This window comes from Erwinia sp. S38 (assembly GCF_016624545.1).
Lineage (GTDB): Bacteria > Pseudomonadota > Gammaproteobacteria > Enterobacterales > Enterobacteriaceae > Erwinia > Erwinia coffeiphila.
In genome coordinates, this window is sequence record NZ_JACVTS010000014.1 from 57,672 (window position 1) to 146,656 (window position 88,985).

Here is an 88,985-nt window from a genome sequence, read left to right on the forward strand (position 1 = left end):
TCCGTACCACTTTCGTTTCTCAGCAGCACTTCAGCGTCAAAGCTCTGCACCAGTTCAAAAAGCTTCATTGCCGGACGAGCGTGCATGCCCAGCTTATTCCTGATTTCCACGGTTTGTTTAACGGTCATGATTTACGTTTTTCCAGCGTACGGTGACGGGACTGCACGTTTTTACCACGCGAACGGAAGTAGTCAGCTAATTGCTCAGCGATATATACCGAACGGTGTTTACCGCCGGTACAGCCAATCGCCACGGTCAGGTAGCTGCGATTGTTGGTTTCCAGCATCGGCAGCCACAGTTCCAGATAGCTGCGCGTCTGATAGATAAAATTATGCACCTCGGTATGGCGGTCGAGGAAGGCCGCTACCGGGCGATCGAGACCGGTCATCGGACGCAGTTTGGGGTCCCAGTGCGGGTTTGGCAGAAAGCGGACATCGAAGACATAATCGGCATCAATTGGGATTCCGTGCTTAAAGCCGAACGACTCAAATACCATTGTCAGCTCGCGCTCGCGCTTGCCTAACAGCCGGGTCCTCAACATCTCGGCCAGCTCATGAACTGACATTTCCGAAGTGTCGATAATCAAATCAGCACGGGAACGCAGCGGCTCCAGCAGATCGCTTTCTTCATCAATAGCGCTCTCCAGCGACAGGTTTTTGCTGGAGAGGGGGTGCAGGCGACGAGTGTCACTGTAGCGACGGATTAACGTGTTGCGATCGGCATCCAGGAACAAAAGCTGCGGCGAAAAGCAGTCGGGCAGATTGTTGAGTGCGGTTTCGAAAACTTCGGGGGATTCCGGCATATTACGAACGTCAATACTGACCGCCGCAGACATATTGCGTTCAGAGAGCGAATTAGCAAGATCGGGAAGCAGCACCACGGGGAGGTTGTCCACGCAGTAGAATCCCATATCCTCCAGCGCACGTAACGCCACGGATTTACCTGAACCGGAACGACCGCTGACGATCATCAGCACCATTAACTCTTCCCCCAATTTAACCTGTTACCACGGATGTCGTGGTGAATATACAACGGCTGGCTTAATCGTGATCTTCCGTGATGATCTCGTACAGCTCTTCATCGCTCTGGGCCGCGCGCAGACGTCGGCAAACGGTTTTATCTGCCAGACGTTTGGCTACCAGTGAAAGCGTATGCAGGTGAGTTTTACATTGGTCTGCCGGGACCAACAGGGCGAACAACAGATCCACTGGCTGATTATCAATGGCGTCAAAGGCAATCGGCTGATCCAGGTGGATAAATACACCAACCGCCCGCAGCGTATCTTCGAGTAATTTACCGTGCGGGATGGCGATCCCGTTACCGATACCCGTACTGCCCATTCTTTCGCGCGTCAGAATTGCTTCGAAAATAGTCTGATGCGGAAGGTTTAGCTGTTTGGCCGCCAGTTCGCTGATAATTTCCAGCGCCCGTTTTTTACTCTGGCAATGTACACCATTACGGGTGCAGGACAGGTTCAGGACCGAGCCCAGTTCCAGTTTTAGATCGTTGTTCATCATAGTTTCACTTACGTGTTCACATCCGCATGGCGATTAACTCAGGCCGTTTTAATGGCCGTCGTTGACCCCCTGATTGATTAGCGGCTCGTACCCTTATAAAGATACGAGCCGCCGCTGACTTTAGCTTAACCCGATGTGGGATGCTGCAGAGACAATCAGCGCATGGTGAAATTTAGTGTTGTTTAAGCTTATCTTTGTGTTTATTTAACTGGCGAGCCAGCTTATCTACCAGGCCGTCAATCGCCGCGTACATATCTTTTTCTTCTGCGGTTGCATGCAACTCCCCGCCGTTCACATGCAGCGTCGCATCTGCAATTTGAGTCACTTTTTCCACCTTCAAAACAATATAGACCTGATTAATCCGGTCAAAATATTGTTCAAGTTTACCGAATTTCGCTGTCACAAATTCGCGCAGGGATTCGGTAATTTCAACGTTTAGTCCAGTGATATTGAGTTGCATGATGTCTTCCTTCTCAGTTCTTTCAGACCAGCTGTTTGCGCTGGTTTGATGGCGGGATGGATAAAGACTCTCGATATTTTGCCACAGTACGGCGCGCGACCATAATCCCCTGCTCAGAAAGCAGAGAGGTCAGCTTGCTATCGCTCAGCGGCTTGGCGGGATTTTCCGCCGAAATTAATTTCTTAACCAATGCACGAATAGCAGTAGAAGAGGCTTCACCCCCGCCTTCAGTGCTCACGTGGCTGGAGAAAAAGTACTTCAGTTCAAATATACCGCGTGGACTGTGCAGATACTTCTGCGTTGTTACGCGCGATATAGTTGATTCATGCATATCGACTGCGCTGGCTATGTCTGCCAGTACCATCGGCCGCATATATTCCTCGCCCTGTTCAAAAAATGCCTGCTGTTGATCGACAATACAGCGGGTCACTTTTAGCAGCGTGTCGTTGCGGCTCTCAAGGCTTTTAATCAGCCATTTTGCTTCCTGCAAATTACTACGGATAAATTGTGAATCACTGTCGTTACGGGTTGAACCGCCCAGTGCAGCATAGTGCTGATTGATCTTTAAACGCGGAACGCTGTCGGCGTTAAGTTCAACCGTCCAGCGCGCACCGACTTTGCGTACCAGTACGTCAGGAATAACATATTCAGGTTCCTGCGTATTGATCGACTGTCCGGGACGTGGATCGAGGGACTGGATCAGCTGTACTGCACCCTTGAGAACGTCTTCTTTTAACTTTGTCAGACGCATCAGGCTGCGGAAGTCATGATTTGCTAACAGATCGAGGTGATCGCTGACGATCAGCCGCGCTTCTTTCAACAGAGGAAGATCGTCAGGGAACTGAGAAAGCTGGACCAGCAGGCAGTCGCGCAGATCGCGGGCACATACACCCACCGGATCGAATCGCTGTACGCGCTTCAGCACCGCTTCAACTTCATCCAGGCTGAGATCTTCATTCCCCATACTCTCGAGGATATCGTCCAGCGAGATGGTCAGATAGCCGGTTTCATCCACGGCATCAACGATTGAAGTCGCGATCGCCCGATCGGTGTCGGTAAAAGGCGTTAACTCCACCTGCCACATCAGATAATCCTGCAGTGACTGGGTGGTTTCCCCCTGATAAACCGGCAGTTCGTCGTCATGGTAGTCAGTACCGGTGCCGGAAGGTGTACCTGCGGTGTAAATCTCATCCCATGTGGCATCCAGCGGCAGCTCTTCAGGCATGTCCTTTTGTTCAAGCGCTTCCCGGGTATCCAGCGCTTCGGTTTCCTGATATTCACGAGAGTCGATTTCCTCGTGAACATCGCTCTGCTCGAGCAACGGGTTGCTTTCCAGCGCCAGCTGAATTTCCTGCTGTAGTTCAAGCGTAGAGAGTTGCAGCAGTCGAATGGCCTGCTGTAACTGTGGCGTCATGGCAAGCTGTTGGCTCAGCCTGAGTTGTAAACCTTGCTTCATATTCAGGATAATAATTCCCTAAAAAACAAACCTTATGGCCACCTTATCAGAGTCTGAACTCTTCGCCCAGGTAGACGCGTTTCACCTGCTCGTCGGCAAGGATTTCTTCAGGCGTACCGTGTGCGATAAGGTGCCCCTGGCTGACGATATAAGCGCGTTCGCAGACCGCCAGCGTTTCACGAACGTTGTGGTCGGTAATCAGCACGCCAAGTCCGCTATCACGAAGATGCTCGATAATCTTTTTAATATCAATAACGGAAATAGGGTCAACACCGGCAAAAGGTTCATCCAGCAGGATAAATTTGGGATTTGCTGCCAGCGCGCGGGCAATTTCAACCCTGCGACGCTCACCGCCGGAAAGCGCCTGACCGAGGCTGTCGCGCAGATGTTCGATGTGGAACTCGGCCATCAGCTCATTGGCACGATCTTCGCGCTGTTCGCTGGTCAGATCTTCACGAATTTGCAGGACCGCCATCAAATTATCGTAAACGCTCAGACGGCGGAAAATGGAGGCTTCCTGAGGGAGATAACCAATCCCCCGGCGCGCGCGCGCGTGCAGGGGCAGGATACTGATATCTTCATCATCAATCACGATACGGCCTGCATCGCGCGGAACGATACCCACTACCATATAAAAGGTGGTGGTTTTGCCGGCCCCGTTTGGTCCCAGTAGTCCGACAATCTCACCGGATTTCACTTCCAGACTGACGTCTTCAACCACGCGGCGGCCTTTGTAGGCCTTCGCCAGGTTTTCCGCAATTAACGTTGCCATGTTAGTTAGTTACTCTTCTTCTGACCGTTAGACGGTGTGCTTTTATCCTGCAGCTGTGACGGTACAAGTACGGTCGTCACGCGTTTGCCGGTGCTGCCGTAAGCCTGCATTTTCTGCTCTTTGACCAGATAGGTAATGCGATCGCCTTTGACATTGCTGTCCAGCTGCTCCAGATAGGCATTACCCGTCAACTCAACAAAATCTTTGGCCAGTTCATAGTGCATTTTCTGCGCGTGTCCCTGAACCGGTTTACCGTTGTCCTGCATCTGATAGAAGGTTGCGGGATTGCCATAGGCATCCACGATGGTTTTATTGCTGTCGCCACCGGGACGAGTCACCACCACTTTATCGGCGGTGATCTTGATCGAGCCCTGGGTAACGATCACTTTACCGGTAAACGTGGCCACGTTCCCCTGCATATCCAGTGCCTGATTCTCCGAGTCGACATTGACCGGTTTGTCGGAATCCCCGGTCAAGGCCAAAGCCGGAACGCTGGCAGCGAGGAGCAGAGATGCCGTCAGGAACTTAAGGCTGTTTTTCATTTTGAATTTCATAAGATGTTTTGACCTTTTCAATCAACTCGGCAGTTTTCTTCCGTAAATTTCCGCGCATCTTCATTCCCGTGGAGTTAAAGCTGCGGCCATAAAGCGTAACTTGATCGTTAGAGGTGACATCCTGAGTTGTCAGGTTCACCAGCGCATTGTCGGTTGTAATTTTCTCCAACTGCGCATCTTTCGTCAGGCTTTTTACGACTACATTGCCGTACAGAAACAGCATACGATCGTTAGTCAGTTTGGCTTTATCGGCGCTTACTGACCAGGTAGCCACTTTATTTTCATCGTAAGTCGTCATCTTCGGGTTGTCGAACCAGCTAACGGCGTCTGTTGAAAAGTAAGTCACCTTGTCTGAAATCAGTCTGTAGCTCAGCCCACCCTCGGGGTTGTAAACGACGGTATGTGAATTATCACTCAGATAGGTGGGTTCGCTATCGTTGTTGCTGACTGCACCGTCACCATTATCAGAATCCGCAAGATTCCAGCCTATCAATATGATGGTAATCAGCGTCAGTAAAAGTGTAATCCAGCGTCTTGTTTTACTCATACAGACTGCCCTATGGCCTTATCAAACGTACCCTGAGAAATTAAGATCAGGTCACAAAGTTCCCGAACGGCTCCGCGTCCCCCGGCAATTCGGGTCACGTAGTCAGCTTTAGGCAGCAGTACCGGATGCGCATCGGCGACGGCCACGCTCAGGCCAACCTGGGCCATAACCGGCCAGTCAATCAGGTCATCACCAATGTAGGCAACCTGGCTGGCATTCAGCGCTAGTTTATCCAGAAGTTCGCGGAAGGCCAAAGTCTTATCAGACTGCCCCTGGTAAAGATGGGTAATACCCAGCGTGGTACAGCGATCTTCCAGCAGTTTTGCTTTGCGACCGGTAATAATCGCGACCTCCACATCCGAGGTCAGCAGGCAACGGATGCCGTAGCCGTCTCGAACATTAAATGCTTTCAGCTCTTCACCGTTGTTACCCTGATAGATCACGCCATCAGACATCACCCCATCCACATCACAGATCAGCAATTTTATTTGCTGTGCCTGCGCCATGACCTGCTGACTTACCGGGCCATAACAGGTGTCAACGGTGGCTGCTGGATTACTCATTCTCGTTTTATTCCTTATCAAACAACGCCGGCACGCAGCATATCGTGCATATGTACCACGCCCAACAGATGGTCGCCGTCGGCCACCATCACGGAAGTAATGTTCTTGTTCTGCATCAGATTCAACGCATCTACCGCCAGCGTATTGGGCCGGACGCGAATGCCACCAGGGGTCATCACGCTGGCAATGCTGGCGTGCTGTATATCGATGCCCATATCAAACACGCGACGCAAGTCACCATCGGTAAAGATACCTTCGATTTTCATCAGATCGTTACAAATGACCGTCATACCCATATTTTTGCGGGTAATTTCCAACAGCGCATCGCGCAGTGATGCATCGCTACTGATATGCGGCATTTCGTCACCAGAATGCATAATATCATCAACCCGCAGCAGCAACTTACGCCCCAACGCTCCACCAGGATGCGACAGCGCGAAGTCTTCTGCGGTAAAGCCGCGAGCTTTAAGCAAAGCAACCGCTAAGGCGTCACCCATTACCAGTGTAGCCGTCGTGCTGGTTGTTGGTGCAAGGCCCAGCGGACAGGCTTCCTGCGGCACTTTAACACACAGATGAATATCGGCAGCACGCCCCATTGCGCTATCGGGGCGGCTGGTCATGCAAATCAGGGAAACATGCAGGCGTTTCAGCACCGGTATCAGGGCCAAAATTTCGGAGGATTCTCCAGAATTAGAGATGGCGATAACCACATCATTGGGACTGACCATCCCCAGATCGCCATGGCTGGCTTCACCCGGGTGGACAAAAAAAGCGGGTGTTCCGGTGCTGGCAAAGGTGGCGGCGATTTTTTTGCCGATGTGCCCGGATTTGCCCATCCCCATGACTACCACTTTGCCACGGCAGCGTGAAATCAGCGCACAGGCCTGGTTAAAATCACCGTTAATGTACTGATCGAGCTGTTCCAGTCCCTCTCGCTCGATCTGTAAAACCTCTTTTCCGGCCGTTATAAAGTCAAAATCAGAATCGGTAATGATATGCGCCATAACTCTTCAGTCCTTTTACCAGAAAGTCACTGAGGGGAAACCGTACAGCATGACCACCCAGAGGATAAATCCGCACAGCAGCAACGCACCGGCTATCCGGCCAATCCGGCGGTTGCGTTGCAAACAGATCAGCGTAAACAGGGCGCTGACGCCCAACATGACCCAGTAATCTCGGGCAAATGCGCTGGCATCGAAGCTACCGGGATGAATCAGTGCCGGGATGCCCAGGACAATCACCATATTATAAATGTTAGACCCAATCAGGTTGCCGATGGCGATATCATCTTCGCCTTTCAACGCGCCGGCGATCACCGTGGCCAGCTCCGGCAGGCTGGTGCCAACTGAAATAATCGTCAGTGCAATAACCAGCTCGCTGATGCCGAAGTAGTCGGCAATCACCGTGGCGTTATCAATCACCATACGGGTTGAAACCGGCAGTAATATCAGCGCTACGGCCAGCCACAGGAAAGCTACCGTGTTGCCGACATCATCACGCGGTAGCTCGGCCAGCTGCTCACGGGTCAGGGTGTCATTATTCTCACGCTCTGCCCGGCGGGCGATTTTTATGGTGCACAGCAGCCAGCAGGCGGCGATGGCAATCAGCCCCAGCCCGTCATTCCGGCTAAGGTGATTATCAAAGAGTATGATGCCGCACAGCAGAGTCACCAGCAGCATCAGTGGCAGCTCGCGGCGTATCAGGTTGGAATGTACGGTGAGTGGATGCAGCAGTGCTGCACCGCCGAGAATGAGCAGAATATTGGTAATATTGGAACCGATTGCTGTCCCAACGGCGATATCCATTTGTCCGTGCGTTGCCGCTGAAAACGAAACAATCAGTTCCGGGAGGGAGGTGCCAATGCCTACCACGGTCATCCCGATGATCAGCGGCGGGATACCCAGCGATCGGCATAAAATAGCGGCGCTAAACACCAGACGATCGGCCCCATAAACCAGTAAGGCTAAACCGATAATCAATAGTGCTATAGCTACGAGCATGAAATGTCCTTTTATCGGATATAATCGTTGGTTGCTGCATGTGACGAAGCGTTTCTGGTTACGTTTTTTTAATGCCCGTGATTTTGACGGTCTAAAGCTAAAAAGTAAAACTTATGCCAGCTTTCGCGAAGTGATTGCAGTAAGTTTCTGTAAAAGTGTCCAGTCCGGCGGTTAATGCGTTACCATCGGAAGTATATTTAACGCCTGAATTGAGGATCGAGGTAACTATGGGCCAGACGGAAACGAATTTAGTAGATGTCCGGGATGTCTGTTTCTCCCGAGGCAACAGGTCTATTTTCGATAACATCTCGCTTACGGTGCCCAAAGGGAAAATTACCGCCATTATGGGACCCTCTGGCATTGGTAAAACAACGCTACTGCGTTTGATCGGCGGACAGATACCACCCGACAGTGGTGAAATCTGGTTCAACGGTGAAAATATCCCTACGCTTTCGCGTTCCCGTCTTTATGCCGCCCGCAAAAAAATGAGCATGCTGTTCCAGTCCGGCGCATTGTTTACCGACCTGAGCGTTTTCGATAACGTTGCCTGGCCGCTGCGCGAGCACACTCAGCTGCCTGCGGCGTTGCTGCACAGCACGGTGATGATGAAGCTGGAAGCGGTGGGGCTGCGGGGTGCGGCGAATCTTAAACCTTCCGAGCTGTCCGGTGGTATGGCGCGACGTGCTGCGCTGGCGCGAGCCATTGCGCTTGAACCCGACCTGATTATGTTCGATGAACCTTTTGTTGGTCAGGACCCCATCACGATGGGTGTACTGGTCAAGCTTATCGACGAACTAAATCATTCGCTGGGTGTCACTTGCATTGTGGTTTCCCACGATGTGCCTGAAGTACTAAGTATTGCTGATTACGCGTATATCATTGCCGACCAGAAAGTTATCGCCCAGGGTACGGCACCTCAACTGAGAGAGAATAATGATGCTCGCGTGCGTCAGTTTATTGATGGTATTGCTGATGGGCCGGTGCCGTTTCGTTTCCCGGCGGGAGATTATCTTCACGATTTAGTCGGCTCAGGGAGTTAACATACTGATGTTTTTACGAGCGCTGGCGTCACTAGGACGTCAGGGAATTAATACCTGTGCCGCCTTTGGCCGTGCCGGATTGATGCTTTTCCATGCACTTATCGGCGTTCCCAGTTTTCGCAAACATGCGCCGCTGTTGGTAAAGCAGCTTTATAGCGTTGGCGTATTATCGCTACTGATTATCGTGGTTTCCGGATTGTTCATTGGTATGGTATTGGGCCTGCAGGGCTATCTGGTGCTGAATACCTATGGTGCTGAAACCAGTCTCGGGATGCTGGTGGCACTGTCTCTGCTGCGCGAGCTGGGGCCGGTGGTCACCGCGTTACTGTTTGCCGGACGAGCCGGTTCGGCGCTGACCGCTGAGATCGGTCTGATGAAAGCCACGGAACAGCTCTCCAGCATGGAAATGATGGCGGTTGACCCGCTGCGGCGTATTGTCTCACCGCGTTTTTGGGCTGGGGCGATCAGCATGCCTCTGCTGACGCTGATTTTTGTCGCCGTGGGGATACTCGGCGGTGCGATGGTTGGCGTGAGCTGGAAAGGGATCGACAGTGGCTTCTTCTGGTCAGCGATGCAGAATGCGGTCGATGTGCGTACTGATATTATCAACTGCGTGATTAAGAGCCTCGTGTTTGCCATTACCGTGACCTGGATTGCGCTGTTTAACGGCTACGACGCCATTCCGACGTCTGAAGGGATTAGTCGGGCAACAACGCGTACTGTGGTACATGCCTCTCTGGCTGTACTCGGTCTGGATTTTGTGCTTACGGCACTGATGTTTGGGAATTGATTCGATGCAAACGAAAAAAAGCGAAATTTGGGTAGGTGCCTTCTTATTGTTAGCGCTTTGCGCGATCGTTTTTCTGTGTCTGCGCGTTGCCGATCTGAAGTCTCTCGGCAATGAACCGACCTGGAAACTCTATGCTACCTTTGACAATATCGGCGGCTTAAAATCAGGATCGCCGGTAAAAGTGGGTGGCGTTGTGATTGGCCGCGTAACGGATATCACGCTTGACCCGAAAAATTACTCACCGCGGGTCACTATGGATATTGATGAAAAGTATAACAATATCCCGGATACCAGCTCACTGGCGGTACGTACATCAGGCCTGTTGGGCGAACAGTTTCTGGCGATGAATATCGGTTTCGATGACCCGGAAATGGGTACCGCGACGCTGAAAGATGGCAGCACGCTGCAGGACACCAAGTCGGCAATGGTGCTGGAAGATCTGATCGGCCAGTTCCTCTACAAAAGCGGAAATGGCAACGATAAGAGCGCAGACAAAGCAGATGATAACGGTGCTTCAGAGCAACCGGCTGTGGCTAACACTCCAGGAGAGGATAAGTAATGTTTAAACGTTTACTGATGGTGGCAATGCTGATCGTTGCCCCGATTGCGGCTAACGCGGCGGCTGATAAAACTAACCCTTATTCGATGATGAATGAAGCGGCAGCAAAAACCTTCGATCGTTTGAAGAATGAGCAACCTAAGATCAAGCAGGACCCAAACTATCTGCGTCAGGTTGTTAAAGAAGAACTGCTGCCGTACGTGCAGATAAAATATGCCGGTGCGTTGGTGCTGGGCCGCTATTACAAAGAGGCCACTCCGGCACAGCGAGAAGCCTATTTTAGCGCTTTTGGTGACTATCTGGCACAGGCCTACGGTCAGGCTCTGGCGCTTTACAACGGTCAGACATACCAGATAGCTCCCGAGCAGCCGCTGGGGAATGCCGATATCATTGCTATCCGCGTTACCATCATTGATAAAAATGGCCGCCCTCCGGTACGTCTGGATTTCCAGTGGCGTAAAAACAGTCGTACGGGAGAATGGCAGGCGTATGACATGATTGCCGAGGGGGTCAGTATGATCACTACCAAACAAAACGAATGGAGTGACATCCTGCGACAGAAAGGCATTGATGGTTTGACCGAGCGGCTGAAATCCTATGCGCAACAGCCAATCACGCTGGACAAACAGCAGTGAGCAACATGACGGCAGATTTGCTTAGCTGGACAGTCGACTCCGGCCTGCTCCGTCTTAGCGGTGAACTGGAGCGCGAAACCCTGCTGCCGCTATGGCAGCAGCGGGATCAATTAATGCAGCAGGCTGAGGTTATTGATGTATCCAGCCTGGATCGCGTTGATTCTGCGGGGCTGGCATTACTGGTGCATCTGCGGCAAATCGCGTTACAAAAGGGCAAAACACCTCATTTCACCGGTATCCCCGATAAGCTCCGTTCTCTGATTACCCTGTATAATCTTCAGGAAATTATTGCCGATAATCGTTGATCCAGGGCACGGCGGCTCAGGCCGCCGTACTCCTGCGGAACATATTGAGTTCGTTGATCTTTGCTTCCCTTTTCGTTCCCCCCGATCCTCCAGGCCTGAGCGACGTATAGCGTTCTTCATTCTCATTTAGCCTTTTTCTGACGATCCTGGCATTTATTGCTTGTTTAAGAGTAAGGCAGATTCCACTAATATGTGTGCCTGTTTATTATCAGGTGAATTTGAAAGCATCATGGAAAATAGTGAAATTCAGTCCGTGCTTATGAGCGCGTTACCGCTGCAGGAAGTCCACGTCACTGGCGATGGCAGCCATTTTCAGGTGATTGCCGTGGGTGAGTTATTCGGTGAACTGAGCCGCGTGAAGAAGCAGCAGACGGTCTATGCACCCCTGATGGCCTACATTGCGGACAACCGTATTCACGCCGTTTCAATCAAGACTTACACTCCTGAAGAGTGGGCGCGTGACCGTAAGTTAAACGGTTTCTAAGCGGCAGCTGTCCACCACGCAATAATATGCGGGCGGGCTGAGCCGCAGATTTTTAGTCTGACAACAGAGAGCAGTTGCAATGGATAAATTTCGTGTGCAGGGTCCAACCCGGCTGAGTGGTGAAGTCACAATTTCCGGGGCTAAAAATGCTGCCCTGCCGATCCTGTTCGCTGCTTTGCTGGCTGAAGAACCGGTAGAGATTCAGAATGTCCCGAAACTGAAGGACATTGATACCACCATGAAGCTGCTGGGCCAACTGGGTGTAAAGGCCGAGCGTAACGGCTCGGTGCATATGGATGCCAGTAAGGTTGATGTTTACTGTGCCCCATACGATCTGGTGAAGACCATGCGAGCCTCTATCTGGGCGCTTGGCCCGCTGGTGGCGCGTTTTGGCCAGGGTCAGGTATCGCTTCCCGGCGGCTGCGCTATTGGCGCGCGTCCGGTCGATCTGCATATTACCGGCCTGGAACAGCTGGGTGCTGAGATCAAGCTGGAAGAGGGCTACGTTAAGGCCTCGGTGGATGGCCGCCTGAAGGGCGCGCATATCGTCATGGATAAGGTCAGCGTGGGTGCCACGGTAACCATCATGAGTGCCGCTACGCTGGCAACCGGTACAACGATTATCGAAAACGCTGCGCGCGAGCCGGAAATCGTTGATACCGCCAACTTCCTGAATACGCTGGGTGCAAAAATTACCGGCGCGGGCAGCGATCGCATTACCATCGAGGGCGTTGAGCGCCTGGGCGGCGGCGTATACCGCGTGCTTCCCGATCGTATCGAAACCGGTACGTTCCTCGTGGCGGCTGCGATTTCCGGTGGTGCAGTGGTCTGCCGTGCGGCTCAGCCCGACACGCTGGATGCTGTGCTGGCCAAACTGCGTGAGGCGGGTGCCGACATTGAAGTGGGCGAGGACTGGATAAGCCTTGATATGCACGGCAAGCGCCCGAAAGCCGTGAACGTGCGCACCGCGCCGCATCCAGGATTCCCGACGGATATGCAGGCACAGTTCAGCCTGCTGAATCTGGTAGCAGAAGGAACTGGGGTGATCACTGAGACCATTTTCGAAAACCGCTTTATGCACGTACCGGAGCTGGTACGTATGGGAGCGCACGGTGAAATTGAAAGCAACACGCTGATTTGCCACGGTGTAGAAAAGCTATCGGGTGCTCAGGTAATGGCGACCGATCTTCGCGCATCAGCCAGCCTGGTTCTGGCTGGCTGTATTGCGGAAGGTACAACGATCGTCGATCGTATTTATCATATCGATCGTGGCTATGAGCATATCGAAGACAAACTGATGGCTCTGGGTGCCAATATCCAGCGGGTCAGCGGTGACGAATAAACGTTGCCTGTAGTCTTTTAGCAGGGGCCGGTCTTCAATACCGGCCCTTTTTATTTTCTGATCAGTTTTTTACGATCGATCAACTGCTTTGTCTTAGGATCGTAATAGCGGCTGGGCCAGATCTCTGCCGGATGTATCTCCAGAGCGTCAGCAATCAGCCATTCCCCCTTCGGCCACGGCCGGCATAGCGTATTAGCCAGCGTTGATGAGCTTAAGCCTGCGCGGCGCGACTGTTCGGCGAGAGTAGTGCCTCTTTTACGCAGGGCGGCAATGATATCGGCAGGATGCCAGTCTTGAGAATTATAGGCCACGTGCTCTTTCTCCTTGTGCACTTGTGGAAACAACAGGAAATAATCTGCACAGGGAAAGTCTTTTCCTGCGCATCCGTATTTACCGTATTAACCCTGACGATAGTAACGGAATTTATAAGAGCTTTATATCAACTTGTTTCCTTTAATTTCCAGTAATATTTATGCCAAGAGCCAGTTTTGCGTAGCTCTACGCAAAAGTGGATACAAATGATGTAACGTTACATTGTGCAGTAATATCAGGACTGGCGGTGGGGGAATGGCTAAGATGAATCATGAAAAGCGCGGATTTCCGCGCATTTTCAATCAGAATTCGCGTTGTACAGACATATGAGCAAGTGCCTCAAGTGCGCTGCGCCATGGAGATTCAGGTAGTACCTGCAGGGCAGTAATGGCTTTGTCCGCTTCCTGCTCGGCAGCACGGCGCGTCCATTCCAGCGAGCCGCACTGGTTCATGGTTTCCAAAACTGGTTCCAGTAAATGGCGGCCATTACCTTCCTCAATAGCTTTACGGATCATGCTGGTCTGCTCGGGAGTACCGTTACGCATGGCGTGCAGCAACGGCAGCGTCGGTTTACCTTCGCTGAGATCGTCACCCACATTTTTACCAAGCGTTGCACCATCAGCGCTGTAATCCAGCAGATCGTCAATCAGCTGGAAAGCGGTGCCAATGTAGCGTCCGTAATCCTGCAGAGCCTGTTCCTGCTCTGCGGTGGCACCTGCCAGTATCCCGGAAGACTGCGCGGCGGCTTCAAACAAGCGAGCCGTTTTGCTGTAAATCACCCGCATATAGCTTTCTTCAGTGATGTCCGGATCGTTACAGTTCATCAACTGTAACACTTCACCTTCGGCAATTACGTTAACCGCTTCAGACATCAGCGCCAGCACCCGCAGCGAGCCGAGGCTGGTCATCATCTGGAATGCGCGGGTATAAATAAAATCACCAACCAGTACGCTGGCCGCGTTGCCAAATGCCGCATTGGCCGTTGCTTTACCACGGCGCATATCCGATTCGTCGACCACATCGTCGTGCAGCAGCGTTGCGGTGTGGATAAATTCGATCAGTGCCGCCACGGCGATGTGCTGCTTGCCGTCGTAATTGTTGATAGCGCGTGCAGCAAGAACGGCGATCATCGGTCGGATACGTTTCCCACCGCCGCTAATAATGTAATGGCCCAGCTGATTGATAAGGGATACGTCCGAGTTCAGCTGGTCGAGTATTGTCGCGTTGACATCCGCCATATCCTGCGCGGTAAGTTCATTTATCTGTTCTAAGTTCATCAGTCTGTTCAGCTATCGCTCGCTCAGTTTGCTGGTATGATAAGCGCCTTTACGCGTGCCTGTGGCATGAAATGTATGACAGATTGTACTTGAAAAACACAACGGTGAAAGCGTCCCATGCACGTTGCGTTTTTTTTCTGCAATACAGCGTAACTGGCACTTGTCATTGGCAGCGAAGTTGCGTAGAATTCGCGCCCTATTGTGAATATTTATAGCGCAGCCTGATAATCAAAAAAAGGCAAGCGCGAGAGCGGAGTTTTATATGTACGCGGTTTTCCAAAGTGGTGGTAAACAACACCGAGTAAGCGAAGGTCAGACCGTTCGCCTGGAAAAGCTGGACATCGCAACCGGCGAAACTATTGAGTTCGACCAGGTTCTGATGATTGCCAACGGCGAAGACGTTAAAATCGGCGCGCCTTTAGTTTCAGGTGGCGTGATCAAAGCGGAAATCGTTGCTCATGGTCGTGGCGACAAGATCAAGATTGTTAAGTTCCGTCGTCGTAAGCATTACCGTAAGCAGCAGGGTCACCGTCAGTGGTTCACTGATGTGAAGATCACTGGCATCAGCGCCTAAGAGGAGATCTGACAAATGGCACATAAAAAGGCTGGTGGCTCGACTCGTAACGGTCGTGACTCCAATGCAAAACGTCTGGGCGTAAAACGTTTCGGCGGCGAATCAGTTCTGGCAGGTAGCATCATCGTTCGTCAGCGTGGTACTAAATTCCACGCCGGCACCAACGTTGGCTGCGGTCGTGACCACACCCTGTTTGCAACTGCAGACGGCAAGGTCAAATTCGAAGTTAAAGGCCCGAACAACCGTAAATACATCAGCATCGTTGCTGAGTAAGGTTTTCGAGCCGCAGAGTGATTTTTAAGTCACTTCTTGCTGCGAAATTAAAAGCCCCGCATCTCAGTGCGGGGCTTTTTACATTCTGCCCGTTAGGAATGCTACTGCGTCGACTGGCCTCGCAACAGATCCTGTTTTTGCTGTACACTTTATGTTCAGTGGTGCTGCTGGTGAGGGGTATTCCTTTCATCGAACGGGTGGCACTGGTCGGCGAAAAAGAGACGCTGACGCCTTTACGCTGAAGTTTTCAGAATTATTATCGCCTGGCTGGTTCGAACGCTTTCCATTCCGCCTCTGAAGTTTCAGGGGTCAATCGGAGTGACTGGCGCCCGGCCAGGTGCCATATTTTCCGCAATGGGTCATCGCTTATGGCCACGGCGGAGCAATCCCGTTCCGGTGCAAAGACACTGGGCCACGGGCGAATGAGTGACGGAGAAGTAAAATGAAGTTTGTTGATGAAGCGACGATCCTGGCTGTAGCAGGTGACGGCGGCAATGGTTGCGTCAGTTTCCGTCGTGAGAAGTATATTCCTCGTGGTGGACCGGACGGCGGCGACGGCGGTGACGGCGGCGATGTTTACATGCAGGCCGACGAAAACCTGAATACCCTGATTGACTATCGTTTCGAAAAATCCTTCCGCGCGGAACGGGGTCAAAACGGCCAGAGCCGTGACTGCACCGGTAAACGTGGTAAAGATATCATTATCAAAGTTCCTGTCGGTACGCGCGTTATCGATCAGGGAACGGGTGAAACGCTGGGCGATATGACCCACCATCAGCAGCTGCTGATGGTCGCGAAGGGCGGTTGGCACGGGCTGGGTAACACCCGCTTTAAGTCATCCGTTAACCGTACTCCACGCCAGAAAACAATGGGTACGCCGGGTGAGAAACGTGATCTGCAGCTGGAACTGATGCTGCTGGCTGACGTGGGTATGCTGGGCCTGCCTAACGCGGGTAAATCGACCTTCATCCGCGCCGTATCTGCTGCAAAACCAAAAGTTGCCGATTATCCCTTCACTACCCTGGTACCAAGCCTGGGCGTAGTGCGTATGGATAACGAGCAGAGCTTTGTGGTTGCCGATATTCCGGGCCTGATTGAGGGTGCTTCAGATGGTGCCGGTCTGGGAATTCGCTTCCTGAAGCATCTTGAGCGCTGTCGCGTTCTGCTGCATACCATCGATCTGGCACCGATCGATGAAAGTGACCCGGTGGAAAATGCCCGTGTTATTCTGGGTGAGTTGGAAAAGTACAGCGAGAAACTTTTCCAGAAACCGCGCTGGCTGGTGTTCAATAAGGTGGACCTGCTGGACAGCGAAGAAGCCGAAGCACGTGCTAAGGCGATTGCCGATGCGCTGGGCTGGACCGACAAGTACTACCTGATTTCTGCCGCGAATCGTGTAGGCGTTAATGCATTATGCTGGGACATTATGTCCTTCATGAATGCCAACCCGAAACAAGCTGAACTGGAAGCGAAGCAGCCAGAGAAAGTGGAGTTTATGTGGGACGACTACCATCGTCAGCAGCTGGAAGAAGCACAGCCTGCCGTCGAAGAAGATGATGATTGGGATGATGACTGGGATGATGAAGACGACGAAGGCGTTGAAATTATCTATCAGCGCTAATCTGCGATGAAAACAGGGACGCCATGGCGTCCCTGTTTATTTTCATTAGCCGATAATGGCAGTGGTCAGGCGCGAAATGCAGCATAACCGATCGCGATCGTCAAAGATCTCAATCTGCCATACCTGACTGGTCGTCCCGGCGTGTAAAGCACGACAGACGCCGCGTACCGTACCGCTGAATACGCCCCGCAGATGGCTGGCGCTGATTTCTGTACCTACCACGTTCTGCCCATGCTGCGAACATAGCCAGCCCGCCATCGATCCCAGTGACTCCGCTAAAGCCACCGAAGCACCGCCGTGCAGCAGGCCAAACGGTTGATGGGTACGTGAATCAACCGGCATGGTTGCTTCCAGATGGTCATCGGCCAGTCGAGTGAAGCAGATCCCAAGCCCGGCAATCATATTACCCTGGGCCATTTGGTTCAGCGCCTCAGTATGACTTTGGCGCTTCCACAATGATTTCGGCTTATGCACCGAGCGTAGCCCCACCGTCAACCACAATATCCTGCATGATAATATGGCTGGCGCTCTCGGAAGCCAGGAACATCACCGCACTGGCGATGTCATCAGGGCGGGCAATTTTACCCAGCGGGATGCCCAGTTTGTACTGCTCCGGATAACCCGCAATCATCTGCTGTTCATCTGCCGGGGTTTGCCACAGGCTGCGCTGCATCGCGGTATCCGTTGAACCCGGCGAAACAATATTACAGCGCACGCCATAAGGTGCCATTTCGAGAGCGACGGTCATGCACAGGCTGCGCAGCGCGGCTTTTGAGGCACCGTAAGCCGACATGCCGATACGCGGCGCATGAGCTGCGTTAGAAGCCACCGTGACAATCGCACCGGCACGCTGCTGACGAAATACCGGCAGAGTCTGCTGGAACAGGTTGAAAGCGCCTCCGGCATTAACCGCCAGGCAGGCCTGCCAGTCTGTAAATGCCAGTTCCTCGGTGGAGCCGGTACGTAAAATACCGGCAGCATTGACCAGCACGTCAAGATGTTGGGTATCGGAAAGCACTTTTTCGCAGACGCGCTTCACCTGCCACGGATCGGCGATATCGACGATCTCCCGCTGGAACGGATAATCGCTCTGCGAGAACTGTTTATCAAAGCCGACAACGGAAGCGCCAGCGGCAACAAAAGCCAGCGCGGTGTGGTAGCCGATGCCCTGGCCCGCGCCGGTAACCCAAACCTGCTTACCGGTAAAATCGAAACTGGCGGACATTATGCTGGCTCCCGTGACAGTAACTTCCACCAGCCATCGATACTCGGATCTTTGGCCAGAGAAATAAAATCGATATCGCTATGGATCTGGCGCCAGCGGGCGGCGAGCTCCATCATCCGCACGGAATCAAGACCGTAGTCCACCAGATTATCCGCATCATCCAGATCCTCTGCATCGTCATCCAGCAGCGGCAGCACCAGCGCGCGCAGTTGGGCTTTACTGGCTGGTGTTGTTGCCGGCAGCAGTTCTGAGGTCATCACCACCTTTCCGCTGCGCCCGGCGGTATAGTTCAGCGCCATCATGTGTTCCTCGCGGCTGAAATCTGCCAGCGCGTCGGCAACCATAAACGGTTTAATGTCGCGCATAAATGCATCGGTCGCGGTGGTCAGGCAGCCAATGTGGGCGTAAACGCCGCAAATAATCAGCTGATCCCGCCCGGTTTCTTTAAGGATCGGCTCAAGCGGGGAGCGATGAAAAGCGCTGTAGCGCCATTTCACCAGTACCTGATCCTGTTCATCGGGTGCCAGCGCGCTGACCACTCGCTGCTGATCGGGATGCTTGTTGAGACCGGGGCCCCACATATCATTCAGCAGCGCGCGATCCTGGTCACTCTGCTGGTTGGGTTGGGCGGTGTAAAACACCGGGATGCCCTGAGATTTACAGAACTGACGCAGGCGAGCAACGTTCTCCACTACCTGATCGATCAACGGACTGTTTTCTCCCCAAAAGTTGAGGAAATATTCCTGCATATCATGAATTAACAGCGCCGCACGTGCGGGGTTAAAATCCCACTTCACTTTGTTTACCGGCAGCTCTGCCTGCGTAGGTAGCAGATAGGACTGGAGTTTAGGGATAGCCATGGTCTCTCCTGAAAATTAGAGGCTCTGAGTATGGGCAAGCTGCTGGCGCAGGCGTTTTTTATCTACTTTGCCGACCGGTGTGAGGGGCAGGGAATCAACACATTCGATGCGATCCGGCAGTTTGAACTCCGCCACGCCCAGCTCACGTAGATGGCGGCGAAGCGCCACCGGCTTCAGCACCCCCTGTGCCACAATAAAGGCACAGCTTTTCTCGCCCATCAGACTGTCTTCCATCGAAACCAGCGCGGCGTGGATCACCTGAGCGTGGCGGAGCAGCAGATTTTCGATCTCCTCTGCTGCGATCTTTTCACCACCGCGGTTGATCTGATCCTTTTCACGCCCCTGCACGGTGATATAACCATCGGGAGCGATGGAGATCAGATCGCCAGAGCAGTAAAACCCCTGACGATCGAAGCTGGCGGCATTATGTTCAGGGCTGTTGTAGTAGCCGCGAAACGTGTAGGGGCCACGGGTCATCAGACGTCCGGTTGTTCCGGCTGGGAGCGGATTACCGAACTCATCGGCTACCCAGACCTCGTCATCTTCAGAGATTGGCCTCCCCTGGGTGGTCAGAATATGCTGGCTGTCGTCATCCAGACGGGTGTAATTAACCAGTCCTTCGGCCATACCGAACACCTGTTGCAGCTGGCAGCCGATTTCCGTGGGAATACGAGCAGCAAGTGACTCACTCAGCCTGGCCCCGCCAACCTGCAGCAGAGTCAGCGAAGCCAGGGCGCGATTGCTTCCCCACTCCTGGATAGCCTGTAGCCACAGGCTGACGGCAGGCGGAACCAGTGCGGCGACGTTGACCTGATGTTTTTCGATAAGAGGGAAACAGAGGTTAGCGCTGGGATCATGTGCCAGCACTACACAGCCACCGGCGTAAAAGACACCCAGCGCGCCCGGGGAGCTCATCGCATAGTTATGCGCAGCGGGCAGGGCGCAGAGATAGCGGGTGCTGCGGCTGAACTGACAAATATCAACGCTGCCACGAATGCTGTAGTAGTAATCATTGTGAGTTCGCGGGATGAGTTTCGGCGTACCCGTGCTGCCGCCGGAAAGCTGGAAGAAAGCCACCTCATCTGCCGCAGAAGGTGTTTCTGAGAAGCTTCCGGCTGCCTCATCGGCCATCCCCGCCAGTGACATCGCCACGCCGTGTTCATTGCGTAAGGCGATCACGCTGAGTGCCGGAATAGCCTGTTTGAGCTGCTGCAGATAATCATCATTGCTGAAAAGCGGATGCTGTCGATCGGCAATGAGCAATGAAGGCTGCAGCTGTGACGCGTAGGCGTCCAGCTCGTTACGCTGGTGACTGAACAGCGCATTAACCGGTGCCACACCTATTTTAAGCAGGGCGAAAAACACCATGTAAAAATCCGCGACGTTACCGAGCTGAACCAGGGCGGTATCACCGCTTTTCAGTCCGCGTCGCTGAAGTGCCGCCGCCAGCCGATCGGAAAGTTGTGCCAGCTGCTGATAGCTGTAATGCCGATCGCCTTCGATGACTGCGACAGAAGTATTTTGAGCCTGGCTGTGCAGAATATCCGTCATCGGCCGATCGAGCCAGTAACCCTTCGCGCGATAGCGTGCGGCCAGCTCATCAGGCCAGTGAGTGTAGGGAATAGTCATGATTTACCTTTAATTGAGGCCAAATGCACGCAGCATGGTATTCAGTTTGACGCCGGTCTCACGCCATTCGGATTCAGGCGTTGAGTCGGGAACAATTCCCGCCCCGGCAAACAGACGAACCCGGTTTCCGGCAACTTTCCCGCAGCGGATAGTGACCACCCACTCGCCGTTGCCATGTTCATCGCACCAGCCGACAATGCCGCCGAACAAATCACGCTCGAAGGGTTCAAGTTTGGCGATCATCTGCATCGCGCTGGCATGAGGATATCCGCTCAGCGCCGGAGTTGGATGCAGCAGGCAGGCCAGCGAAAGCGCGTTTTCCGCCGCATGATTGACTTCACCCTCTATCGGGGTACCGAGATGCCAAAGCGTGCCGGTGGTCAGCAGCTCCGGTTCCGCAGGGATGGCGAGGCGCTTGCTGCGCGATTGCAGCACATGACGCAGAGCATCGATCACCAGCTGATGTTCATAGCGGTCTTTTTGCGACTTCATCAGTTGCTGACCGGCCGCGCGATCCCGTTCGCAGTCGCTGTCCCGCTTTGCCGAGCCCGCCAGCGGGTGGGTGTAGTAGCGGCGATCGTGCATGCGCAGCAGCAGTTCCGGGCTGGCTCCCAGCAGCGACCCACCTTGCGCAAGCGGTACGTGAAAATTGTAGCTAGTGGGGTTTTGCGCGATGAGCTGTTGCATCAGGCCAGTCATGTCGACCGGTTTTTCCGTGACGATGTCCATCAGGCGCGAGAGCACGACCTTATCCAGCTGCGAGGAAGCCGTGGCCGTAATAGCTTCGCTGACCATTCGCATAAATTCAGGCTGCTCAGGTAGTGCAGTACGCCGCAGAATGTCGTTATGTGATGAGCCGTGAGTCTGTACCTGCCGCTGAAAGCTGCTGCGGTCAAAAAAGTGGCTGGTTTCAGGGATAAACAGAGCTGAAGGCTGGCGGACATCAAAAGGGATTGCCCCCACAACGACCGGATGACGTATTCCCTGACGTTTTGCTTCTGACAGATGATGCCGGATATCGTGTTGAAAACGACCCGCCAGCATCTCACCTTCATATGCCGGCGTATTGATAGTGGTAAAGCAACCTTTCGCTGCGAGACTGCGCCAGGGAGACATAAAGAAAAAGCCACTGGCGGCAGCATCTGCGGCAAATTGCAGCGTGCTTTCTGAGGTTAACAATTCCATTCTACGTCCTTATTTAAAGGATAAACTAAGTAAGAATTATTATCATTTGCTTTCAGGGCCAGTAAGCTACGTTGAATGCTTCTAAGTGTCAATAAAGGTAAATTGATTTATTAGGCTCGTACTCGTGAGGGAATAGTCGCTTTTTACACTATTTTCAGCGGTTTTTCGTTGATCTGACAGGGTAATTACAGGTGATCGACTTTTAACGGGTTAGCGTTGCTAATTGAAATTCCAGAATGTTCTGTAAGAATTGCTGGCTCAGTTGAGCTGCTGCGGGAACCTGCATTGGGCATCAAGCCCGCTACGATCGGTGCGATTAGTCAGGCTTAGCTGGCCGTGGTGGAGTTGTACTATGCGCTGAACGATATTCAGACCCAGGCCGCTGCCGCCAAACCGCTGATCCATTCGGCGGAACGCTTTCACCACTTCCTGAACCTCGCTGGCATCAATGCCAGGGCCTTCATCACGCACGGTCACTATGCTACCGCTTTCGCTGGATGTGACTATCAACATGATAATGCTGCCCTGTGGGCTGTAGCGCGAAGCGTTCTCCAACAGATTACGTAGCATCAGGCGCAGCAGTACGGCATCACCCTGCACGCGGCTGCCGTCGCTGGTATCGTCAACAACAAGTCGTTGCTGGTTAAGCGCCAGCATCTCTTCCATCTCCTGACGCAGTGGCTGAATCACTTCTTGCCAGCTTAGAGTCTGGTAGTGACCACTTACCATCATTTGTCCGGCTCGCGACAGCATCAGCAGCTGCTCGATAACATGCATCAGCTGATCGACCCGTGCGACCAGCATCGTACCCAACGGGTTGCCGTCCTGCTCCAACAGCTCCAGGTGCAGCCGCAAGCCAGCCAGCGGGGTACGTAATTCATGAGCCGCATCTGCCGTAAACAGCCGCTCCTGCTGCAGTGTATGGTCCAGGCGCGCCAATAGCTGATTCAGTGCGCCGGTAACCGCCACAATTTCATCCATATCCGAATGCAGCGGCAAGGGGGTCAGGTTGTCCGCAGAGCGTGAGGCCAGGCTGCTTTGCAGCGAGCGCAGAGGTCGAATTATCCAGCTGATTGCCCAGAAGGAGAGCAGAAGGGTAAAGCACACCATCACCAGGGACGGCAGCAGCAGCGAGGCAATGGCTTCGCGGATCTCATTTTCGACATGCTCATTGCGAGCATGATTAGTTAGCGTTTCATTTACCAGAAAACTGATTTGCTCCCGGCTTTCATGCCACAGCCAAAATGCACTCATCAGCTGACAGCTCAGCAGAATTAGCGCCAGCATAATCAATAAACGCCGACGCATGCTGTTCATTCGCGCTCTTCCAAACGATAACCGACGCCGCGAACGGTTTTGATGCGATCTTTGCCAAGTTTGCGTCGAAGATTATGGATATGTACTTCAAGTGTGTTCGAACTGGTGTCATCCTGCCAGCTGTAGAGATCCTGCTGTAGCGTTTCGCGATGAACCGTCTGGCCCAGGCGCATCAGCAGGCGAGTCAACAGGGCGAACTCCTTTGGCGTGACTTCAACGGGGAGATTCTCGACGGCCACCTGCTGAGATGTGAGATTTAGCGTAATGTCGCCGCGCTCCAGCAGATTATCGCTGTGGCCCTGATAGCGGCGAATCAGCGCCCGAACGCGGGCTTTCAGTTCAGCCAGTGCAAACGGCTTCACCAGATAGTCGTCAGCACCGGCATCCAGCCCTTCAACTCGATCTTCCAGCGCGTCACGTGCCGTCAGGATCAGCACCGGCAAATCGTTCTGTTCTTTACGCCACTGACGCAGCAGTTCGGTACCGTCACGATCGGGCAAACCGAGATCCAACACGATCAGGCTGTACTGGCCGCTGCGCAGGAATGCGACCGCCTGGGTCGCATTTGCCGCACAGTCCACAGCGTAACCTTCTCCGGTCATGGCCAGAGTCAGGCCTTTTTGTAGCAGTTCATCGTCCTCAACAATTAATATTTTCAATGATTAATTATTCCGGTAAACGTCCTTATACAGACGACTTTCAAAGCGAACCAGCGGAATGCGGCGCTGGCGTTGATCTTCCGGCGGCACGGCATAACCGGAGAGGAACTGTACAAAGGCCACACGTTGCCCGCTGGCGGTGGTCATAAATCCGGCCAGGTTATACACACCCTGCAATGAACCGGTTTTGGCGGAGACTTTGCCGTCAACGCCCGCTTCATGCAGCCCGCCGCGATAGCGCAGCGTGCCATCATAACCGGCCAGCGGCAGCATCGAGATGATATTGAGCTGCTGATCGTTCTGTGCGATATATTGCAGTACCTGCATCATGGTTGCAGGAGAAATCAGATCGTGGCGGGATAGCCCGGAGCCGTCTACCTGAATACTGTTGCCGAGATCGATATTGGCTTTCTGACGCAGGATTTGGCGCACTGCATCCGAGCCGGCGCGCCAGGTACCCGGGACGTTAAAGCGTTCATGACCAATCGTACGGAATACGGTATCCGCAATCATGTTATCTGACTTTTTCAGCATAATTTTCAGCAGGTCGCGAAGCGGCGCCGACTGAGTTTGTGCCAGTACGGTTCCTGGCTGGGTGACCTGAGTCTGGCGTATCAGATGGCCACTGTAATCAATACCCGCATTTTGCAGTTCAGATTTCAGGATCGCACCAGCGTAGCTCGCACCATCCTGGATAGCGAAAGCCAGCGGCAATGGCTCAGAACGCTGGGTAAGGCAGCCGGTTAGCGTAAAGCGATTCAGTTCACCCGGAACGACATCCAGTTCACAATACTGCGCGTCTGCCGATCCTCTGGCCAGCGTTCTGACTTCGCTGAACATATTGACTGGATACCAGGAGGCCACGCGAATAAAGGCTTTTTCCCCCGGGGTCGGAGCGCTGTAGAGTGAAACCGAGAAGCAGTTACGGTCTACGATTGCAGCACCCGGCGGTGCACTGAAGCACTGGGTCATATCGTTCCACGGCCAGCCGGGGGCTTTATCGTGGCTGGCAAAAACCGAGGTATCAATCACCAGATTGCCGGCAATGTGTTCTACACCCTGTTTTTTCAGGTTCGTGACCATATTACGGAGATCCTGGCGCGTTAACGCTGGGTCACCACCGAAACGGGCAACCAAATCGCCGCGCAGCGTATTGCCGCTAATGCTACCCTTGCTTTCCAACTGAGTGTTGAAGCGGTAATCAGGGCCCAGTTGTAACATAGCGGCCAGCGCTGTAATCACCTTCATTGTGCTGGCAGGCAGCGCCATCTGCTGGCTGTGATAATCAATAGAGGGCGTTGTCGCCCCAATTTTTTGCACTACGAGCGCCAGGTTTGCGCCGTCGGGAAGGTACTGGGTGTAGTCTTCGACGGGGGCTGCCTGTGCCTGCAGCATAAAAGCGCAGCTAAGGCCGGTAACAATTCGTGAAAATCGCATAATCTCGCGGTAACTGACAGGTGATGCTGTCATACTACGGTGCATTGCGGTGGAAAGTAAACGATGACCCCCAGGGAACTCTGGGGTAAAATACGTATCAAATTGAAAAATAGATCCTGACCTGGAGTTTACTCCGGGTCAGGTTTCTTTTGTTTTAAATCAGTAGAAAGCGGCGCAGAACGCCTTTTTCTGCATACCATCCGTCAGGACGACGACACTTTGAACAGGAAAGATTTTAAGAGGTATTGAGATGAATCAGATTCCGATGACGTTAAAAGGCGCAGAGAAACTGCGCGAAGAGCTGGAAGAGCTCAAAACGGTAAAACGCCCCAGGATTATTGCCTCAATTGCTGAAGCGCGGGAGCACGGTGACCTGAAGGAAAATGCGGAATATCATGCTGCTCGCGAAGAGCAGGGATTCTGCGAGGGCCGTATCCAGGAAATTGAATCAAAGCTTTCTAATGCCCAGGTGATTGATGTCACAAAAATGGCTGGCAACGCTAACGGCCGGGTGATTTTTGGTGCCACCGTTACCGTGTTAAATGTGGATAGTGATGAAGAGTCTACCTATCGTATTGTGGGTGATGACGAAGCTAACTTTAAGCAAAATCTTATCTCGATCAATTCACCGATGGCGCGTGGCCTGGTCGGTAAGGTTGTTGATGATGTTGCTATCATCAAAACGCCGGGCGGCGACGTGGAATATGAAGTGTTAAACGTCCAGTATCTCTGATATTGACTTTCCTCATTATGGATGAGGGTTTTGTAAAGATAAGAAAAAGGCCGCACTGCGGCCTTTTATCGGAATGAGGAGCGTGGCACTTTCTCCTGACCTGAGTTTGTTCGGAAAGGCCGGTCAGCTGACCAGCCCCCCCCTCAGCGCGGAATGGAGATCTTGCGTTCCTTCGTTGGACGGTACAGCACCAGCGTCTTGCCGATTACCTGCACATTAACTGCACCGGTTTCGCGCACGATAGCTTCAACCACCAGGGTTTTCGTCTCACGGTCTTCCGTGGCGATTTTCACCTTGATGAGTTCATGGTGCTCCAGTGCATGTTCGATCTCGGCCAGCACTCCCTCGGTCAAGCCGTTGTTGCCCAGCATGACTACTGGCTTCAGCGGATGGGCCAGACCTTTCAGGTGCTGTTTTTGTTTGGTACTCAGATTCATCGTATTTTTTACTTACATTGGGATTGAAAACGGGTCATTCTACCGCCATCTCGAGTGTATCACCAAATCGGCTTCGCTGATTTGTGCGGTTATTTATCGCGAACAATGAATCATAGTTGGAAATTGTATGACTGGTAAAAAGCGTTCGGCCAGTTCCAGCCGCTGGCTACAGGAACACTTTAGCGATAAATATGTGCTTCAGGCGCAGAAAAAAGGGTTGCGTTCGCGCGCCTGGTTTAAACTGGATGAAATACAGCAGGGTGACAAACTTTTCAAACCCGGTATGACCGTGGTTGACCTCGGTGCGGCTCCGGGCGGTTGGTCACAGTATGTGGTAACGCAGATTGGGTCAAAAGGTCGTGTTATTGCCTGTGATATCCTACCGATGGACCCCATTGTTGGCGTCGACTTTCTTCAGGGCGATTTTCGTGACGAAAGCGTACTGAAAACTCTGCTGGAACGTGTGGGTGAGACTAAAGTTCAGGTTGTGATGTCGGATATGGCACCCAACATGACGGGTACGCCTGCTGTTGATATTCCCCGGTCGATGTATTTATGTGAGCTTGCCCTGGATATGTGTCGTGACGTATTGGCACCCGGTGGCAGCTTTTTAGTAAAGGTGTTTCAGGGAGATGGTTTTGAAGAATACCTGCGGGAAATTCGCTCCCTGTTTACGAAAGTAAAAATTCGTAAGCCGGACGCTTCACGTTCTCGTTCGCGTGAAGTGTATATTGTAGCGACAGGGCGCAAACTGTAACCATCATCGCCGGATTAGCCGCAGTTTTGCAGCGATTCCAAGTGTGAAGGATATGTAGTACCCTACGCTGTCTGTTAACACAGTTGTAATAAGAGGTTAATCCCTTGAGTGACATGGCGAAAAACCTAATTCTCTGGTTAGTCATCGCAGTTGTGCTGATGTCTGTATTCCAGAGCTTTGGGCCCAGCGAGTCGAATGGCCGTAGGGTTGATTACTCAACCTTCCTGTCTGAAGTGAACCAGGATCAGGTCCGCGAGGCACGTATTAACGGGCGTGAAATTAACGTAACCAAAAAAGATAGTAATCGCTACACGACCTACATTCCCGTCAACGATCCCAAGTTACTCGATAACCTGTTGACTAAAAATGTGAAAGTAGTCGGTGAACCACCGGAAGAGCCAAGCCTGTTGGCTTCGATCTTTATCTCATGGTTCCCTATGCTGTTACTGATTGGTGTCTGGATCTTCTTTATGCGGCAGATGCAGGGCGGAGGCGGCAAGGGCGCGATGTCCTTCGGCAAAAGCAAAGCCCGCATGCTGACAGAAGATCAGATTAAAACCACCTTTGCTGACGTTGCAGGCTGCGACGAAGCGAAAGAGGAAGTGGGCGAGCTGGTTGAATACCTGCGCGAGCCTAGCCGTTTCCAGAAGCTGGGCGGTAAAATTCCGAAAGGCGTACTGATGGTCGGTCCTCCGGGTACCGGTAAAACCCTGCTGGCGAAAGCGATTGCAGGCGAAGCTAAAGTGCCTTTCTTCACCATCTCTGGCTCTGACTTTGTTGAAATGTTCGTTGGTGTGGGTGCATCCCGCGTACGCGATATGTTTGAACAAGCTAAGAAAGCCGCGCCGTGCATTATCTTCATCGATGAAATCGATGCGGTAGGTCGTCAGCGCGGTGCAGGTCTGGGCGGTGGTCACGATGAGCGTGAACAGACGCTGAACCAGATGCTGGTTGAGATGGATGGTTTTGAAGGTAACGAAGGCATCATTGTTATTGCCGCTACCAACCGTCCAGATGTGCTTGACCCTGCACTGCTGCGTCCGGGTCGCTTCGACCGTCAGGTTGTCGTTGGATTACCGGATGTTCGTGGTCGTGAGCAGATCATGAAAGTGCACATGCGCCGTGTACCGCTGGCACCAGATATCGATGCGGCAATCATTGCCCGCGGTACCCCTGGCTTCTCCGGTGCAGATCTGGCTAACCTTGTTAACGAAGCGGCGCTGTTTGCAGCCCGTGGTAACAAGCGCGTGGTGTCGATGGTTGAATTCGAAAAAGCGAAAGACAAAATCATGATGGGTGCAGAACGTCGCTCCATGGTGATGACTGAAGCTCAAAAAGAATCAACCGCTTACCATGAAGCAGGGCACGCCATTGTGGGTACGCTGGTTCCGGGTTATGACCCGGTGCACAAAGTCACCATCATTCCTCGTGGCAGAGCGCTGGGCGTAGCCTTCTTCCTGCCGGAAGGGGACGAAATCAGTGCCAATCGTCAGAAGCTGGAAAGCCGAATTTCCGTGGCCTACGGTGGACGTCTGGCTGAAGAGATCATCTACGGTTCGGATTATGTTTCTACCGGCGCGTCGTCTGATATCAAAATGGCGACCAGCGTTGCGCGTAACATGGTTACTCAGTGGGGCTTCTCTGAAAAGCTGGGTCCATTGCTTTATGCTGAAGAGGAAGGTGAAGTGTTCCTCGGCCGTTCAGTGGCTAAGGCTAAGCATATGTCCGACGAAACGGCACGTATCATCGATCAGGAAGTTAAAAAACTGATTGATACTAACTATGCTCGTGCTCGCCGCATTCTGGACGAAAATATGGACATTCTTCATGCGATGAAAGATGCGCTGATGAAGTATGAAACCATTGATGCTCCTCAGATCAGCGATCTGATGGCGCGTCGTGAGGTTCGTCCGCCAGCGGGCTGGGAAGGGCCAGTTAATATTGAGAAAACAGCAGCGCCTCAGGCATCTCGCCCGAACGACGATATGCCAGGTTCAGATAAAATCGTGTGATAGCGGTGTGGCGGAAACCTGATGGAGTCCGCCAGATTGCAGTCAATATGCTGTTATAATGCAAACCCCGGCTATGGTCGGGGTTTTTTTATATCTACTATTGGAGACTGTTTGTTATGAAGCTGTACGCCAGAGATACCGTACTCGACCTCTCACATCCGCATGTGATGGGTATCCTGAACGTCACTCCCGATTCGTTTTCAGATGGCGGAAAGCATAACGAACTGATCCATGCTCTGACCCACGCTAACGAGATGATTAACGCCGGTGCCACGATTATTGATGTCGGCGGAGAGTCGACCCGTCCCGGCGCCAAAGACGTCAGCGTGGAAGAGGAGCTGGAGCGCGTTATTTCTGTGGTAGAGGCGATTGCACAGCGTTTTGAGGTGTGGATATCGGTGGATACCTCTAAACCCGAGGTCATCCGCGAATCTGCCCGCGCGGGAGCGCACATTATCAATGATATTCGTTCACTCCAGGAACCGGGAGCGCTTGAAGCCGCCGCTGAAACCGGGCTGCCGGTATGCCTGATGCATATGCAGGGCGAACCGAAAACCATGCAGCAGTCACCGCACTATCAGAACATTCTGCGCGATGTTGATGACTTTTTCGTTCAGCATATTGCCCGATGCGAAGCGGCAGGGATAAAAAAATCACAGCTGCTGCTCGACCCGGGTTTTGGTTTCGGTAAGAATCTTTCCCATAATTATCAACTTCTGGCGCACCTGGCCGACTATCATCACTTTGGCCTGCCGCTATTAGTCGGCATGTCACGTAAAAGTATGATTGGCCAGCTGCTGAACGTGGGTCCCGGGCAGCGTTTAACCGGCAGCATCGCCTGTGCGGTGATTGCTGCTATGCAGGGGGCTCATATTTTGCGCGTACACGATGTAAAAGAAACCGTAGAGGCGATGCGCGTCGTCGAAGCGACACAGTCAGCGAAGGAAGAATAACGTTATGAGCAACCGCAAGTATTTTGGTACCGATGGCATTCGTGGCAAAGTGGGTGAATATCCCATCACTCCTGATTTTGTGCTGAAACTTGGCTGGGCTGCCGGAAAGGTGCTGGCACGCCACGGTTCGAAGAAAATTATCATCGGGAAAGATACGCGTATCTCTGGCTATATGCTGGAATCTGCGCTGGAAGCGGGTCTGGCCGCAGCCGGATTGTCAGCCGCGTTTACCGGGCCAATGCCTACGCCTGCGGTGGCCTACCTGACACGCGCATTCCGTGCCGAAGCGGGTATTGTTATCTCTGCCTCTCATAATCCGTTCGATGATAACGGCATTAAGTTCTTTTCCACCGAGGGCACCAAGCTGCCGGATGAAGTGGAAGAGGCGATTGAAGCCGAGATGGAAAAGCCGATTACCTGCGTTGAATCTATCGAACTGGGACGCGCCAGCCGTATTGTTGATGCCGCCGGGCGCTACATCGAGTTTTGCAAAGGAACCTTCCCGAGCGAGTTAAGCCTTAACGGATTAAAAATCGTGGTGGATTGCGCGAACGGCGCGACGTATCACATTGCGCCTAATGTGCTGCGTGAACTGGGTGCAGACGTCATCTCGATTGGCGTGCAGCCTGACGGGATGAACATTAATAAAGAGTGCGGTGCAACCGATCTGCGCCTGTTACAGGAGCGTGTACTGGCTGAGAAAGCCGATCTGGGACTGGCCTACGACGGTGATGGCGACCGTATCATGATGGTTGATCATCTTGGGCAGAAGGTTGATGGCGATCAGATCCTCTATATCATCGCCCGTGAGGGCTTACGCCAGGGGCAACTGCGCGGTGGTGTTGTCGGTACGCTGATGAGCAATATGGGCCTGGAGCTGGCGCTTAAACAGCTTGGTATCCCGTTTGCCCGGGCGAAAGTGGGTGACCGATACGTACTGGAAAAGCTGAAGGAAAAAGGCTGGCGTCTTGGCGCTGAGAATTCAGGCCACGTAATCCTGCTTGATAAGACGACCACCGGCGACGGTGTGGTTGCAGGTTTGCAAGTACTAACTGCGATGGTCCGCAATCATATGACTTTGCACGATCTGTGTAGTGGAATGAAGCTGCTGCCACAGATTCTGGTTAACGTGCGCTTCAGTGGCGAAAACGATCCGCTGGAAGATGCACAGGTTAAAGCGGTAACCAGTGAAGTGGAAGCTGAGCTGAAAGGGCGTGGTCGTGTGCTGCTGCGTAAATCCGGCACCGAACCGTTGATCCGTATAATGGTGGAAGGTGAGGACGAAGCTCAGGTTACCGCACTTGCCCACCGTATTGCCGATGCGGTGAAAGCCGTATAATCCGGAGCGGGGCCGGACATTCACTTCGGCCCCTGTTTCAGGTCTTGTTCTATCGTACAAAACGGCGTTCTTTTTGTTTTTTGTCTGGTCGTTTTTTTGTGAAAAATCATTGATGAATAGCGTGTTTTTTCTCCATAAATTGGTCTTTTGCCGCTTTTTTCTGCAATCAGTGTGATGTTGTAAAATTGCCCTTGCACGGAAGAGCGCCTTTGGTTAGTATTCACACCCGCTTCTGATGGGTAGTGGTTCACTATCGATTTAACTGGTTTGAAGCTTTTAATGCACATCTAACGTGCAAGGAAGAAGGTTGATTATGTACGAAGCTCTTTTAGTAGTTTTCCTTATTGTGGCAATCGGCCTTGTTGGTCTGATCATGCTGCAGCAAGGTAAAGGCGCTGATATGGGAGCATCATTTGGTGCAGGCGCTTCTGGTACACTGTTTGGTTCTAACGGTTCAGGTAACTTCATGACCCGTATGACTGCAGTGCTGGCAACCCTGTTCTTCATTATCAGCTTGATCCTGGGTAACCTTAATAGCAACAAAACTCAGAAAGGAAGCGAGTGGGAAAATCTGACTCAGCCAGCACAGTCTCAACAGACTGCGCCAGCTAAACCGGCAGCGCCGGGCAGTGATATCCCGCAGTAAGACCTGAGTTACATTTCGACGCGATAGAAATAAAAAAATCGCAACTTTAGTGCCGTGGTGGTGGAATTGGTAGACACGCTACCTTGAGGTGGTAGTGCCCGCATGGGCTTACGGGTTCAAGTCCCGTCCTCGGTACCAAATCTCAGTTTTGCTTGCAATTTGTGCAAGTTTTGCGTAGTATTCGGACGCGGGGTGGAGCAGCCTGGTAGCTCGTCGGGCTCATAACCCGAAGGTCGTCGGTTCAAATCCGGCCCCCGCAACCACTTTCCCTAAGAGTTCTTTTTCAAATATACTGTATGCACAGAACGGCGCGTTTACAGCGAATTTTGAAAAAAATTCTTTTGGATTTTGGATTGTGCCGAGCCGCAGCTATTGCGGTATACAGGGTCCAGTCGCATAAAGCCCCGAATTTTCGGGGTTTTTTGTTATCAGGAAACAGTAACACTGGGCTATAGGCCCTTTTTTTATGTCTTGGGGGTGGGATTGTCCACATTAGAGCAAAAATTAACAGAGCTGATTTCAGCACCGGTAGAAGCGCTTGGCTACGAACTGGTAGGTATTGAGTTTGTACGCGGTCGCACATCCACCCTGCGCATCTATATTGATAGTGAAGATGGCATCAATGTTGATGATTGCGCTGATGTGAGCCACCAGGTTAGCGCGGTGATGGACGTTGAAGATCCGATTACTGTGCCATACAACCTTGAAGTCTCTTCACCTGGTCTTGACCGTCCAATGTTTACCGCAGATCATTACGTACGTTTTACTGGTGAAGAAGTCAGCCTGGTTCTGCGTATGGCGGTACAGAACCGCCGCAAATGGCAGGGCATCATTAAATCTGTCGAAGGTGAAATGATAACCGTTGCCGTTGAGGGTAACGACGAAGTGTTCGCACTGAGCAACATCCAGAAGGCGAACCTGGTTCCCCACTTTTAAAAGTCCGGATTGAGGCATACCAGGATGAACAAAGAAATCTTAGCTGTTGTAGAAGCGGTCTCTAATGAGAAATCCCTCCCGCGCGAGAAGATTTTCGAAGCGCTGGAGAGCGCGCTGGCTACAGCCACCAAGAAAAAATACGAGCAGGAAATTGACGTTCGCGTCACCATCGATCGCAAAAGCGGCGATTTCGACACCTTCCGTCGCTGGCTGATCGTTAGCGAAGTGACGCAGCCGACCCGTGAAATTACGCTGGAAGCCGCACGTTACGAAGATGAAGCGCTGGATCTCGGTGATTTTGTTGAAGATCAGATCGAATCCGTAACCTTCGACCGTATCACCACGCAGACTGCCAAGCAGGTTATCGTTCAGAAAGTCCGTGAAGCAGAACGAGCAATGGTCGTGGATCAGTTCCGCGAGCAGGAAGGCGAGATCATCACCGGTGTGGTTAAGAAAGTTAACCGCGACAACATCTCCCTGGAAGTTCGGCCTACCGATGGTTCTAACACTAATGCCGAAGCTGTCATCATTCGTGAAGATATGCTGCCGCGTGAAAACTTCCGTCCGGGTGACCGCATTCGTGGTGTTCTGTATGCCGTGCGTCCAGAAGCCCGCGGTGCGCAGCTATTCGTCAGCCGTTCCAAGCCGGAAATGCTGATTGAACTGTTCCGTATTGAAGTGCCGGAAATTGCTGAAGAAGTACTTGAAATTAAAGCCGCCGCGCGCGATCCAGGCTCCCGTGCCAAAATCGCGGTGAAAACTAACGATAAGCGCATCGACCCGGTCGGTGCCTGCGTTGGTATGCGTGGTGCGCGTGTTCAGGCGGTATCCAGCGAGCTGGGTGGCGAACGTATTGATATCGTACTGTGGGATGATAATCCGGCGCAGTTCGTGATCAACGCGATGGCTCCAGCAGATGTCGCTTCTATCGTGGTTGATGAAGATAATCACACCATGGATATTGCCGTTGAAGCCGGGAACCTGGCTCAGGCAATTGGCCGTAATGGCCAGAACGTGCGTCTGGCTTCACAGCTGAGTGGCTGGGAGCTGAACGTGATGACGGTCGACGACCTGCAAGCTAAGCATCAGGCCGAAGCACATGCTGCCATTGACGTCTTTACTAAACACCTCGATATCGATGAAGACTTCGCTACCGTACTGGTAGAAGAAGGCTTCTCTTCTCTGGAAGAGCTGGCTTATGTGCCGATCAACGAGCTGTTGGAGATCGACGGCCTGGATGAAGAGACAGTAGAAGCGTTGCGCGACCGAGCTAAAAACGCGTTAACCACCCTGGCCCTTGCGAAAGAAGAGAGCCTGGGCGATGCCCAACCTGCGGAAGATTTACTGGGCCTGGAAGGTCTGGAACGTGAGCTGGCTTTCAAGCTGGCCGCGAAAGGCGTTCGTACGCTGGAAGATCTTGCCGAGCAGGGTGTTGACGACCTGTCAGATATTGATGGCCTGACCGATGAGCGGGCTGGTGAGCTGATTATGGCTGCACGTAATATTTGCTGGTTCGGCGACGACGCGTAATAAACTGTAGCAGGAAGGAACAGTATGACGACAGATGTAACCGTAAAATCACTGGCAGCAGAGATTCAGACACCGGTTGAACGCCTGGTACAGCAATTTGCTGATGCAGGGATCCAAAAGTCTGAAACAGACTCTGTTACCCAGCAAGAAAAAGAAACTTTACTTACCCATCTGAATCGCGAACATGGCGGTGGATCTGGTAAGCTAACTCTGCAGCGTAAAACACGCAGCACATTGAATATCCCAGGCACCGGGGGTAAAAGTAAATCGGTGCAAATTGAAGTCCGCAAAAAACGCACCTATGTAAAAGGCGATCCGGCTGAAGCTGAACAGGCTGAAGCAGAAGCGCAGGCACAGCGTGAAGCGGAAGAACTGGCTCGTCGCGAGGCTGAAGAAAAAGCCCAGCGCGAAGCTAAAGAGAAAGCGAAGCGTGAAGCCGAGGAGCAGGCCAAGCGTGAGGCAGCTGATAAAGCCAAACGTGAAGCAGCGGAAAGAGATAAAGTGAGCAATCAACATACCGATGAAATGACCCGGGCTTCACAGTCCGACAAAGCCCGCCGTGAAGCTGAATCAGCTGAACTGAAGCGTAAAGCCGAGGAAGAAGCGCGTCGCAAGATCGAAGAAGAAGCGAAGCGTGTAGCCGAAGAAGCGCGTAAAATGGCGGAAGAAAAAGGTGAAGAGTGGGCATCAGTCAAAGAGGAAGAAGACACCTCTGACTACCACGTCACCACATCCACTCACGCGCGTGCTGCAGAAGACGAAAACGATGCACAGGTTGAAGGTGACCGTCGTACTCGTGCGGCAGCGCGTCCAGCTAAAGCCCCGGTTCGTAAAAAGGGCAACAAACACGCTGAAGCTAAAACTGACCGTGAAGAAGCGCGTGCGCAGGTTCGTGGCGGTAAAGGCGGCAAGCGTAAGCCAAGCTCGCTGCAGCAGGGCTTTAACAAGCCGGCTCAGGTCGTAAACCGCGATGTGGTGATTGGTGAAACGATTACCGTAGCGGAACTGGCTAACAAGATGGCAGTGAAAGGCTCCCAGGTCATCAAAGTGATGATGAAGATGGGTGCGATGGCGACCATCAACCAGGTCATCGACCAGGAAACTGCACAGCTGGTTGCGGAAGAAATGGGTCACAAAGTGACGCTGCGCCGCGAAAACGAGCTGGAAGAAGCGGTAATGAGCGACCGTGACACCGATGCCGTGCTGGAATCCCGTGCGCCGGTCGTGACCATCATGGGCCACGTTGACCACGGTAAAACCTCACTGCTGGACTATATCCGCTCCACGAAAGTCGCCTCTGGCGAAGCGGGCGGCATTACCCAGCATATCGGTGCATACCACGTTGAAACTGACAACGGTATGGTGACCTTCCTTGATACCCCGGGCCACGCCGCGTTTACCGCAATGCGTGCTCGTGGTGCTCAGGCTACCGATATCGTTATCCTGGTTGTTGCTGCTGATGATGGCGTGATGCCACAGACTATCGAAGCAATCCAGCACGCCAAAGCGGCGAAAGTGCCGGTTGTTGTTGCGGTGAACAAGTGCGATAAGCCAGAAGCCGATCCGGATCGCGTTAAGAACGAGCTGACTCAGTACGGAATTATTCCGGAAGAGTGGGGTGGTGAAAACATGTTCGTTAACGTATCTGCGAAAGCCGGTACCGGTATTGACGACCTGTTGAACGCTATCCTGCTACAGGCTGAAGTTCTCGAACTGACCGCCGTGCGTCAGGGTATGGCGAGCGGTGTGGTTATCGAATCCTTCCTGGATAAAGGTCGTGGTCCGGTTGCTACCGTGCTGGTGCGTGAAGGTACGCTGAACAAAGGCGATATCGTACTGTGCGGTTTCGAGTACGGTCGTGTTCGTGCGATGCGTGATGAGCTGGGTCGTGAAGTTCTGACCGCTGGCCCATCAATCCCTGTTGAGATCCTCGGTCTGTCCGGTGTTCCTGCTGCGGGTGATGAAGCAACGGTTGTTCGTGACGAGAAGAAAGCGCGTGAAGTTGCGCTGTATCGTCAGGGCAAATTCCGTGAAGTTAAACTGGCACGTCAGCAGAAATCTAAGCTGGAAAACATGTTTGCGAACATGACCGAAGGCGAAGTATCTGAACTGAACATCGTACTGAAAGCCGACGTACAGGGTTCTGTAGAAGCTATCGCTGACTCACTGATGAAACTTTCTACTGATGAAGTGAAAGTGAAAATCGTTGGTTCAGGCGTGGGCGGTATCACCGAAACCGACGCCACTCTGGCTGCCGCATCTAACGCTATTCTGGTTGGCTTCAACGTCCGTGCCGATGCCTCTGCTCGCCGCGTGATTGATTCTGAAAGCCTGGATCTGCGTTACTACTCCGTGATCTATAATCTGATCGACGAAGTGAAAGCAGCGATGAGCGGCATGCTGGCACCAGAATACAAGCAGCAGATCATTGGTCTTGCAGCGGTGCGTGACGTGTTCAAATCACCGAAATTTGGTGCTATCGCGGGCTGTATGGTCACCGAAGGTAACATCAAGCGTCACAACCCAATCCGTGTACTGCGTGACAACGTGGTTATCTATGAAGGCGAGCTGGAATCCCTGCGCCGCTTCAAAGATGACGTTAACGAAGTTCGTAACGGCATGGAATGTGGTATCGGCGTGAAGAACTACAACGATGTTCGCGTTGGCGATATGATCGAAGTATTCGAAATTATCGAAATTCAGCGTACCATCGATTAATCGACTGGCAGATATCCGGTAGATTTCGCGTTGCAGCAGGGCAGTTAACGCAGCGGCGATGTGAAGATTGCAGGATATTATTTGGGAGGCTTCTGGCCTCCCAAATTATTTGGAGAGATAAATTATGGCGAAAGAATTTGGTCGCCCGCAGCGCGTTTCTCAGGAGCTGCAAAAAGAGATCGCTATCATTCTGCAGCGCGAGATTAAAGATCCACGTCTGGGTATGATGGTCACCGTTTCTGGCGTTGATGTGTCCCGCGATCTGGCCTACGCGAAAGTGTTCGTCACGTTCCTCAACGACAAAGACGAAGCGGCAATTAAAGCCGGCCTGCGTGCGCTGGGTGATGCGTCCGGCTATATCCGTACGCTGCTGGGCAAAGCAATGCGTCTGCGCATTGTGCCGGAGCTGACCTTCTTCTATGACAACTCTCTTGTTGAAGGGATGCGCATGTCTAACCTGGTGACCAACGTAGTGAAAAAAGACGTTGAGCGCCGTGGTCCGACAGAAGATGAGCAGGAAGAAGGTAAAGAAGATTAATGAGCCGTCCTCGCCGTCGCGGTCGCGATATCCACGGGGTGCTGTTGCTGGATAAGCCGCAGGGCTTATCCTCTAACGATGCTCTGCAAAAAGTGAAACGCCTCTACAATGCTAATCGAGCGGGCCATACCGGCGCGCTGGACCCTTTGGCGACGGGCATGCTGCCTATCTGCCTTGGGGAAGCCACCAAGTTTTCTCAGTACCTGCTGGATTCAGACAAGCGTTATCGTGTGATTGCGCGACTGGGGCAGCGTACCGACACTTCAGATGCAGATGGTGTGGTAGTCAGTGAGCGCCCGGTAACTTTTACTGCGGAAGAGTTGATGGAAGCGCTGGAAAGCTTTCGCGGTGAAACGCAGCAAATCCCGTCGATGTATTCTGCACTTAAGTATCAGGGCCGTAAGCTGTATGAATATGCCCGCGAGGGGATAGACGTTCCTCGTGAGTCTCGCAGCATCAATGTCTACGAACTGCTGTTCATTCGCCATGAGGGGAATGAGCTGGAGTTGGAAATTCACGTTTCCAAAGGTACCTATATTCGTACCATTATTGACGATCTCGGCGAGAAACTGGGCTGTGGCGCGCACGTTACCTATCTGCGTCGTTTGCAGGTCGCCACTTATCCGATTGCTAAAATGGTGACGCTGGAACAGCTGAATGCACTGGCGGAAGAAGCGCATCGAAGCGAACAGCCGCCTGCGGTTCTGCTTGACGCTTTACTGATGCCGATGGACAGCCCGGCAGCAGAATACCCGGTGGTGAATCTGCTGAGTGAAGTGGCCGCCTGGTTTAAACAGGGTATGCCGGTTCGGGTAGCTGGTGCACCAAGTGCAGGTCTGGTGCGCGTGACCGAAGGCGACGAACACAAATTCATCGGCATGGCCGAAATTGCCGATGATGGGCGAGTGGCTCCACGCCGTCTGGTTGTGGAACATTTCGACTAATTTACTCTGTTTCGTTCGGTCGGCAGACCTTGCTTCTGCTGACGAAAAGATAACGGGTAAATTTGCGCTTGCGCATTGCGCGGAGTAGAATGGCGCGGCTTTACACTGGGTTGCTGAATTAGAGATCGGCGCCTGTACATTTACCTTATAATTTGGAGTTGTCTCATGTCTCTAAGTGTTGAAACTAAAGCGCAGATCGTTGCTGATTTCGGTCGTGGTACTAACGACAGCGGTTCTACTGAAGTGCAGGTTGCTCTGCTGACTGCGCAGATTAACCATCTGCAGGGTCACTTCTCTGAACACAAGAAAGACCACCACAGCCGTCGCGGTCTGCTGCGTATGGTTTCTCAGCGTCGTAAACTGCTGGACTACCTGAAGCGTAAAGACGTTTCTCGTTACACCAGCCTGATCGAGCGTCTGGGTCTGCGTCGCTAAGTCTTAAGGCTGTTCTGCCCGTTTTCAGAGCGATCTGATAACAAAATGGCAAACGTACAGCCTGGAACGAGTTTCGCTGGAAAGGGGCCTTTATGGCCCCTTTTTTCAAGCAATCGGCAGCAATTCCGGGCAAACTATTGTATTGTTGCTGAGTGTGATCTTCAGTTGCAGAGGTTCGCGCGGCTAATGAGAGGCTTTATCCCATTGGGGATTAGGGTTGTCATTAGTCGCGAGGATGCAAAGTGAAGATTAGTAATCCACGGTGGGATTAACCCCTGCCCAGATGTTTAAGGAACTAATTTTGCTGAACCCGATCGTAAAAAAATTCCAGTATGGTCAGCATACCGTCACCATTGAGACCGGTATGATGGCTCGCCAGGCAACGGCTGCCGTAATGGTAAGCATGGACGACACCGCTGTGTTCGTTACCGTTGTCGGCCAGAAAAAATCCAAACCAGGCCAGGACTTCTTCCCGCTGACAGTAAACTATCAGGAGCGTACTTACGCTGCTGGTCGTATCCCGGGTAGCTTCTTCCGTCGTGAAGGCCGTCCAAGCGAAGGCGAAACTCTGATTTCTCGCCTGATTGACCGCCCGATTCGTCCTCTGTTCCCTGAAGGCTTCGTTAACGAAGTGCAGGTTATTGCTACCGTGGTTTCCGTTAACCCACAGGTTAACCCGGACATCGTCGCAATGATCGGTGCTTCAGCGGCGCTGGCGCTGTCTGGCCTGCCGTTCAATGGTCCTATCGGTGCCGCTCGCGTCGGTTACCTCAACGACCAGTACGTGCTGAACCCAACCAGCGATGAGCTGAAAGAGAGCAAGCTGGACCTGGTTGTTGCCGGTACTCAGGGCGCGGTACTGATGGTTGAATCAGAAGCTGAGCTGCTGAGCGAAGACCAGATGCTGGGCGCGGTCGTATTTGGCCACGATCAGCAGCAGGTTGTTATCAATAACATCAACGAACTGGTTGCTGAAGCCGGTAAACCTCGCTGGGACTGGCAGCCAGAGCCTGTAAACGAAGCGTTACACGCACGTATTGCTGCCCTGGCTGAAGCGCGTCTGAGCGATGCTTACCGCATCACCGAAAAACAGGAGCGTTATGCTCAGGTTGACGTGATCAAATCTGAAGCGACTGCTGCGCTGCTGGCTGAAGACGAGAGCCTGGACGCTGGCGAAATCAGCGACATCCTGCACGCGCTGGAAAAAGACGTCGTTCGTAGCCGCATCCTGCGCGGTGAGCCACGTATTGATGGCCGTGAAAAAGACATGATCCGTGGTCTGGACGTGCGTACCGGCGTTCTGCCACGTACCCACGGTTCTGCACTGTTCACCCGTGGTGAAACTCAGGCGCTGGTTACCGCGACTCTGGGTACTGCACGCGATGCACAGAACCTGGACGAGCTGATGGGCGAACGTACCGACAGCTTCCTGTTCCACTACAACTTCCCTCCGTACTCTGTTGGTGAAACCGGTATGGTGGGTTCACCGAAGCGTCGCGAGATTGGTCACGGTCGTCTGGCGAAACGTGGCGTGCTGGCCGTTATGCCTAAAGGCGATGCGTTCCCGTACACCGTGCGTGTTGTGTCTGAGATCACTGAATCAAACGGCTCTTCTTCAATGGCTTCCGTTTGTGGTGCTTCTCTGGCGCTGATGGACGCAGGCGTGCCTATCAAAGCCGCCGTTGCGGGTATCGCAATGGGCCTGGTGAAAGACGAAAACAACTTCGTGGTTCTGTCTGACATTCTGGGTGACGAAGACCACCTGGGCGATATGGACTTCAAAGTTGCCGGTAGCCGTGAAGGTATCACCGCGCTGCAGATGGACATCAAAATCGAAGGCATCACCCGCGAGATCATGCAGGTTGCTCTGAACCAGGCTAAAGGTGCGCGTCTGCACATCCTGAGCGTGATGGAACAGGCTATCAGCACCCCGCGCGGCGATATCTCTCAGTTCGCACCGCGTATCCACTCCATTAAGATCAGCGTTGATAAGATCAAAGACGTGATCGGTAAAGGTGGTTCTGTCATCCGTGCGCTGACCGAAGAAACCGGTACGACCATCGAAATCGAAGATGATGGTACGGTTAAGATTGCTGCAACCGACGGCGAAAAAGCGAAATTCGCCATTCGTCGTATTGAAGAAATCACCGCAGAGATCGAAGTTGGTCGCATCTACAACGGTAAAGTGACGCGTATCGTCGACTTCGGTGCCTTCGTGGCTATCGGCGGCGGTAAAGAAGGTCTGGTACACATTTCTCAGATCGCTGACAAGCGCGTTGAGAAAGTGACCGACTATCTGCAGATGGGTCAGGAAGTACCGGTCAAGGTACTGGAAGTTGACCGTCAGGGTCGCGTGCGTCTGAGCATCAAAGAAGCCAGTGAACAGGCTCAGCCTGAAGCTGCAGCTCCTGCGGCACCAGAAGCAGAATAAAGCACCACCATTGAGCTCTCCGTCGTATGGCGGAGAGCTGTTTCATCGCAGGGTTGGACCCCTGTATGCGGCAGGCGGATGACAGGATGATCATCCCAATGTTTGTTTGTGGGAGTGGGAAATGAAGCCATTTTTGCGCTGGTGTTTCGTTGCGACAGCTTTAACGCTGGCAGGATGCAGCAACACCAATTGGCGTGAGAACGAAATTTTGGCAGTTCCGCTGCAGCCTACGCTGCAACAGGAAGTCATTCTTGCTCGCATGGAACAAATTCTTGCCAGTCGGTCATTGACCGATGATGAACGCGCACAGCTGTTATATGAGCGCGGAGTGTTGTATGATAGTTTAGGTTTGAGAGCACTGGCGCGGAATGACTTTTCTCAGGCGCTATCTATCAGACCGGATATGCCCGAAGTATTCAACTACTTAGGCATATATTTAACGCAGGCAGGCAACTTTGATGCTGCCTATGAAGCGTTTGATTCTGTACTTGAGCTTGATCCAACTTACAATTATGCGCACTTAAATCGCGGTATCGCCCTTTACTACGGCGGAAGATTTAAATTAGCGCAAGATGATCTGCAGGCGTTTTATCAAGACGATCCTAACGATCCCTTCCGCAGCCTGTGGCTGTATCTCACTGAACGTGAGATCGACGCAGAACAGGCCAAAGTTTCGCTGAAGCAGCGTTACGACAAAGCGGTAAAGGACCAATGGGGATGGAATATTGTCGAGTTCTACCTGGGCGACATCAGCGAAAAAACGCTGACGGAGCGCCTCCAGGCGGACGCAACGGATAACACTTCGCTCGCTGAACATCTCAGTGAAACCAACTTCTATTTAGGTAAGTACTACCTAAGTCTGGGGGAGAAGGACAACGCAGAAGCGTTGTTCAAGCTGACGGTCGCTAACAACGTTCATAACTTCGTTGAGCACCGATATGCATTGTTGGAGCTGGCGCTACTCGGCCAGACACAAGACGATTTATCAGAATCCGACCAGCAATAGCTGACGAACTTTTATTGCCTGAACTTTGAAAAGTCATCATCTTCGCGGATGAGGGCATTTTTGTTTGTCGAAACCACTAATTTGAGCCGGTTCACACTTTTTGATGAAAATGACTGAAAATTTTCACGACGAGTTATGTAGACTGGCCGCCGAAATCTACGAGGCACGTGTACTACATGACTGATATTCAAACCACTTTTTCTGACCTTGGCCTGAACGCTGATATCCTTGAAGCACTGAACGGTATGGGCTACGTGAAGCCTTCCCCAATCCAGGCAGAGTGTATTCCTCACCTGCTGGCGGGCCGTGACGTTCTGGGTATGGCACAGACCGGGAGTGGTAAAACTGCGGCATTCTCCCTGCCGCTGCTGAACAACATTGACCCCACTGCTAAAGCACCACAGATTCTGGTGCTGGCACCGACCCGCGAACTGGCGGTTCAGGTTGCTGAAGCCGTTACCGAATTCTCTAAACACATGCGTGGTCTTAACGTTGTGGCCCTGTACGGCGGCCAGCGTTATGACGTGCAGCTGCGTGCTCTGCGTCAGGGACCTCAGGTTGTTGTTGGTACCCCAGGCCGTCTGCTGGACCACCTGAAGCGTGGCACTCTGGACCTGTCTAACCTGCGTGGTCTGGTACTGGACGAAGCAGATGAAATGCTGCGTATGGGCTTCATCGAAGACGTTGAAACCATCATGGCGCAGATCCCAGACGGTCATCAGACCGCGCTGTTCTCTGCAACCATGCCGGAAGCCATTCGCCGTATCACTAAGCGTTTCATGAAAGATCCACAGGAAGTGCGCATTCAGTCAAGCCTGACTACGCGTCCTGATATCAGCCAGAGCTACTGGACTGCCTATGGCCGTAAAACTGATGCACTGACTCGCTTCCTGGAAGCGGAAGACTTCGACGCTGCAATCATCTTCGTGCGTACCAAAAACGCAACGCTGGAAGTGGCTGAAGCGCTGGAGCGCAGCGGTTACAACAGTGCAGCGCTGAACGGTGACATGAACCAGGCTCTGCGTGAGCAGACTCTGGAGCGTCTGAAAGATGGCCGTCTGGACATTCTGATTGCGACCGACGTTGCGGCTCGTGGCCTGGACGTTGAGCGTATCAGCCTGGTTGTAAACTACGACATCCCGATGGATGCCGAGTCTTACGTCCACCGTATTGGTCGTACCGGCCGTGCTGGCCGTGCTGGTCGCGCACTGCTGTTCGTTGAGAACCGCGAGCGTCGTCTGCTGCGTAACATCGAACGCACCATGAAGCTGACCATCCCTGAAGTGGATCTGCCTAACGCAGAACTGCTGGGTGAACGTCGTCTGGCTAAGTTCGCAGCAAAAGTACAGCAGCAGCTGGAAAGCAGCGATCTGGATCAGTACCGCGCACTGCTGGCTAAACTGCAGCCTGCTGAAGAGCTGGATATCGAAACTCTGGCCGCAGCCCTGCTGAAAATGGCCCAGGGCGAACGTCCTCTGATTGTTCCTGCTGATGCTCCACAGCGCCCACGTCGTGAGTTCCGTGAGCGTGACGATCGTCGCGGTGACCGTCCAGAGCGCGGCCCACGCGAAGCACGCGGTGAGCGCGACGGTGACCGTCCGCGTCGTGAGCGTCGTGACGTTGGCGATATGGAAGTGTACCGTATTGAAGTTGGCCGTGATGATGGTGTTGAAGTTCGTCATATCGTTGGCGCGATCGCTAACGAAGGTGATATCAGCAGCCGTTACATCGGTAACATCAAACTGTTCGGTACTCACTCTACTATCGAACTGCCAAAAGGCATGCCGGGCGAAGTGCTTCAGCACTTTACTCGTACGCGTATTCTGAACAAACCAATGAATATGCAGCTGATTGGCGATGCACAGCCACGCAGCGATCGCGGTGGTGAGCGTCGTCCAGGCGGCCCTGGCCGTGGTGGTTTCGGCGGTGGCGAGCGTCGTGAAGGCGGTCGCGGTGGTGAAGGTGGTCGTCGCTTCAGCAACGAGCGCAGCGGTGAGCGTCGCCCGGGCGGCTTCAGCCGTGACGGTGGCAACCGTGGCCCACGTCGCGAAGAGGGCGGCAGCGCGCCAGCCCGTCGCCGTGATGCATAATCACTGATGCCAAATAAAAAACCAGCCTGCGGGCTGGTTTTTTTATGTCTGCAACTCGCGAAAAACTACAGCGAATTTCTTACCTGCATGGCCAGCTCAAAGGAGTAGAGACGGGCCTCGGGGTCGAAAATCTGACCGTTAACCATAATCTCATCCGCCTGAGTCTGACGCATCAGACTTGCCAGCCCCTGGCGCACCTTTTCTTTATCTCCCACGATAGACATGCTCAGCGCCTGCTGTACACCGTACTGTTCAGACGGCGACCACAGGTTATCGATATTCTCCACCGGCGGCGGCAACGGACCCGGTTTGCCGCGGCGCAGGTTGATGAACTGCTGCTGCATTGAGGTAAACAGGAACCGGGCATCGCGCTCGCTGTCGGCGGCAACGATATTGATACACACCATCGCATAAGGTTGTGACAGTCGTGCCGACGGTTTAAAGTTTTCGCGGTACAGATGCAGCGCCTGCATCAGCATATCCGGAGCGAAGTGTGAGGCAAATGCAAACGGCAGACCCAGCTGCGCCGCCAGCTGTGCGCTGTAAAGGCTGGAGCCCAGCAGCCACACTGGAATATTTAATCCCAGTCCCGGCACTGGCTGTACCGCCGGTGCATCGTTCCCGGCCGCATCGAACCAGCTAATCATTTCAGCTACATCGGCAGGGAAATTATCCACATGGCCACCCATATGACGGCGTAGCGCCATCATTGTGCGCTGATCGGAGCCCGGCGCGCGGCCCAGCCCCAGGTCAATACGGCCCGGATACAGTGATTCCAGCGTACCGAACTGTTCGGCAATCACCAGCGGGGAGTGGTTTGGTAGCATCACGCCGCCGGAGCCAAGCCGCAGGGTTTGCGTATTCGCCGCCAGATAGCCAATCAGCACCGAGGTCGCCGCGCTGGCAATACCGGTCATGTTGTGGTGCTCAGCCAGCCAGTAGCGGTGATAGCCCAGCTTCTCGGACTGCCTGGCCAGAGCCAGCGAATTGTGAAACGCCTCGCGCGGGGAAGCACCAAGCGGAATAGGGGCAAGATCGAGTACCGAAAGCGGTACCGTTTTTTTCTCAGACATAGATGCTCACTTATTCTCAGATTCCGACTCATACATCGTGCAAGGCTACGATATATGTTTGCCAAACGATTGTCCGTTTGCAGCACTTTGTAAAAGATTTAACCGCCCACGATCTTCGTGCGGGTGTCTGTGAATGCGTTATACCGCTAAAAGTGGTTTTACGGTAAGAAAGCTTTAATCAGCCATCGTATATTCCTTCAATATGGACCATTTTTATGCAAAGGAAAGCACAATGGCTGGCTGGTCGTTTCCCCATTTATTGATCAAAAACGGGGAAATTTCATGAAGAAAACGGCATTTTTTACCCTTCTGCTGATTGTTCTGGCAGTGGCTCTGACTATTCTTATTCGGTCACACAGTCATTACCTGCTGTTACAGGGTGAGGTTGACGCCACGGAAGTTATTGTCTCTTCCAAAGCCCATGGGCGGGTGGCCGAAAAACTGGTGCGTCGCGGGGATGATGTCGTAGCCGGGCAGCCTTTAATACAGTTAGAAGCACCGGAGCTGATCGCCCAGCTTAAAGCGGCCGAGGCGGCACGTGACCAGGCACAGCAGATACTCAACCTTTCCCTTGATGGTACCCGCGAAGAGACGATCCGTAATTTACGTGCTCAGTTCGAACAGTCCCGTGCCGACTATCTTAATGCCGAGGCAACCTGGCAACGTGATCTCTCTGTAGCAAAGCAGGGGTATATCTCCGCCCAGGACCTGGATAATGCCCGCAGAAGCCGCGACAGCGCCCTGCAGCAGATGCTGGCTGCACAGGCGAATCTCGATCAGGGTTTGCACGGCGATCGTGTTGAACAGCGTGCTGCCTATGCCGCCCAGCTGCATCAGGCAGAACAGGATCTGCTGGAGATCAAGGCGCAAACCGATGAACTGCTGGTCAGAGCGCCGGTGGCAGGCGAAGTTGGCCCGATCCCTGCTGAACGAGGTGAATTACTCAATGCCGGTAGCCCGCTGATTACGCTTCTTGAATTACCCACGGCGTGGTTTGTGTTTGATTTGCGCGAGGACATTCTTGCGCACGTGCGCAAAGGCGATAAAGTCCTGCTGCGTGTGCCTGCGCTGAACAATCAGCAAATTGAGGCTGAAGTTCGCTACATCGCTCCGTTGGGTGACTATGCGACAAAACGCGCGACCCGTGCCACCGGTGACTTCGACCTGAAGACGTTTGAAGTTCGCCTGTATCCGTTAGCACCGATAAAAGACTTACGTCAGGGAATGAGTGCGCTATGGGAATGGCAGGAATAAATCGCAGGCTTTGGGCCTTCCGGCGCGCTTTTCGTCATGAGATTTTGGTTGCCTGGCGTAAGCCCGTCGTTCACTGGCTTGGCTGGTGCTTCCCGCTGCTGTTGTTCGCGCTGATCGCCAGCGATTTCTCTGCCGGAACGCTGCTCGATCTGCCGATCGTCGCCGTCGATCGCGATCACAGTGAAGCATCGCGTCAGCTGATCCGCAATCTGAATGCAGGTTCACATGGGCAGGTTACCGTTGCCGACGGCGGCTTACCGGCTGCGCTGGAGCGGCTGCGTCGTGCCGAAGACTATTCGGTGCTAATGATCCCCCCCTTTTTCGAAGCCGACCTGCTGGCTGGCCGGCAGCCGCGCGTCACCCTCTACTACAACGCGCTGTTTTACGGCGCCGGGTTTTACTCCACGCAGGACTTTAGCGGCGTGATAGCCGGGCTGAACAGCCAGTATCAACCCTGGCTGATGGCAGCCAGCGGGCGTTCAATGCCGGTGCTACCGAACGTTACGCTGGACTACGACAGCCTGTTCAACGCCAGCGGCAGCTATATCTACTATCAGCAATTCGCAGCCTGCATTCATCTGGTTCAGTTATTCACCGTCACTCTGACTATCTGGCTGCTGGTACGGGCGCGCCCGTTAATTTATCAAAGCCATTTTGGCATGGCGCTGCTCGGTAAACTGTTTCCGTTCACCCTGTGCTATACCGCGCTGCTGATGACGGAGATCGCGTTGCTGGTGGGGATCTTTGGTGCGAGGGTGGTGGGAAATCCGTTTTATATGTTGGCCGTGGCGTTTTTTTACGTCATGGCGGCGCAAAGCCTTGGTGTGATGCTGTTTACCTTTACCGGCAGTGCGATTACTGCCTACAGCATGATGGGGATTTTCGTCAGTCTTGCACTGACGTTTTCCGGTATTGCGATGCCGGAACTGTCGATGCCGTGGCCTGCTCAACTGATATCCAATATCGAACCACTCACCCATGCGCTCTATGCCATGTTTGATATTTTCCTGCGGGATGTACCCGGAAAACCGGTGCTCAGCGTCTGCGCGCTGCTGATGGTTTATCCACTGTTCTCAGCGCTGCTTGTACGCAAACGCCTCTATCAGCGGCTGCTTAAACCGGAGGCGGCACAGTGAAACTGTGGTGGCAAACCTTCTACTCCACGCTAATGCGCATGCTGCAAAAACCGATGTGGATGATGCTGCTGCTTTCGCTGTGTGTGATGAGCACCGTTTACATGAACCGCAGCGTATGGGACCTGCCGGTTGCGGTGATTGATATGGACCACAGCAAGGCCAGCCGGCTGATTACCCGGCAGCTGAACGCGACGCCAAAGGTCAACACGCAGATTTATGAAAATCTACCGGATGCCCTGCACGATCTTGGGCTGCGCAAGCTGTTTGCAGTGGTGTTAATGCCGCAGGATCTGGAGCAAAAAATGCTGTCGGGTAAACAGGTGAATATTCCGGTTTACGGCGATGCGACCAACCGGCTGGCCAACGGCCAGATTGAGCTGGACGTGATTGCAGCCTACCAGCAGGTATTGAGCCAGTACAGTATCCAGCTGATGATGAAGCAGGGATTCAGCGCCCGCCAGGCCGAAATTATTCTGACGCCCGTTGTTGGCCAGACCGTCGACGTCTTTAACCCCGGAATTAGTTTTGCGGCTATCGTGTTCCCCGGGCTACTGGTGATGCTGCTACAGCATTCGCTGCTGATTGCCGGGGTGCGGGTCAATTTAACCCTGCGCAGCCAGGGCAAGCTGCCGCTGTCCGTGACGCTGGGTGCGCTGTCGGCGTTGATACCGATCTGGCTGTTTTTATCGATCGTGCTGTTTGGGCTGTGGCCGTGGGTGCTGGGCTACCGGCAAACGGCCCCGCTGGCGGAACTTCTGCTGCTGACGCTGCCGTTTCAGCTGGCGGTGTTGGGGCTGGCTAAGCTGCTAACCGAATGCATTCGAGAGGTTGAACGTATCTATCTGTCGCTGTCGTTTATCACCACCCCGGTCTACTATCTTTCGGGTACTCTCTGGCCGGTTCAGTCGATGCCCGACTGGGTTCGCACTATTTCGATGATGCTTCCCTCCACATGGGGAACCAGAATGATCGCCGGGGTGAATCAGATGGGGCTGCCGGTATTCGAAGTCAGGCAGTACGTGGTTGTGCTGCTGGTGATGGGCGCAGTGTATGCCACCGCGGGATTTCTGGTGGCAAAACTGCGCGAAAACGGCTGGCGGCTGCGCCCACCGGGCTAAATGCTGCGCTTATCCAATCAGCTCCAGCCCGGCCACACGCTGCCAGTAACCGTTGCAATCACCGCGTGCTGCCAGCGTTATCGGGCTGTGGCCGCTTTCATTGGCCCGAAACTGGCTGACAACCTCCAGCGTATCGATGCCCGATGGAGAGAGGCGCACCACGTCGACCAGCCCCTGCATTGAGGCCAGCTCATTACCGAGGTTGTAGCAGTACCCACTCATGGTCTGAATTCCGTTGAGCAAGAATACCTGCTGATCTTCCTGAGTGTGCAGGCTGCGGCCCTGGGGATAGTTAATGCAGCAGGTCTGGCAGTCATCCTTGCTGCGGTTTTCCGAACGTGCGGTAAAGCAGCGGGCAGAATAAGCGAGCGGCAGATAACCGTAGCTCATCACCTCAACCTCGAACTTATCGCGAATACCCAGCTCTTCACACTGCGTCAGCAGGTTGGCCAGCCAGTCCCTTGAAAGCTCAACTGGCATACACCAGCGAGTCATCCCCATCTTGAGCAGCAGTTCCAGCGTGACGGCGTTATAGACATTCAGCGCCGGCCCGGCGACGAACGGTAGCCCGGCCTCACTGGCTAACGTGACGGCACCGAAGTCGCTGGCCTCAATCATAAATTCGCCGTTGTCCACATAGCGCTTCAGCTCGGTCAGCTCGGAGGGCGACTGCAATAGCGCCAGCGTACTCAGCACCACCTGTTTTCCTGCTGCTGCCAGCTCCCGCGCCATTGCCAGCCAGTCGTTGAACTTGGTCGCCCGCCGCTTGCTGCATACCGATTCACCAAGGTAGATAATCTGCGCTTCGCTTCCCGCAGCCGCGCGATAGAAATCCTGCAGCGCCTCATGCGGCCAGTACCACAGCACCGGCCCCAGGGAATAATTCATTTTCAATTCTCCTATTGCCACTGCCGGTGCCAGGCACCCAGCGTGGTCTGCGTACCTTCACTCAGCTCGGACAATGCCGCCATCCACTGGGGCTGAGCGACAAAGTTTTCCGGGGATGTTTTGCAGCGATCGATAGCCTGTCGCCAGATACGCGTCACCTGAGCCACATAGGCGGGGCTGCGCTGGCGGCCTTCGATTTTGACCGAGGCGATATTGGTTGCCATCAGCTCCGGTAGCAGCTCCAGCGTGTTCAGGCTGGTGGGTTCCTCCAGCGCGTGGTAGCGCTGACCGTCCAGCCTGTAGCGGCCTTTGCACAGGGTAGGGTAACCGGCATTTTCGCCGTTCTCGTAGCGATCGATCAGCACCTCATTCAGCCGCGACTCCAGCCCGTCAGCGGTCTGCTGCCAGCGAACAAAGCGGGCAGGAGAACAGGCTCCGACGGTGTTGGGCGACTCGCCGGTCAGGTAAGAGGAGAGGTAGCAACGGCCCTCGGCCATAATGCACAGGCTGCCGAAAGCGAACACCTCCAGCGGCACGTTAGTATCCCGTGCGAGCTGGCGAACCTGATGGATAGATAGCACGCGCGGCAGTACCACCCGAGCCACATCAAAGTTACGCTGATAGAAACGCACGGCTGCGGCATTGGTCGCGGAGGCCTGTACGGAGAGATGGCGTTCAATCTGCGGATAGCGCTCAGCGGCGTAGGCCAGCATGGCGATATCGGCGAGGATCAGCGCGTCGGCACCGGCATCGGCGGCCATATCCACCGCTCGCTGCCAGCGGCTGTAGCCATCCGGATGAGCAAAGGTGTTAATTGCCACATGCAGCTTGCGTTTATGCTGATGAACGAAGCGGGATGCTTCCTGCAGGCGCTTATCCGTGAAGTTAAGACCGGCAAAATGACGGGCGTTGGTTTCATCTTTCAGACCGATGTAGACCGCGTCAGCGCCGTTTTCAATGGCGGCTTTCAGTGCCGGAAGATTCCCGGCCGGGCACAGCAGTTCCATAAGGATCAATCCCATTAGACAGAAGAATCGATGATTCTAGAGAGGAAAGCGGCGACAAATTTTGATTTAAGGCATCGAATGGCGTATTGATGAGGGACGGATTCCCTGCTAAAAACCGTATAGTTCGCCCATTTTATTGATCCAGCCGCCTGACGCGCTCTGCCATTGTGGCAAAATAGGCGAAATTTTTCGTAAGGAGTAATAATGGTGTTGAACCCGCTACGTACCCACTGCGTTCGTAAAGGGCCGCAGCTGCTGCGCTTCCCACTGCGATTCACCCCGTTTGTGCTGAAAAAGCCGCTATTACAGGGATTATTACGCTGGCAGTTTCAGCAGGCGCTGGCAGAAGGCGAGCTGGATTTTCTTGAAAATCGCTGGCTGGGTATAGAAGTTAGCGATCTTGAGCTACGCTGGTCAGTCACGGTTGAAAATGGGCAGCTTTTGGTTGCCGAGCGCAGCGACTGCGACGTCTGGTTTCGCGGCAATGCCAACGACCTGTTATTGATTGCGGCACGCAGGCAGGACCCCGACACGCTGTTCTTCCAGCGCCGGCTTCATATTGAAGGCGATACCGAACTGGGTCTGGAAGTGAAGAATTTGATGGACGCAATCGATATTGAATCCATGCCGAAGCCAATGCGCCTCGGGCTTATGCAACTGGCCGACTTTGTTGAGGCCGGACTAAAAGAGGACGCGACTTCCTCGCCGGATCGCGCAGGTGTGTCATGTTAATTCGTACCGAAATTGGTGTTGATGCCGCCAGCATCGATGGTCTGCTGCGCCGCAGTTTCCCGACATCTGCTGAAGCGGAACTGGTGCAGCAGCTGCGTGAAGACGGGCTGTTGACGCTGGGCGTCGTTGCCACCGATGACGAAGGCCAGGTGCTGGGCTACGCGGCCTTCAGCCCGGTCACGCTGAATGAAGAAGATCGGCAGTGGGTTGGCCTTGCCCCGCTGGCTGTTGACGAAAGCGTCCGTGGCCAGGGGCTGGGCAAGCAGCTGGTTTATGAAGGGCTGGATACGTTAAATGAGTTCGGCTATGCCGCCGTTGTGGTTTTAGGCGATGCGGACTTTTACACGCGGTTCGGCTTTGAAAGCGCCGCGCAGCATCAGCTACATTGCCGCTGGCCAGATACGGAAACGGCGTTGCAGGTCTATAAACTGGCGGACGATGCTTTTGAAAGCGTAACGGGTGAAATTGGCTATTCCGAGCCGTTTAACCGTTTCTGAGTCCTTCAAGCCAGGCAGATAAAGATTCAGGCTGGTGGGTAATCAGCCTGATTTTTTCATTTCTTTTCAGCTGTTTCACCTGATATTCCAGCTTTGATGCCTGCGAGCGATCGCCGGCTTCACAGTGAAACAGCAGCTCCAGTGGCCCTTTCCCACGCAGCGCTTTCGCGCCTTTACCGCTCTGATGCTGGTTAAAACGCCGATCTATATCGTTGGTGATGCCGGTATACAGCATGCCCTTCGCGGTGCGCAGGATGTAGAGTCGCCAGCTGGCGGCAGTTGTGCTCATGAGTCTTCTCGAAAACGGCGGTCACCGCTACTGTAGCGCAAAAATGCGTGAGCAGGGGGCGCATCTCACCGCCGTCGCCGATCTTCAACGCAGCCGGTGGATCACCTGATTGCTGCTGCCGCGCCACAGCAGCGCCGGATCGCGTAATTCCCGGACGTATTTCCCGTCAATCAGCACGTTGACCAGGGCCACCACCTCCTGCTGTCGTCCGCTCAGTTCCGCCATCTGATAGCCGGTCCACATCCAGATATCTTTTCCCGGGCAGTCGCGCCGCACACGGCTCAGCAGCCGTCGAACATCGCTCAGGTTGGCCGGATGCAGCGGATCGCCGCCGGACAGCGACAGCCCCTGGCGTGGGATGCGGCTGTCGTTGAGATCGGCGATCAGCCGCTCTTCCATCTCAATGGAAAAAGGCACCCCGGAGTTCACCCGCCAGGTACTCTGGTTATAGCAGCCGGGGCACTGATGCTCGCAGCCGGAGACAAACAGCGTGCAGCGTGTACCCGGTCCGTTAACGATATCAACCGGGTAATACTGATGGATATTCACCCCAGCTGACCTGATGCAAGGTGTTTCACCCGCCGCTTAACCTCTTCCTGTTTGCCGGAATTAAACGGGCGAGCATCCGGACTGCCGAGATAGCCGCACACCCGCCGCGTGACCGATACCCGGCTGCTGTCATGGTTACCGCATTTCGGGCAGGTAAAGCCTTTGCTGGTACAGTCGAACTCCCCGGTAAATCCGCACTCGTAGCACTCATCAATCGGCGTATTGGTGCCGTAGTAGGGCACGTGTTGGTAGCTGTAGTCCCAGACGTCCTCCAGTGCTTTCAGGTTGTGCTGAATATTCGGATACTCGCCGTAGCAGATAAACCCGCCGTTGGCTAAAGGCGGATAGGCGGCTTCGAAGTCGATTTTATCGTAAGGGTTCACCTTCTTCTCAACGTCCAGATGGAAACTGTTGGTGTAATAGCCTTTATCGGTGACACCGGCGACCACGCCAAACTCGGCGGCATCAAGACGGCAGAAGCGATCGCAGAGGTTTTCACTTGGCGTACTGTACAGGCTGAATCCGTAGCCGGTTTCGTCTTTCCAGCGCTCCACCGCCTGGCGCAGGTGGCTGACAATCGCCAGCCCGGTCTCCCGCAGACGGATGTCATCGTACGGGTGAACCGCGCCGCCGCTCAGGGCGTTTAAGGTTTCATGAATCCCGATATAGCCGAGGGAAATCGACGCGCGGCCGTTTTTAAAAATACCGGCAACCGGTTCATCCGCCTGCAACCTCACGCCGCAGGCACCCTCCATATACAGGATGGGGGCGACCCGAGCCTTGACGTTTTCCAACCGGGCGATACGCGTCATCAACGCCTTTTTAGCCAGCAGCAGCCGACTGTCCAGCAGCGCCCAAAAGCGCTTTTCGTCACCGTTCGCTTCCAGCGCAATGCGCGGCAGGTTCAGGCTGATCACGCCGATATTGTTGCGGCCATCGTGGATCTGCTCCCCGTTTTCTTCATAAACGCCGAGGAAGCTGCGGCAGCCCATTGGCGTTTTAAAGGAGCCGGTAACCTCAACCACCCGGTCGTAATTAAGAATATCGGGGTACATACGCTTGCTGGCACACTCCAGCGCCAGCTGCTTGATATCATAATTAGCTTCGCCGGGCAGGCGGTTAAGCCCGGCCCTGATGGCGAACACCAGCTTCGGAAACACGGCGGTTTTGTGATTTTTCCCGAGCCCGGCAATGCGGTTGCGCAGAATCGACTGCTGGATCAGTCGGGCGGCCCAGCTCTCCCCCAGGCCAAAGCCGAAGGTGACAAACGGCGTCTGACCGTTGGCGGTATGCAGCGTGTTGACCTCATATTCCAGCGACTGGAAGGCGTCGTAACACTCTTTTTCCGTACGACTGCGGGCATAGGCTTCGGCATCCGCAATCTGCCAGCTGAGCGCCACCTGGCGATGTTTTTCCAGGCTGGCCTCAACGTAGGGAGCCAGCACCTCATCAATACGGTTGATGGTGGTGCCGCCGTAAATGTGGCTGGCGACCTGAGCAATAATCTGTGCGGTCACGGCGGTGGCGGTGGAGATTGATTTTGGCGGTTCAATCTCGGCATTGCCCATTTTGAAGCCGTGGGTCAGCATGCCGCGCAGATCGATCAGCATACAGTTAAACATCGGGAAAAACGGCGAGTAGTCGAGATCGTGATAGTGGATCTCGCCACGCTCGTGGGCGCTGACCACATCGCGCGGCAGCAGGTGTTGGCGAGCATAGTGTTTTGCCACGATCCCCGCCAGCAGATCGCGCTGGGTTGGGATCACCTTGCTGTCTTTGTTGGCGTTTTCATTCAGCAGCGCGGTGTTGCTTTGTTCAACCAGCCCGCGGATCTCGTGATTCAGCCGCCCGCGTAGCTCGCGGGCGACATCGCGATCGTGACGATACTCAATATAGCAGCGTGCCAGCTGCGGATAGGCACCGGCCATCAGCCGATCCTCCACCGCCTTCTGCACGTCGGCAATATCAACCCGCTGATGCCCGGCCAGTGCAGCACTGACCAGACCGGCGACGGTGGCACAGTAATCCTTATCCTCAACCCGTGCCGCCTGAGCGGCAGCACGAATCGCCGCCTCAATACGTGCGGGATCAAAAGCCACAATGCAGCCGTCCCGTTTGATGACCTCAGTTACCACCGCCACTCTCCTGTAAAATCTATATATAGGTTTCGAGAGGTATATTAAGCGCTATATGTAGTGCTTTGATCGTATTTAAACGAGATTTTGTTGACCTGAAACAAAGATTACGACGCGTGGGAGACAGGCCAGCCGTCTGGATGGATTGCTACAGATATTTCCAGGGGGGCAGGAAATCAGGGCGCGGTGAAGAGGTAAAAATGACCCGCAGTGGATGAATACCTGAGCAGGCAAGCCGCATCAGTCTGCTTTTAGCCCGCTAGTGTGCTGTCGCAGTTGCATTCCTACCCCTGGAATTAATATTATTGCCGGTTGCCGTGGGGCAAAAGTGTATTTGCCCGATTCAACCAGGAATAACTGCACGATGTCGTCCGTCACCTACAACGAAAATCAGGTCGTCCGCTGGCTGGGGGTACGAACCGTTGCCCGTGCGCGCGATCTGGTTGCCAGCGTGCAGAATATCCAGTGGCAGAACCGGCTGCTGACCGGCGAAGTTGCCGGGCGAGCGGCAGAGCCTTACAGCGTACTGGTGCATTTCAGCCGTCCTCAGGGCAGGCTACAGGCCAGCGGCGAATGCAGCTGCGCGGTAAAAAATAACTGTCGCCACGTCGCCGCGGTGATGCTCGCCAATCTGCGCCCGCGGCAGACCGTGGAAAAAGCCGTACTGAACACCATCCACGCCGAGCCGATCCCCACGTTACAGCTTGAATCCCGGGCCAAGTTTATCAGCGGTTACGGCCACTACGGCCACCGGCAGAAACGCCTGGACTTCGCCTCGGTCAGCTTCGACTACGCCGGCGTGCGGGTCGATGCGGGAAGCCGTGCACAAAGCTTCAGCGACCGCAAAGGACAGCACTATCACGTTGCCCGCCATATAGAAGAAGAACAGAACTGGCTGGCGCAGATCGAGCATGCCGGGCTGCAAACCATCCCGGCGGGCCATATCTATACCCCTGCGCCGCTGCCACCGGAGATCTTCGCCCCGGAAACGCCCGCTGAATGGCGAGATTTTATTAAAACCGGCCTGCCGGCCCTGCGCAGGCGGGGCTGGAAAATCCGCATGGACAGCGACTTTACCTGGAACGTGACCGAAGTGGACGCCATTGAAGGGCGTGCGGTGCAGGCTCAGGATGGCTGGTTCGATCTGGAGCTGGCATTGAAACTGGGGCGCCAGCGCGTGAGGCTGGAACCGCTGCTGGCGGGGCTGTTTGCCCGCGACAGGCGCTGGATGGGCGGCAGCCTGAACCTGATTCCTGATGATGAACAAATTGAACTGCGCGATGAACGCGACCGGCGTTTGCTGTTCCGCGCCGCGCAGCTCAAGCCGCTGGTGGGTAACCTGATTGACCTGTTCGACAGGCAGGACCCGCAGCCGCTCAGGCTGGCCGCATGGGACGTCGGTCGACTTGGCCAGAGCGATCCCTATAGCCGCTGGACCTTTGACAGCGACAGCGCGGTGCATCAGCTGTCACAGAAGCTCAGCGGCAATGATGGCGTGCAGCCGGTCGCTCCGCCAGCGGGGCTGAAAGCCACGCTGCGAGACTACCAGCTGCAGGGCGTCAGCTGGATGCAGTTCCTGCGTCAACATCAGCTGGCGGGCGTGCTGGCGGATGATATGGGACTGGGTAAAACCATTCAGACTCTGGCGCATCTGCTGCTGGAGAAAGAAGCTGGCCGACTTGACCGACCGGCGCTGATCGTCGTCCCGACCACGCTGGTGCATAACTGGTGCTGCGAGGCGACTCGCTTTGCGCCCGACCTGCGCGTGCTGGCACTGACCGGTCCGCAGCGTAAAGATTTCTTCGAGCAGGTGGAGCAGTACGATGTGGTGATTACCACCTACTCCCTGCTGTGGCGCGATCAGCCGCAGCTGGTCGCACACGCCTACCACATGCTGATCCTCGACGAGGCGCAGTACGTGAAAAACAGCGCTTCACGTGCGGCTTCGGTGATCCGCGGGCTGAAGACCCGTCATCGTCTGTGCCTGACCGGTACGCCGCTGGAAAACCACCTCGGCGAGCTGTGGTCGCAGTTTGACTTCCTGCTGCCGGGGTTCCTGGGCAGCGAGCGTGACTTTATGCAGGAGTGGCGGGTCCCGGTTGAGCGTAACGGTGATAAAGCTCGTCGTGACCTGCTGGCGAAGCGTGTGCGGCCGTTTATGCTGCGCCGCCGCAAGCAGGAAGTGGCGAAAGAGCTGCCGCCAAAAAACACCATCGTGCGCAGCGTGCCGCTGGAAGGTGCGCAGCGTGAACTGTATGACCAGGTGCGCGCGGCGATGCAGGATCGGGTGCAGCTGGCGGTGCAGCAGCAGGGCGCGGGGCGGAGCCATCTGCTGGTGCTGGACGCACTGCTGAAACTGCGGCAAATTTGCTGCGATCCGCGGCTGGTGGAGGACGTGCGGGCGGAAAAAGTGAAGCACTCCGCCAAGCTTAAGCTGCTGCGCGAAATGCTCAACGATCTGCTGGCGGAAGATCGCCGTATTCTGATCTTCTCGCAGTTCACCTCGATGCTGACCCTTATTGCGGAAGAGCTACAGCGCGCGCGGATTGATTTTGTCACCCTGACCGGCAGTACCCGCGATCGCAATGAGCCGGTACGGCGCTTCCAGCAGGGCGAAGTCCCGGTGTTTCTGATTAGCCTGAAAGCGGGCGGCGTCGGGCTGAACCTGACGGCGGCGGATACGGTGATCCACTACGATCCCTGGTGGAACCCGGCGGCGGAAAATCAGGCGACCGATCGTGCCTATCGCCTCGGTCAGGATAAGCCGGTCTTTGTTTACAAGCTGATTGCGGCGGATACCATTGAAGAGAAAGTGGTGGCGTTACAGCAGCATAAAGCAGAACTGGCGGGGGAGATCCTGGCGGATGAACTGAGCGAACCGGCCAGCTTCAGTCAGGATGACCTGACCCTGCTGCTGACCTGATTTCCCCGGTCGGTCAATGCGGGGCGGAAGCCTCCGCCCGCACCTTTAGCGACGAACGGCGATCGCTTCGATCTCAATCTTCACATCTTTCGGCAGACGAGCCACTTCCACGCAGGAACGCGCCGGGAAGCTGGCCTGATGCTCGGTAAAGAAGGCTTCGTATGCGGCATTCACCGTGGTGAAGTCGTTCAGATCTTTCACAAATACGGTGGTTTTCACAATATCACCGACTTTCAGACCGGCCGCTTCCACGATGGCCCGTACGTTTTCCAGCGACTGACGCGCCTGCGCGGTAATATCATCGGGCACGCTGCCGGTTTTTGGATCTACCGGGATCTGGCCAGAAGTGATAATCATGCTGCCGAGATCGACGCCCTGAACATAGGGACCAATCGCTGCCGGGGCGTTTTCAGTACTGATTTCGCGAGACATAGTTTCTCCTGAATGTGTCTGAGGTTTGCGGGGCGACTTAGCGCGCCCCAGCGATATTTACCATATCGGCTCAAGCCTGCAAACAGGAATCAGTCGTTCGCCATAACCACATGGTGGGCAAACTCTTTCTCACAGTATTTGCACTTGAGGTAGAGACTGGCGTTGCGTGCTTTCACCGCGAAGCTGGAATACACCGGCTCGTTGCGGCTGATGCAGTTGCTGTTCGGGCAGGTCAGCACGCGCTCAATGCGCTCCGGCAGAGTCGGTGAGCTTTTCGCCACCACGTCATAATCATCAATGCGGTTAACCGTGGCGTGCGGCGCGTAGAGCGCCAGCTGGTTGATCTGATCGTCAGTGAGGAACGTATTCTCGATCTTGATGATATCCTTGCGCCCCATCTCGCCGGACGGCAGGTTCAGGCCGATGGTGATGCGCTGATCGGTTTCGGTCAGGCGGAAAAGGGAAAGCAGCTTAAAGCCCACCTGCGCCGGGATATGGTCAATCACGGTGCCGCATTTAATCGCTTCTACCTGTAATTTATTATCGTGCGTCATCATGTTTCTCCTGATTATCCAGTTCGCTGTTGAGTACCAGCGCCAGCAGCGCCTGGCGTGCGTAGATACCGTTGCCTGCCTGCTGGAAGTACCAGGCATAAGGCGTGCTGTCGACGTCGGTATCGATCTCATCGATGCGCGGCAGCGGATGCAGCACTTTCATATTGTCGCGGGCGTGGGCCAGGTCGCTGGCGCGCAGAATAAACTGGGCCTTGACGTTAGCGTATTCCGACGGGTCCAGGCGCTCTTTCTGCACTCGGGTCATATACAGAATATCCACCTGCGGCACCACCTCTTCAATATTATCGTGGCGGGTCCAAACAATGCCTTTTTCATCCAGCATATCGGTAATGTAGGTCGGCATGGCCAGCGCATCCGGCGCGATAAAGTAGAAACGGTTGCCTTCGAACTTGGCCAGCGCCTGAGTCAGCGAGTGAACGGTGCGGCCATATTTCAGATCGCCGACCATCGCCACGTGCAGGTTGTTCAGACGGCCCTGCGTTTCCTGCAGGGTAAACAAATCCAGCAGGGTCTGCGTCGGATGCTGGTTCGCGCCGTCACCGGCGTTCAGGATCGGGATGCCGCCGGAAAACTCGGTCGCCAGGCGTGCAGCGCCTTCCTGCGGATGGCGCATCACAATCGCATCGACGTAGGTGCCAATCACCGAAATGGTATCCGCCAGTGTTTCGCCCTTTTTACCCAGCGAGGTGTTGCTGCCGTCGGCAAAGCCCACTACGGAAGCACCGAGGCGGTGAATCGCCGTTTCAAACGACAGGCGGGTACGGGTCGATGCTTCGAAGAAGCAGCTGGCAATCACTTTATGTTTCAGCAGTTCCGGCTGAGGATTCGCCTTCAGGCTGGCGGCGGTGCGCAGCACCAGTTCCAGCTCTTCACGGTTGAGATCGTTAATCGAAATAATATGTTTGTGATATAGCGGATTGGCAATAGTCGCCATGTTCACTCTCCTCTACGCGTGCCGGTACTGAAAAAAGGACAAAAAAAAGCCCCTCAATGAGGGGCTTTCTTCTGATGATCGATCTTGCAACGGAAGGAAAAACGGCACTGCCCGCCTGTGTACAGACGTGGGTGAACGGTGATGTTGATAGCGTTCTGTGGCATGGTTCCTCCCGGCAAACGGGGGGCATTATACGCATTCGAAACGGCACGGCAAGTGAAAATCGCGCGCCGGGTAATCGTTTGCCTCCCGCCGGATTACTACAGTTTTGCCAGCGTCGCTACCATCACCGCTTTGATGGTATGCAGACGGTTTTCCGCCTGATCGAACACTACGCTGTGCGCAGATTCAAACACCTCATCGGTGACTTCCATACCGCCGTGCAGATCGTACTGTTGTGCCATCTGCTGGCCCAGCGTGGTTTGATCGTCGTGGAAAGCGGGCAGGCAGTGCAGGAACTTCACCTGAGGATTACCGGTCAGTTCCAGCATCGCCGTATTGACCTGATAGCTACGCAGCAGCGTAATACGTTCGGCCCAGACCTCTTTCGGCTCGCCCATGGAAACCCAGACGTCGGTATAGATAAAGTCAGCGCCTTTTACACCGGCCGCAATGTCTTCGGTCAGGGTAATCTTGCCACCGGTCTTCTCTGCCGCTGTGCGACACTCTTGCACCAGCTTTTCATCCGGCCAGCAGCCTTTCGGTGCGACCAGGCGCAGATCCAGACCCACCAGCGCCGCCGCTTCCAGCATGGAGTTACCCATATTGTTACGTGCGTCACCAACGTAGGCGAAGGTCATCTGGCTGAAGGCTTTCTCCGGCAGATGTTCCTGCATGGTCAGCAGATCGGCCAGCAGCTGGGTCGGGTGGAACTCATTGGTCAGACCGTTCCATACCGGCACCCCGGCATGTTCAGCCAGCGATTCCACCAGCGCCTGGCCGTGGCCGCGATACTGAATACCGTCATACATCCGTCCCAGCACGCGAGCCGTGTCCTTCATCGACTCTTTGTGGCCGATCTGGCTACCGCTTGGGCCAAGATAGGTGACGTTAGCGCCCTGGTCGTAAGCGGCAACTTCGAAAGAGCATCGGGTACGGGTCGAGTCTTTTTCGAAGATGAGCGCAATATTCTTGCCTTTCAGATGCTGAATTTCTTCACCGTTTTTCTTATCGGTCTTAAGCGTTGAGGCCAGAGCGAGTAAGCCGTTGATTTCGGCGGGGGTAAAATCCAGCAGCCTGAGGAAATGACGTTGGTACAGATGACTCATAAAGCACTCCAGGTAATCTTTAATGAATTTAAATTCAATCTAACCGTATGAATATTCATTTTCAACCCCGGCGTGCAGAAACTTTTGTATAAAGGTAGTGGCGCAGAGGGCGCTGTGGGAAAATAATCAAACAAGACCCATAAATTAAGGAACGGATCATGGCTAATGAAGCATTTTTGGCTGAGCAGCGTGAAGAGACGCGGTTAATTATCGAAGAGCTGCTGGAAGACGGTAGCGATCCTGATGCGCTGTATACGATTGAGCATCATTTTTCCTGCGACAGCTTTGACGCGCTGGAGAAGGCGGCGGTAGAAGCGTTCAAACTGGGTTATGAAGTCACCGAGCCGGAAGAGCTGGAGCTGGAAGACGGCACCACCGTAATGTGCTGCGATATCCTGAGCGAAGGTGCGCTGAACGCGGATCTGATCGACAAGCAGGTTGAACAGCTGGTGGATCTGGTGGCGAAATTCAACGTTGATTACGATGGCTGGGGCACCTACTTCGAAGATCCTGATGCTCAGGACGAGGATGAAGACGGTGAAGATGAGGCAGACGACGAGGAAGACAACGGCGTACGTCACTAATCCCGCATAGTGCACGCCGCAGGCTATCTGCGGCGTGCTGATTCTTTCCTCTCTGGTCCGAATGATGAATATCGAACATCTCCTTGCTCCCATTCACGGCTTCCTGCTTTGCCGCACACCGCAGGCGTGGATCGACGAAGCGCGTAAACCGCAAAATCTGGCCCTGCTGCTGACCGATCACCTGGTCTGTGAGCTCAAAGCGGCACAAACCGCCATGTGGCTGATCCGTAAGTACGTGGCCGATAAAGCCAGCGGCGATGCGCTGCTGGCGTGGCTGAAGCCGTGGGAAAACTTTGTCCACAATTCGCACAGCGACCTGACGTTTCTTGAACAGCACCGGGCGCTGTCTAAAACCATTATTACCCGCGAAGAAGCGCCCTACGGCGACGAGCTGGTGGATAAGATGGTGCTGCTGATCAAAGAAGAGCTGCATCATTTTTATCAGGTGTTGGAGATTATGCAGGCGCGGAATATTCCCTATGCGAAAATTACCGCCAGCCGCTATGCCAAAGGGCTGCTGCGAGAAGTCGCCACCTATGAGCCGCAGACGCTGGTGGATAAGCTGATTTGCAGCGCCTATATCGAAGCGCGTTCCTGCGAGCGCTTTGCCAGCCTGGCACCGTATCTGGATGACGAGCTGTCGGCCTTCTACGTCTCGCTGCTGCGTTCGGAAGCGCGGCACTATCAGGACTATCTGGCGCTGGCGACGCTGATTTCCGGGCAGGATATCAGCGCGCGGGTACGGAAGTTTGGTGAAACCGAGGCCCGCTTAATCAGCGAGCCGGATAGCGAACTGCGTTTCCATAGTGGGATGCCGGATTTTTAATTTATCGCTGGTTAGCTGGTTAGCTGGTTAGCTGGTTAGCTGGTTAGCTGGTTAGCCTGGGAGTACGGAGTGCGGCCTCTGCGGCTGCCGGACGGTCCTCGCGCCGCTTCGCGGTACCTTCGGCTTCGGCTGCGGGCCTTTCGGATCGGCGCAGAGCGGGCGTCCTGCCCGCGCTGCGCCTGAGCCCAGCATCCCTGCTGGTCTCTCCGGCCCCACAGCCTGCTCCTCAGCGCTGCGGATTGTCCGTCAGCCGCAGAGGCCGCTCTCCCTTCACACAGGGTGCGCGTTTTTCCTGGTAAAACAGGCTTTAATTGCCGACGGACTGTTGGTCGGTCTGTCCGCTTTTCCGGGTAACACAGACTTTATTTGCTGATGGGCTGTTGGTTGGTGTGTCCGTTTTTTCATGCAACACAGACGTTATCAGCGGACTGGCGGTGGCTTCGGTCGGTGCATCCGCAGCGCTGAACGGAGAGAGGAAGCCAGGATTCGCCCACACGGATGTGGGCGAAAGGCACGGTTTGGGCAGGAAGCCCAGTCTGTGGCGGTCCGACAGGCTGACGAACGAAGAGAAGGGACCGCAACGCGGCGCGAGGACCCGCCCGACCGAAGCCACCACCAGTCAGCGAGAGCACTAAAGTTCAGGCGACTCAGGCAAATAACATCAAATCTTAATCAACACCATTCAGCGAAAGCACCAGCGTTCAGGCGACTCAAGCAAAATTAAAGCACCTTCAGCATCGTGACTTCACAATCCACATGCCCGGTATAACCCATCGGGCCATCAATATGCTGAAAACCAAGATGCTCATACAGGCGAATCGCGCGCGTCAGTGACGCGGTGGTTTCCAGATAGCAGCGTTTAAACCCGCGCTCACGACCAAACTCCAGCGCCTGCAATGCCAGATTTCGTGCCACGCCAAGACCGCGAGCCTCCGGCAGGAAATACATCTTCTGCAATTCGCAAACGTCCGCATCACCGCCCTGCAACGGAGCCAAACCGCCACCGCCAACCACCTTACCTTCCACTTCTACTACCCAGTAGGCGCTGTTCGCCTCACTGTACAGCTCATACAAACGATCGAGGTTCGGGTCGGAAACCGTATAGCCTTTATCCGCCGTTAAGCCAAATTCAGCAGAAACCGTACGGATCACCGCAGCAATATGGGGATTATCAGCAAGCGTAATCGGACGTACTTGCACAGTCAGGGTAGATTGAATCGCGGTTGTCATAAATCAGGCTCGTAGCAGTTCGGCAGCAGGTAAGTGTAATAACATTGCTGAGGCGATGATGCAATGCGCGGATGAGTGATCTCCCGGCAATACCAGGGTTAATCTTAATGATAACTATTCCATTGTTTGGCCATCGGCACCATGATTAAATAGCAGGCAGTTATACCGCTTTCATATTCTGAACTATTATTTAGCTCTCTTATTTTCAGGAAGAAAATCTAATGGAAAACAATACCTCGCATTCTCAGCGCCATCCGGTGCTGTTTCACGGCCGCGCAGGCGAATATTTCTCAATCTGGTTAGTCAATGCATTACTGACCATGGTGACGTTAGGGATATATTCTGCCTGGGCCACCGTACGCCGCCGCCGCTATTTCTATGGTAATACTGAAATTGCCGGCGATCGTTTTGATTATCACGCACGCCCAATCAATCTGCTTATTGGCCGCGTTATTGTTTTTATTGGTCTGCTGCTGTTCTTTATTATTTCCTCTATCTCCCCGACCCTGACTCTGGTAGCGATGCTTGCCTTCTTTGCACTCATCCCGTGGATCGTAATCCGCAGCTGGCGCTACAACGCGCTGATGAGCAGCTTCCGCGGCGTACGCTTTAACTACCACTGCCGCATTGGCCGCGCGTACTGGACGATGTACCTGGCACCGGTGCTGATGATTCTGGCACTGTTACTGGTGGTCGGCATGATCGGCGCGGCAGGTGCGACCAGCGGTAATATCAGCACCACAATGACCGTCGGCGTGATTTGCTTCGTACTGTATCTGGTGGGGCTGGCGGCAATACAGGGGACTGTTGCTGCGCTGAATCACGATCTGTATATCAATAATATGGCATTTGGTCAGCTGTCGTTTAAAGCCGAGCTGAGCAAAAAGACATTTATTAAAATGGTATTGATCAGCTTCCTGATTATGCTGCCGTTCCTGATTATCGGTGGCCTGTTGATTGGTTCTCTGTTTGCCTCGATCATCTATGCTTCGGCAATGGGCGTCAGCGATCCGGAAATGCTGGGTAATATGATGGCCGGCAACGTGCTGAATATTTTCCTGACCTTCCTGGTCATTCTGTTCGGTGGCTTAGTCTCCTCCGCTTATTTAGTGGTGGCTCAACGCAATTATGTTTTCGGCCAGACCCGGCTGGGCGATAAGCTGCGCCTGAAATCAACGCTGTCAACGGGCGCTTTCCTGGCTCTGACGCTGACTAACACGCTGATCGTGATCTTCACTCTCGGCCTGGGTGCCCCGATTGCTGAAATCCGCCTTGCGCGCTATCTGGCTAACAGCACCGAGCTGGAGGGCGATATTTCGCTGGAAGAAGTGATAGCCCACCACGACTCGGCCCGAACAGCGGTGGCGGAAGAGGTGGTTTCTGCTTTCGATCTGAATGCGGGAATCTGATTTTGCAGCTTAACGGCTACTATCAATCTCCCGGACGGGCAGCTCGCGAGGCTGCCCGTCTCACGTTGCATGAGCGGCACCTGGTACTGGACTGCAACGGGCAGCAGCAGATTACGTTACTCAATGCGATAACGGTATCCGATGCGCTGGGGACTATCCCGCTGACACTGAGCTTTGCCGACGGTGGGCGCTTTGTGCCGGATGACGATGCCGCATTCCGTCAGTGGTGGCAGCAGCGCCACCGTCCGGGGCTGGTTCATCGTCTGGAGCGGCATCGTCGGGGCGTTGGGCTGACCCTGCTGGCGACGCTGGCCGCTATCGCTCTGTATGTCTGGGTCATCCTGCCTGCCGCCAGCAGCGCGCTGGCTTCAAATATGCCGGCTTACGTGGAGCGGCAGGTGGGGCAGCAAACTCTGACGCTGTTGCAGAGCAGCGGCTTTAGCGACGGCAAACTGACGCCGGAGCAGCAGCAGCGCATGGATCGTCTGTTTAGCCGTGTTATTCCCGGTGAGATGAAGCAGGACGCGGTGCCGCTGCGGTTGAAGGTTATGCATTTCGACGGCGGCGCGAACGCCTTTATGCTGGCGGACGGCACGCTGGTGGTCAGTGACGATCTGGTGCGCATGGCGAAAAGCGACGATGCGCTGGCGGCGGTGATGCTGCATGAGATTGGCCATCATCATTACCGCCACCCGATGCGGATGCTGGTGCGTTCGTCGCTGATATCGCTGAGCTATATGTGGCTGACCGGTGACGTCAGCGGCATTGGTGATACGCTGTTACAGTCGGCTGCTTTCGTGCATCAGATGCAGTTTTCGCGCGGCATGGAGCGGGAAGCGGATGCGTATGCGATTGCGCAGATGAAGGCGCAGGGGCGGTCGCTGTCGGCGATGGCGGAAATTTACGGTCAGCTTCAGCAGTCGGGCGAGAAGGAGAGTCGCGGGCTGAGTTTACCAGAATGGATGAGCACTCACCCGGATATGCCGGAGCGAATTAAGGTGATTCGGGCGGCGGAATAGGGCAAAAAAAACCGCCATCAACAGACGGCGGTTTTTCATCATCAGACTCGCTGAGAAAACTTACAGTGCGGCAATCACGCCCTGCTGCTCAATCAGCTTGATCTTAGCCTGCTCGAAGTCAGCCAGACGTTCGCGCTCCTTAGCGACAACCGCTTCCGGCGCACGGGCAACAAAACCTTCGTTACCCAGCTTGGCGGTAATCTTCTCCATCTCAACGTCAATCTTGCCCACTTCCTTCGCCAGACGCTCCAACTCGGCGTTTTTATCCACCAGCTCGGCCATCGGGATCAGCAGCTCGGCACCGTCAACCAGCTTGGTCACCGACACCGGACCTTTATCACCGGCGGCCAGCAGCTCCAGCTTATCCAGACGCGCCAGCGTCTTCAGGAAGTTGTGGTTTTCAGTCACGCGGCGAGCCGCATCATCGCTGGCACCGCGCAGCAGCACATCCAGCGGCTTGGCCGGAGAGATGTTCATCTCGTTGCGAATATTACGCACCGCGACAATCGCCTGCTTCAGCCACTCGGTATCCGCCATCGCCACCTGATCCACGCGAGCTGCATCAAACTCCGGCATCGGCTGCAGCATAATGGTGTCGTCGCTGATGTTCTTCAGCACTTTCACGCGCTGCCAGATGGTTTCGGTAATGAATGGAATAATCGGATGCGCCAGGCGCAGCAGGGCTTCCAGCACCGTTACCAGCGTATTACGCGTGCCGCGCAGCTGGGCTTCAGTACCGCCGTTCATCACCGGCTTAGCCAGCTCCAGATACCAGTCGCAGAACTGGTTCCAGGTGAACTCGTACAGAATACCGGCAGCGATATCAAAGCGATAGCTGTCCAGCGCGTCACGGTAGGCTTTCACCGTCTGGTTAAACTCAGCCAATATCCAGCGATCCGCCAGCGACAGCTCCAGTTCGCCACCGTTGAAGCCACAGTCGTGCTCCTCGGTGTTCATCAGTACAAAGCGGCTGGCGTTCCACAGCTTGTTACAGAAGTTGCGGTAGCCTTCCAGGCGCTTCATATCCCAGTTGATGTCGCGACCGGTCGAGGCCAGCGCCGCCAGGGTAAAGCGCAGGGCATCGGTGCCGTGTGGCTCAATACCGTTCGGGAACTGCTTCTCGGTGCGCTTGCGAATTTTCTCCGCCAGCTGCGGCTGCATCATATTGCCGGTACGTTTTTCCAGCAGATCTTCCAGCGAAATACCGTCAACCATATCCAACGGATCGATAACGTTACCCTTCGACTTGGACATCTTCTGCCCTTCGTCGTCGCGGATCAGGCCGGTCATATACACGGTTTTGAACGGAACCTGCGGCTTGCCGTCTTCGTCTTTGATGAAGTGCATGGTCAGCATGATCATGCGCGCAATCCAGAAGAAGATAATGTCGAAGCCGCTGACCAGCACGCTGGTCGGGTGGAAGGTGCGCAGCGCTTCGGTATTCTCCGGCCAGCCGAGGGTGGAGAAGGTCCACAGACCGGAAGAGAACCAGGTATCCAGTACGTCTTCGTCCTGGGTCAGCACCACGTCGTCGGCGATATTGTTTTCCGCACGCGCTTCCGCTTCGTTACGTGCCACATAGACGTTGCCTTCAGCGTCGTACCAGGCCGGAATGCGGTGACCCCACCACAGCTGACGGGAGATGCACCAGTCCTGGATATCACGCATCCACGAGAAGTACATGTTTTCATACTGCTTAGGTACGAACTGGATATCGCCGTTTTCTACCGCTTCTACCGCGACTTTCGCCAGCGGTGCGGTACGCACGTACCACTGGTCGGTCAGCATTGGCTCGATGACCACGCCGCCGCGATCGCCGTAAGGTACGGTCAGATCGTGAGGTTTGATTTCATCCAGCAGGCCCAGCTCGTCCATGGCGGCCACAATGGCTTTACGCGCGGCAAAGCGCTCCAGCTTCTGGAACGCCAGCGGGATCTCTGTGCCGTGGTCGTCGCACTCTTCGCCGTTGGTATCAAACACCTGAGCGGATTCGCGGATATCACCGTCGAAGGTCAGGATGTTGATCATCGGCAACTTGTGGCGGCGGCCCACTTCGTAGTCGTTAAAGTCGTGCGCCGGGGTGATCTTCACGCAGCCGGTGCCTTTTTCCATATCGGCGTGTTCATCGCCAACGATGGGAATACGGCGGTTAACCAGCGGCAGCACCAGGAACTTGCCGATCAGATCTTTATAGCGCGGATCTTCCGGGTTCACGGCCACGCCGGTATCACCGAGCACGGTTTCCGGGCGGGTGGTAGCGACGACCAGATAGTCTTTACCGTCGGCGGTTTTCACCCCGTCGGCCAGCGGGTAGCGCAGGTGCCACATTGACCCTTTGGATTCGCGGTTCTCCACTTCCAGATCGGAGATGGCGGTACGCAGTTTAGGATCCCAGTTGACCAGGCGTTTGCCGCGATAGATCAGGTTCTCTTTATGCAGGCGCACAAATACTTCTTTCACCGCATTGGACAGGCCTTCATCCATGGTGAAGCGCTCGCGCTCCCAGTCAACCGAGTTGCCGAGGCGGCGCATCTGGCGGGTGATGGTGCCGCCGGACTCTTCCTTCCACTGCCAGATTTTTTCGATAAACGCGTCGCGGCCGTAGTCCTGACGGGTTTTGCCTTCTTCGGCAGCGATTTTGCGCTCAACCACCATCTGGGTAGCGATACCGGCATGGTCGGTCCCCGCCTGCCACAGGGTGTTTTTCCCCTGCATACGCTGGTAGCGGATCATGGTGTCCATAATGGTCTGCTGGAAGGCGTGACCCATATGCAAGCTACCGGTGACGTTCGGCGGCGGGATCATGATGCAGAAGCTTTCCTGGCTGGTATCGCCATTTGGTTTGAAGTAGCCCTGCTTTTCCCAGTGCTCGTAAAGCGGCTGCTCGATATCTTGCGGGTTATATGTCTTTTCCATGTTCTGCTATGTCGTTGGTGGCAAGGGCGGCGTTGCCGTATTCAAGTGGAATCCAACGCTGCGATACACTTTGTAGCGATCGCGCGCCAGCTGTTTCAAAGATTCTTCATAGGGTACGAAGTCTATCACTTCATAGAAAGCGGTGGCAAAATCTGCAAACTGCGGCAGCAGGCTGATCAACAGATCGCGCGGTGCATTGCCGCGGCGCTGCGGCCAGGCCAGCTCGACCGGCGCACCGTATTTCGGGCCTTCACCGGCCAGATTATGCGGCACAAAGGCGCTGGCGGGGCGTTGCCACAGGGCCTCGTCCAGCCGGATAGCCTGCGCTTCGTCTTCACAGGCTATCAGCACGCGTTTGCCGTCACGCCAGCGGGCCTCCGCCAGATCGCAGACCAGCGCTTCCTGCGCGCTCAGCCCGCCGACCGGCGTATCGGTTTCCAGCAGATAGAACGTTGCGTTTTTCATGCATCAGGCCTGGTTGGAGAAAAAACAGCAACGGCGGATGGGAGTCCGCCATTGCAGGGTTATGTCATCAGCCGCGGGCGAAGTGTGTCTCCGCCCCGGCGGGAAGCCGTATCGCTTACCGCTCGATGCTGTTAATCGTCGCCGTTCAGACCGGCGCGGTTAAGCAGGAACTGAGACAGCAGCGCGACAGGGCGACCGGTTGCACCTTTTGCCTTACCGGAGCGCCATGCGGTTCCGGCAACGTCGAGGTGCGCCCAGTTGTACTTACGGGCAAAGCGCGCCAGGAAGCAGGCGGCGGTAATCGCTCCGCCTGGACGGCCCCCAATGTTTGCCATGTCGGCAAAGTTGGAGTCCAGCTGCTCCTGATACTCGTCGGCCATCGGCAGACGCCACGCGCGGTCACCGGCCTGTTCAGACGCGCTGATCAGCTCGTGCGCCAGCGGATTGTGGTTCGACAGCAGGCCGCTGATATGGTGGCCCAGCGCAATGACGCAGGCCCCGGTCAGCGTCGCCACGTCGATCACCACTTCCGGCTCGAAGCGCTCAACGTAGGTCAGCGCATCGCACAGTACCAGACGGCCTTCGGCATCGGTATTCAGCACTTCTACCGTCTGGCCGGACATGGTGGTCAGCACGTCGCCCGGACGATAGGCGCGGCCACCGGGCATGTTTTCACAGCCCGCCAGCACACCCACCACGTTCAGCGGCAGGTTCAGCTCGGCAACCATGCGCATCACGCCGTACACCGAGGCCGCGCCGCACATATCGTACTTCATTTCATCCATCGCTTCGCCCGGCTTCAGCGAGATGCCGCCGGTATCGAAGGTCACGCCTTTACCGACCAGCACGATCGGGCGCGCTTCCGCATCCGGGTTGCCTTTGTACTCGATAACCGACATCAGCGATTCATTCTGCGACCCGGCACCGACGGCAAGGTAGGCATTCATCCCCAGCTCTTTCATCTGCTGTTCGCCGATGACGCGGGTGGTGATGTTTTTGCTGTAGGCATCCGCCAGCTGACGCGCCTGCGAGGCGAGGTAAGCCGCGTTACAGATATTCGGTGGCATATTGCCGAGGTCTTTCGCCGCCTTCACGCCGGCAGCAACCGCCAGACCGTGCTGGATTGCGCGCTCGCCGCTGGTCAGCTCGCGGCGGGTTGGCACATTGAACACCAGCTTGCGCAGCGGGCGACGCGGTTCAACCTTATTGCTTTTCAGCTGATCGAAGCTGTAGAGCGTCTCTTTCGAGGTTTCAACCGCCTGGCGCACTTTCCAGTAGGTGTTGCGCCCTTTAACATGCAGTTCGGTGAGGAAGCAAACGGCTTCCATTGAACCGGTGTCGTTCAGGGTGTTGATGGTTTTCTGAATGACCTGCTTGTACTGGCGCTCGTCGAGCTCCCGCTCTTTGCCGCAGCCAATAAGCAAAATACGCTCAGAGAGAATGTTTGGCACATGGTGCAGCAGCAATGTCTGCCCCACTTTCCCTTCCAGTTCACCACGGCGCAGCAGGGCGCTGATGTAGCCATCGCTGATTTTATCCAGCTGTTCAGCAATCGGTGACAGCCGGCGCGGTTCAAATACGCCCACCACAATACAGGCACTGCGCTGTTTTTCCGGGCTACCGCTTTTTACACTGAACTCCATGCACTCTCCTGAATCTTAAAGACAACGGCGCTTGCTGCGGCTAGTATATGTCGCTTGCGTAACGAAATGTGCCGTTGCGTAAACGTCGTTTAGTCACGAACGTCAGATTGAGTTTCGGTGATAATTTTATGTTTTTTCATCACCAGAACGCGATTTATTGCCATACTATTTTAGCTATGACAGGGCCATTGATGAGAAAAAATGGCGTATAAGCGATGAAACTAGCGATTTTCCTGCAAAAAGACAAGTTTTCACAGGCGTATTCAGCGTGATCATCATTAGATATCTGGTTCGGGAAATGCTTAAAAGCCAGCTGGCTATCCTGTTCATCCTGCTGCTGATCTTCTTTTGCCAGAAGTTAGTCAGGATTTTAGGAGCCGCGGTTGATGGTGAAATCCCAACAAACTTAGTACTGACATTATTGGGCCTTGGCGTGCCGGAAATGGCACAACTTATCCTGCCACTGAGCCTGTTTTTAGCCATTTTGATGACGCTTGGCCGGTTATACACCGAGAGTGAAATCACCGTGATGCACGCCTGCGGTTTGGGCAAAAATGTGCTGGTCAAAGCGGCGATGGTGCTGATGCTGTTTACTGCGCTACTGGCGGCGGTAAACGTCGGCTGGCTTGGCCCCTGGTCATCGCGCCATCAGAGCGAAGTGATGCAGAACGCCAAGGCCAACCCCGGTGCGGCAGCCCTGGCGGCGGGGCAGTTCCAGCAGTCCTCCGACGGCCAGTCGGTGCTGTTTATTGAAAACGTGAAAGGCAACAGCTTTGACAGCGTTTTCCTCGCGCAGCTGCGGCCGAAAGGCAATGCCCGCCCGTCGGTGGTGGTGGCCGATCACGGTCATATGAATCAGCGCGCGGACGGCTCCCAGGTGGTGACGCTGGATAACGGTACTCGCTTCGAGGGCACCGCCATGCTGCGTGATTTCCGCATTACCGATTTCAAAAACTATCAGGCCATCGTCGGCCATCAGACGGTCACGCTGGACCCGAACGATTCGGAACAGGCGTCGCTGGCAGCCCTGTGGCAGTCGGATAAAGCCGATTTCCGCAGCGAGCTGCACTGGCGCCTGACGCTGATCTTCTCGGTGCTGGTGATGGCGCTGATGGTGGTGCCGCTTAGCGTGGTCAACCCGCGTCAGGGGCGCGTGCTGTCGATGCTGCCCGCCATGCTGCTGTATCTGGTGTTCTTCCTGCTGCAAAGCTCACTGCGCTCCAGCGGTGGTAAAGGCCGTATCGATCCGGCTGTCTGGATGTGGGCGGTCAACCTTGGCTATCTGGGGTTAGCGGTACTGCTGAATATGTGGGATACGGTGCCGATGCGTCGTCTGCGCGCGCGGTTCAACAAGAGAGGCACAGTCTGATGTTTGGCGTTCTTGACCGCTATATCGGTAAAACGATATTCAACACCATCATGGCGACGCTGTTTATGCTGGTGTCGCTCTCCGGCATCATCAAGTTTGTCGATCAGCTGCGCAAAACCGGGCAGGGCGAATACACCGCCGCCGGGGCCTGGCTGTACACCGTGCTCAGCGTGCCGAAAGATATCGAAATCTTCTTCCCGATGGCGGCGCTGCTTGGCGCGCTGCTGGGCCTGGGTACGCTGGCCCAGCGCAGCGAGCTGGTGGTGATGCAGGCATCCGGCTTTACCCGCCTGCAAATTGCCGCTTCGGTCATGAAAACGGCGATTCCGCTGGTGCTGCTGACTATGGCCATCGGTGAATTTGTTGCGCCGCAGGGCGAGCAGATGGCGCGTAACTACCGTGCTCAGCAACTGGTGGGCGGCTCCCTGCTCTCCACGCAGGGCGGGCTCTGGGCGAAAGACGGCGATAACTTTACTTTTATCGAGCGTATTCGCGATGATAACCAGCTGGCCGGGATCAGTATTTACAGCTTTAACCACGATCGTCGGCTACAGTCGGTGCGCTATGCGGCCTCGGCGAAATACAACGCCGAGAAAAAGGTGTGGGAGCTGGCGCAGGTTGACCAGTCGGACCTGACCGATCCGGAACAGGTGAAGGGCAGCCAGACGCTGAGCGGCGAGTGGAAAACCTCGCTGACGCCGGACAAGCTGGGCGTGGTGGCGCTGGACCCGGAAGCGCTGTCGATCCGTGGCCTGTATAACTACACCAAATACCTTGAGCAGAGCGGGCAGACGCCCGGCCGCTATCAGCTGAATATGTGGAGTAAAATCTTCCAGCCGCTGTCGGTGGCGGTGATGATGCTGATGGCGCTGTCGTTTATCTTTGGCCCGCTGCGCAGCGTGTCGATGGGCTTCCGCGTGGTGGTGGGGATCAGCTTCGGCTTCCTGTTCTACGTGCTGGACCAGATTTTTGGTCCGTTAAGCCTGGTTTACCATATTCCGCCGCTGCTGGGCGCGCTGCTGCCAAGTGCCGCGTTCTTTGCGGTCAGCGTGTATCTGCTGCTGAAGCGGCGATAGTGCTGGCGTAGATATTGCGTGACAAAGAAGGGCCGGTATTTCCGGCCCTTCTCGTTTAATGACTGTTCCAGCTCTAGCTCCAGCTCCAGCTTCCGGTCTCAGCCCCAGCCCCAGCCCCGGCCATTTGTCTCAGCCCCCACTATCTCTGCCGCAGCTGCTGATTAATCGCCGCGATCATCCGCTCCAGATTCTGCATTGCGCGCACGCCGTCCTCAATGGTCGGTGCCTGGCTGCTCTCGCCCTTCATCCCGCGGAACACATCGCGCAGCAGCGCGTGGTAACCCTTATGATCCTCATTCGCGGCGGCGGTAAAGTTCGGCGTCCAGCACAGGGTATCGCTGGCGTTATCCAGCCGCGCCAGCTCATCCTCGGCCTTAAACGGCGGGTCGCGGTGCCAGGCGACGTTAATCACGTTATCCACCTCAATCCGCTGGTGGTTACCCATCACGGTGATGTTCTCCATCGGCGTGCCGCGCGACTGCACGGTGCCCATCACCAGCGTACCGATCGCGCCGTTGGCAAAGGCCATATTCAGATGCGCCAGCAGATGGCCGGGGCGATGCTCCAGCGCTCTTGCCTGCAAATCAACGATTTCCGCGCCGACCAGCCACGGCATCAGATCCATATAATGCACGCAGTGATGCAGGTAGAAACTGGTGTAGTCCACCGCACCGGTAAAGTAGCCCGGCGCGGTCATATAGTTGCCCTGGAAGCCGAGCACATCGCCGAAGTCGCCGCTGCGCAGTACGTTTCCGGCAATCTTGTTGCCAGTAGAATAGCGCTTCATAAAGCCGACGTAAGCCGCCACGCCGGTACTGCGGGAGGCAGCGGCAATCGCCTGCGCGCCCTCGGCGCTGCCGCCCGGCGGCTTCTCAATAAACACCGGCAGCCCGCGCTTCAGCGCCGCAATGGCAAACTCCTCATGCTGCTGCGGCCCCACCGCCATGCCGATAGCATCCAGCCCCGGGTGCGCCAGCAGCTGTTGAAAATCGCTGTAAACCGCCGAGACGCCGTAGTGCCGGGCCACGTCCTGCGCGGCCTGTGGATTCAGGTCGCAGACCGCGCCCAGAGTCACGTTGTTCGGTGCCAGCTGCGGCAGCAGCATCTGCGTTGCGTGTCGGCCGCAGCCGACCCAGCCAATGGTTAAACTCATCCGGCCACTCCTGCAAAGGTTAAAGAGGATTTCACCAGCGCCAGCCCGGCGCGTAATTTTTCTGATTCATCTTCATGCGGCGCGCGCCAGTGGGCGATCGGCAGACCGACCCGCCAGTCGTCGCGGCGGAACGGCTCCAGCGACACCGGGCCGCGATAGTCGACATCGTGCAGAGCGCGCATCACTTCGGCCCAGTTGACGTGCCCGGTTCCGGGGAAGCCGCGATGATTTTCATTGGCCTGGAAGTGGACGATGCGCGAACCGGCGGCGCGGATCGCCCCCGGCAGGCTGCTCTCTTCCATATTCATATGGAAGGTATCCAGCAGCAGCCCCAGCGCCGGATGGTCAACGGCGTCCACCACTTCAATCCCCTGTGCCACGGAGCAGACGATATCGGTTTCAAAGCGGTTCAGCGGCTCCAGCGCCAGCGCTACGCCGCCGTCGGCGGCCTGCGGGGCTACCTGGCGCAGGGCGCTGACGGTGGCCTCAAGGCGGCGGGCAATCTGCGCATCATCGGCCGGGGTGGGCGCCCGCCCGGCGAACACCAGCGGTTCACCGTACAGCGGGCCGCCAACGATGGTCGCCCCCAGCTGCGCGGCGCTGTCGATGCAGTAGCGCAGGTAGTCGATACCGCCCTGGCGCGCGGCGGCGTTTTCACTGGCGATGCTGCGCTGCATATTGACCCTGGCCGCCAGCACCACGCCCAGCCCGCTGTCGGCCAGCGCCTGGCGCACCTCGTGCAGATTAAGCTGGTCTTCCGGCTCGGGAACCAGCAGCTCGATAAAATCGAAGCCCAGCTCGCGGATATGGCTGAACAGCGACAGATCCTTGCTTAAAAACGGACGAACAAACTGCATTGAAATAATGCCAACCGGGTTATTCATTACATCCTCCTGCGCCGTCAGCCTTTGACTGCGCCTTGTGTCATGCCACTGATTAAACGTTTTTGTACGATAAGGAACAGCACGGTGGCGGGCAGGGCGCCGATAATGCCGCCTGCGCTGAGCAGTCCCCATTCGATCTGGTATTCGCCAATCAGCTTCTGAATGGCGACGGTAATGGTTTTGACGTTGCGCCCGCCGAGGGTCAGGGCATAGAGATACTCGTTCCAGGCGGTGATAAAGATGTAGATACCGGTGGCGACCACGCCCGGCGTGCAGAGCGGCAGCACCACTTTCCACATCGCCTGCAGGCGGCTACAGCCGTCGGTCATCGCCGCTTCATCCACCGATTTCGGAATGCCGTTGATGTAGCTGGTCATCATCCAGATAGAGAACGGGATGGCGACGGTGGAGTTGGCGATAATCAGCCCCAGATGCGAGTCCAGCAGGCCGATCTGCTTCATCAGCACAAACAGCGGCAGGATCAGCAGCACTACCGGAAACATATTGATCACCAGGAACTGCATCAGCAGCACCCGCTTGCCGCGAAAGTTAAAGCGCGAGAAGGCATACGCCGCCGGGATGCTCAGCAGCAGGCCGAGCACCACGGTGCCGCCCGCCACGATGGCGCTGTGCATCATGTTTTCCAGAAAACCGACGCGGGCAAACAGGTTAGTGAAGTTCTCAAACGTCGGATGGCTGATGCCCGGCCCGGTGGTAAACAGCCGCTCTTTCGGCGTGATGGCGGTGAAAAACATCCAGATATAGGGGCCGAGCGTGAAGGCGAGGATCGCCAGCATCGGTAGATGTATTGTCAGCAGACGCCTGGGCAGAGATTTGTTAATCACCATTATGCAACCCTCCGCATGGTGCGGCGCAGGTAGATCACTACCAGAACCAGCAGCATCAGGGTGAAGCTGACCGCCAGCGCCGAGCCGTAGCCGAAGTCCAGATTGGTGCGCGCTTTGATAAACGAATAGAGCGGCAGGGTATAGGTGGAATAGCCGGGGCCGCCGCCGGTCATCACGAAGATCACATCGATCGAGTTAGCCACCCAGATAATGCGCAGCAGTACGGCGGTCAGCAGCACGCCGGAGATCCCCGGCAGGGTGATGTGCCAGAACTGCTTCCAGCGCCCGGCCCCGTCCAGCGAAGCGGCTTCATAATAGCTCTGCGGAATCGACTGCAGCGCGGCGAGGATCATCACCGTGAAGAACGGGAATCCCTGCCAGGTCAGCGTCAGGATCACCGCATACAGCGCGGTATCCGGGTTCGACAGCCAGCCGATCGAAGTGGTGATCAGCTTCATTCGCAGCAGGAAGTCGTTCAGCACGCCGTAGTTCGGATCGTAGATCCACGCCCACATCAGCGCGATCACCACGCTGGGCAGCGCCCACGGAATGATGATCAGCGCGCGGGCCAGCGGCCGCCAGAAAAACTGCTGGTTAAGCAGCAGCGCGGTAACCAGCCCCAGCAGCAGCTGGGCGGGAATGGTCACGCCGATCCAGATTGCCGTGTGTTTCAGCGAGGTCCAGAACACCTCGTCGGCAAACATCTTGTACCAGTTATTCAACCCGCTGAACGTAAACGCCTTTGGCTTCCACAGCACGTAATCATGAAAGCTCATCCACGCGGCCTGCACCATCGGCAGGAAGACAATCGCCAGTGTCACCAGCACAGCGGGAGAGAGCAGCGCATAGGGCAGCACGCGCCTGGCCAGCCCGGTACGGCGCAGCCGGGGCGGGGCGAGAGAATTTTCCATCACCATAATCACACCTCAAAGTGGCAGTTCGGCCCTTGTTACTGTGGGCTGAACAGGGATTCGATTTTGCGGTTCATCTGCTCAACGGTGATCTGCCCCAGCATCGCCTGCTGCATATTGACCGGCCAGACGGTGTTGATGAAGTCAGAGAGCTGCGGCGTATTCGGGTAGTCGTGGGCGTCCGGCAGCGAGTTGACGGTGGCGTCGATAAAGCGCTGCGGGTGGGTTTTCCACGTTTTGGTGTCGCTTTTGGTCACCGGCAGCTGCCCGGTGGCGCGGTTAAACTGCGCGTTGTTTTCGTGGCTGGAGAGGAAGGCGATCCACTTCCACGTCGCCTCTTTGTCGGCGGCGGTAGCGAAGATGGCGTTAGATTCCACGGCGATCGGTGCCCAGCGTTTTTCATTACACGCCGGCAGCGGCACGGCGGAGACTTTATCGCCCAGCACTGCCACCAGATCGTTGGCCGAGCCGATATGGTGGATGGTCATTGCGGTTTTGCCCGCTTTAAACGCGCCGATAATGTCCTTAAAGCCGTCGGTGGTGGCGGAAGGCGGGAACTCACCGGCCTTGTAGGCATCGACAATGCGCTGGCTGGCCTGTAGCACGGCCGGTTTGGTCAGCCCGCCCTTGCTGAATTCACCGCCGGCGGGCATCACCAGCGGTGCCCACATATCCTGGCCGCCGACGCCGCCGCGGAATCCAAAGCCGTAAATATCGGTTTTGCCGTCGCCGTTCGTGTCCTGAGTTAATTTCTTTATATCGGCGTAAAACTCATCGCAGGTTTTTGGCGGCGTCAGTCCGGCCTTCTCGAAATAGTCGGTGCGGTAATAGAGGTAGGAGACGATATATTGCACCGGCAGGTAATACTGTTTATCCATACCGCCACGGGCGATATCCACCGTATTTTCCAGCAGGTCGCCTTTGCCGGACCATTTATTGATGTAGTCATCCAGCGGTTCCAGGGCTTCCATCTCGTGCAGGCGCGGCAGGGCGAAGCTTTTCACCATCGCGGCATCCGGTGCGTTGCCGCCCACCAGTGAGGTATAAAGATTATCGTAATAGCTGTTCCACGGAATATTCTCCGCGTCGATCTTAATTCCCGGGTTGGCTTTTTCGAATTTGCTAATTAAATCCGACATGGTGTTGTCGGCATTATCCAGGTGATACCAGTAGTGGACGGTAGCGGCCTGGCTGGCGGTGGCCGACAGGCAAAGGGAGGCCGCTAACGTCAGCGATGACATTACTCGTTTCATTTCTTGTGCTCCTGATTATTTTATAAGTTTGCAGGATAGCTGTAGGGTTCAGTCGCGATTTATCGCGTCAGGTGATGCCAGGCATGGGCCGCCTCCTTGTGTGCCGTCACTGCCGCAGGCAGGCGCAGGGTCATCTGCATAAAACCGTGGACCACGCCGGGGACGATGCTCAGGCGATCGTCGCGGCCCAACGCGTGCAGGCGGGCGGCGAACAGCTCGCTGTCGCTGCACAGCGGATCGATTTCTGCCGCATTCAGCCACAGCGGCGGCAGCGCCTTCAGCGCCGCATCGCTGGCGTACAGCGGGGCAATCAGCGGCTGCTGGCGCGCCACCGTATCCGGTTGATACCAGTGCCAGTAGCGCTGCATTTTTTCCCGGGTCAGCCCCGGGCCGCTGGCGAACTGCTGGTAAGAGGCGGTGGTAAAATCCGCGCCGTACACGCCGTAAAACAGCAGGCCGCAGCAGGGGCGAACGGCGTCTTCCGGCAGGGAGAGCATCAGCGCCACGGCCAGATTGGCTCCGGCGCTGTCTCCGGCCAGCCCCAGGCTCTGGCGGTCCAGATGCGGGAACAGCTTGCCGCTGCTGAGCTGCTGCCACAGGCGCTGCGTGTCCTCCAGCCCGGCGGGATAAGGGTGTTCCGGGGCCAGGCGATAATCAAACAACAGCACCGGCACACCGCTTTCGGCGGCCAGTACCCGCGCGCTGCGCTGGTGGCTGGCGGCGCTGCAAAACGCCCAGCCGCCGCCGTGAACGTAGACGATCGCGCCCGGCCCGGCGTTTTCCGGGGTGTACAGCGTCCCGGTTATCGTCGGCTGCCCGGCTTCCTGCAGCGTAAACGGCGTCACCTGCGCCATCGGCGGCAGCTGCTGATTCCAGCGCCGGTTGCCGCGCTCCGCCTGCGCCCGGCCCTCGGCGGGGGAGAGCGTGGTCGGGTCCGGCAGCCCGGCGTCTTCCTGCTGGAGTTCTCGCAGCAGCGCGGTCATTTCCACCGAAGGTACACCGCTCAGGCTCATAGCATTTTCCCCGCGTCCGGCTGGGTCAGGTCCGGCCCGAAATCAACGGCGGTGCGGATATGGTGCGACAGGCAGGCGACCAGCGCCGCGCTGTCTCCGCCGTCGATAGCCTCGATCAGCAGATGATGACGCTCGGCGCTGTCCAGCAGCCGCGAGGTGTCGCCGCCGCCGCAGTGCAGAATTTTATACCGGTGGTTGTGCACCAGGCAGCGCTTGAGGATCGGCTCCACGTTGGGCAGCTGCGCGCAGCTGTAGAGCCGCAGGTGGAACGCGCGGTCGTAGCAGGAGAGCAGATACTCATCCCCGGCGCGGGCGGCGGCGATCATCGCCTCGATATCCTTCAGCAGCAGGGTGCGCAGCTGGGCGCGGGCGTCCGCCGTCAGCTCCAGCACGCGCGATACGGCGCGGCACTCAATATCGTGGCGGATGTGGATCATTTCTATCGCTTCCTGTTCGGTGCAGGGCGAGATTTGTGTTCCCCGGTGCGGCTGACGATGAACCAGACCTTCCTGCTGGAGCGCCAGCAGCGCTTCGCGCACCGTGCTCTGGCTGTAGCCAAAGCGCTGCGCCAGATCCAGCTCCAGCACCACCGACATCGGCGGCAGGATGCCGAGTACGATCTGCTGCTGCAACAGCTCGAACAGCGCGCTGCTGCGGCGGCCGATATCGCTGATTTTTCCAGGAAGTGTGCTCAGGTTAAAAGTTTCAATCGCCATTTTTTATTAACACTTGTTTAACGTTATCGATAACGATATTTATACTTACGAACAAAAAACATGCAATGTACGGTTCTGAAAATGTGATCGACCCGGAAAAATAAAAATCGGGAGATGACTTACCTAAACTCTGCATGGTCGTCTGGAAGTCTGCGGTATCCCGGCCATGACCTGGAACGATGAGGCAACAACCATGGCAGTGATTTCACTGGAAAAAATTACCAAGCGTTACGAGCATATTCAGGCCATCCACGGTATCGATCTGCATATCGAAGACGGTGAATTCGTCGCCTTTGTCGGCCCGTCCGGCTGCGGCAAAAGCACCCTGCTGCGGATGATCGCCGGGCTGGAGGAGATCTCCGGCGGCCTGCTGCGCATCGGCGATGAGGTGGTGAACCACCTGGAACCGAGCGAAAGGGAGATAGCGATGGTGTTCCAGGACTACGCGCTCTATCCGCATATGACCATCGCGGAGAACATCGCTTTCGGCCTGAAAATGAAAAACAACGATCGCGAAGATACCCGTCAGCGGGTGGAAGAGATCGCCAAAATGCTGCAGCTGAGCCATCTGCTGGCGCGTAAACCCGGGCAGCTTTCCGGCGGCCAGCGGCAGCGAGTGGCGATGGGCAGGGCGATTATCCGCCGCCCGCGCGCCTTCCTGTTCGATGAGCCGCTTTCCAACCTGGACGCCAAGCTGCGCGTGGATATGCGTATTCAGATCAAGCGGCTGCACGCGCTGCTGAAAACCACCACCATCTACGTGACCCACGATCAGGTGGAGGCGATGACGCTGGCGGACCGGGTGGTGATCCTGCGCGAGGGGCGCATCGAACAGGTGGGCACGCCGATGGAGGTGTATAACCATCCGGTGAACAAGTTTGTCGCCGAGTTTATCGGATCGCCGCAGATGAACATGCTGGAGGTGGAAGTGCAGCAGCTGACCGGCGGGCCGGTGCTGAAGTTTGGCCGCTGTGAGATCCCGCTGCGCTCGGTTGAGGCGGAGCATGGCACCCGGCTGCTGATGGGCATTCGCCCGGAACATCTGGAGCCGCCGCGCTTTGGCGTACGCAGCGAGCGCATTCCGCTACCGGCGCTGGCCGATGTGATTGAGCCGCTGGGCTCGGATACCCTGGCGCTGTGCCGGGTTGAGGAGCAGGAGCTGACCGCGCGCCTGACGCCGGGGCGCGTCAGCCAGCCGGGGGATTTCGTCGAGCTGTCCATCGACCCCGCGCAGATCCACCTGTTTGACGATAACGGGGCGCTGGTGCCGTTTACCCACCTGGACGGCGGGCTGCATACCCCGTTCCTCTACAGCGCCGAGTACAGCCAGCAGCAGATTGCCCGGCACAGCTGAATGGCGCGGGCTAGATCAGCACAGGTAACAGCGACAGCAGATAGAGCAGCAGGCCGATCGCGCCGCCGACCAGCGTGCCGTTAATACGGATGCGCTGTAAATCGCGGCCGATATTCAGCTCCACCTGGTGCGACATATCGGCCGCGTCCCAGCTTTTGACCGTGTCGCTGATATGGCGGCTGAGGAAGTCGGAGAACTCCGGCGCTACGCCCGCCGCCGCCTCTTCCAGATGCTGGTTCAGGGAGCTGCGCAGGGTGGCATCCTGCATCAGGGTATCGCCAAACCACTGCCCGGCGGCGCTCACTTTCTCATGCAGGCGCGAGTCCTCCCGGCTGAGATCTTCCTTCAGCCAGCCGCGCAGATCGCCCCACAGCTGGGCGATATAGCCGTTCAGCGCCTCGTCCTCTTTCAGATAGCGCTTCACCTCTTCGGCCTTCTGCGCCATTTCCGGATCGGTTTTCAGCCGCACGATCAGCCGCTGCACCGCGCGGTTAAAGCCCTGGCGCAGCGCGTGGGTGGGATCGTTTTCGATCTCGTTGAGAATCGACTGCACCGCACTGGCCGCCAGATCGGCGCTCTTTTCCCCCAGCCACTCGCTGGGCAGCACTTTTTCCTTCAGCGGATGCTCGCGCTTCAGCCAGCGCACCACCTGCAGGGCGATAAATTCGTGGGTGCCGGGGCGGTTGATCAGCTGTAACACCTGGGCGAGGGCGTCATCCAGCAGCTGCTGGTGGCGGTTATTTTTGGTCAGGCTTTCCAGGATTAGCGCCGATGACTGGCTGAGATCCACCTTGTCGATCGCCTTGTGGATCGCCTGGCGCATAAACTGCTGAATGCGCCGATCGTCGGCCAGATCGAGGAAGCCGCGCACCAGCTTGAGCAGATAGCCGCTGAGCCGCGCGGCGTTTTCCGCTTTACTCAGCCATTCGGCGACGATCCGTGCCGGATCGTGGCGGCGGATCAGCTCCAGCAGCGAACCGGTGTTGAGGAATTTATCCTGCACGAACAGCGCAAGATTATCGGCAATGCGATCCTTGTTGCGCGGAATGATCGCCGTGTGGCGTCCGACCAGCGGGATCGGCACCCGGCGAAACAGCGCGCTGACCGCGAACCAGTCCGCCAGCGCGCCCACCATCGACGCCTCGGCCACCGCCTTCAGCCCGCTAATCCACAGGTTCGATGGGTAGTACAGCGGCCAGATTAGCGTGGCGATAAACAGCAGCGCCGCGCCCCCCAGTAACAGCAGCGGCAGGCGCTTTGCCTGCCTCAGTTCACGTTCTTTATCCATAAGCTCCTTACTTCTTCCTGCCACCCATAATACTGCCCAGCACGCCGCGAATAATCTGGTTAGTGATCTGCCGTGCGGCGCTTTTCGCCACGCTCTGTACCACGCCGTCGCGCTTGCCGCCGCGCGGCCCGGTGCTGCCGAACAGAATATCCTTCAGCCCGCCGAGAATACCGTCATCCACCGCCACGCTGTTGCCTTTGGCCGGTGGGGCGCTCGCCCGATCGCTGGCCTCCTGCGCGCCCTGCTGCAGTTTTTCCCACGCGGATTCTCGATCCAGCACTTCATCATACTTGCCGGAGAGCGGCGAGTGATTGATCAGACCGTTGCGTTCATCGTCGGTGACCGGACCCATCCGCGATCCGGGGGCAATCACCATCGCACGCTGCACCATCGACGGGCTGCCTTTCTCATCAAGGAATGAGATCAGCGCTTCGCCGGTGCCCAGCTCCTGAATGGCGGTGACGGTATCGAAGGCGGGATTGGCGCGCATGGTGTCCGCCGCGGCCTTAACCGCTTTCTGATCCTTCGGCGTAAAGGCGCGCAGGGCGTGCTGCACGCGGTTACCGAGCTGGCCGAGCACCATGTCGGGGATGTCCGCCGGGTTCTGCGATACAAACCAGACGCCGACACCCTTCGAGCGGATCAGGCGGATCACCTGCTCAATTTTATCCAGCAGCACCTGGGGCGCGTCGCTGAACAGCAGGTGCGCCTCATCGAAGAAGAACACCAGCTTCGGCTTATCGAGATCGCCCGCTTCCGGCAGCTGCTCGTAAAGCTCAGACAGCAGCCACAGCAGGGTGGTGGCGTACAGCTTGGGCATCTGATAGAGCTTTTCAGCGGCTAAAATATTGATGATGCCGCGCCCGGCATCGTCGGTGCGCATCCAGTCGCGGATATCCAGCATCGGCTCGCCGAAGAAGTATTCCGCCCCCTGCTGCTCCAGCGCCAGCAGCCCGCGCTGGATGGCCCCGACAGAGGCGCTGTTAATATTGCCGTACTGGCTCTGGAAGGCTTTGGCGTTCTCGCCGATGTACTGGGTCATCGCCCGCAGATCTTTAAAATCGAGCAGCAGCAGCCCCTGATCATCGGCCACGCGGAAGATGATTTGCAGCACGCCGCTCTGCACCTCGTTGAGGTTCAGCAGGCGCGCCAGCAGCAGCGGGCCGAGATCGCTGACCGTAGCCCGCACCGGATGGCCGCGCTCGCCGAAGATATCCCACAGCACCGCCGGATTGCTCTGCGGTTCCCAGTCGGTGACGCCGATTTTAGCCAGCCGCGCGCTGAGCTTTTCCGAGCTGACGCCTTCTTTCGCTACCCCGGTCAGGTCGCCCTTCACGTCCGCTAAAAACACCGGTACGCCGATGGCGGAGAAGCTTTCGGCAATTTTTTGCAGCGTGACGGTTTTCCCGGTGCCGGTTGCGCCGGTGATCAGCCCGTGGCGGTTGGCAAAGGCGGGCAGCAGATGCAGCAGTTGTTCAGGGGTTCGGGCAATCAGCAGCGGCTCGGTCATAGTCAGGTATCCATCTGGTTGAAAGGCGGGTGATTATCCTTCAAGCATAGCAGGCAGCCCCCGGCAGGAGTAAAGCAAGTCCGTGCAGACGTTTTCACTGCCGCAACACGCGTAGACTTATGTAAATCCAGATTATCAATCGTAATGCATCCAATAGCACAAATTACCATAGGCATAAAATGATAAGCGGACTAATGATTGGGGCTGGTTTATTCATCTGATAAGGGTAACGCTATGTCAATTAATGGAAAAGTGGTCCTGGTAACCGGCGCGGGTCAGGGGATTGGTCGTGGAATTGCATTACGACTGGCACGCGACGGGGCAGATATTGCACTGGTAGACCTGAACGACGACAAAATTAAGCTGGTGGCCGAAGAGGTGAAAGCGCTGGGCCGCCGTGCGATTACCATCAAAGCCGATATCAGCGTGCGCGAAGAAGTGTTCGCGGCGGTGAATGAGGCGGAAAAACAGCTCGGCGGCTTTGACGTGATCGTCAATAACGCCGGGATCAGCCAGACCAAAAACCTGCTCTCAGTCACCCAGCAGGAAGTGGAAAAAATCTTCCAGATCAACGTGCAGGGCACGCTGTGGGGCATCCAGGCGGCGGCCAGTAAGTTTAAGGAGCGCAAACAGAAGGGCAAGATTATCAACGCCTCTTCCATTGCCGGTCATGAAGGCTTTGCGCTGCTCGGCATCTATTCCGCCACCAAATTCAGCGTGCGCGCGCTGACCCAGGCGGCGGCGAAAGAGCTGGCGGCGTTCGGCATCACCGTTAACGCCTACTGCCCGGGCGTGGTCGGCACCGATATGTGGGTGGAAATCGACAAACGCATGTCCGAAGAGACCGGCGCGCCGCTGGGTGCCACTTACGATAAATACGTTTCCGGCATCGCCCTTGGCCGCGCTGAAACCCCGGACGACGTGGCGGCGTTTGTCTCCTACCTGGCAGGCCCGGATTCTGACTACATGACCGGCCAGGCACCGCTGATCGACGGCGGTCTGGTATTCCGTTAATCCTTCCTTAACCGTCGGCAACTTTATCTTTGCGATGGGGTTGCCAGCCGTCCGCCTCTCTCAGTAAGTTAGAAGGCTAACTATGAGGGAGGTGAGTGATGGATGCAGCGGTATTATCGGTAGTCTCAATTGGTGCAGCGCTTGGGCTGGGTGCGATGAGCCCCGGCCCGAGCTTTATTCTGGTGGCGCGGACCGCCGTGGCGTCATCGCGCCGTGCGGGCATTGGTGCCGCGTTAGGGATGGGAGCAGGAAGCTTCCTGTTTGCCATTATCGCTCTTGCCGGGCTGCACACGCTGTTGAGCGCCGTGCCGACTCTGTGGCTGGTGCTGAAAACCGCCGGTGGTCTCTACCTGCTGTGGATGGCGTATAAAATGTTCCGCGGCGCACGTCAGCCCCTGGCGCTGGATCTGCCGGGCAGCAACGGTAAAACCGCCCGCCGGGCCTTCCTCACCGCGCTGACCACTCAGCTGAGCAACCCCAAAACCGCCGTGGTATTCAGCGGCGTGTTTGCCGCACTGCTGCCGCAGCAAGTTTCCCTCAGCATGTATCTGGCGATCCCGCTGGTGGCGATGATGGTCGACGGGCTATGGTATCTGTTCGTGGCCTTCGCGCTGTCTTCTCGCGGCCCGCGTAATACCTATCTGCGCTTTAAAGCCCCGCTCGACCGCCTGGGCGGTGGGGTGATGGCGCTGCTCGGTATCCGACTGATTGTGAAGTGATGGATAGCGGGGAGCAATCCTCCCCGCTGTGATTCAGCCCAGCGCGCGCACGATAAATCCGCTGACGCGGCGCAGCACTTCATCCCGGTTGGTCTCATTAAAAATCTCATGCTGCGCGCCGCTGTACAGCTCGCGGTCAAAATCACTGCCGCGCAGCTTATTCAGCGTCTGCTGGCTCTCATTCGGCAGCACCAGCTTATCCCCCTCGCCGTGCAGCCACAGCGTTGGCAGACTGCCGAAGCCCGGCCCGTGGTGGATGGTGCTCAGCATGTCGCACATCGCCCCCAGCGTGGCACGCTTAAACGGCCCGTGCCACACCAGCGGATCGGCCTGATATTTCGCGCCGACCTCGGGATCGCGCGACAGGGTGCGGATATCCAGCGGCGTATCGGGAATGTCTGCCAGCCCGAACATATCGCTAATCTGCGTGTGCTCGCCCAGCAGCGGGCCGGAGAGCACCAGCGCGCGCACCTCATCGGCGAAGCGCTGTACGTAACGGGTGGCGATCATCCCGCCCATCGAGTGGCCGATAATCACCAGCGGCAGATCGGGGAACTGCTGACGCACCGAGGCCACCGCCAGGTGCACATCGTCCACCACCGCGTCGTAATCCTCAATCAGCACGCGCTCGCCCTGCGACAGCCCGTGGCCGAGATGATCCGGGCCGAACACATAGCCGCCCAGCTGATTCAGTTTCTCCGCAACGTGATGATAGCGGGCCAGATGCTCGCCGTAGCCGTGAACCAGCAGCACCAGAAAACGCGGCTGCGGTACCGGCCAGTGATGCAGCGCGATATCGCCCAGATGACCAGAGATATGACTTAATCGATAATCAGACATAACGGTAGCCTTATTATTTTAGGTAGGGGGGATCATCCTGACGACTGTCGATGCGGCTGTCTTTGACTATTAATGCCGGATGCGATCCGCAGCCATAAAAAAGGGCCGCATCGCGCAGCCCTAAAAAGTGCGGGGAGGGGACAGCCTCACCGCCATAATAAGCGTGGTTCATTAAGAGAGAAACTTCCACCCCTGCTTTAAAACTAAATCGCAGGCCTTGGTTTTCACCTGCTTGCCGAGCTGCGTTTCGCCCAGCGATTTTAGGTTCACCTGCTGGTTGTTGCCGGTGTTCAGCAGGCCCAGCAGACCCTGCTGATAGTCGGTGGACTGCTGCTGCTTCTGCGTATCCTGCAGGCCCAGCTTGCCGAGCAGCTGTTCCTTCATGGAGGAGACGTTGTTATCCACCAGATTGTTCTTCATGCAGTACTGCAACACACCGGCGGCGTTGGTCATGGTGCCTGCGCTCAGCGACTGGCTGCCGCCGTTCAGCAGCCCGGCCAGCGCCCCCAGCGAGGTTCCGTTCTGCGCGGTGGTATCTTTAGCGGTGCCGCTGCCGCTCTCTGAACTTTGCCCCAGCGCATTGGCGGCAGAACTTAACTGATCCTGCCAGCTGGTGGCACCGGCTGCTGCGGAGAAAAGGGCGCCGGAAAGGGAAAGCGCCATTACCAGGTGGGTAACTTTCATCATGATTGTGCCTTGTTAACGTTCTGTCATCTCACTGGCCGCATGCAAATAGCCGTGCGGTAATTGACTGTTCCGACTGCCAAAACGCGGCCGAGTTCCGTCAGCGCAACGGCAGCCGCAGTTAATGGTTAAGGATTGGGAGTAATCTGGGGTGGGTGAGGGGGATTCAGGATAGAGGATGATTAACCGCTGAACGATTGAGGCCTGATATGGCGGGGGATGCCTGCACGCCGGGGACGATTAAATCGGGAATTCTCCCCGGGCTTCGCTGGATTTTTCAGCACTTGGTAACGAAGGGTAAGGAATTGAGTTGCGTAAACAGGGGGTAACGGTATAATCGCCAACGTTTTCCGCATACCCTTCAGTGCCGAAGTGGCGAAATCGGTAGACGCAGTTGATTCAAAATCAACCGCCGCGAGGCGTGCCGGTTCGATTCCGGCCTTCGGCACCATAGATTGAGTATGAAAATTAAAGCTACCGTGAGGTGGCTTTTTTTTTGGGTGTGACCCGTCCTGAATAGCGTTGACACGTTCCCGACTTAAATACGGAGAAC

At 55.5% G+C, this 88,985-nt stretch carries 90 protein-coding genes and 3 tRNA genes (1 of these 93 only partly in view); 45 read left to right on the forward strand and 48 right to left on the reverse strand.

The features are described from left to right. The 11 genes from npr to IBT46_RS16350 all read right to left on the reverse strand — a co-directional run. Positions 1–128 carry the 5' portion of a PTS phosphocarrier protein NPr gene (npr, locus tag IBT46_RS16300; protein ID WP_105592915.1) on the reverse strand. It extends 145 nt beyond the left edge of the window, so the window shows 128 of its 273 coding nt (coding positions 1–128); it begins with the start codon at positions 126–128; the stop codon falls past the left edge of the window. Beyond that, positions 125–979 carry an RNase adapter RapZ gene (gene rapZ, locus IBT46_RS16305; protein WP_105592916.1) on the reverse strand — a complete coding sequence of 285 codons (855 nt, stop codon included), beginning with the start codon at positions 977–979 and terminating at the stop codon, positions 125–127. The genes npr and rapZ overlap by 4 nt, the downstream gene beginning before the upstream one ends. Positions 980–1,040: 61 nt before the next feature. Further along, the gene (ptsN, locus tag IBT46_RS16310; RefSeq protein WP_105592917.1) at positions 1,041–1,517 is read right to left on the reverse strand and encodes a PTS IIA-like nitrogen regulatory protein PtsN; all 477 of its coding nucleotides are present in this window, start codon (positions 1,515–1,517) and stop codon (positions 1,041–1,043) included. Positions 1,518–1,689: 172 nt separating this feature from the next. Beyond that, the gene (gene hpf / locus IBT46_RS16315; protein ID WP_200546538.1) at positions 1,690–1,977 is read right to left on the reverse strand and encodes a ribosome hibernation promoting factor; all 288 of its coding nucleotides are present in this window, start codon (positions 1,975–1,977) and stop codon (positions 1,690–1,692) included. Between the two features lie 22 nt (positions 1,978–1,999). Beyond that, entirely contained in the window at positions 2,000–3,433 is a 1,434-nt protein-coding gene (gene rpoN / locus IBT46_RS16320) for an RNA polymerase factor sigma-54 (protein ID WP_200546539.1), read from the reverse strand. A gap of 46 nt (positions 3,434–3,479) precedes the next feature. Then, positions 3,480–4,205 (reverse strand): LPS export ABC transporter ATP-binding protein, encoded by a 726-nt coding sequence (gene lptB / locus IBT46_RS16325; protein WP_200546540.1) that lies wholly within the window; start codon positions 4,203–4,205, stop codon positions 3,480–3,482. 5 nt (positions 4,206–4,210) lie between these two features. Beyond that, positions 4,211–4,759, reverse strand: a complete 549-nt coding sequence (gene lptA / locus IBT46_RS16330; RefSeq protein WP_105592921.1) for a lipopolysaccharide ABC transporter substrate-binding protein LptA — start codon at positions 4,757–4,759, stop codon at positions 4,211–4,213. Further along, entirely contained in the window at positions 4,731–5,306 is a 576-nt protein-coding gene (lptC, locus tag IBT46_RS16335) for an LPS export ABC transporter periplasmic protein LptC (protein ID WP_200546541.1), read from the reverse strand. Before lptC ends, lptA begins: the two co-directional genes overlap by 29 nt. Continuing rightward, positions 5,303–5,869, reverse strand: a complete 567-nt coding sequence (gene kdsC / locus IBT46_RS16340) for a 3-deoxy-manno-octulosonate-8-phosphatase KdsC (RefSeq protein ID WP_105592923.1) — start codon at positions 5,867–5,869, stop codon at positions 5,303–5,305. Before kdsC ends, lptC begins: the two co-directional genes overlap by 4 nt. Positions 5,870–5,886: 17 nt before the next feature. After that, the gene (gene kdsD / locus IBT46_RS16345) at positions 5,887–6,873 is read right to left on the reverse strand and encodes an arabinose-5-phosphate isomerase KdsD (RefSeq protein ID WP_200546542.1); all 987 of its coding nucleotides are present in this window, start codon (positions 6,871–6,873) and stop codon (positions 5,887–5,889) included. A 15-nt stretch (positions 6,874–6,888) separates the two neighbouring features. Then, entirely contained in the window at positions 6,889–7,869 is a 981-nt protein-coding gene (locus IBT46_RS16350) for a calcium/sodium antiporter (RefSeq protein ID WP_105592925.1), read from the reverse strand. A gap of 227 nt (positions 7,870–8,096) precedes the next feature. On the opposite strand from IBT46_RS16350, the gene mlaF reads away from it, so the two are divergent. The 7 genes from mlaF (at position 8,097) to murA (ending at position 13,024) form a co-directional block, all read left to right on the forward strand. Beyond that, positions 8,097–8,909, forward strand: a complete 813-nt coding sequence (gene mlaF / locus IBT46_RS16355; RefSeq protein ID WP_200546543.1) for a phospholipid ABC transporter ATP-binding protein MlaF — start codon at positions 8,097–8,099, stop codon at positions 8,907–8,909. A gap of 7 nt (positions 8,910–8,916) precedes the next feature. Beyond that, complete coding sequence (gene mlaE, locus IBT46_RS16360) at positions 8,917–9,699, forward strand: lipid asymmetry maintenance ABC transporter permease subunit MlaE (RefSeq protein WP_105592927.1); 783 nt, start codon at positions 8,917–8,919, stop codon at positions 9,697–9,699. 4 nt (positions 9,700–9,703) lie between these two features. Continuing rightward, a complete protein-coding gene (gene mlaD / locus IBT46_RS16365) occupies positions 9,704–10,258 on the forward strand; it encodes an outer membrane lipid asymmetry maintenance protein MlaD (protein ID WP_200546544.1) in 555 nt (184 codons plus the stop codon). After that, complete coding sequence (mlaC, locus tag IBT46_RS16370; RefSeq protein WP_105592928.1) at positions 10,258–10,893, forward strand: phospholipid-binding protein MlaC; 636 nt, start codon at positions 10,258–10,260, stop codon at positions 10,891–10,893. Before mlaD ends, mlaC begins: the two co-directional genes overlap by 1 nt. A gap of 5 nt (positions 10,894–10,898) precedes the next feature. After that, complete coding sequence (gene mlaB, locus IBT46_RS16375; protein ID WP_200546545.1) at positions 10,899–11,198, forward strand: lipid asymmetry maintenance protein MlaB; 300 nt, start codon at positions 10,899–10,901, stop codon at positions 11,196–11,198. A 229-nt stretch (positions 11,199–11,427) separates the two neighbouring features. Further along, positions 11,428–11,682, forward strand: coding sequence for a BolA family iron metabolism protein IbaG (gene ibaG, locus IBT46_RS16380; RefSeq protein WP_105593107.1), 255 nt, complete (start codon positions 11,428–11,430; stop codon positions 11,680–11,682). Positions 11,683–11,761: 79 nt separating this feature from the next. Further along, positions 11,762–13,024, forward strand: a complete 1,263-nt coding sequence (murA, locus tag IBT46_RS16385; RefSeq protein WP_200546546.1) for a UDP-N-acetylglucosamine 1-carboxyvinyltransferase — start codon at positions 11,762–11,764, stop codon at positions 13,022–13,024. A 50-nt stretch (positions 13,025–13,074) separates the two neighbouring features. Here the strand turns inward: murA and IBT46_RS16390 are convergent, their stop codons facing one another. Continuing rightward, positions 13,075–13,335 carry a helix-turn-helix transcriptional regulator gene (locus tag IBT46_RS16390; protein WP_105592931.1) on the reverse strand — a complete coding sequence of 87 codons (261 nt, stop codon included), beginning with the start codon at positions 13,333–13,335 and terminating at the stop codon, positions 13,075–13,077. A 303-nt stretch (positions 13,336–13,638) separates the two neighbouring features. Next, on the reverse strand, positions 13,639–14,613 hold the full coding sequence (ispB, locus tag IBT46_RS16395) for an octaprenyl diphosphate synthase (RefSeq protein ID WP_200546547.1): 975 nt from the start codon (positions 14,611–14,613) through the stop codon (positions 13,639–13,641). 262 nt (positions 14,614–14,875) lie between these two features. On the opposite strand from ispB, the gene rplU reads away from it, so the two are divergent. The 4 genes from rplU to cgtA all read left to right on the forward strand — a co-directional run bounded on the left by rplU (position 14,876) and on the right by cgtA (position 17,081). Continuing rightward, positions 14,876–15,187, forward strand: coding sequence for a 50S ribosomal protein L21 (gene rplU, locus IBT46_RS16400; protein WP_004155106.1), 312 nt, complete (start codon positions 14,876–14,878; stop codon positions 15,185–15,187). 15 nt (positions 15,188–15,202) lie between these two features. Continuing rightward, the gene (rpmA, locus tag IBT46_RS16405; RefSeq protein ID WP_017349604.1) at positions 15,203–15,460 is read left to right on the forward strand and encodes a 50S ribosomal protein L27; all 258 of its coding nucleotides are present in this window, start codon (positions 15,203–15,205) and stop codon (positions 15,458–15,460) included. 98 nt (positions 15,461–15,558) lie between these two features. Then, a complete protein-coding gene (locus IBT46_RS27720) occupies positions 15,559–15,702 on the forward strand; it encodes a hypothetical protein (RefSeq protein WP_370569482.1) in 144 nt (47 codons plus the stop codon). A gap of 200 nt (positions 15,703–15,902) precedes the next feature. Beyond that, complete coding sequence (cgtA, locus tag IBT46_RS16415) at positions 15,903–17,081, forward strand: Obg family GTPase CgtA (protein ID WP_105592933.1); 1,179 nt, start codon at positions 15,903–15,905, stop codon at positions 17,079–17,081. Between the two features lie 45 nt (positions 17,082–17,126). Here cgtA and IBT46_RS16420 read toward each other — a convergent pair whose 3' ends face one another. The 8 genes from IBT46_RS16420 to dacB all read right to left on the reverse strand — a co-directional run bounded on the left by IBT46_RS16420 (position 17,127) and on the right by dacB (position 25,393). After that, a complete protein-coding gene (locus tag IBT46_RS16420; RefSeq protein WP_200546548.1) occupies positions 17,127–17,498 on the reverse strand; it encodes a hotdog fold thioesterase in 372 nt (123 codons plus the stop codon). Positions 17,499–17,547: 49 nt separating this feature from the next. Beyond that, complete coding sequence (gene dhbA, locus IBT46_RS16425) at positions 17,548–18,306, reverse strand: 2,3-dihydro-2,3-dihydroxybenzoate dehydrogenase (RefSeq protein ID WP_200546549.1); 759 nt, start codon at positions 18,304–18,306, stop codon at positions 17,548–17,550. Beyond that, positions 18,306–19,166 (reverse strand): isochorismatase family protein, encoded by an 861-nt coding sequence (locus IBT46_RS16430; protein WP_200546550.1) that lies wholly within the window; start codon positions 19,164–19,166, stop codon positions 18,306–18,308. The genes dhbA and IBT46_RS16430 overlap by 1 nt, the downstream gene beginning before the upstream one ends. Positions 19,167–19,181: 15 nt before the next feature. Beyond that, a complete protein-coding gene (locus IBT46_RS16435) occupies positions 19,182–20,795 on the reverse strand; it encodes a (2,3-dihydroxybenzoyl)adenylate synthase (RefSeq protein ID WP_200546551.1) in 1,614 nt (537 codons plus the stop codon). Between the two features lie 9 nt (positions 20,796–20,804). Further along, positions 20,805–21,980 (reverse strand): isochorismate synthase, encoded by a 1,176-nt coding sequence (locus IBT46_RS16440; protein ID WP_200546552.1) that lies wholly within the window; start codon positions 21,978–21,980, stop codon positions 20,805–20,807. Positions 21,981–22,238: 258 nt separating this feature from the next. Continuing rightward, a complete protein-coding gene (pmrB, locus tag IBT46_RS16445) occupies positions 22,239–23,297 on the reverse strand; it encodes a two-component system sensor histidine kinase PmrB (protein WP_200546553.1) in 1,059 nt (352 codons plus the stop codon). Beyond that, on the reverse strand, positions 23,294–23,956 hold the full coding sequence (pmrA, locus tag IBT46_RS16450; protein WP_105592939.1) for a two-component system response regulator PmrA: 663 nt from the start codon (positions 23,954–23,956) through the stop codon (positions 23,294–23,296). Before pmrA ends, pmrB begins: the two co-directional genes overlap by 4 nt. 3 nt (positions 23,957–23,959) lie before the next feature. Continuing rightward, on the reverse strand, positions 23,960–25,393 hold the full coding sequence (gene dacB, locus IBT46_RS16455; RefSeq protein ID WP_200546592.1) for a serine-type D-Ala-D-Ala carboxypeptidase: 1,434 nt from the start codon (positions 25,391–25,393) through the stop codon (positions 23,960–23,962). Between the two features lie 250 nt (positions 25,394–25,643). On the opposite strand from dacB, the gene greA reads away from it, so the two are divergent. After that, positions 25,644–26,126 carry a transcription elongation factor GreA gene (gene greA / locus IBT46_RS16460; RefSeq protein WP_200546554.1) on the forward strand — a complete coding sequence of 161 codons (483 nt, stop codon included), beginning with the start codon at positions 25,644–25,646 and terminating at the stop codon, positions 26,124–26,126. Positions 26,127–26,269: 143 nt separating this feature from the next. On the opposite strand, the gene yhbY is transcribed toward greA, so the two are convergent. Next, positions 26,270–26,563 carry a ribosome assembly RNA-binding protein YhbY gene (gene yhbY, locus IBT46_RS16465; protein WP_105592942.1) on the reverse strand — a complete coding sequence of 98 codons (294 nt, stop codon included), beginning with the start codon at positions 26,561–26,563 and terminating at the stop codon, positions 26,270–26,272. A gap of 127 nt (positions 26,564–26,690) precedes the next feature. On the opposite strand from yhbY, the gene rlmE reads away from it, so the two are divergent. The 4 genes from rlmE to glmM all read left to right on the forward strand — a co-directional run bounded on the left by rlmE (position 26,691) and on the right by glmM (position 31,624). Beyond that, positions 26,691–27,320 (forward strand): 23S rRNA (uridine(2552)-2'-O)-methyltransferase RlmE, encoded by a 630-nt coding sequence (gene rlmE, locus IBT46_RS16470; protein ID WP_105592943.1) that lies wholly within the window; start codon positions 26,691–26,693, stop codon positions 27,318–27,320. 113 nt (positions 27,321–27,433) lie between these two features. Beyond that, entirely contained in the window at positions 27,434–29,332 is a 1,899-nt protein-coding gene (gene ftsH, locus IBT46_RS16475) for an ATP-dependent zinc metalloprotease FtsH (protein ID WP_234480164.1), read from the forward strand. Positions 29,333–29,448: 116 nt separating this feature from the next. Next, positions 29,449–30,285: a dihydropteroate synthase gene (gene folP / locus IBT46_RS16480; RefSeq protein WP_200546556.1), complete on the forward strand. Its 837-nt coding sequence runs from the start codon at positions 29,449–29,451 to the stop codon at positions 30,283–30,285. A 4-nt stretch (positions 30,286–30,289) separates the two neighbouring features. Further along, positions 30,290–31,624, forward strand: coding sequence for a phosphoglucosamine mutase (gene glmM, locus IBT46_RS16485; protein WP_200546557.1), 1,335 nt, complete (start codon positions 30,290–30,292; stop codon positions 31,622–31,624). A gap of 20 nt (positions 31,625–31,644) precedes the next feature. On the opposite strand, the gene IBT46_RS16490 is transcribed toward glmM, so the two are convergent. Further along, the gene (locus IBT46_RS16490) at positions 31,645–31,848 is read right to left on the reverse strand and encodes a hypothetical protein (RefSeq protein ID WP_200546558.1); all 204 of its coding nucleotides are present in this window, start codon (positions 31,846–31,848) and stop codon (positions 31,645–31,647) included. Between the two features lie 89 nt (positions 31,849–31,937). Between IBT46_RS16490 and secG the strand changes: the two genes are divergently transcribed. The 13 genes from secG to IBT46_RS16555 all read left to right on the forward strand — a co-directional run bounded on the left by secG (position 31,938) and on the right by IBT46_RS16555 (position 44,898). Beyond that, a complete protein-coding gene (gene secG, locus IBT46_RS16495; protein WP_105592949.1) occupies positions 31,938–32,270 on the forward strand; it encodes a preprotein translocase subunit SecG in 333 nt (110 codons plus the stop codon). A gap of 51 nt (positions 32,271–32,321) precedes the next feature. Continuing rightward, a tRNA-Leu gene (locus tag IBT46_RS16500) sits at positions 32,322–32,408 on the forward strand. Positions 32,409–32,456: 48 nt separating this feature from the next. Continuing rightward, a tRNA-Met gene (locus IBT46_RS16505) sits at positions 32,457–32,533 on the forward strand. 220 nt (positions 32,534–32,753) lie between these two features. Beyond that, positions 32,754–33,206, forward strand: a complete 453-nt coding sequence (gene rimP / locus IBT46_RS16510) for a ribosome maturation factor RimP (protein WP_146114134.1) — start codon at positions 32,754–32,756, stop codon at positions 33,204–33,206. Positions 33,207–33,230: 24 nt separating this feature from the next. Beyond that, positions 33,231–34,736 (forward strand): transcription termination factor NusA, encoded by a 1,506-nt coding sequence (gene nusA, locus IBT46_RS16515; RefSeq protein WP_200546559.1) that lies wholly within the window; start codon positions 33,231–33,233, stop codon positions 34,734–34,736. Positions 34,737–34,760: 24 nt separating this feature from the next. Then, positions 34,761–37,454: a translation initiation factor IF-2 gene (gene infB, locus IBT46_RS16520; protein ID WP_200546560.1), complete on the forward strand. Its 2,694-nt coding sequence runs from the start codon at positions 34,761–34,763 to the stop codon at positions 37,452–37,454. A gap of 124 nt (positions 37,455–37,578) precedes the next feature. Beyond that, the gene (rbfA, locus tag IBT46_RS16525) at positions 37,579–37,992 is read left to right on the forward strand and encodes a 30S ribosome-binding factor RbfA (RefSeq protein ID WP_200546561.1); all 414 of its coding nucleotides are present in this window, start codon (positions 37,579–37,581) and stop codon (positions 37,990–37,992) included. Further along, a complete protein-coding gene (gene truB, locus IBT46_RS16530; RefSeq protein WP_200546562.1) occupies positions 37,992–38,936 on the forward strand; it encodes a tRNA pseudouridine(55) synthase TruB in 945 nt (314 codons plus the stop codon). Before rbfA ends, truB begins: the two co-directional genes overlap by 1 nt. Positions 38,937–39,101: 165 nt before the next feature. After that, the gene (gene rpsO / locus IBT46_RS16535; RefSeq protein WP_105592954.1) at positions 39,102–39,371 is read left to right on the forward strand and encodes a 30S ribosomal protein S15; all 270 of its coding nucleotides are present in this window, start codon (positions 39,102–39,104) and stop codon (positions 39,369–39,371) included. A gap of 301 nt (positions 39,372–39,672) precedes the next feature. Next, positions 39,673–41,802, forward strand: a complete 2,130-nt coding sequence (gene pnp / locus IBT46_RS16540; RefSeq protein ID WP_200546563.1) for a polyribonucleotide nucleotidyltransferase — start codon at positions 39,673–39,675, stop codon at positions 41,800–41,802. 121 nt (positions 41,803–41,923) lie between these two features. Continuing rightward, positions 41,924–42,808, forward strand: coding sequence for a lipoprotein NlpI (gene nlpI, locus IBT46_RS16545; protein ID WP_105592956.1), 885 nt, complete (start codon positions 41,924–41,926; stop codon positions 42,806–42,808). 109 nt (positions 42,809–42,917) lie between these two features. Further along, on the forward strand, positions 42,918–42,992 hold the full coding sequence (gene yrbN / locus IBT46_RS27725) for a protein YrbN (protein WP_370348261.1): 75 nt from the start codon (positions 42,918–42,920) through the stop codon (positions 42,990–42,992). Then, positions 42,985–44,898 (forward strand): DEAD/DEAH family ATP-dependent RNA helicase, encoded by a 1,914-nt coding sequence (locus IBT46_RS16555; protein WP_200546564.1) that lies wholly within the window; start codon positions 42,985–42,987, stop codon positions 44,896–44,898. The genes yrbN and IBT46_RS16555 overlap by 8 nt, the downstream gene beginning before the upstream one ends. 65 nt (positions 44,899–44,963) lie before the next feature. Here the strand turns inward: IBT46_RS16555 and IBT46_RS16560 are convergent, their stop codons facing one another. Next, the gene (locus tag IBT46_RS16560; protein WP_200546565.1) at positions 44,964–45,971 is read right to left on the reverse strand and encodes a luciferase-like monooxygenase; all 1,008 of its coding nucleotides are present in this window, start codon (positions 45,969–45,971) and stop codon (positions 44,964–44,966) included. Positions 45,972–46,253: 282 nt separating this feature from the next. Here IBT46_RS16560 and IBT46_RS16565 point away from each other — a divergent pair, with 282 nt between their 5' ends. Genes IBT46_RS16565 through IBT46_RS16575 form a run of 3 tightly spaced genes read left to right on the forward strand, consistent with a single transcriptional unit; the run spans position 46,254 to position 49,479 of the window. Beyond that, positions 46,254–47,225 carry an HlyD family secretion protein gene (locus tag IBT46_RS16565; protein WP_200546566.1) on the forward strand — a complete coding sequence of 324 codons (972 nt, stop codon included), beginning with the start codon at positions 46,254–46,256 and terminating at the stop codon, positions 47,223–47,225. Further along, positions 47,207–48,361: an ABC transporter permease gene (locus IBT46_RS16570; protein ID WP_370569483.1), complete on the forward strand. Its 1,155-nt coding sequence runs from the start codon at positions 47,207–47,209 to the stop codon at positions 48,359–48,361. Before IBT46_RS16565 ends, IBT46_RS16570 begins: the two co-directional genes overlap by 19 nt. Then, positions 48,358–49,479: an ABC transporter permease gene (locus IBT46_RS16575; protein WP_200546568.1), complete on the forward strand. Its 1,122-nt coding sequence runs from the start codon at positions 48,358–48,360 to the stop codon at positions 49,477–49,479. The genes IBT46_RS16570 and IBT46_RS16575 overlap by 4 nt, the downstream gene beginning before the upstream one ends. A 9-nt stretch (positions 49,480–49,488) precedes the next feature. Here the strand turns inward: IBT46_RS16575 and IBT46_RS16580 are convergent, their stop codons facing one another. After that, entirely contained in the window at positions 49,489–50,367 is an 879-nt protein-coding gene (locus IBT46_RS16580; protein WP_200546569.1) for a U32 family peptidase, read from the reverse strand. 11 nt (positions 50,368–50,378) lie between these two features. Further along, complete coding sequence (locus tag IBT46_RS16585; RefSeq protein ID WP_200546570.1) at positions 50,379–51,374, reverse strand: peptidase U32 family protein; 996 nt, start codon at positions 51,372–51,374, stop codon at positions 50,379–50,381. A gap of 204 nt (positions 51,375–51,578) precedes the next feature. Between IBT46_RS16585 and IBT46_RS16590 the strand changes: the two genes are divergently transcribed. Together IBT46_RS16590 and IBT46_RS16595 are read left to right on the forward strand one after the other, a co-directional pair. Then, positions 51,579–52,106 (forward strand): SCP2 domain-containing protein, encoded by a 528-nt coding sequence (locus IBT46_RS16590; protein ID WP_200546571.1) that lies wholly within the window; start codon positions 51,579–51,581, stop codon positions 52,104–52,106. Then, a complete protein-coding gene (locus IBT46_RS16595; protein ID WP_105592966.1) occupies positions 52,100–52,603 on the forward strand; it encodes a GNAT family N-acetyltransferase in 504 nt (167 codons plus the stop codon). Before IBT46_RS16590 ends, IBT46_RS16595 begins: the two co-directional genes overlap by 7 nt. Here IBT46_RS16595 and IBT46_RS16600 read toward each other — a convergent pair. The 3 genes from IBT46_RS16600 to nrdD all read right to left on the reverse strand — a co-directional run bounded on the left by IBT46_RS16600 (position 52,590) and on the right by nrdD (position 55,576). Continuing rightward, a complete protein-coding gene (locus IBT46_RS16600; protein ID WP_105592967.1) occupies positions 52,590–52,892 on the reverse strand; it encodes a GIY-YIG nuclease family protein in 303 nt (100 codons plus the stop codon). The genes IBT46_RS16595 and IBT46_RS16600 overlap by 14 nt on opposite strands. 84 nt (positions 52,893–52,976) lie before the next feature. Next, positions 52,977–53,441 carry an anaerobic ribonucleoside-triphosphate reductase-activating protein gene (gene nrdG, locus IBT46_RS16605; protein ID WP_200546572.1) on the reverse strand — a complete coding sequence of 155 codons (465 nt, stop codon included), beginning with the start codon at positions 53,439–53,441 and terminating at the stop codon, positions 52,977–52,979. Beyond that, positions 53,438–55,576, reverse strand: a complete 2,139-nt coding sequence (gene nrdD / locus IBT46_RS16610) for an anaerobic ribonucleoside-triphosphate reductase (protein ID WP_105592969.1) — start codon at positions 55,574–55,576, stop codon at positions 53,438–53,440. Before nrdD ends, nrdG begins: the two co-directional genes overlap by 4 nt. A 364-nt stretch (positions 55,577–55,940) precedes the next feature. On the opposite strand from nrdD, the gene IBT46_RS16615 reads away from it, so the two are divergent. Next, complete coding sequence (locus IBT46_RS16615) at positions 55,941–58,499, forward strand: DEAD/DEAH box helicase (RefSeq protein WP_200546573.1); 2,559 nt, start codon at positions 55,941–55,943, stop codon at positions 58,497–58,499. Positions 58,500–58,544: 45 nt separating this feature from the next. Here IBT46_RS16615 and ridA read toward each other — a convergent pair whose 3' ends face one another. The 4 genes from ridA to argF form a co-directional block, all read right to left on the reverse strand. Then, entirely contained in the window at positions 58,545–58,931 is a 387-nt protein-coding gene (gene ridA, locus IBT46_RS16620) for a 2-iminobutanoate/2-iminopropanoate deaminase (protein ID WP_105592971.1), read from the reverse strand. A gap of 89 nt (positions 58,932–59,020) precedes the next feature. Then, positions 59,021–59,485 (reverse strand): aspartate carbamoyltransferase regulatory subunit, encoded by a 465-nt coding sequence (gene pyrI / locus IBT46_RS16625; RefSeq protein WP_105592972.1) that lies wholly within the window; start codon positions 59,483–59,485, stop codon positions 59,021–59,023. Beyond that, complete coding sequence (pyrB, locus tag IBT46_RS16630; RefSeq protein WP_105593110.1) at positions 59,472–60,431, reverse strand: aspartate carbamoyltransferase; 960 nt, start codon at positions 60,429–60,431, stop codon at positions 59,472–59,474. The genes pyrI and pyrB overlap by 14 nt, the downstream gene beginning before the upstream one ends. A 269-nt stretch (positions 60,432–60,700) precedes the next feature. Next, the gene (argF, locus tag IBT46_RS16635; RefSeq protein WP_200546574.1) at positions 60,701–61,708 is read right to left on the reverse strand and encodes an ornithine carbamoyltransferase; all 1,008 of its coding nucleotides are present in this window, start codon (positions 61,706–61,708) and stop codon (positions 60,701–60,703) included. A 158-nt stretch (positions 61,709–61,866) separates the two neighbouring features. Here argF and rraB point away from each other — a divergent pair, with 158 nt between their 5' ends. Together rraB and miaE are read left to right on the forward strand one after the other, a co-directional pair. Continuing rightward, positions 61,867–62,292 carry a ribonuclease E inhibitor RraB gene (rraB, locus tag IBT46_RS16640; protein ID WP_105592974.1) on the forward strand — a complete coding sequence of 142 codons (426 nt, stop codon included), beginning with the start codon at positions 61,867–61,869 and terminating at the stop codon, positions 62,290–62,292. 64 nt (positions 62,293–62,356) lie between these two features. Then, on the forward strand, positions 62,357–63,118 hold the full coding sequence (miaE, locus tag IBT46_RS16645; RefSeq protein ID WP_105593111.1) for a tRNA isopentenyl-2-thiomethyl-A-37 hydroxylase MiaE: 762 nt from the start codon (positions 62,357–62,359) through the stop codon (positions 63,116–63,118). 720 nt (positions 63,119–63,838) lie between these two features. Here miaE and IBT46_RS16650 read toward each other — a convergent pair. Then, the gene (locus IBT46_RS16650; protein ID WP_200546575.1) at positions 63,839–64,348 is read right to left on the reverse strand and encodes a GNAT family N-acetyltransferase; all 510 of its coding nucleotides are present in this window, start codon (positions 64,346–64,348) and stop codon (positions 63,839–63,841) included. A 221-nt stretch (positions 64,349–64,569) separates the two neighbouring features. On the opposite strand from IBT46_RS16650, the gene IBT46_RS16655 reads away from it, so the two are divergent. Further along, positions 64,570–65,757 carry a YjgN family protein gene (locus tag IBT46_RS16655; RefSeq protein WP_200546576.1) on the forward strand — a complete coding sequence of 396 codons (1,188 nt, stop codon included), beginning with the start codon at positions 64,570–64,572 and terminating at the stop codon, positions 65,755–65,757. Between the two features lie 2 nt (positions 65,758–65,759). After that, positions 65,760–66,776 carry a M48 family metallopeptidase gene (locus IBT46_RS16660; protein ID WP_200546577.1) on the forward strand — a complete coding sequence of 339 codons (1,017 nt, stop codon included), beginning with the start codon at positions 65,760–65,762 and terminating at the stop codon, positions 66,774–66,776. A gap of 60 nt (positions 66,777–66,836) precedes the next feature. On the opposite strand, the gene IBT46_RS16665 is transcribed toward IBT46_RS16660, so the two are convergent. The 3 genes from IBT46_RS16665 to pepA form a co-directional block, all read right to left on the reverse strand. Beyond that, the gene (locus tag IBT46_RS16665) at positions 66,837–69,692 is read right to left on the reverse strand and encodes a valine--tRNA ligase (protein ID WP_200546578.1); all 2,856 of its coding nucleotides are present in this window, start codon (positions 69,690–69,692) and stop codon (positions 66,837–66,839) included. Positions 69,693–69,698: 6 nt separating this feature from the next. Beyond that, positions 69,699–70,157, reverse strand: a complete 459-nt coding sequence (locus IBT46_RS16670) for a DNA polymerase III subunit chi (protein ID WP_105592979.1) — start codon at positions 70,155–70,157, stop codon at positions 69,699–69,701. A gap of 131 nt (positions 70,158–70,288) precedes the next feature. Then, positions 70,289–71,800, reverse strand: a complete 1,512-nt coding sequence (pepA, locus tag IBT46_RS16675; RefSeq protein ID WP_105592980.1) for a leucyl aminopeptidase — start codon at positions 71,798–71,800, stop codon at positions 70,289–70,291. Between the two features lie 268 nt (positions 71,801–72,068). On the opposite strand from pepA, the gene lptF reads away from it, so the two are divergent. Both lptF and lptG read left to right on the forward strand, forming a co-directional pair. Further along, the gene (gene lptF / locus IBT46_RS16680) at positions 72,069–73,169 is read left to right on the forward strand and encodes an LPS export ABC transporter permease LptF (protein ID WP_200546579.1); all 1,101 of its coding nucleotides are present in this window, start codon (positions 72,069–72,071) and stop codon (positions 73,167–73,169) included. Next, a complete protein-coding gene (lptG, locus tag IBT46_RS16685; RefSeq protein ID WP_200546580.1) occupies positions 73,169–74,245 on the forward strand; it encodes an LPS export ABC transporter permease LptG in 1,077 nt (358 codons plus the stop codon). The genes lptF and lptG overlap by 1 nt, the downstream gene beginning before the upstream one ends. Positions 74,246–74,384: 139 nt before the next feature. Here lptG and IBT46_RS16690 read toward each other — a convergent pair whose 3' ends face one another. The 7 genes from IBT46_RS16690 to IBT46_RS16720 are packed head-to-tail and all read right to left on the reverse strand — an operon-like array spanning position 74,385 to position 81,023. Further along, positions 74,385–75,398, reverse strand: coding sequence for a Gfo/Idh/MocA family protein (locus IBT46_RS16690; RefSeq protein ID WP_200546581.1), 1,014 nt, complete (start codon positions 75,396–75,398; stop codon positions 74,385–74,387). Then, positions 75,395–76,282, reverse strand: coding sequence for a sugar phosphate isomerase/epimerase (locus tag IBT46_RS16695; protein ID WP_200546582.1), 888 nt, complete (start codon positions 76,280–76,282; stop codon positions 75,395–75,397). The genes IBT46_RS16690 and IBT46_RS16695 overlap by 4 nt, the downstream gene beginning before the upstream one ends. A 17-nt stretch (positions 76,283–76,299) precedes the next feature. Further along, positions 76,300–77,130 (reverse strand): carbohydrate ABC transporter permease, encoded by an 831-nt coding sequence (locus tag IBT46_RS16700; RefSeq protein ID WP_200546583.1) that lies wholly within the window; start codon positions 77,128–77,130, stop codon positions 76,300–76,302. Next, positions 77,130–78,047 carry a carbohydrate ABC transporter permease gene (locus IBT46_RS16705; protein WP_200546584.1) on the reverse strand — a complete coding sequence of 306 codons (918 nt, stop codon included), beginning with the start codon at positions 78,045–78,047 and terminating at the stop codon, positions 77,130–77,132. Before IBT46_RS16705 ends, IBT46_RS16700 begins: the two co-directional genes overlap by 1 nt. 32 nt (positions 78,048–78,079) lie before the next feature. After that, on the reverse strand, positions 78,080–79,294 hold the full coding sequence (locus tag IBT46_RS16710; RefSeq protein WP_200546585.1) for an ABC transporter substrate-binding protein: 1,215 nt from the start codon (positions 79,292–79,294) through the stop codon (positions 78,080–78,082). A gap of 59 nt (positions 79,295–79,353) precedes the next feature. Beyond that, positions 79,354–80,307 (reverse strand): alpha/beta hydrolase, encoded by a 954-nt coding sequence (locus IBT46_RS16715; RefSeq protein WP_200546586.1) that lies wholly within the window; start codon positions 80,305–80,307, stop codon positions 79,354–79,356. Continuing rightward, positions 80,304–81,023, reverse strand: coding sequence for a GntR family transcriptional regulator (locus IBT46_RS16720; protein ID WP_105592988.1), 720 nt, complete (start codon positions 81,021–81,023; stop codon positions 80,304–80,306). The genes IBT46_RS16715 and IBT46_RS16720 overlap by 4 nt, the downstream gene beginning before the upstream one ends. Positions 81,024–81,216: 193 nt before the next feature. On the opposite strand from IBT46_RS16720, the gene IBT46_RS16725 reads away from it, so the two are divergent. After that, positions 81,217–82,377, forward strand: coding sequence for an ABC transporter ATP-binding protein (locus IBT46_RS16725; RefSeq protein WP_105593113.1), 1,161 nt, complete (start codon positions 81,217–81,219; stop codon positions 82,375–82,377). Between the two features lie 10 nt (positions 82,378–82,387). Here the strand turns inward: IBT46_RS16725 and IBT46_RS16730 are convergent, their stop codons facing one another. Together IBT46_RS16730 and IBT46_RS16735 are read right to left on the reverse strand one after the other, a co-directional pair. Further along, positions 82,388–83,665, reverse strand: a complete 1,278-nt coding sequence (locus IBT46_RS16730) for a DUF445 domain-containing protein (protein WP_200546587.1) — start codon at positions 83,663–83,665, stop codon at positions 82,388–82,390. A 7-nt stretch (positions 83,666–83,672) separates the two neighbouring features. Continuing rightward, complete coding sequence (locus IBT46_RS16735; RefSeq protein WP_200546588.1) at positions 83,673–85,175, reverse strand: helicase HerA-like C-terminal domain-containing protein; 1,503 nt, start codon at positions 85,173–85,175, stop codon at positions 83,673–83,675. Positions 85,176–85,409: 234 nt separating this feature from the next. On the opposite strand from IBT46_RS16735, the gene IBT46_RS16740 reads away from it, so the two are divergent. Further along, the gene (locus IBT46_RS16740; protein ID WP_105592991.1) at positions 85,410–86,189 is read left to right on the forward strand and encodes an acetoin reductase; all 780 of its coding nucleotides are present in this window, start codon (positions 85,410–85,412) and stop codon (positions 86,187–86,189) included. A gap of 98 nt (positions 86,190–86,287) precedes the next feature. Continuing rightward, a complete protein-coding gene (locus IBT46_RS16745; RefSeq protein WP_105593114.1) occupies positions 86,288–86,908 on the forward strand; it encodes a LysE family translocator in 621 nt (206 codons plus the stop codon). A gap of 33 nt (positions 86,909–86,941) precedes the next feature. Here the strand turns inward: IBT46_RS16745 and IBT46_RS16750 are convergent, their stop codons facing one another. Further along, positions 86,942–87,748 carry an alpha/beta hydrolase gene (locus IBT46_RS16750; RefSeq protein ID WP_200546589.1) on the reverse strand — a complete coding sequence of 269 codons (807 nt, stop codon included), beginning with the start codon at positions 87,746–87,748 and terminating at the stop codon, positions 86,942–86,944. Positions 87,749–87,919: 171 nt separating this feature from the next. Next, entirely contained in the window at positions 87,920–88,435 is a 516-nt protein-coding gene (locus tag IBT46_RS16755) for a DUF2501 domain-containing protein (RefSeq protein WP_200546590.1), read from the reverse strand. Between the two features lie 363 nt (positions 88,436–88,798). Between IBT46_RS16755 and IBT46_RS16760 the strand changes: the two genes are divergently transcribed. Continuing rightward, positions 88,799–88,883: transfer RNA gene (locus IBT46_RS16760), tRNA-Leu, on the forward strand. Positions 88,884–88,985 lie beyond the last annotated feature (102 nt).

Bases quoted from the DNA above. Each gene is read 5' to 3' on its own strand.
- pmrB (WP_200546553.1), bottom strand. From the start codon at position 23,297: ATGAACAGCATGCGTCGGCGTTTATTGATTATGCTGGCGCTAATTCTG.
- mlaF (WP_200546543.1), top strand. From the start codon at position 8,097: ATGGGCCAGACGGAAACGAATTTAGTAGATGTCCGGGATGTCTGTTTC.
- dhbA (WP_200546549.1), bottom strand. From the start codon at position 18,306: ATGTCCGCCAGTTTCGATTTTACCGGTAAGCAGGTTTGGGTTACCGGC.
- ispB (WP_200546547.1), bottom strand. From the start codon at position 14,613: ATGAACTTAGAACAGATAAATGAACTTACCGCGCAGGATATGGCGGAT.
- ridA (WP_105592971.1), bottom strand. From the start codon at position 58,931: ATGTCTCGCGAAATCAGTACTGAAAACGCCCCGGCAGCGATTGGTCCC.
- IBT46_RS16600 (WP_105592967.1), bottom strand. From the start codon at position 52,892: ATGAGCACAACTGCCGCCAGCTGGCGACTCTACATCCTGCGCACCGCG.
- cgtA (WP_105592933.1), top strand. From the start codon at position 15,903: ATGAAGTTTGTTGATGAAGCGACGATCCTGGCTGTAGCAGGTGACGGC.
- IBT46_RS16750 (WP_200546589.1), bottom strand. From the start codon at position 87,748: ATGTCTGATTATCGATTAAGTCATATCTCTGGTCATCTGGGCGATATC.
- IBT46_RS16740 (WP_105592991.1), top strand. From the start codon at position 85,410: ATGTCAATTAATGGAAAAGTGGTCCTGGTAACCGGCGCGGGTCAGGGG.
- IBT46_RS16755 (WP_200546590.1), bottom strand. From the start codon at position 88,435: ATGATGAAAGTTACCCACCTGGTAATGGCGCTTTCCCTTTCCGGCGCC.
- lptG (WP_200546580.1), top strand. From the start codon at position 73,169: ATGTTTGGCGTTCTTGACCGCTATATCGGTAAAACGATATTCAACACC.
- mlaE (WP_105592927.1), top strand. From the start codon at position 8,917: ATGTTTTTACGAGCGCTGGCGTCACTAGGACGTCAGGGAATTAATACC.
- IBT46_RS16615 (WP_200546573.1), top strand. From the start codon at position 55,941: ATGTCGTCCGTCACCTACAACGAAAATCAGGTCGTCCGCTGGCTGGGG.
- greA (WP_200546554.1), top strand. From the start codon at position 25,644: ATGAATCAGATTCCGATGACGTTAAAAGGCGCAGAGAAACTGCGCGAA.
- IBT46_RS16350 (WP_105592925.1), bottom strand. From the start codon at position 7,869: ATGCTCGTAGCTATAGCACTATTGATTATCGGTTTAGCCTTACTGGTT.
- nlpI (WP_105592956.1), top strand. From the start codon at position 41,924: ATGAAGCCATTTTTGCGCTGGTGTTTCGTTGCGACAGCTTTAACGCTG.
- yhbY (WP_105592942.1), bottom strand. From the start codon at position 26,563: ATGAATCTGAGTACCAAACAAAAACAGCACCTGAAAGGTCTGGCCCAT.
- IBT46_RS16585 (WP_200546570.1), bottom strand. From the start codon at position 51,374: ATGGAACTGCTGTGCCCGGCCGGGAATCTTCCGGCACTGAAAGCCGCC.
- secG (WP_105592949.1), top strand. From the start codon at position 31,938: ATGTACGAAGCTCTTTTAGTAGTTTTCCTTATTGTGGCAATCGGCCTT.
- IBT46_RS16730 (WP_200546587.1), bottom strand. From the start codon at position 83,665: ATGGATAAAGAACGTGAACTGAGGCAGGCAAAGCGCCTGCCGCTGCTG.
- mlaB (WP_200546545.1), top strand. From the start codon at position 10,899: ATGACGGCAGATTTGCTTAGCTGGACAGTCGACTCCGGCCTGCTCCGT.
- IBT46_RS16670 (WP_105592979.1), bottom strand. From the start codon at position 70,157: ATGAAAAACGCAACGTTCTATCTGCTGGAAACCGATACGCCGGTCGGC.
- rplU (WP_004155106.1), top strand. From the start codon at position 14,876: ATGTACGCGGTTTTCCAAAGTGGTGGTAAACAACACCGAGTAAGCGAA.
- mlaC (WP_105592928.1), top strand. From the start codon at position 10,258: ATGTTTAAACGTTTACTGATGGTGGCAATGCTGATCGTTGCCCCGATT.
- IBT46_RS16715 (WP_200546586.1), bottom strand. From the start codon at position 80,307: ATGAGCCTGAGCGGTGTACCTTCGGTGGAAATGACCGCGCTGCTGCGA.
- ibaG (WP_105593107.1), top strand. From the start codon at position 11,428: ATGGAAAATAGTGAAATTCAGTCCGTGCTTATGAGCGCGTTACCGCTG.
- IBT46_RS16555 (WP_200546564.1), top strand. From the start codon at position 42,985: ATGACTGATATTCAAACCACTTTTTCTGACCTTGGCCTGAACGCTGAT.
- dacB (WP_200546592.1), bottom strand. From the start codon at position 25,393: ATGCGATTTTCACGAATTGTTACCGGCCTTAGCTGCGCTTTTATGCTG.
- IBT46_RS16655 (WP_200546576.1), top strand. From the start codon at position 64,570: ATGGAAAACAATACCTCGCATTCTCAGCGCCATCCGGTGCTGTTTCAC.
- IBT46_RS16690 (WP_200546581.1), bottom strand. From the start codon at position 75,398: ATGAGTTTAACCATTGGCTGGGTCGGCTGCGGCCGACACGCAACGCAG.
- IBT46_RS16595 (WP_105592966.1), top strand. From the start codon at position 52,100: ATGTTAATTCGTACCGAAATTGGTGTTGATGCCGCCAGCATCGATGGT.
- rbfA (WP_200546561.1), top strand. From the start codon at position 37,579: ATGGCGAAAGAATTTGGTCGCCCGCAGCGCGTTTCTCAGGAGCTGCAA.
- IBT46_RS16665 (WP_200546578.1), bottom strand. From the start codon at position 69,692: ATGGAAAAGACATATAACCCGCAAGATATCGAGCAGCCGCTTTACGAG.
- lptA (WP_105592921.1), bottom strand. From the start codon at position 4,759: ATGAAATTCAAAATGAAAAACAGCCTTAAGTTCCTGACGGCATCTCTG.
- IBT46_RS16560 (WP_200546565.1), bottom strand. From the start codon at position 45,971: ATGTCTGAGAAAAAAACGGTACCGCTTTCGGTACTCGATCTTGCCCCT.
- IBT46_RS16435 (WP_200546551.1), bottom strand. From the start codon at position 20,795: ATGACTATTCCCTACACTCACTGGCCTGATGAGCTGGCCGCACGCTAT.
- mlaD (WP_200546544.1), top strand. From the start codon at position 9,704: ATGCAAACGAAAAAAAGCGAAATTTGGGTAGGTGCCTTCTTATTGTTA.
- nusA (WP_200546559.1), top strand. From the start codon at position 33,231: ATGAACAAAGAAATCTTAGCTGTTGTAGAAGCGGTCTCTAATGAGAAA.
- IBT46_RS16440 (WP_200546552.1), bottom strand. From the start codon at position 21,980: ATGGAATTGTTAACCTCAGAAAGCACGCTGCAATTTGCCGCAGATGCT.
- IBT46_RS16695 (WP_200546582.1), bottom strand. From the start codon at position 76,282: ATGAATAACCCGGTTGGCATTATTTCAATGCAGTTTGTTCGTCCGTTT.
- rpoN (WP_200546539.1), bottom strand. From the start codon at position 3,433: ATGAAGCAAGGTTTACAACTCAGGCTGAGCCAACAGCTTGCCATGACG.
- hpf (WP_200546538.1), bottom strand. From the start codon at position 1,977: ATGCAACTCAATATCACTGGACTAAACGTTGAAATTACCGAATCCCTG.
- IBT46_RS16735 (WP_200546588.1), bottom strand. From the start codon at position 85,175: ATGACCGAGCCGCTGCTGATTGCCCGAACCCCTGAACAACTGCTGCAT.
- kdsC (WP_105592923.1), bottom strand. From the start codon at position 5,869: ATGAGTAATCCAGCAGCCACCGTTGACACCTGTTATGGCCCGGTAAGT.
- IBT46_RS16570 (WP_370569483.1), top strand. From the start codon at position 47,207: ATGGGAATGGCAGGAATAAATCGCAGGCTTTGGGCCTTCCGGCGCGCT.
- IBT46_RS16710 (WP_200546585.1), bottom strand. From the start codon at position 79,294: ATGAAACGAGTAATGTCATCGCTGACGTTAGCGGCCTCCCTTTGCCTG.
- IBT46_RS16720 (WP_105592988.1), bottom strand. From the start codon at position 81,023: ATGGCGATTGAAACTTTTAACCTGAGCACACTTCCTGGAAAAATCAGC.
- IBT46_RS16650 (WP_200546575.1), bottom strand. From the start codon at position 64,348: ATGACAACCGCGATTCAATCTACCCTGACTGTGCAAGTACGTCCGATT.
- IBT46_RS16700 (WP_200546583.1), bottom strand. From the start codon at position 77,130: ATGGTGATTAACAAATCTCTGCCCAGGCGTCTGCTGACAATACATCTA.
- IBT46_RS16430 (WP_200546550.1), bottom strand. From the start codon at position 19,166: ATGGCTATCCCTAAACTCCAGTCCTATCTGCTACCTACGCAGGCAGAG.
- rlmE (WP_105592943.1), top strand. From the start codon at position 26,691: ATGACTGGTAAAAAGCGTTCGGCCAGTTCCAGCCGCTGGCTACAGGAA.
- rpsO (WP_105592954.1), top strand. From the start codon at position 39,102: ATGTCTCTAAGTGTTGAAACTAAAGCGCAGATCGTTGCTGATTTCGGT.
- IBT46_RS16565 (WP_200546566.1), top strand. From the start codon at position 46,254: ATGAAGAAAACGGCATTTTTTACCCTTCTGCTGATTGTTCTGGCAGTG.
- infB (WP_200546560.1), top strand. From the start codon at position 34,761: ATGACGACAGATGTAACCGTAAAATCACTGGCAGCAGAGATTCAGACA.
- kdsD (WP_200546542.1), bottom strand. From the start codon at position 6,873: ATGGCGCATATCATTACCGATTCTGATTTTGACTTTATAACGGCCGGA.
- ptsN (WP_105592917.1), bottom strand. From the start codon at position 1,517: ATGATGAACAACGATCTAAAACTGGAACTGGGCTCGGTCCTGAACCTG.
- lptB (WP_200546540.1), bottom strand. From the start codon at position 4,205: ATGGCAACGTTAATTGCGGAAAACCTGGCGAAGGCCTACAAAGGCCGC.
- rraB (WP_105592974.1), top strand. From the start codon at position 61,867: ATGGCTAATGAAGCATTTTTGGCTGAGCAGCGTGAAGAGACGCGGTTA.
- rpmA (WP_017349604.1), top strand. From the start codon at position 15,203: ATGGCACATAAAAAGGCTGGTGGCTCGACTCGTAACGGTCGTGACTCC.
- ftsH (WP_234480164.1), top strand. From the start codon at position 27,434: ATGGCGAAAAACCTAATTCTCTGGTTAGTCATCGCAGTTGTGCTGATG.
- rapZ (WP_105592916.1), bottom strand. From the start codon at position 979: ATGGTGCTGATGATCGTCAGCGGTCGTTCCGGTTCAGGTAAATCCGTG.
- IBT46_RS16590 (WP_200546571.1), top strand. From the start codon at position 51,579: ATGGTGTTGAACCCGCTACGTACCCACTGCGTTCGTAAAGGGCCGCAG.
- miaE (WP_105593111.1), top strand. From the start codon at position 62,357: ATGAATATCGAACATCTCCTTGCTCCCATTCACGGCTTCCTGCTTTGC.
- truB (WP_200546562.1), top strand. From the start codon at position 37,992: ATGAGCCGTCCTCGCCGTCGCGGTCGCGATATCCACGGGGTGCTGTTG.
- IBT46_RS16580 (WP_200546569.1), bottom strand. From the start codon at position 50,367: ATGAATTATTCCCTGGGGCCGGTGCTGTGGTACTGGCCGCATGAGGCG.
- lptC (WP_200546541.1), bottom strand. From the start codon at position 5,306: ATGAGTAAAACAAGACGCTGGATTACACTTTTACTGACGCTGATTACC.
- IBT46_RS16705 (WP_200546584.1), bottom strand. From the start codon at position 78,047: ATGGTGATGGAAAATTCTCTCGCCCCGCCCCGGCTGCGCCGTACCGGG.
- murA (WP_200546546.1), top strand. From the start codon at position 11,762: ATGGATAAATTTCGTGTGCAGGGTCCAACCCGGCTGAGTGGTGAAGTC.
- IBT46_RS16420 (WP_200546548.1), bottom strand. From the start codon at position 17,498: ATGGCCCAGGGTAATATGATTGCCGGGCTTGGGATCTGCTTCACTCGA.
- IBT46_RS27720 (WP_370569482.1), top strand. From the start codon at position 15,559: ATGCTACTGCGTCGACTGGCCTCGCAACAGATCCTGTTTTTGCTGTAC.
- IBT46_RS16745 (WP_105593114.1), top strand. From the start codon at position 86,288: ATGGATGCAGCGGTATTATCGGTAGTCTCAATTGGTGCAGCGCTTGGG.
- glmM (WP_200546557.1), top strand. From the start codon at position 30,290: ATGAGCAACCGCAAGTATTTTGGTACCGATGGCATTCGTGGCAAAGTG.
- IBT46_RS16725 (WP_105593113.1), top strand. From the start codon at position 81,217: ATGGCAGTGATTTCACTGGAAAAAATTACCAAGCGTTACGAGCATATT.
- folP (WP_200546556.1), top strand. From the start codon at position 29,449: ATGAAGCTGTACGCCAGAGATACCGTACTCGACCTCTCACATCCGCAT.
- pyrI (WP_105592972.1), bottom strand. From the start codon at position 59,485: ATGACGCACGATAATAAATTACAGGTAGAAGCGATTAAATGCGGCACC.
- argF (WP_200546574.1), bottom strand. From the start codon at position 61,708: ATGAGTCATCTGTACCAACGTCATTTCCTCAGGCTGCTGGATTTTACC.
- pepA (WP_105592980.1), bottom strand. From the start codon at position 71,800: ATGGAGTTCAGTGTAAAAAGCGGTAGCCCGGAAAAACAGCGCAGTGCC.